General features: G+C 57.5%; 83 protein-coding genes, 1 tRNA gene and 1 pseudogene (1 of these 85 only partly in view). 27 read left to right on the top strand and 58 right to left on the bottom strand.

Annotated elements, in window-relative coordinates:
• Positions 1-357: 357 nt before the first annotated feature.
• From mobA to KOE80_RS01465, 3 genes are all read right to left on the bottom strand, one after another.
• Positions 358-957 (bottom strand): molybdenum cofactor guanylyltransferase MobA, encoded by a 600-nt coding sequence (mobA, locus tag KOE80_RS01475; RefSeq protein WP_226348178.1) that lies wholly within the window; start codon positions 955-957, stop codon positions 358-360.
• Positions 954-2,198: a GTP 3',8-cyclase MoaA gene (gene moaA, locus KOE80_RS01470; RefSeq protein ID WP_226348177.1), complete on the bottom strand. Its 1,245-nt coding sequence runs from the start codon at positions 2,196-2,198 to the stop codon at positions 954-956. The genes mobA and moaA overlap by 4 nt, the downstream gene beginning before the upstream one ends.
• A gap of 69 nt (positions 2,199-2,267) precedes the next feature.
• The gene (locus KOE80_RS01465) at positions 2,268-3,374 is read right to left on the bottom strand and encodes a substrate-binding domain-containing protein (protein WP_026485086.1); all 1,107 of its coding nucleotides are present in this window, start codon (positions 3,372-3,374) and stop codon (positions 2,268-2,270) included.
• Between the two features lie 200 nt (positions 3,375-3,574).
• Here KOE80_RS01465 and KOE80_RS01460 point away from each other — a divergent pair, with 200 nt between their 5' ends.
• The 5 genes from KOE80_RS01460 to KOE80_RS01440 are packed head-to-tail and all read left to right on the top strand — an operon-like array spanning position 3,575 to position 9,728.
• A complete protein-coding gene (locus KOE80_RS01460) occupies positions 3,575-4,081 on the top strand; it encodes a formate dehydrogenase subunit gamma (RefSeq protein WP_042483136.1) in 507 nt (168 codons plus the stop codon).
• On the top strand, positions 4,078-5,646 hold the full coding sequence (locus tag KOE80_RS01455) for a formate dehydrogenase beta subunit (RefSeq protein ID WP_226348176.1): 1,569 nt from the start codon (positions 4,078-4,080) through the stop codon (positions 5,644-5,646). Before KOE80_RS01460 ends, KOE80_RS01455 begins: the two co-directional genes overlap by 4 nt.
• Before the next feature lie 13 nt (positions 5,647-5,659).
• Entirely contained in the window at positions 5,660-8,581 is a 2,922-nt protein-coding gene (gene fdhF / locus KOE80_RS01450; RefSeq protein ID WP_226348175.1) for a formate dehydrogenase subunit alpha, read from the top strand.
• A 32-nt stretch (positions 8,582-8,613) separates the two neighbouring features.
• A complete protein-coding gene (gene fdhD / locus KOE80_RS01445) occupies positions 8,614-9,480 on the top strand; it encodes a formate dehydrogenase accessory sulfurtransferase FdhD (RefSeq protein WP_026485082.1) in 867 nt (288 codons plus the stop codon).
• The gene (locus KOE80_RS01440; protein WP_009463888.1) at positions 9,477-9,728 is read left to right on the top strand and encodes a formate dehydrogenase subunit delta; all 252 of its coding nucleotides are present in this window, start codon (positions 9,477-9,479) and stop codon (positions 9,726-9,728) included. The genes fdhD and KOE80_RS01440 overlap by 4 nt, the downstream gene beginning before the upstream one ends.
• Positions 9,729-9,789: 61 nt before the next feature.
• Here the strand turns inward: KOE80_RS01440 and KOE80_RS01435 are convergent, their stop codons facing one another.
• Both KOE80_RS01435 and KOE80_RS01430 read right to left on the bottom strand, forming a co-directional pair.
• Positions 9,790-10,251: a universal stress protein gene (locus KOE80_RS01435; protein ID WP_035271213.1), complete on the bottom strand. Its 462-nt coding sequence runs from the start codon at positions 10,249-10,251 to the stop codon at positions 9,790-9,792.
• An 87-nt stretch (positions 10,252-10,338) separates the two neighbouring features.
• Complete coding sequence (locus tag KOE80_RS01430) at positions 10,339-10,680, bottom strand: TIGR01244 family sulfur transferase (RefSeq protein WP_009463890.1); 342 nt, start codon at positions 10,678-10,680, stop codon at positions 10,339-10,341.
• A 50-nt stretch (positions 10,681-10,730) separates the two neighbouring features.
• On the opposite strand from KOE80_RS01430, the gene KOE80_RS01425 reads away from it, so the two are divergent.
• Positions 10,731-11,327, top strand: a complete 597-nt coding sequence (locus KOE80_RS01425; protein ID WP_088451128.1) for a GNAT family N-acetyltransferase — start codon at positions 10,731-10,733, stop codon at positions 11,325-11,327.
• A 9-nt stretch (positions 11,328-11,336) separates the two neighbouring features.
• Here the strand turns inward: KOE80_RS01425 and KOE80_RS01420 are convergent, their stop codons facing one another.
• Positions 11,337-12,095, bottom strand: coding sequence for a ChbG/HpnK family deacetylase (locus KOE80_RS01420; RefSeq protein ID WP_264180161.1), 759 nt, complete (start codon positions 12,093-12,095; stop codon positions 11,337-11,339).
• Positions 12,096-12,155: 60 nt separating this feature from the next.
• On the opposite strand from KOE80_RS01420, the gene KOE80_RS01415 reads away from it, so the two are divergent.
• Complete coding sequence (locus tag KOE80_RS01415; protein ID WP_022983235.1) at positions 12,156-12,533, top strand: GtrA family protein; 378 nt, start codon at positions 12,156-12,158, stop codon at positions 12,531-12,533.
• Here KOE80_RS01415 and KOE80_RS01410 read toward each other — a convergent pair.
• A complete protein-coding gene (locus KOE80_RS01410; RefSeq protein WP_226348173.1) occupies positions 12,472-14,142 on the bottom strand; it encodes an ArnT family glycosyltransferase in 1,671 nt (556 codons plus the stop codon). The two genes, KOE80_RS01415 and KOE80_RS01410, sit on opposite strands and share 62 nt — an antisense overlap.
• Positions 14,143-14,284: 142 nt before the next feature.
• The gene (locus tag KOE80_RS01405; RefSeq protein ID WP_060186300.1) at positions 14,285-15,304 is read right to left on the bottom strand and encodes a glycosyltransferase family 2 protein; all 1,020 of its coding nucleotides are present in this window, start codon (positions 15,302-15,304) and stop codon (positions 14,285-14,287) included.
• 343 nt (positions 15,305-15,647) lie between these two features.
• Here KOE80_RS01405 and KOE80_RS01400 point away from each other — a divergent pair, with 343 nt between their 5' ends.
• On the top strand, positions 15,648-16,052 hold the full coding sequence (locus KOE80_RS01400) for a group III truncated hemoglobin (RefSeq protein ID WP_009463895.1): 405 nt from the start codon (positions 15,648-15,650) through the stop codon (positions 16,050-16,052).
• Between the two features lie 2 nt (positions 16,053-16,054).
• Positions 16,055-16,507: an RrF2 family transcriptional regulator gene (locus KOE80_RS01395; RefSeq protein ID WP_035271217.1), complete on the top strand. Its 453-nt coding sequence runs from the start codon at positions 16,055-16,057 to the stop codon at positions 16,505-16,507.
• Between the two features lie 76 nt (positions 16,508-16,583).
• On the opposite strand, the gene serA is transcribed toward KOE80_RS01395, so the two are convergent.
• The 7 genes from serA to KOE80_RS01360 all read right to left on the bottom strand — a co-directional run bounded on the left by serA (position 16,584) and on the right by KOE80_RS01360 (position 23,880).
• Positions 16,584-17,792: a phosphoglycerate dehydrogenase gene (gene serA, locus KOE80_RS01390; protein WP_035271218.1), complete on the bottom strand. Its 1,209-nt coding sequence runs from the start codon at positions 17,790-17,792 to the stop codon at positions 16,584-16,586.
• A 219-nt stretch (positions 17,793-18,011) separates the two neighbouring features.
• A complete protein-coding gene (locus KOE80_RS01385) occupies positions 18,012-19,013 on the bottom strand; it encodes a cytochrome-c peroxidase (RefSeq protein WP_009462237.1) in 1,002 nt (333 codons plus the stop codon).
• Between the two features lie 275 nt (positions 19,014-19,288).
• Positions 19,289-19,993, bottom strand: a complete 705-nt coding sequence (locus KOE80_RS01380; RefSeq protein ID WP_009462239.1) for an ABC transporter ATP-binding protein — start codon at positions 19,991-19,993, stop codon at positions 19,289-19,291.
• Entirely contained in the window at positions 19,986-20,807 is an 822-nt protein-coding gene (locus KOE80_RS01375; RefSeq protein WP_009462241.1) for an ABC transporter ATP-binding protein, read from the bottom strand. The genes KOE80_RS01380 and KOE80_RS01375 overlap by 8 nt, the downstream gene beginning before the upstream one ends.
• The gene (locus KOE80_RS01370; protein WP_226348172.1) at positions 20,804-21,766 is read right to left on the bottom strand and encodes a branched-chain amino acid ABC transporter permease; all 963 of its coding nucleotides are present in this window, start codon (positions 21,764-21,766) and stop codon (positions 20,804-20,806) included. The genes KOE80_RS01375 and KOE80_RS01370 overlap by 4 nt, the downstream gene beginning before the upstream one ends.
• A 3-nt stretch (positions 21,767-21,769) precedes the next feature.
• Positions 21,770-22,690, bottom strand: a complete 921-nt coding sequence (locus tag KOE80_RS01365) for a branched-chain amino acid ABC transporter permease (protein WP_022983237.1) — start codon at positions 22,688-22,690, stop codon at positions 21,770-21,772.
• Positions 22,691-22,710: 20 nt separating this feature from the next.
• A complete protein-coding gene (locus KOE80_RS01360; protein ID WP_009462245.1) occupies positions 22,711-23,880 on the bottom strand; it encodes an ABC transporter substrate-binding protein in 1,170 nt (389 codons plus the stop codon).
• Between the two features lie 325 nt (positions 23,881-24,205).
• Between KOE80_RS01360 and KOE80_RS01355 the strand changes: the two genes are divergently transcribed.
• From KOE80_RS01355 to KOE80_RS01340, 4 genes are all read left to right on the top strand, one after another.
• A complete protein-coding gene (locus KOE80_RS01355; protein ID WP_137430704.1) occupies positions 24,206-24,643 on the top strand; it encodes an Ivy family c-type lysozyme inhibitor in 438 nt (145 codons plus the stop codon).
• A gap of 73 nt (positions 24,644-24,716) precedes the next feature.
• Entirely contained in the window at positions 24,717-24,911 is a 195-nt protein-coding gene (locus tag KOE80_RS01350; protein ID WP_022983238.1) for a heavy-metal-associated domain-containing protein, read from the top strand.
• 229 nt (positions 24,912-25,140) lie between these two features.
• Positions 25,141-26,205: a bifunctional DNA-binding transcriptional regulator/O6-methylguanine-DNA methyltransferase Ada gene (gene ada / locus KOE80_RS01345; RefSeq protein ID WP_226348171.1), complete on the top strand. Its 1,065-nt coding sequence runs from the start codon at positions 25,141-25,143 to the stop codon at positions 26,203-26,205.
• 117 nt (positions 26,206-26,322) lie between these two features.
• Positions 26,323-27,072, top strand: a complete 750-nt coding sequence (locus KOE80_RS01340; protein WP_226348170.1) for an SDR family oxidoreductase — start codon at positions 26,323-26,325, stop codon at positions 27,070-27,072.
• A 64-nt stretch (positions 27,073-27,136) separates the two neighbouring features.
• Here the strand turns inward: KOE80_RS01340 and KOE80_RS01335 are convergent, their stop codons facing one another.
• Genes KOE80_RS01335 through ccmA form a run of 10 tightly spaced genes read right to left on the bottom strand, consistent with a single transcriptional unit; the run spans position 27,137 to position 34,355 of the window.
• Positions 27,137-27,874 carry a cytochrome c biogenesis CcdA family protein gene (locus KOE80_RS01335; protein WP_022983239.1) on the bottom strand — a complete coding sequence of 246 codons (738 nt, stop codon included), beginning with the start codon at positions 27,872-27,874 and terminating at the stop codon, positions 27,137-27,139.
• A 1-nt stretch (position 27,875) separates the two neighbouring features.
• The gene (ccmI, locus tag KOE80_RS20415) at positions 27,876-28,751 is read right to left on the bottom strand and encodes a c-type cytochrome biogenesis protein CcmI (protein ID WP_022983240.1); all 876 of its coding nucleotides are present in this window, start codon (positions 28,749-28,751) and stop codon (positions 27,876-27,878) included.
• Positions 28,748-29,221 carry a cytochrome c-type biogenesis protein CcmH gene (locus KOE80_RS01325; protein ID WP_035271223.1) on the bottom strand — a complete coding sequence of 158 codons (474 nt, stop codon included), beginning with the start codon at positions 29,219-29,221 and terminating at the stop codon, positions 28,748-28,750. Before KOE80_RS01325 ends, ccmI begins: the two co-directional genes overlap by 4 nt.
• Positions 29,218-29,748, bottom strand: coding sequence for a DsbE family thiol:disulfide interchange protein (locus KOE80_RS01320; RefSeq protein ID WP_009462261.1), 531 nt, complete (start codon positions 29,746-29,748; stop codon positions 29,218-29,220). The genes KOE80_RS01325 and KOE80_RS01320 overlap by 4 nt, the downstream gene beginning before the upstream one ends.
• Entirely contained in the window at positions 29,745-31,712 is a 1,968-nt protein-coding gene (locus KOE80_RS01315; protein ID WP_088451144.1) for a heme lyase CcmF/NrfE family subunit, read from the bottom strand. Before KOE80_RS01315 ends, KOE80_RS01320 begins: the two co-directional genes overlap by 4 nt.
• Positions 31,709-32,158 carry a cytochrome c maturation protein CcmE gene (ccmE, locus tag KOE80_RS01310; protein WP_022983242.1) on the bottom strand — a complete coding sequence of 150 codons (450 nt, stop codon included), beginning with the start codon at positions 32,156-32,158 and terminating at the stop codon, positions 31,709-31,711. Before ccmE ends, KOE80_RS01315 begins: the two co-directional genes overlap by 4 nt.
• Positions 32,151-32,336 carry a heme exporter protein CcmD gene (gene ccmD / locus KOE80_RS01305; protein WP_080655600.1) on the bottom strand — a complete coding sequence of 62 codons (186 nt, stop codon included), beginning with the start codon at positions 32,334-32,336 and terminating at the stop codon, positions 32,151-32,153. The genes ccmE and ccmD overlap by 8 nt, the downstream gene beginning before the upstream one ends.
• A complete protein-coding gene (gene ccmC / locus KOE80_RS01300) occupies positions 32,336-33,067 on the bottom strand; it encodes a heme ABC transporter permease CcmC (RefSeq protein ID WP_009462363.1) in 732 nt (243 codons plus the stop codon). Before ccmC ends, ccmD begins: the two co-directional genes overlap by 1 nt.
• Before the next feature lie 5 nt (positions 33,068-33,072).
• Positions 33,073-33,741 (bottom strand): heme exporter protein CcmB, encoded by a 669-nt coding sequence (gene ccmB, locus KOE80_RS01295; protein ID WP_226348169.1) that lies wholly within the window; start codon positions 33,739-33,741, stop codon positions 33,073-33,075.
• Positions 33,735-34,355: a cytochrome c biogenesis heme-transporting ATPase CcmA gene (gene ccmA, locus KOE80_RS01290; RefSeq protein WP_226348168.1), complete on the bottom strand. Its 621-nt coding sequence runs from the start codon at positions 34,353-34,355 to the stop codon at positions 33,735-33,737. The genes ccmB and ccmA overlap by 7 nt, the downstream gene beginning before the upstream one ends.
• A gap of 222 nt (positions 34,356-34,577) precedes the next feature.
• Here ccmA and KOE80_RS01285 point away from each other — a divergent pair, with 222 nt between their 5' ends.
• A complete protein-coding gene (locus KOE80_RS01285; protein WP_035271227.1) occupies positions 34,578-35,114 on the top strand; it encodes an ureidoglycolate lyase in 537 nt (178 codons plus the stop codon).
• Positions 35,115-35,159: 45 nt separating this feature from the next.
• Here the strand turns inward: KOE80_RS01285 and cynR are convergent, their stop codons facing one another.
• Positions 35,160-36,047 (bottom strand): transcriptional regulator CynR, encoded by an 888-nt coding sequence (gene cynR / locus KOE80_RS01280; protein WP_035271228.1) that lies wholly within the window; start codon positions 36,045-36,047, stop codon positions 35,160-35,162.
• Between the two features lie 108 nt (positions 36,048-36,155).
• Between cynR and KOE80_RS01275 the strand changes: the two genes are divergently transcribed.
• Positions 36,156-36,806, top strand: coding sequence for a carbonic anhydrase (locus tag KOE80_RS01275; RefSeq protein ID WP_042483063.1), 651 nt, complete (start codon positions 36,156-36,158; stop codon positions 36,804-36,806).
• 262 nt (positions 36,807-37,068) lie between these two features.
• Entirely contained in the window at positions 37,069-38,868 is a 1,800-nt protein-coding gene (locus tag KOE80_RS01270) for an autotransporter outer membrane beta-barrel domain-containing protein (protein WP_226348167.1), read from the top strand.
• A gap of 85 nt (positions 38,869-38,953) precedes the next feature.
• Here KOE80_RS01270 and KOE80_RS01265 read toward each other — a convergent pair whose 3' ends face one another.
• The gene (locus KOE80_RS01265; protein ID WP_226348166.1) at positions 38,954-39,595 is read right to left on the bottom strand and encodes a DsbA family protein; all 642 of its coding nucleotides are present in this window, start codon (positions 39,593-39,595) and stop codon (positions 38,954-38,956) included.
• 491 nt (positions 39,596-40,086) lie between these two features.
• On the opposite strand from KOE80_RS01265, the gene KOE80_RS01260 reads away from it, so the two are divergent.
• The gene (locus KOE80_RS01260; RefSeq protein ID WP_226348165.1) at positions 40,087-41,700 is read left to right on the top strand and encodes an ABC-F family ATP-binding cassette domain-containing protein; all 1,614 of its coding nucleotides are present in this window, start codon (positions 40,087-40,089) and stop codon (positions 41,698-41,700) included.
• Positions 41,701-41,788: 88 nt separating this feature from the next.
• Here the strand turns inward: KOE80_RS01260 and KOE80_RS01255 are convergent, their stop codons facing one another.
• The 4 genes from KOE80_RS01255 to KOE80_RS01240 all read right to left on the bottom strand — a co-directional run bounded on the left by KOE80_RS01255 (position 41,789) and on the right by KOE80_RS01240 (position 46,388).
• On the bottom strand, positions 41,789-42,565 hold the full coding sequence (locus KOE80_RS01255; protein ID WP_226348164.1) for an aminoglycoside adenylyltransferase domain-containing protein: 777 nt from the start codon (positions 42,563-42,565) through the stop codon (positions 41,789-41,791).
• Between the two features lie 107 nt (positions 42,566-42,672).
• Positions 42,673-43,557 carry an EamA family transporter gene (locus KOE80_RS01250; protein ID WP_226348163.1) on the bottom strand — a complete coding sequence of 295 codons (885 nt, stop codon included), beginning with the start codon at positions 43,555-43,557 and terminating at the stop codon, positions 42,673-42,675.
• A 51-nt stretch (positions 43,558-43,608) separates the two neighbouring features.
• Positions 43,609-45,516: an asparagine synthase (glutamine-hydrolyzing) gene (gene asnB, locus KOE80_RS01245; RefSeq protein WP_226348162.1), complete on the bottom strand. Its 1,908-nt coding sequence runs from the start codon at positions 45,514-45,516 to the stop codon at positions 43,609-43,611.
• A gap of 101 nt (positions 45,517-45,617) precedes the next feature.
• On the bottom strand, positions 45,618-46,388 hold the full coding sequence (locus tag KOE80_RS01240) for a crotonase/enoyl-CoA hydratase family protein (protein WP_042483039.1): 771 nt from the start codon (positions 46,386-46,388) through the stop codon (positions 45,618-45,620).
• 96 nt (positions 46,389-46,484) lie between these two features.
• Between KOE80_RS01240 and KOE80_RS01235 the strand changes: the two genes are divergently transcribed.
• Entirely contained in the window at positions 46,485-47,282 is a 798-nt protein-coding gene (locus KOE80_RS01235) for an AraC family transcriptional regulator (protein ID WP_042483036.1), read from the top strand.
• Positions 47,283-47,318: 36 nt separating this feature from the next.
• Here KOE80_RS01235 and KOE80_RS01230 read toward each other — a convergent pair whose 3' ends face one another.
• Positions 47,319-47,636: a helix-turn-helix domain-containing protein gene (locus KOE80_RS01230; RefSeq protein WP_042483033.1), complete on the bottom strand. Its 318-nt coding sequence runs from the start codon at positions 47,634-47,636 to the stop codon at positions 47,319-47,321.
• Positions 47,614-48,003: a type II toxin-antitoxin system RelE/ParE family toxin gene (locus tag KOE80_RS01225; RefSeq protein WP_226348161.1), complete on the bottom strand. Its 390-nt coding sequence runs from the start codon at positions 48,001-48,003 to the stop codon at positions 47,614-47,616. The genes KOE80_RS01230 and KOE80_RS01225 overlap by 23 nt, the downstream gene beginning before the upstream one ends.
• Before the next feature lie 395 nt (positions 48,004-48,398).
• Between KOE80_RS01225 and KOE80_RS01220 the strand changes: the two genes are divergently transcribed.
• Both KOE80_RS01220 and KOE80_RS01215 read left to right on the top strand, forming a co-directional pair.
• Entirely contained in the window at positions 48,399-49,541 is a 1,143-nt protein-coding gene (locus KOE80_RS01220) for an STY4528 family pathogenicity island replication protein (protein ID WP_226348160.1), read from the top strand.
• 602 nt (positions 49,542-50,143) lie between these two features.
• Positions 50,144-51,004 carry a phage integrase N-terminal domain-containing protein gene (locus KOE80_RS01215; protein ID WP_226348159.1) on the top strand — a complete coding sequence of 287 codons (861 nt, stop codon included), beginning with the start codon at positions 50,144-50,146 and terminating at the stop codon, positions 51,002-51,004.
• Positions 51,005-51,010: 6 nt separating this feature from the next.
• On the opposite strand, the gene KOE80_RS01210 is transcribed toward KOE80_RS01215, so the two are convergent.
• The 16 genes from KOE80_RS01210 to KOE80_RS01135 all read right to left on the bottom strand — a co-directional run bounded on the left by KOE80_RS01210 (position 51,011) and on the right by KOE80_RS01135 (position 71,241).
• Positions 51,011-51,721, bottom strand: a complete 711-nt coding sequence (locus tag KOE80_RS01210) for a M48 family metallopeptidase (RefSeq protein ID WP_226348158.1) — start codon at positions 51,719-51,721, stop codon at positions 51,011-51,013.
• Positions 51,721-54,846 carry a type I restriction endonuclease subunit R gene (locus KOE80_RS01205; RefSeq protein ID WP_226348157.1) on the bottom strand — a complete coding sequence of 1,042 codons (3,126 nt, stop codon included), beginning with the start codon at positions 54,844-54,846 and terminating at the stop codon, positions 51,721-51,723. Before KOE80_RS01205 ends, KOE80_RS01210 begins: the two co-directional genes overlap by 1 nt.
• Before the next feature lie 4 nt (positions 54,847-54,850).
• Complete coding sequence (locus tag KOE80_RS01200; RefSeq protein ID WP_226348156.1) at positions 54,851-55,906, bottom strand: PDDEXK nuclease domain-containing protein; 1,056 nt, start codon at positions 55,904-55,906, stop codon at positions 54,851-54,853.
• Positions 55,903-57,726: a restriction endonuclease subunit S gene (locus KOE80_RS01195; protein WP_226348155.1), complete on the bottom strand. Its 1,824-nt coding sequence runs from the start codon at positions 57,724-57,726 to the stop codon at positions 55,903-55,905. The genes KOE80_RS01200 and KOE80_RS01195 overlap by 4 nt, the downstream gene beginning before the upstream one ends.
• A complete protein-coding gene (locus KOE80_RS01190) occupies positions 57,717-60,497 on the bottom strand; it encodes a type I restriction-modification system subunit M (protein WP_226348154.1) in 2,781 nt (926 codons plus the stop codon). The genes KOE80_RS01195 and KOE80_RS01190 overlap by 10 nt, the downstream gene beginning before the upstream one ends.
• A complete protein-coding gene (locus KOE80_RS01185) occupies positions 60,494-61,600 on the bottom strand; it encodes a Fic family protein (protein ID WP_226348153.1) in 1,107 nt (368 codons plus the stop codon). Before KOE80_RS01185 ends, KOE80_RS01190 begins: the two co-directional genes overlap by 4 nt.
• Positions 61,601-61,940: 340 nt before the next feature.
• A complete protein-coding gene (locus KOE80_RS01180) occupies positions 61,941-63,140 on the bottom strand; it encodes a tyrosine-type recombinase/integrase (protein WP_226348152.1) in 1,200 nt (399 codons plus the stop codon).
• A gap of 197 nt (positions 63,141-63,337) precedes the next feature.
• Positions 63,338-64,429 carry a redox-regulated ATPase YchF gene (gene ychF, locus KOE80_RS01175; protein ID WP_009461081.1) on the bottom strand — a complete coding sequence of 364 codons (1,092 nt, stop codon included), beginning with the start codon at positions 64,427-64,429 and terminating at the stop codon, positions 63,338-63,340.
• 131 nt (positions 64,430-64,560) lie between these two features.
• Positions 64,561-65,382: a type II CAAX prenyl endopeptidase Rce1 family protein gene (locus KOE80_RS01170; protein ID WP_226348151.1), complete on the bottom strand. Its 822-nt coding sequence runs from the start codon at positions 65,380-65,382 to the stop codon at positions 64,561-64,563.
• Positions 65,383-65,385: 3 nt separating this feature from the next.
• Positions 65,386-65,982 carry an aminoacyl-tRNA hydrolase gene (gene pth / locus KOE80_RS01165; protein ID WP_009461083.1) on the bottom strand — a complete coding sequence of 199 codons (597 nt, stop codon included), beginning with the start codon at positions 65,980-65,982 and terminating at the stop codon, positions 65,386-65,388.
• 128 nt (positions 65,983-66,110) lie between these two features.
• A complete protein-coding gene (locus KOE80_RS01160; RefSeq protein ID WP_042483025.1) occupies positions 66,111-66,710 on the bottom strand; it encodes a 50S ribosomal protein L25/general stress protein Ctc in 600 nt (199 codons plus the stop codon).
• Between the two features lie 95 nt (positions 66,711-66,805).
• Positions 66,806-67,756: a ribose-phosphate pyrophosphokinase gene (locus KOE80_RS01155; protein WP_042483022.1), complete on the bottom strand. Its 951-nt coding sequence runs from the start codon at positions 67,754-67,756 to the stop codon at positions 66,806-66,808.
• Positions 67,757-67,860: 104 nt separating this feature from the next.
• Positions 67,861-67,937 (bottom strand) — tRNA-Gln (locus KOE80_RS01150).
• A gap of 5 nt (positions 67,938-67,942) precedes the next feature.
• Positions 67,943-68,881, bottom strand: coding sequence for a 4-(cytidine 5'-diphospho)-2-C-methyl-D-erythritol kinase (gene ispE, locus KOE80_RS01145; RefSeq protein WP_226348150.1), 939 nt, complete (start codon positions 68,879-68,881; stop codon positions 67,943-67,945).
• Positions 68,882-68,902: 21 nt separating this feature from the next.
• A complete protein-coding gene (locus KOE80_RS01140) occupies positions 68,903-69,493 on the bottom strand; it encodes an outer membrane lipoprotein LolB (protein WP_413228914.1) in 591 nt (196 codons plus the stop codon).
• Between the two features lie 2 nt (positions 69,494-69,495).
• Positions 69,496-71,241, bottom strand: coding sequence for a tetratricopeptide repeat protein (locus KOE80_RS01135; RefSeq protein WP_226348149.1), 1,746 nt, complete (start codon positions 71,239-71,241; stop codon positions 69,496-69,498).
• 122 nt (positions 71,242-71,363) lie between these two features.
• Between KOE80_RS01135 and mutM the strand changes: the two genes are divergently transcribed.
• From mutM to fahA, 6 genes are all read left to right on the top strand, one after another.
• Positions 71,364-72,191 (top strand): bifunctional DNA-formamidopyrimidine glycosylase/DNA-(apurinic or apyrimidinic site) lyase, encoded by an 828-nt coding sequence (gene mutM, locus KOE80_RS01130; RefSeq protein ID WP_226348148.1) that lies wholly within the window; start codon positions 71,364-71,366, stop codon positions 72,189-72,191.
• Between the two features lie 164 nt (positions 72,192-72,355).
• Positions 72,356-73,312, top strand: coding sequence for an MBL fold metallo-hydrolase (locus KOE80_RS01125; RefSeq protein ID WP_009461090.1), 957 nt, complete (start codon positions 72,356-72,358; stop codon positions 73,310-73,312).
• A 24-nt stretch (positions 73,313-73,336) separates the two neighbouring features.
• Positions 73,337-75,010, top strand: coding sequence for an FAD-dependent oxidoreductase (locus KOE80_RS01120; protein ID WP_226348147.1), 1,674 nt, complete (start codon positions 73,337-73,339; stop codon positions 75,008-75,010).
• The gene (locus KOE80_RS01115) at positions 74,998-75,207 is read left to right on the top strand and encodes a DUF2783 domain-containing protein (protein WP_009461092.1); all 210 of its coding nucleotides are present in this window, start codon (positions 74,998-75,000) and stop codon (positions 75,205-75,207) included. The genes KOE80_RS01120 and KOE80_RS01115 overlap by 13 nt, the downstream gene beginning before the upstream one ends.
• Before the next feature lie 15 nt (positions 75,208-75,222).
• Positions 75,223-76,527 (top strand): homogentisate 1,2-dioxygenase, encoded by a 1,305-nt coding sequence (gene hmgA, locus KOE80_RS01110; RefSeq protein ID WP_035271245.1) that lies wholly within the window; start codon positions 75,223-75,225, stop codon positions 76,525-76,527.
• The gene (gene fahA / locus KOE80_RS01105; protein ID WP_226348146.1) at positions 76,524-77,849 is read left to right on the top strand and encodes a fumarylacetoacetase; all 1,326 of its coding nucleotides are present in this window, start codon (positions 76,524-76,526) and stop codon (positions 77,847-77,849) included. The genes hmgA and fahA overlap by 4 nt, the downstream gene beginning before the upstream one ends.
• Before the next feature lie 136 nt (positions 77,850-77,985).
• Here the strand turns inward: fahA and KOE80_RS01100 are convergent, their stop codons facing one another.
• Complete coding sequence (locus KOE80_RS01100) at positions 77,986-78,672, bottom strand: phosphatase PAP2 family protein (protein ID WP_226348145.1); 687 nt, start codon at positions 78,670-78,672, stop codon at positions 77,986-77,988.
• A 21-nt stretch (positions 78,673-78,693) separates the two neighbouring features.
• Entirely contained in the window at positions 78,694-80,109 is a 1,416-nt protein-coding gene (locus KOE80_RS01095; protein ID WP_226348144.1) for an FAD-binding oxidoreductase, read from the bottom strand.
• Between the two features lie 129 nt (positions 80,110-80,238).
• Between KOE80_RS01095 and KOE80_RS01090 the strand changes: the two genes are divergently transcribed.
• The gene (locus tag KOE80_RS01090; protein WP_226348143.1) at positions 80,239-81,627 is read left to right on the top strand and encodes a phosphomannomutase/phosphoglucomutase; all 1,389 of its coding nucleotides are present in this window, start codon (positions 80,239-80,241) and stop codon (positions 81,625-81,627) included.
• A 315-nt stretch (positions 81,628-81,942) separates the two neighbouring features.
• Here the strand turns inward: KOE80_RS01090 and KOE80_RS20410 are convergent, their stop codons facing one another.
• The 7 genes and pseudogenes from KOE80_RS20410 to tviB all read right to left on the bottom strand — a co-directional run.
• Complete coding sequence (locus tag KOE80_RS20410; protein WP_319002353.1) at positions 81,943-83,058, bottom strand: glycosyltransferase family 4 protein; 1,116 nt, start codon at positions 83,056-83,058, stop codon at positions 81,943-81,945.
• A gap of 207 nt (positions 83,059-83,265) precedes the next feature.
• Positions 83,266-84,327, bottom strand: a pseudogene (locus KOE80_RS20405) (glycosyltransferase family 4 protein); the annotation flags it as partial.
• Between the two features lie 5 nt (positions 84,328-84,332).
• Complete coding sequence (locus KOE80_RS01080) at positions 84,333-85,460, bottom strand: glycosyltransferase family 4 protein (protein WP_226348141.1); 1,128 nt, start codon at positions 85,458-85,460, stop codon at positions 84,333-84,335.
• Between the two features lie 63 nt (positions 85,461-85,523).
• Positions 85,524-86,633 (bottom strand): glycosyltransferase family 4 protein, encoded by a 1,110-nt coding sequence (locus KOE80_RS01075; RefSeq protein ID WP_009461099.1) that lies wholly within the window; start codon positions 86,631-86,633, stop codon positions 85,524-85,526.
• 39 nt (positions 86,634-86,672) lie between these two features.
• A complete protein-coding gene (murJ, locus tag KOE80_RS01070) occupies positions 86,673-88,034 on the bottom strand; it encodes a murein biosynthesis integral membrane protein MurJ (RefSeq protein WP_042482982.1) in 1,362 nt (453 codons plus the stop codon).
• On the bottom strand, positions 88,031-89,056 hold the full coding sequence (locus KOE80_RS01065; RefSeq protein ID WP_042482979.1) for an SDR family oxidoreductase: 1,026 nt from the start codon (positions 89,054-89,056) through the stop codon (positions 88,031-88,033). Before KOE80_RS01065 ends, murJ begins: the two co-directional genes overlap by 4 nt.
• A gap of 14 nt (positions 89,057-89,070) precedes the next feature.
• Positions 89,071-89,935 carry the 3' portion of a Vi polysaccharide biosynthesis UDP-N-acetylglucosamine C-6 dehydrogenase TviB gene (gene tviB, locus KOE80_RS01060; protein WP_086046069.1) on the bottom strand. The gene runs 416 nt beyond the window's last position, so the window shows 865 of its 1,281 coding nt (coding positions 417-1,281); its start codon lies off the right edge, out of view; its stop codon occupies positions 89,071-89,073.

Below are 89,935 nucleotides of genomic sequence, written 5' to 3'. Positions count from 1 at the left end.
TTCACGCGCCTGCGAGCTTGCCCCCGGCCCGCAAACGGCCTGATGGTGTGATCTGAGGCCTGATCGACCGAAAACCGTAGAATCGTGAGCGACACCTCATCGCCTGGGCGGGAGAACAAAAAAATAAACCCCAGGGCGCAAAACCAGGGGTTTATCAGCAGTCTGAAACCGCCCTGATCAGGGCGGTTTTTTTTTGTGTTGTTTGTTTTGGTTTGGAGCTATTTAAAGGTACTTCACGTAAAGACAGCCTACTGCTCAGGAGGGCCGCATAACGGAACGCTCACGCACGAACAGCCAACCCCGCCTCTGTTTTCCTCTGCTCATCAATACTTGCGCAGCAAAGCCACTGCAACAGGTTTACCAGCTTTGTGCCTGATCCAGATCCTGCGGCGTGTTGATATTGAAAAAAGCATGTTCAGGCGCATCGCGGAAATCCACTTCCACCGCGCCTATGCTCTCCAGCCAGCTCATGACACGGCGCTCGCCGCTAAGCAGATAGTCTTTCAGGCCCGCAGCCTGATCGGTGTGCAGTAACAGGCATAAAGGGTGGCTACGCTCTGCCTGCGCGTAGGCAGCCACAGCGCCCTGCTCCTCAACGGCCTTGATCAAACGCTTGCCCAGATCCACTGGCACAAAAGGCAAATCCACCGGGCAGGACAAGGCCCACGGCGTACTGATCTGATCCAGCACACTGGCCAAACCGGCCAGCGGACCCAGATAGCCCTCCAGCTCCAAGGCATCAGGGACCACACGCCCCCAATGGACATACTGCTCGGGATTGCGATTGGCACTGATCAGGATAGTCCCCACCTGCGGACGCAGGCGACGTACCAGATGCTGCACCAAAGGCTGACCCTGCAAGAGCAGCAAGCCTTTATCGATCTGGCCCGACAAATCAAAACGGCGGGCTCGTCCGCCCGCCAGCACAATACCACTGATGTCCTGTGTGCTTATCATCCGCCGATATAACTCATTTCGATACGGTCACGACTCGTGGTTTGCTCACCCCGAATCTCGGAATATCGGTCCTGCCGTCCCGTCCAGACGCCGTGCATATAGGCGGCTAACTGTTCGTCGGACGCACCCGAGCGCAATTGCGCCCGCACATCATAACCCTGGGAAGCAAACAGGCACAGAAACAGGCGTCCTTCGGGCGAAAGACGCATGCGCGAACAGTCTCCACAGAAGGGTTGAGTGACGCTGGTGATCACGCCAACTTCGCCCGTCCCATCCTTGAAGCGCCAGCGGCTGGCGACTTCGCCACGGTATTGGGCGGCCACTGGCTCCAGCTCGAAACGGGACTGGATACGTTCCACAATCTCCGCACCGCTGAGCACTTCTTGCAGATTCCAGCCATTGCTGGTGCCCACGTCCATATATTCAATAAAACGCAGAATCTGGCCCGAGCCTTTGAAGTGCTCCACCATGGGCAAGATCTGATCATCGTTCAGCCCTTTGCGCACCACCATATTGACCTTTACCGGGCTCAAACCCACGGCCTGTGCCTTGGCAATGCCATCCAGTACGGTGGAGACCGACACGCCGCTATCACTCAATTGAGTAAAACGGGCATCGTCCAAGGCGTCCAAGCTGACGGTGACACGATTCAGCCCCGCGTCTTTCAAGGCCTGAGCCTTGCGACCCAGCAAGGTGCCATTGGTGGTCAAAGTCAGCTCCACCGCATCACCTTCCGGTGTACGCAGCTTGGCCAACATGGCAATCAGCACTTCAATATTTCGACGCAATAGCGGTTCGCCACCCGTCAGGCGCAGCTTGCGCACGCCCAGAGCAACGGCCTGCCGTGCTACGCGCTCAATCTCTTCAAAACTGAGCAGGGAAGAATGAGGCAGGAACTCGTAGTCCGTGCCAAAGACTTCCCGCGGCATACAGTAGGTACAGCGGAAATTGCACTTGTCGGTCAGGGAAATGCGCAGGTCACGAAATGGGCGGTGACGCTTGTCCAAAGGTTGCCCTGACACAGCGGCAATCCGCACGGTCGGGCGGCGTGCAAGCTCTGCAGCACCCGCTTGCGCCCCCTGCTCGATGCCGGACGGCATAATCCCCGCTCCAGCAGGCTGCGGGTCACTCGGCTCCAAGGGCCGGGCCTCGGAACCTGGGGGAGCTGCTTCTTGATATGGCCTGTACTGAACCTGGTCTACGGACACCGGTTCACGTTTTGGCCCATGCTCATCGCTCATGGTGTTCTCTTTTTCAAGGACAGGGTTCGTCCCCGTCTCATGGTGTGTGTTTTCGTCATGCAATGGGGTCTAACGCCAGAGCATGTCGGCAGCCTGCCCGAATGCCTGTTCCAGCGTCATGATCTGTCCCAAACCCCGTGGGTCGTAACCCACCAGATCTTCCATGAATTGACTATACGCGGAACCGCCAATCACGTTCATCAGTTCCTGCATAGGAGCCTTATCCAGCGCTTCTTGCTCGACCGCAATGAAATAACGCTCCTGGGCCAGGGGAATGAACTCCAGCCCGCATCGGCTGGCCGCTGTTTCCACACCCAGGCCGGTATCGGCCATGCCACTGGCAACGTGAGCCGCCACCGCCATATGTGTCAATTCTGTTGTTTCAAAGCCCAGCACCGCATTCGTGTTTACCCCTAACTGCCCCAGCAGCAAGGTTGCCAGAAAGCGGGTACTGGACCCCATCTGACGGTTCACAAAGCGCACATCGGGCCGCAACAAGTCGGCCATGCCGGTGATGTTCTTGGGATTGCCCTTCTCCACAAACAAGCCGGTCCGGCGAGTGGAAAGGAAAATCAGCCTGTGACGCGCCGGAGACAGCCACTGCCCATAACGGCGCATGGCAGCCACCTCGAACTCACCCACCGGAACCTGAAAACCGGCCAGATCGCAATCCCCGCGCTCCAGCGAAGCCAGCGCTTCAATGGCTGTGCGGTAGCGCAGCTCCAGCGGCAGACCATCGTGCTCATTGGCAAAGCGCATCAGGCCTTCAATCGCAAATCCGTGACTGGCCTGAAAGCGCAAACGGTCCAGAGGCTGCGCATACAAGCGGCCCAACTCCTCTTCCAGCTCGGAAGCCATGCTCTCCAGGGTTGGCGTCAGACGCGCATCCAGTCGCCGATTCGCCCACAGCAAACGCTGGGCGAACTCGGTCAGTTTGGTGCCTTTGCGCCGGGAGGTTTCCAGCAGGGCCGCATCAAACTGTTTTTCGGCATTACGCAACAAGCCCCAGGCATGTCTGTAGGAAAACTGGCATTCCTTGCTGGCTCCCGCCAAGTGCCCCAGTCGCTCGATGGCACCCAACAAACGCAACACATCCCCCATGGGAAGGTCCACGCCGTCTGCATTTTCCAGAATCCATTCAGAGCGCAGCCGGGCTTTGAATTTCTGTTTGGTCATGTGTTTTTAAGACCAGTGTGTTTTCGTATTTATGTTTTGTGCTGCATGTACCAAACATTATATATGCGAAATATTGCTTATTGAAGTTATGGACTTAAGTGGTTAGATTACAAGGGAAAACACTGTCAAATAATATGCACCGCTGTGCATAAAAAATATGGAGGCGCAGGCACCCTATCCGGGCACCGCGCACACAGGACATGCAAACAACCCCTCATCACCAGGAGCAGGACCTGTCCGGTCTGACTCCTGAAGAGGTCGCCTTGCAGGCCGTGCAGGAGCACGCCGGCCAGAAAGGTAACCTGTTGCCTATTTTGCACACGATTCAGGACCGGATTGCCTGTATTCCCGAGTCCGTGGTGCCGGTGCTGGCCGAACAGCTGGCGCTGTCCCGTGCGGAAATCCATGGCGTTATCTCTTTTTACGCCCATTTCCGCACCCAGCCCCACGCGACTCATACCCTGGAAATCTGCCGGGCTGAAGCCTGTCAGGCGCGGGGCGGGCTGGAGCTGACGGCTCATGCCCGTCGCCGCCTGAACTGCGACTTCCATGAAAACAGCGACGACGGCCAGTACACGCTGGAGCCTGTCTACTGTCTGGGCCTCTGTGCTCAGTCCCCCGCCGTCATGCTCGATGGCGTACCCCATGCACGCGTCACCCCCGAAAAACTGGATGCCCTGCTAAGCAGCCAGGAGGCCCAGTCATGAGCACCATTACCGTTTACGTTCCGCGCGACACCGCAGCGGTCGCCATGGGCGCCCATGAGATTGCCCAGCAACTGGCGGCCCAGGCTCAGGAGCGCGGTCTGGATGTGCAGATTGTGCGCAATGGCTCGCGCGGTTTGCTATGGCTGGAGCCCATGGTGGAAGTGCAAACGGCTGAAGGCCGCGTCGCTTACGGCCCTGTCCAGACTGAAGATCTGCCCGGTCTGTTCGACGCTGGTTTTCTGCAAGGCGGTGCACATAAGTTGTGCCACGGTCTGACGGACGCCATCCCTTACCTGAAGAATCAGGAACGCCTGACTTTTGCCCGTGTGGGGATTATTGATCCGGTCAGCGTGGCCGATTACCAATCCTGTGGTGGCTTCGAAGGTTTGCGCAAGGCGCTGAGCATGGAACCGGCCGCCATTGTGAAAGAAGTGACCGACTCCGGCCTGCGAGGTCGTGGCGGTGCGGCTTTCCCGACCGGCATCAAATGGAACACGGTACTGAACACCCCGGCACAGCAGAAGTACATTGTCTGTAATGCCGACGAAGGCGACTCGGGCACGTTTTCTGATCGCATGTTGATGGAAGGCGATCCGCTGTGCTTGGTTGAAGGCATGGCGATTGCCGGGCTGGCTGTAGGTGCGACCTATGGCTACATCTACGTGCGTTCCGAATACCCGCTGGCTGTACAAGCGTTGAACGAAGCCATTGTGGCGGCGCGCGCCGCAGGCTGGCTAGGCAAGAGCATTCAAGGCAGCGGCTGCGAGTTCGATCTGGAAGTGCGCAAGGCAGCCGGCGCCTACATCTGTGGTGAAGAAACCGCCCTGCTCGACAGTCTGGAAGGCAAGCGCGGCGTGGTGCGTGTGAAACCGCCTCTGCCCGCCATCAAAGGTTTGTTTGGTCAACCTACGGTCATCAATAACGTGGTGTCGCTGGCCTCCGTGCCAGTGATTCTGGCCAAGGGCGGTGCTTACTACCAAAACTACGGCATGGGCCGCTCGCGTGGCACGCTGGCATTCCAATTGACCGGCAATCTGCAAAACGGTGGCCTGGTGGAAAAAGCCTTTGGCGTCACCCTGCGCGAATTGCTGTACGACTACGGTGGTGGCAGTGCCAGCGGTCGTCCCTTGCGTGCAGTGCAAGTCGGTGGCCCCTTGGGAGCCTATCTGCCCGAACACCAGTGGGATGTCCCGCTGGACTACGAAGCCTACATGAAGATCAATGCCATGGTCGGCCACGGTGGCCTGGTGGCTTTTGACGATACGGTGGACATGGCCCACATGGCGCAGTACGCCATGGAATTCTGTGCCATCGAATCCTGTGGCAAATGCACACCCTGTCGCATCGGCTCTACGCGTGGTGTGGAGACCATCCAGAAGATCCGTCGCCGCGAAGACATGGATAACCATGTCGAGCTGCTGCGCGACCTGTGCGACACCATGTTCTCCGGGTCCTTGTGCGCCTTGGGCGGCATGACCCCTTATCCCGTCCTGTCCGCGCTGGAACACTTCCCCCAGGATTTTGGACTGGCCCCGCAAACCGAGCAGGACCTGGCCAAGGTCTAAGACGGAGATCACCATGAAAGAAACAGTCGCCGTACGCGAACGTGACCTGGGCACCCCAGCCTCGACCCAGACCGAGATGGTCAACCTGACCATCGATGGCAAATTGATTGAAGTGCCCGTCGGCACTTCCGTGATGCACGCAGCCGCCTTGGCCGGTATCAATATTCCCAAGCTGTGCGCCACCGATTCGCTGGAGGCCTTTGGCTCCTGCCGTCTGTGCCTGGTGGACATTGAAGGCCGTCGCGGCCACCCTGCTTCCTGCACCACCCTGGTGGAAGAAGGCATGGTCGTCCAAACCGAAAACGACACCCTGCACAAGCTGCGCCGCAACGTGATGGAGCTGTACATCTCCGATCACCCGCTGGACTGCCTGACCTGTCCTGCCAACGGCAATTGCGAACTGCAAGACATGGCCGGTGTGGTGGGCCTGCGCAGCGTGCGCTATGGCTTTGATGGTGCCAACCACCTGGACGATACTACCGACAATTCCAACCCTTACTTTGCCTATGACTCCAGCAAATGCATTGTCTGCAATCGCTGCGTGCGCGCCTGTGAGGAAGTTCAGGGCACCTTTGCATTGACCATCGACAAGCGTGGTTTTGAATCGCGCGTCACTGCCGGCCAGAACGATGGTTTTCTGGGCAGCGATTGCGTCTCCTGCGGTGCTTGTGTCCAGGCCTGCCCGACTTCTTCCTTGATGGAAAAGTCGGTTATCGACCTGGGTCAGCCCGAGCACGCCGTCATCACCACCTGCGCCTATTGCGGTGTCGGTTGCGGCTTCAAGGCCGAGATGAAGGGCGACAAAGTCATTCGCATGACACCCTGGAAAGACGGCAAGGCCAACCGTGGCCACGCCTGCGTGAAAGGTCGTTTCGCCTGGGGTTACGCCACGCACCAGGACCGTATCCTGAGCCCCATGATACGCAAGAGCATTACGGACCCCTGGCAGGAAGTGTCGTGGGACGAGGCCATCAATTACGCCGCCTCCGAGTTCCGTCGCATTCAGGATCAGCACGGTCGTGACGCGGTGGGCGGTATCACCTCCTCGCGTTGCACCAACGAAGAAACCTATCTGGTGCAAAAACTGGTTCGCGCTGCCTTTGGTACCAATAACGTGGACACCTGCGCCCGCGTGTGTCACTCCCCTACCGGCTACGGCCTGAAGATGACCCTGGGTGAGTCCGCCGGTACGCAAACCTTTGACTCGGTGATGCACACCGACGTAGTGATCGTGATGGGTGCCAACCCCAGCGCCGCTCACCCCGTATTTGCGTCGCGCCTGAAACGTCGCCTGCGCCAGGGTGCCCGCCTGATCGTGATCGACCCGCGTCAGACTGAACTGGTCAGCTCGCCGCACATCCAGGCCGACTATCACCTGCCCCTGCGTCCAGGCACCAACACCGCCATGCTGACCGCCATGGCCCACGTAATCGTCACTGAAAATCTGGTGAATGAGGCCTATGTGGCCGAACGCTGCGATACCGCCGCCTTTAATGAATGGCGCAGCTTTGTCAGCCAGCCCCAGAACTCGCCGGAAGCCATGGCCGAGATCTGCGGTGTGTCCGCCGACGACATCCGTGGCGCAGCCCGTCTATACGCCACCGGCGGTAACGGTTCGATCTACTACGGCCTGGGTGTGACAGAACACAGCCAGGGCTCCACCACCGTGATGGCCATTGCCAACCTGGCCATGGCTACGGGTAACGTAGGCCGCGAAGGCGTGGGTGTGAACCCGCTGCGTGGTCAAAACAACGTGCAAGGCTCCTGCGATATGGGCTCCTTCCCGCACGAGTTCCCCGGCTACCGTCACGTCTCCGACACCAGCGTACGCCAGCAGTTTGAACAGGCCTGGGGCGTATCTCTGCAATCCGAACCCGGTCTACGCATTCCCAATATGTTTGACGCCGCCTTGAGTGGCAGCTTCAAGGGGCTGTACTGCCAGGGCGAAGACATTGTTCAGTCCGACCCGAACACCCAGCACGTGGCCGCCGCCATGGCTGCCATGGAGTGTGTGGTGGTACAGGATCTGTTCCTGAACGAAACCGCCAAGTACGCCCACGTGTTCCTGCCCGGTTCATCCTTCCTGGAAAAAGACGGCACCTTCACCAACGCCGAGCGCCGCATTTCGCGCGTACGCAAAGTGATGGAGCCCAAGGCGGGCATGGCCGACTGGGAAGTCACCTGCGCCCTGGCCCGTGCTTTGGGCTACCCCATGAATTACGAGCATCCCGGCCAGATCATGGACGAGATCGCCCGTCTGACCCCGACCTTTGCCGGCGTGTCTTACGATCGCATCCAGGAGCTGGGTGGCAGCGTGCAATGGCCTTGCAACGAACAGGCACCTGAAGGCACCCCCACCATGCACATCGACGAGTTCGTGCGTGGCAAGGGCCGCTTCATACTGACTCAGTACGTACCCACCGAAGAGCGCAGCAGCCGCAAGTTCCCCTTGCTACTGACCACCGGCCGTATCCTGTCGCAATACAACGTGGGCGCACAAACCCGCCGTACCGACAACGTGACCTGGCATGCAGAGGACTTGCTGGAAATTCACCCGGTGGATGCCGAAGATCGTGGCATTCGCAGTGGCGACAAAGTCTCGGTCAAGAGCCGTGCGGGCGAGACCGCCCTGCGCGCGACGGTGACCGAACGAGTGCAGCCAGGGGTGGTCTATACTACTTTCCACTTTCCCGAGTCGGGCGCCAACGTGGTCACCACCAACAACTCGGACTGGGCAACCAACTGCCCCGAGTACAAGGTGACGGCCGTGCAGATTCAGCGCGTGACCTCCGAGTCGGCCTGGCAAAATCGCTGGAACCGTTTCCACGATATTCAGCAGCGTCTCCTGCAAGGCGAGACCGTCCCGGCCGAGGATTTGGCCCAGGCGGATCACAGCCATTCGCATGAGCATGCCGAGGCCGTCGCGAAAGTATGATGCGTCCCAACAGGCCCTAAGGAGTTGCCCACGTGAGCCAGGCAGATTTTCGTGATGCCAGCGCCCCTGCCACCGTATGGCGGCAGGCGCGTACCCCAGCAGAAGCACAAGCTGACACCCTGCCCCAAGAGGATCAGGATGCGCTGGCGCGCGAACAGGCCGTGGCTCTGGAGTTCAATGGCATCAGCCATAGTGCCTTGTTATGCAGCCCCAGTGATCTGGAAGATCTGGCCTACGGATTCTCCATGACCGAGGGCATCATCCGTACCGCTGACGATATACGCGGCGTGGATGTGCTGGAAGGCGAGCGCGGCAGCCTGCTGCAAATCGAGATTGCCAGTGCTTGCCAGCATCAGCTCAAGGCGCGTCGCCGTCAGCTGGCTGGCCGTACAGGCTGTGGCCTGTGTGGACTGGAAAGTCTGGACGAGGTACGCCGACAGCTACCCCGTCTGGACGCTCCCGAGCACCGCCCCGATGCTGCCGCCATCTTCCAGGCCCTGGATGCCTTGCGCTCCAGCCAGCCCTTGCATCGTCTGACGGGCGCTACCCATGCGGCTGCCTGGTGCAATCTGCAAGGCGATATCCTGGCCGTGCGTGAGGATGTAGGTCGCCACAACGCGCTGGACAAGCTGCTGGGCCACATGCTGCGCAACGATATTGATCCCCGCTCTGGCATGGTGCTGATCTCCAGCCGTGCCAGCTTCGAGATGGTCCAGAAGGCCGCTGCCATGGGCATCAACTTTGTGGTGGCCGTCTCCGCCCCCACCGCCTATGCCGTGCAGATTGCCGATGAACTGGGTGTCATGCTGGCCGCCTTCGCCCGTGACCGCAGCTTCACGCTGTACAGCCATCCCCACTATCTGAATTCTGCCGAGTCACGCTCGGCCACATCACCATGAACATTGTTCCTTTGATTCCCATGGCCAACCAGATCGGTCAGTTCTTTGAAATCCTGAGCAATCGGGAGCAAGGACTGCGCGAGATTGCGGAACATATCCAGAAATTCTGGGACCCGCGCATGCGCCGCTCCCTGCTGGATTTTGTGGAACAAAATCCCAGCGGTAAAAGCGAAGATGGCGAGCTGCTGCCTATTGTTTTGCAGGCAGTCGTGACCCATAAACAGCAACTGGAGCCACGCAGCCAATAAGACTTGCCGCAGACACAGAAAAGCCCGCCTAGGCGGGCTTTTTCTTTGGGCTGAAAAACGATTAATCGCTTTCTTTGACGCGGTACACCAGCACGGTGTTCTTGGCCATATTCAGCACCTTGATGGTCACGCTACCCAACAACAGGCGGGACAGACCACTGCGGCCGTGACTGCCGATAAAGATCAGATCGCAGCCTTCCTGCTCGGCAACCTGAACCACACCGTCGGCCACGTTGAAGTTCGATACGGATTTGCCGGTAGCCTTGACGCCAGCGGTCTCGGCACGGTCCAGAATTTGTTGCAGGTATTTCTGCGACTGTTCTTTGGCGGTCTTGTCGTAGTCCTCGTCGGTGATGGCGTAGGCAGCAGCCATACCATCAAAACCAACGGTGGCAGCAAATGGCTGCGTCACGTGCAAAGCCAGAACCTCGGCACCAATTTGGCGGGCAAAGGTCACGCCTTTGTTGGCTGCTTGGGAGGAGAGCTCGGAACCGTCAGTTGGAATCAGAATTTTCTTGAACATGGCATAACCCCTTTGAATGGAGACAGATAGCTTACCGCTGCATACCGGCACAGGACAAGCTAGTACAGACCTGAACCTTGAGCCAGGTCAGGATTCGTTCAATGCGCGGAACAATACGGCACAGCGAGTACCCGTGCGGCAGTAGGCCAAAGTCGGGCCAGGCAAGGCTTCAAGCAATTGACCAAAACGGGCAACATCAGCAGAAGTAATAGCGCTACCCACTACTGGCTGATACTCCACCTGCAAACCTGCCGCCTGGGCGGCCTTCATCACGTCTGCCGACAAGGGCTGGTCGGGACCGCCTTCCATATCGGGACGATTGATGATGACACTTTTAAAACCGGCATCGGCCACGGCTTGCATGTCCTCTCCCGATAATTGAGGGGCGACGGCCAATTGCTCGGTCAAAAACTGGTGCGGGAAGGACATAGAAACTCCTGAAATCGGGATAAACTAAATCAGTTCAAAGGAAAAATAGTATGTTCCCCCCCGATAGTACGCAAGCCCCTTTCTCTGCCTCCCTGCCGCAAGGCAATCACGCCAGCGCCTTGTTGATACGTCACGCGACCTTGGACGATATGGCAGCAGTGCAAAACATCTATGCCTATCACGTGCTGCACAGCACGGCGACCTTTGAACAAAGCCCGCCCGACGAACAGGAAATGGGTGCCCGCTATATACAAGTGCGCGAGCAAAACTTGCCCTGGCTGGTCGCGGAACTGGACGGGCAGATCGTGGGCTATGCCTATGCAGGCACGTACCGCTCCCGCCCGGCCTACCGCTTCACGGTAGAAGATTCCATCTATCTGGCTCAAGGTCAGATTGGCAAAGGTCTGGGCAAAGCCTTGCTGGAACAATTGCTGCTGGAATGCGAGAAAGGCCCGTGGCGACAAATGGTGGCCATCATCTCCGGCCATGACAGCCGGGGCTCGATTGCTCTGCACCGTTCGCTGGGCTTTGCCCATGTAGGTACTCAGCCAGCGGTAGGCTATAAATTCCAGCAGTGGATTGACGTGGTCATCATGCAGCGCAGTCTGGGTGACGGCAGCCAAAGCCAGCCAGCCCAGACGCCCTGATCTTCCTTCTCAGGCAATGCGCAGGCTGTATTGATCCAGCCATTGCTGCATCCCATCGCCAGCCAGCACCTCGTACTCTGCCTGACGTTGCAAGCCTACAGGATCGTCCTGCACGCTGCTCAAGGAGGGATGGCACATCATGCTGTCCCCGTGCTGCATCACCGCCAGCCAGGCTTTGACCAGGGCACTGTAGCGCTCCTTGCCACCCTGAAAGTCGTATACACCGGTAAAGCTGCTATTCAAGGTGGCACCTTTGGCTCTGGCCAGACGCAACAAATCTCTGGAACCCAGCCCGGCAATAATCTGCGCCTTGAATCGGTCCTTAAACGCAAAACCCGTAGCCAGACGCTGGGCACCGGTATAACGCAGCCAAGGCATGGAAGCCGCGTAACGACGCTCCATTTCTGCCAGCAAGGCCTCGCGTATCATGGGTAGCTGATGCACGTGCTGATGCCCGTCGATATAGTCCGGGCCCTGCCCCATCACCTCTTCAAAACGATCCAGCTGGCGAGCCACGCTATCCTTGACCTTCTGATCATCCAGACGATGCAGCAGGCTGCGGATAATCACCTGCTTGAGCGGCATGGCATACACGCCCGCTTGGGAAGCAAACTCGGTAAAATTCAGGTGCAAACCTTTTTGCAGCGTGCTCTGGCGCAGTGCTGGTGCATTTTGCACAAAGCTGTCCCCATCGACCAGGCAGGATGTTCCTGTCAGGCGTCGGGCCTGGGCCAATTTCAGTATGGCCTCGTCCACGGCGGGGGCCATGCCAAAATCATCCGCGCATATACTGATCTGCCTGTCCTTGGCCACTGCTCGCTCCGCTTTATGTCTCGTCAAATCATTCTGTTCATACTGGTCGGCACTTTGGCCGCCTTCACACACTGGGGCATTGTAATCGCCCTGGTGCAAACGCTGAGCCTGTCTCCGCTGCTGGCCAATCTTTTTGGCTGGCTGATTGCGTTCCTGGTGTCCTTTGGTGGCCACTACTGGCTGACATTCCGCTCCCAGAATGCCCGCTTTCTGCCGGCTCTGACACGTTTTTTTCTGGTGTCTGCCGCTGGCTTCGCCGTCAACGAAGCCAGCTATGCGTTTTTACTGAATCATTCCGGTCTGCGTTACGACTTGCTGCTGGGCCTGATTCTTATCGGTTTGGCTGTGCTGACGTTTCTGGCTGGGCGGCTTTGGGCGTTTCGCCGCACATAAGCTCGTACTCGTCGTGATCAAAGCGCCACAGAGCAATACGCTGATCTTCATACAGGCGCTGAGCATGGTTAAGCACCTGGCTTTGGCGCACGGCATCTGGCGAGCCGATCAACCAGACTACCGCCTTGCTGTCCCGACATAACTGCTGACGAAGGGTTGCCCGATCTATCAAGGTCAGCGCCCCACGTTGCGGCTCAAAGCGAGCTGCCTCCAGCAGCTCCTTGCGCCAACTATCGGTGCGCATGATTTCCGGATCATCCCAGCGTCCCATCACGCTGATGTTCTGCAGGCCCGGAACATAGAAACCCAGGTCATAACGGTAATTATTCAGAAAGACGACACGGTCACCCTTTTGGTATTCACTGGCCAGTACACGGCCCAAGGCCTGACTGTTAACCTGTGGGCGCAACATCATCGTCACCACGGCAAACGCACAAATCGCAACACAAACACCCATGCTCCAGACCGCAAAGCGCTCTACCTTTGCTTCCCCATCCCGCTGACTACGGCGAATCACCACATCCGCCAGAAAAAAAGCCCAAGGGCCAATCGCAGGCAGGACATAGCCCACCAGCTTGGACGTAGGAATGGAAAAGAAAACCAGCACAGTCAGCAATGCCGACAGCATCAAGCCTCGTACTGCTCCCAAACCGTCGGAAGCATTAGCAGAACCACGAAAGCGCTTGAACAAGAATGGCGTCCAACCCAAGGTGGCAACAGGCATCAGGGCAAAGTAGAACCAGAAAGGCTGAGGGTTGTTAAAGCCGGTTTCCAGAAAGCGCTGGAAGTGTTGATAGACGATGTAATAGTCAAAAAATCCGGGGTAGCGCGCCTGCATGGCCCACATCCAGGGCGTGGCAACCAGCAGCAAGACTCCCAGGCCTGTCACAGAAAACAGACGCAACAACGTACGCCACTGGCCTCGACCCAGCAGCCAGAACACCAAGACACCGCCGGGGATCAAAATCCCGATCAAGCCTTTTGCCAGAAAAGCCAGGCCTGCGGTGGCATACAGCCCCATCAAGGCCCAACGATAGGAGCGCCCTTGCTCCATCTGCAAGGCAGCATGACCACCCAAGAGCACGCAGCTACTGATCAAGGCAGCAACCGTCATGTCCAGATTGGCGTAATGGGAAGCACCGAAAAGCAAGGGGCTGCTGACCAGAATCAAAGCCGTCCAGCCCGCATGTTGCTGGCTGGCGTGACGCTTCAAGAACGCGTGCATACCGGCAATCAACAAGGCCGCCATCAAGGCAGGTACCAGACGAGCAGCCACAAAATTCACACCCAACACTTTCAGGCTCAGGGCAGTCAGCCAATAATGCAAGGGAGGTTTATGGAAAAACGGCAGGCCGTCCAGACGCGGCACCAGATAATCACCGGATTCCAGCATGGACAGGGCCACGCCGACATAGCGCCCCTCATCCGGAATCAACAAGGGGTACGCCCCCAGGGTCAGCGCAAACCACAGCAGTGCCAGCAGCCCCACGGACACACTAGAGAGCGTACCCAGGCGCTGGACGCCGCAACGTAACCAATAGGCCGGTCCACGCGCTTGTCCAAGCGGTAGCGTTGCACCGGAAGAGGAAAAGGAATTATCGATACTCATCGCTCAAAGCCAAACCAATAGGGGTAGGCAGCTACTTGTGTAGCTGTCGAAGCGATTCAGAATATCGATGTAGCGTTCAATTACAAATGAGAGCAGTTCGCCAATTAAACGATCCGGCCTGCCTTCAAAACCAGGCTTGCCTTCAGCCTTGCTGCGGGTCCTGATCGGGGGTCGCTAACTGCTTCTGGTCAGGTGCCGGTTCAGAGGCCTGAGCCAGTCCCTGCCCCCGGCGACGATGCACCAGATACAAGGGCCGATGCTTGACCTCGGCAAAGATGCTGGCGACATACTCGCCCACCACACCCAGCGAGAGCATATTCACCCCCGCGAAAAACAGTACCACCGTAATCAAGGTTGCCCAGCCCCGAACGGCATCCCCATACAACAAGTGCTTGAAGATAATGAACAAGCCGTAGCTGAAAGACAGCATGGCCAACACTGCCCCTAACAGGCTCAACAACCGCAGTGGCCAGGTGGTGAATGCCGTCAAACCATCCACCGCAAAGCGCAATAGTTTAGTGGGGCGGAATCGGCTGACACCATGCAAGCGTTCGGCAGGCGAGTAGTAAATGGGCTCGGACGGAAAACCCACCCAGGCAAACAAGCCTTTCATGAAGCGGCTGCGCTCGGGCAAGGCCATCAAGGCATCAACGACACAGCGATCCATCAGGCGAAAATCGCCTGCATCACGCGGCACACGCAAACCGTTAGACGTGCGCATCAGCTTGTAAAACAAACTGGTGCCCGCCCGCTTCATCCAGGTCTCGTCGTCACGGGTTTCCCGCACGGCATAGACCATTTCCAGGCCTGTAGACCAGCGCTCCAGCATGGCTTCGATCAAGGCAGGGGGATGCTGCAAATCCGCATCCATGCACACGACTACCTGCCCGCGGCTGGCCTCCAGCCCTGCCGTCAACGCCGCCTCTTTGCCAAAGTTGCGCGATAACTGCAAATAAACCAATTGAGGGTAGGTTTGACGCAATTGCTCAATAACCAAAGGCGTTGCGTCGGTACTGCCATCGTCAACGAAAATGATTTCAAAGTCCGGAACCAGTTCGCGCAACTTCGCCACCAAAACCGGCAGCAATGCGGGCAGGTTTTCTGCTTCATTCAAACCAGGGATAACGCAAGAAAGCGTTTGGGCCTGTCGTTTTGTAATCATTATTCCTTGAGCACCGTGCTGTAACAAAACCAAGGTCTAGCCAACAAAAAGTAATCGTAGCCCGCCAGACCGCCTAGTGCAATTTACCTTCGGTGATACTTGTCTTTCTTAAAGAGCACCGTTCAAGACTTGTACAGCCCTTGCGAGCCGGCCAGACTGGCCAAACACCGCAAACGCAACATCCATACGCTGAAACGTGCAAGCAGTGTAGGAAAGCAAGCGTTGAATCAGCGTGAAATCCGGCGTGAAAATGTCCCGTTCCCAAGCGTTTTCTTTCCGGCTTGACCCCGATGAGTCCTACCAATAAGATAGATAAAATATATATCTTTAAATTCAAAATATTATGGCTCTAAACCCTTTGTGTACCCGCCAGGAAATTCATGACCTGGTCTGGGACTTTTACGATCGCATCCGCATGGACGACGTCCTTGGCCCCATTTTCTCCGAGCGCATCAAGGATTGGGATACGCATCTGGGCGTAATGGAAGAGTTCTGGTCATCTCTATTGCTCAAGACCGATGGCTTCAATGGCAATCCCATGGCCAAGCATTTGTCGCTCAAGCATATTCAGGCCAGCCACTTTGAACAATGGCTACGCCTGTTCAAGGAAACCTGCCAGGAGCGTGAAAACCAGGCCATGGCCGCGCTGGCATTGGAATATGCCCAGCGCATCGCCCGCAGCTTCTGGTTTGGCTACCAATTCCAGCACAACCCCACTCAAGTGGCCAGCGAGCTGCAACTGCCCTGATCATGCGTCTGACCAACCTTACCGACTACGCCCTGCGTCAATTGATGTATCTGGGTCAGAACGAAGACAGGCTCTGTACCATCGCGGAAATTGCCCAGTACCACCAGATTTCCCAAGCCCATCTGATGAAAGTCACCCACCTGCTCGCCAAGGGCGGGTGGATTCAGACACAGCGCGGGAAAAACGGCGGAATGCGGCTGGCCCGTGCGCCGGAAGACATCAATCTGGGCGAGCTGGTGCGCTATACCGAAACCGATCTGGCGGTGGTGGAGTGCCTGGGCAGCGGCACCCACTGCATCCTGAGCGGTCGCTGCAACCTGAGCAATATCCTTAAACAGGCGCTGGCCCAGTTCCTGAGTTATCTGGATAACTACACCTTGCGCGACATTATTGTTCCTGGCAGCAGCCCGGAACAGACAATTGCCTGGCCCACCAAGTCCATGCACTCGGCCTGATCGCAGACGGACGGATAGCAGACGGCCCCGGATTCAAAAGAATCCGGGGCCGTTTGTTTAGGGTCCGACTACCGCTTCAAGCCGGGAAAATCAGATCGCTCCGTACAGTACCAGGATGGGCACGCACAGCTTCCAGCAAACCCTGCTCGGGAACACGATCCAGGTCCGTCATGGCATAACCCAACTCGCCTTGCGTTTGCAGCTGCTGGCGGGTGATGTTGATACCGTGCTGGGCCAGAATATTGTTCAAGCCACCCATCGCGCCGGGAACGTTGCGATGAACATGCAGCAGGCGCACAGCACCCTGGATGTCGTAGTAAGACACTTCGGGGAAGTTCACCGCGCCCTTGGTAGCGCCGCTACGCAAATAGCTAACCAGTTTCTCGGCCACTTCACGGCCAATGTTTTCCTGGGATTCCTGAGTACTACCGCCAATATGCGGCGTCAGGATCACATTAGGCATACCGATCAAGGGGCTCTTCAAAGGTTCGTCCACGCTTTTCGGTTCGGTTGGGAACACGTCCAGCGCAGCACCCGCCAGATGACCGCTAAGCAAAGCCTGGTGCAAGGCATCAATATCCACCACCGTGCCGCGAGAAGCGTTGATCAGGATGGAACCGGGTTTCATGGCCGCAATCGTCTCGGCATTCATGATGTTGTGCGTGCCCTGCCCGCCTGGTACGTGCAAGGTGACCACATCGGACTCGGCCAGCATCTGCTTCAAGCTGCCATAGACACGGGCATTGCTCAGCGGCAGTTTGGATTCCACATCGTGGTAGAGCACGCGCATACCCAGCGCTTCGGCCAGAGTACCGACTTGGGAACCAATATTGCCGTAACCAATCACGCCCAAAGTCTTGCCACGGATCTCGAAAGCGCCATCGGCACTTTTGTCCCAGAAACCCTGGTGTACGCGCAGGTTCTTCTCGGGGATACGACGTAGCAACAAGATGGCCTCACCCAGCACCAGCTCGGCAACGGAGCGGGTATTGGAGAACGGCGCATTAAAGACCGGTACACCATGGTTCTGGGCTTGATCCAGATCCACCTGGTTGGTACCAATACAAAAGCATCCCAGCACTTTGAGCTGGTCTGCGTGCTCCAGCACCCGGCTGTCAAACTGGGTACGGGAACGAATTCCGACAACTTCGGCGCCTTTGACAGCGTCCAGCAGCTCCTGACCCGACAAGGCTCCCTTGTAGGTCTGAATATCGGTCAAACCCGCAGCCTCAAAAACTTCACGGGCGCTAGGATGAATGTTCTCAAACAGGACAATGCGACTCATGATGGTTCCAGTCATTGAAATAGTATCTAAATGGTACTATTTTTTTAGCCCGCCTGATCGAGCATCAACAATAACAGCAGGGGATTCTTGTCTTGAAACCAAGCAAGGCCATGAATCCACAGCCAAATACAAAAACCCAGGCCAGGAAAATAAAAAATCCAGGACCTGGGTCACTTCAAGGCGGCCTAGCTCATGAAAAGCCGCCTGAATAGCCTGCTATCAAGAACCAAATGGCACCGGACGTGGTGTGTTGTCACGCGAAGGTGGCAGGATTGGCAGCACGATTTCAGGCTGTTTGCCCGTCAGCGTTTTCAGGAACGCGACGATCTGGGCATTTTCCTCTGCAGAGAAACTGCGACCCAACTGCAGACGACCCATTGTATCCACGGCTTCAGTCAAGGTATTGACAGCACCATCGTGGAAGTAAGGGTAGGTCAGCTCGACGTTACGCAAGGTAGGAACCTTGAAGTTGAAACGGTCGGCATCTTTCCCTGTCACAGCCGCACGGCCTTCGGCCGGATTGGTCGTTTGGTAGGGTTCGATCAGACCCATTTTCTGGAAGGAGGTACCGCCCAGATTGGGACCGTTGTGGCAGGCCACGCAACCACTATTCTTGAACAGTTGATAGCCAGCCAGCTCCTGATCAGTAATGGCTTTCTTGTCACCCTTCAACCACAGGTCAAAGCGCGAATCGGGCGTCACCAAGGTTTCTTCAAAGGCGGCAATTGCGGAGGTGACTTCATCAATGCCGAAGTCGGCCTTGCCAAAGACTTGCTTGAACTCGGCCTTGTACTCGGGGATGGAGCTCAGGAACTCCATGGCCAGCTCGTGTGTGAACGCCATTTCCTTGGGGTTGGCAATCGGGCCACCGGCCTGCTCTTTCAGGTCGCTGGCACGGCCATCCCAGAACTGGGCCACGTTCAGGCTGGAGTTCAGGACGGTAGGCGAGTTGATGGGGCCTTCCTGCCAGCGATCCCCGATGGAGGTACGGATATTGTCCGTGCCACCCATGCTCAGGTTATGACAGGAGTTACAGGAGATGAAACCAGAACGGGACAGGCGAGGTTCAAACCACAGCTTCTTGCCCAGTTCAACGCGTGCCGGATCAGTGACAACTGCGGCGGGAATCGGCTGTACAGGCTCATTTTCCTGAGCTTGCGCGGCACTGCCGAGCAGTAGACCGGCGGCCAGAGCAGAGAGAGTGAACAGGCGTAATTTCATAACAACTTCCTTATGGGATGACAGAGCTTCCTGCCAGTGAGTGGTCCGGTTAGGACCCATAACCCTGCTGGCCTTATGGACATCGTAAGGAATGCCATTTCATTACACATTGATACATCGCAAGGAAATAATCTTTCCAGAGATGCTTAGGGAACTTTCAGAAGAAAGTGCAACTACTCCGCCACAATCCCCTATAGCGCCTTGACGAAACGCATAAAAAATGCCGCCTGCAATCAAGCAGGCGGCATCTTGGGATTGTTGCAGTTTGTGTTTTTTTACACGCCCAAATAGCGCGTCCACAAGGTGCGATCAGCCCCCAATGCTTCGGAGTTCCCCTGCCAGACCAATTTGCCACGTTCCAGAATAATGTGGTGATCCGACAAGGCCATCAGCCGCTCGACATATTTGTCGATCAGCAAGATGGTTTGCCCTTCTTCACGCAAGACGGCCAGACAGTTCCAGATTTCTTCACGCACCTTGGGCGCCAGTCCCTCGGAGGCTTCATCCAGAATCAGCAGCTTGGGGTTGGTGACCAGCGCACGGCCAATGGCCAGCATTTGCTGTTCACCGCCCGAGAGCTGGTTGCCCATATTGGACGCACGCTCACGCAAGCGCGGGAAAAAGTCATAGACACGCTCGGGCGTCCAGGTCTTGTTGGCTTTGGGGTTGCGGTTGCAAGCAAAGGCCGTCAAGTGCTCGGCCACGGTCAGGTTGGGAAAGCACTGACGCCCTTCGGGCACAATGGCAATCCCGGCACGGGCAATACGGTCCGGATTCCAGCCCGCAATGGACTGGCCGTCGAACTTCACATCGCCGCCGCGCACCGGCAACTGGCCCAGAATGGTTTTCAGCAAGGTGGTCTTGCCCATGCCATTACGGCCCAGCACAGTCACAACCTGCCCGCTACGAATGGACAGATCTACCCCGAACAGCACCTGGCTGGCGCCATAGCCGCTTTGTAATTGAGTCGTTTCAAGCATGGCTTTCCACCTTGGTTGGAACTGGCGTGTCGTCGTCGCCCAGATAAGCTTGACGCACAGCCTCGTTATCGCGGATTTCGGCAGCCGTGCCGGTAGCAATGATGTGACCTGCCACCAGCACAGAAATCCGGTCAGCCAGACGGAAAACGGCTTCCATATCATGCTCGACCAGCAACATGGTGGCTTTGCCACGCATGGTTTCGATCAATTCAGTCAGGCGCAGCGTTTCGTCCGGCCCCATCCCGGCCATAGGCTCATCCAGCAGCAGAACTTGCGGACGGCTGGCCAAAGCCAGGGCGAATTCCACCTTGCGCTGCTCGCCATGCGGCAACACACCGGCCTGGGTATGCAGCAAGGACGCATCAATGGCACATTCGGCGGCCAAAGCACGGGCTTGCTCGTACAGCTCGGTTTCCGCCTGACGAGCACGCCAGAAGCGGAAGCTGCTGCCACTGCATGCCTGCAAAGCCAGCACCAGGTTATCCAGCACCGTGTAGTTCTTGAAGATGTTGGTGATCTGGAACGAACGTGCCAGACCGGCAGCCACACGCTGGTGACCCGACAAGGAAGTCACATCCCGGCCACCCAGCAAGAGCTGGCCCGAATCCGGGGTCAAGGTGCCCGACAGCAAATGAATCAGGGTCGATTTACCTGCGCCGTTCGGGCCGATCAAACCATGAATTTCACCAGGCACCAGGTCCAGGGACACATCGTTGGTAGCCTGCAAAGCACCAAAGCGCTTCATCAGACCACGGGCTTGCAAAGCGGCCGAGCCGCTGCCCGCCTTGGAGGCGGTTGCTATCGTGTTCGTCATGCTTGCTCCTTGGCGGTAGTAGCGGGATCAGCGGCCGAGCGGACACGCACCAGCCCGGCCAGCCCCTTGGGTGCAAAAAACACCACCAGCAGCAACAAGATACCCAAAGGCATGTGCCAGTACTCGGTCCAGTTGCGCAGCAACTCTTCCAGCACCAACATCACGAACGCGCCCAGAGCACCGCCATACAGCAAGCCAATCCCCCCCACCAGCACCATGATGATCAGGTCAGCCGACTGGGTCCAGTTCATCAGGCTAGGCGAGACAAACAGGTTGTGGTTAGCCAGCAAGGCACCGGCCAGACCCATGATGGCTCCGCTCAAGGTGTAAGCCGTCAGGCGAATGCGGTAGACGGGGTAACCCAAGGTTGTCATGCGGCTTTCGTTTTCACGCGTGCCCATCAAGGCCTGCCCGAAACGGGCTTTAACCAGACGACTGAACAGGAACAGCACCCCCACCAGAATAGCCAGAACCAGGTAGTAAAAGCTCAGCTCATTGCTCAGATCAATCCCGGGCAAGGATGAATGGCTGTACATGTTCAGGCCGTCCTCGCCACCGTACTGGCGCAAGGAAATGAACAGATAAAAGATCATCTGGGCAAACGCCAGCGTGATCATGATGAAGTACACACCACGAGTACGCAGCGACACGGCACCGGTCAGGAAAGCCAGCAAGCCGGAGATCACCATGGCGGCAGGCCAGGCAATCAGGCCACTTTGCACGCCTTCGGTAGCCAGGATACCCACGGTGTAGGCCCCTGCCCCGAAAAACGCGGCATGGCCCAGGGCCACCATCCCGCCATAACCCAGCACCAGATTCAAGGCACTGGCAGCCAGGGCATAGATGAAGATACGGCGTACAAACGAAATGTAGAACTCAAGTCCGTACATCGGTGCAATCAAGGGGAAAGCCAATAAGGCCACCAGCACCAGGGCGGACAAAATACGCGAAGTAGACATACATTAACCTCGCGCCGGGAACAGGCCCGAAGGACGGAAAACAAGAACAACCGCCATCAGGACATAGATCGAAATGGCAGCAATCGTAGGACCGACGCTGGAAGCCACATCTGCCGGGAAAACGTTACGCAGCAACATGGGCAGGAATGCACGGCCAGCGGTATCAACCATACCCACCAGCAAGGCCCCTACAAACGCGCCACGAATCGAACCAATCCCGCCAATCACGATGCAGACCAGAACCAGGATCAGAATGTCCTCGCCCATACCGATCTGAACCGCGGTAATCGGACCCAACAAGGCACCGGCCAGCGCTGCCAAAGCGGCTCCCAGAGTGAACACACCCAGGAACAGAATAGGCACACGCACCCCCATCAGGGTGGCCATTTGTCGGTTGGAAGCACCGGCACGCACCAGCACCCCAGCTCGTGTTTTGGTTACGAAGGCATACAGGGCCAGCGCCATCACCAGACCGACCGCAATAATCATCAGACGGAAGGCGGGATAGAGAAAGTCAGGCAAGAGTTCTACCGGCCCGGACAACAAGGCAGGCATATTCAACATAACGGGGGTTGGGCCCCAAATCATTTTGACCACATCATTGGCGATCAAAATAACGGCATAGGTTCCCAGTACCTGAGCCAGGTGATCACGAGTGACCAGCTTGCGCAGAATGAGAATTTCCAAGGCAATACCGACCAGGGCTGTCACCGCCACCGCCACCACAATGGCGGCGGTAAAAGACCCTGTACGCTGCATGGTTTCCGCGGCCACATAGGCTCCCGCCATATAGAGGGAGCCGTGGGCCAGGTTCATGATATCCATAATGCCGAAGACCAAAGTCAGGCCCGCGGCAATCAGAAACAACATCAAACCAAACTGCAAACCATTCAGCAATTGCTCGCTAATCAGAATGAGCGACATGCTTTTACCACCTGTGAATCTTAATTAAGTTTGCATTCTTTGGCGTAGACGTCCTGGTAGGAGTCAAACACCTTGCTGACCATACGGTTCACAAGACGTCCGTCCTGATCCTTGACCACTTCACGCAAGTAATAAGCCTGCACGGGGAAGTTGTTGTTGCCGTAGGTAAATGGGCCGCGAACCGAGTTGTAGTCGGCGGCTTTCAGTGCCTTGAGCACCGCTTCGCGGTCGGACACCTTGCCATCAACCTGTTTGACGGCGGCGTCGATAGCCAGAATCACGTCATAGGCCTGAGCAGCGTAAACCGATGGATAGCGGCCGTCGTAGGCTTTGCGGAACTCTTCCACAAAGGTCTTGTTGGCAGGAACATCCAGGTCAGGCGACCACTGAGCCGTGTTCAACATGCCCAGGATAGGCTCGCCCACGGCGGGGATGATGTCCTCGTCACCCGAGAAGGCTGGGCCCAGCAACACCACATCTTTATTCAGGCCAGCGGCCACAAACTGTTTGATGAAGTTGATGCCCATGGCACCGGGCAGGAAGAAGAACACGGCCTGGGGCTTGGCCGCACGGATCTGTGCCAGTTCAGCCGAGTAGTCAATCTGGCCCAGCTTGGTGTAGAGCTCGTCGTTGACGGGTTTGCCGTAACCACGCTTGAAGCCGTTCAGGTGATCCTTGCCGGCCGGATAGTCAGGGGCAATGATGAACATTTTTTCGTAGTTGCGATCCGCAGCCACTTTACCGGCGGCCTCGTCAAAGGCGTCGTTCTGGTAGGAAACACCAAAGAAGTACGGATTACAACCGGCACCGGCCAGTTGGCTGGGACCCGGGTTGCTGGTCAGGTAAGGCACTTTGGCCGAGAACAGAGCGGGAGCCACTGCCAGTGCCACGTTGGAACCCACGGGGCCGGTAAAGAAGTCGATCTTGTCGCGCTGCACGAAGCGATTGACCAATTGGCGGGCCTGGTCGGGGTTACCGGCCATATCTTGTTGAATGAACTCGGCCGGGAAACCGCCCAGCTTGCCGTCCAGTTGTTTGATGGCCAAATTAAAGCCATCACGAACTTCACCACCAACGGCAGCGAACGGACCGGATGTGTCCATTGCCATCCCCACTTTGATGGTATCGGCATGAGCCAAAGAACCGCCAAAAGCCGCCGCCAGAGCTACGGTCAATGCAATACGTTTCATGTTATCTCCTTGCGCCACCGCGCTTATAGGCTGTCTTTAAATAAGATGCACAGCAGATCGAACTACAAATTCAACTATGCCAACCATTCATTTATAAATAGTTTAGTTATGAAACAATTTTGCTGGCAAGCTGTGGTTTTTACCTACACCCCTCAAATGCCCTGGTAATTCGACAGGAAACAAAGCCCCCTGCCAATCCCATGGACGGATAAGCACTATAACGACTGTAGGGATAGCCGTTTATGCAGGTTTTCCTTGATTTTGTTAACAATCCCGCACTAAGCGCGCTGCTAAACTGAAGGCTCGCCTCATTATTGGAGATCCCATGCGTATTTCCCATTCTCTGTGCCGCCTTGTCCTTGGCAGCGCCCTGCTCGTTCCTTTCCTGAGCAATGCACAGTCCTCGGAATCCGTTTATCTGGCTGACCTGGCCAAGTCCAACAAGCAAGTGGCCCAGCAGTATCAGAGCCTGATGCAGGACGTCGCCAAAAACGCCAGCTGGGTTAAAGATTTCGGTACGGCTTCGCCGGGCGAAACCGTGTCTCTGGATGGCCGCGACTACCAGGTTTTCCAGGGCTGCAAACCCCATGACTGCACCAGCTCCAGCTACGTAGTGCTACTGGACACCCAAAAGCAGACCATCTCCTACGGTGCTTTTGTGGAAAACAAGGAATCAGGCCCAGGTTTGGCCAGCAGCCAGATTCAATGGCTGGGCAATCCCGAGTTTGATCAGATCCGCCTGATGTCACCGGCCCTGTTTTAAAAAAACAGCACTTGACCTTGCCCCCGTGGCAAGCCTTAAGCTGACTCCATTGTTTTTATCAAAGGAGTCAGCTATGTCCACCTTCTCCGTACCCGACATGACCTGCGGCCACTGTGTACGCAGCATCACTGAAGCCATTCAGGCTGTCGCCCCTCAAGCCACCGTCAGCACGGATCTGGAAAAACACCAGGTTACCGTTCAAGGTCTGGATGGCGCACAAGCCCTGAAAGTGATTGAAGAAGCGGGTTACACCCCCAGCGCCCTGTAAGCACGACGCGCCTTTCACGGTGCCAGCGCTTCAGAGCCAATAAAAAGGCCGGTTGATACCGGCCTTTTTTCATACTGCTTCGTTTAGCACGCACATACCGTCAACAACTGACAGGCTCTTGTGTGGTGTCAGCCGGGTCTGTCAATATTGACCGCAAGAATCGGAGTGCTTGCGATGAAAGACCCGCGTATTCTGGCTTCGTAATTGATGATGTCAGGATCCCTGCCCTATGACTACGACCCCTGCTTACAAAACCGACGATCAGCGCTGGGCGGCTGTGCAGGCGCGAGACCCCGCTGCCGATGGCCAGTTCGTCTATGCGGTGCGTACCACAGGCGTGTACTGCCAACCCAGCTCAACAACACGGTTGCCCAAGCGCGAGAATGTCGAATTTTTCGATTCGCCCCAGAGCGCTGAAGCGGCAGGCTATCGTTATAGCCGTAGGGCCCATGGCTCTCAAACCAGCACCGCAGCCGAACGGGCCGCCATCGTGGCTCGTGCCTGCCGCCTGATCGAAACTTCGGAGACGCCGCCATCGCTGGACACGCTGGCAGCCGCGGTGGGCAAAAGCCCCTTCCATTTTCATCGGCTGTTCAAAGCCGAAACAGGTTTGACGCCCAAGGCATACAGCTCGGCCTATCGTGCTCGCAGACTGCGCGAGGAACTGAGCAGTCCGGATACGACCATCACCGATGCGATCTACGACAGCGGATTCAACTCCAACAGCCGATTCTACGAAGCCTCCGAACAGCTGTTAGGCATGCGTGCGCGGGACTACCGGGCTGGAGGGGCCGGTGCTGTCATCCGTTTCGCTGTAGGTCAGTGCTCTTTAGGAGCGATTCTGGTAGCCCAAAGCCAACACGGCATCTGCGCCATCTTGCTGGGCGACGATCCCGATCAACTGGTTCGTGACCTGCAAGATCAGTTTCCCAAAGCCGAAATCATCGGCTGCGACGGCGAGTTCGAGCAATTGATCGCTCAAGTCGTGGGCTTCATCGAAACGCCCTCTATTGGCTTGCACCTGCCACTGGATGTACAAGGAACGGCCTTCCAGGAACGAGTCTGGCGCGCGCTCTGTGAGATCCCGCCAGGCGTCACCGTCAGCTACACCGACATCGCCGAACGCATAGGCTCGCCCAAAGCTGTGCGTGCCGTGGCCCAGGCTTGCGCCAACAACCACATTGCCGTGGCCATCCCATGCCACCGCGTCGTACGCCGAGATGGCGATCTGGCCGGTTACCGCTGGGGGATAGACCGAAAACGTGAACTGCTACGCCGCGAAGTACAAGACTGATAGTCGGCTGCCTGCCCAATCATCAAGAACGAGTTTTGAAGGCAAGAAACGGAGTTCCCCGTCAGGCCAGGACACATACGATGTGAGCTCCCAATAGAAATACAGGAGATTTCACTCATGGCTTTGCTTGATGGAAAGGTTGCCCTTGTTACCGGCGCATCCTCTGGTATTGGACGCGCCATCGCATTGAAGTTTGCTGAGCAGGGAGCGGCACTTGTTCTTACGGCAAGGCGTGGCGCATTGCTTGATGCCGTCGCCAAGGAGATCCGGCAGTCTGGCGGCCGTGCCGAGTTTGTGACGGGGGACATTACGCAGGCTGAAACCCATGAGCAACTGATCGAAGCCGCGAACAGCAGATTCGGTGGGCTGGATATTGCGATCAATAACGCCGGGATTGTCGGTGCCCTCAAGCCGCTGGCCGAGATGTCACTGGAAGAATGGCAAACAACACTGGATACCAATCTTGAGGCAGCCTTTCTGGGTGCCCGTAGCCAGATTCCAGCCATGCTCCATCGCGGTGGCGGTTCGATTGTTTTCACCTCGAGCTTTGTGGGCACCAGTGTCGGCCTACCCGGGATGAGCGCTTATGGTGCCGCCAAAGCGGCGCTCATGGGGCTGGTCAAAGGCATCACGGCGGACTATGCGGCGCAAGGAATACGTGCCAACGCTCTATTGCCTGGCGGAACTGACACAGACATTGCCGGGGATCAGAGCACCAAGGATTGGGCGGCGGGGCTGCACGCCATGAAGCGAATCGCCCAACCTGAAGAAATTGCGTCCGCAGCACTCTTTCTGGCCAGCCCCATGTCCAGTTTTGTGACCGGCTCCGCCTTGTTCGCGGATGGAGGCAATGCGGCCGTGAAGTGACAATGCGGTGCTTCCTGATAGCTGATGAAGCACCACACTGATAACAGGCAAATACTGAGGCTTGTTAGCCCAGTTGCCCTAACACCGGGAAGGTCTTGAGCACCCAGATAGCAAACCGCGCCAGCTCGCCGGTTGCCATGGCCCAGCCCATCACAATCAGCACCAGACCCGCCCCCCAGCGCACATAGCGCCCGATCTTCCTGATCTGGGTCATGCGCTGCAAGAAGGGGGTCAGGAAGCAGGCGGCCAGGATGAAAGGCACACCCAGACCCAAAGCGTAGACGGACAACAGGATACTGGCCTTGCCCGCACTGGCCGTGCTGGCTCCCATCATCAAAATGCCCGCCAGAATCGGGCCGATGCAGGGAGTCCAGCCAAAGCCGAATGCCAGCCCCATTACCGTTGCCCCGCCAGGGCCTGCCGCTTTGCCGGATTCAAAGCGATAGTAACGTTGCAGACTCATGGGCATGCGCAGCACCCCCATCACACTCAAACCCGCTAAAGCCACCATGACACCTGCCGCCACATTCAACTCGTAGCGATAGGCCATCAACAGCTGGCCAAGGTAAGAGAGACTGGCTCCCAAGGCGATAAAAACCAGTGAAAAGCCAGCCACAAAGCAAACGCTGCGACCCAGTAGCTGGCTGCGCTTGACCTGCGTATACACCTGCCCGTCCCCGGCCAGATAAGACAAATAACCGGGAACCAAGGGCAAGACGCAGGGGGACAGAAACGAAGCCATCCCCGCCAGAAATGCCGTTATCAGGGCGATCAGGCCCAAATCCAAAGACACTATTTCCATATCAAGGGGCCGTGGCAGGTTCCGCTGCAGGGGCGGCCGGCATACGCATACGTTCGCGCGCCAGTTGCAAGCCCTGGTTCACGACCTTGGCAGTTTCCGAATCAGGTGGAAACTGCGCCAGCAAACGCTGCCAGTAGTCGATCGCCGCCGGATATTCCTCTTTATGCAAAGCGGCAGCGCCGGCCAGCATCAAGCCCAATGGCTCTTCGGGATACAGCTCCAGTGATCGCTTGACCAAACGACCCGGCAAACCGTCCAAGGTATCGACACCGGCCAGCAGCATGGATTCCGCATACTCAGCCAATGCCGTCGGGTCTCCATCCACCACGGCCATGGCCTTGGCATACGCCTGTGTCGCCTCCTGATGGCGGCCGTAATAGCGATGCGAACGGGCCATCATCAACCAGGCGCCCGGATCGTCCGGGTTTTCTTTCAGACGCTGCTCCAGACGGGCCACCATGGCCTCAATATCCACGGGCTGTGCGTTGGCCTGCTGCTGCACGGCGGCAGGATCGAGCATGGCCGGATTTCCCAGATAAAAGTACAAGGCGATAGCCGCGACCGGAATGCTGACCATCAAGGTCCAGGCCAGCTTCGGTGCGCCTGCTTGCTGCACAGATTCCGTTTTCAGCCCTTCGTTTTCTTCCAGCACACGCTGGCGCAAATCCATCTGCGCCTGTTCAAAGTCCTGAGCAGACAAGACACCGGCCTGCTTGTCCCGTTCGATTTCCTTGAGCTGCTCACGCAGAATCGCCAGATTGGCCTGCTTGTGTTCAACCACACGCTGCACGGCGGGCTTGCGCTTGACGCTCAACATCAAATACACCGCGCACAGCAGCACCAGTAGCGCGGCCACAATATAAAAAACAATAGTCACGATTGTTCATCCCGAGAAGAGCCCTGCAAGAGAGCATCGGCTTGACGACGTTGTTCCTCGGTCAAGGCCGTGTCATCACCCGCGCGGCGTCGACGGCGCAGGGTAAAGGCATAAACCAGAAAGCCAGTCAGCAATAACAGAGCTGGCCCGAACCAGAGCAGCAAGGTGGTGGATTTAAAGGGCGGGCGATACAAAATGAAGTCGCCATAGCGATCCACCATATACGTGCGGATCTGATCGGGGCTGCGCCCCTGCCCCAACTGCTCCATGATCTGCTGACGCAAGTCCACCGCCAGCTCGGCACGCGATGCCGCAATGGATTCGTTCTGGCACACCAGACAACGCAGCTCGGCCGCAATTTCCAGCATCACCGATTCCTGGGCACCCTGCTCCCCCGACTGGGCCTGCGCCGCCGGCACCAGAAACCACACACTGGCCATCAAGGCCGCCATCCATTGACGCATCATCATGGCTGCTGCTCCAAACGACGGATCAAAGGCAACAAGGTTTCCTCCATGGATTCACGCGACACGGGGCCTATGTGCTTGAAGCGCACAATGCCCTGCTTGTCGATCACAAAGGTTTCCGGCACACCGTATACGCCGAAATCAATGCCCACACGACCGTCCCTGTCCATGACAGAGACTTCATAAGAATTGCCATTGCGTAGCAGCCACTCGCGGCTTTCTTCAGGTACGTCCTTGTAGTTCAAGCCCACAATCGGCACCTTGTGCTTGGTGGACAACTCTTTGATGAAAGCATGTTCGGTCAGGCACGGGTAGCACCACGAGGCCCACACGTTCAGCAACCAGACGCGTCCCTTCATTTGCTCCCCCGAAAAACTGGCTTCGGGATTGTGCAATTGAGGCAGGCTGAACGCCGGAGCCGGTTTATCGACCAAGGGCGAAGGCACTTCGCTGGGCTTCAAGGTCAAACCTATGCCCAGAAATACCAGCAACAGTACAAAACCGATCAAGGGAACAGTAAAACGGTTCATGCCTGCACCTGCGTATTCATGGCTTTGTTTTGCACAGCGGCACGGGTTTGCTTGGCGCGATAACGTCGATCACTGATTGCCAGCGCACCGCCCAAGGCCATCAGCAAACAACCCAGCCAGATAAAGTCCACCAGAGGCTTGTAGTACAGACGAACACTCCAACCGCCCTGATCAAAGTTGTCGCCAAGCGCCACGTAAATATGACGCAAACCATTGGCGTTGATGGCCGATTCCGTCATGGGCAAGGCCGAGGACAGATAGGTGCGCTTTTCCGGATACAAGGTGGACACCACCTTGCCATCCTGCAGCAGTTCTACCGTGCCGCGTTCGGCCGAATAGTTCGGGCCGGGCACAATACGCACGCCCTGGAAGCGCGCGTCATACGCACCCACCTGCGCCGTCTGACCGGGCTGCAACAAGACATCGGTTTCTGTCTCGTAGTGGCTGACCATGGTCACCCCCAGGACAAAGACAGCGACCCCGATATGGGCCAGGTGCTGCCCCAGCCAACTGCGCGGTTGCGAGAACACGCCGGAACGCGTGGCGCGCACACGCTTGACCACATCAAACAAGCTGCCCAAAACAATCCACATGGCCAGACCCGCGCCCAAGGCGGCAGTGCCCTGCCACTGGCCGTACAGCAAAGGAATGGCTGCACCCAGCACGATACTGAACACGATCACCAGGGCCAGTTGGCGCACCATATCCATCATGCTGGCACGCTTCCAATTTGCCATGACGCCAAACACGATCAGAACCAGAGCCGGGATCATCAAAGGCACAAACACCTTGTTGAAATAAGGTGGCCCCACGGAGATTTTGCCCAGGCCCAGCGTATCCATAATCAGGGGATACAAGGTGCCCAACAGCACCGTGCCCGTCACCACTACCAGCAAAACGTTGTTGACCAGCAGCAAGGACTCACGCGACACCACGGCAAACTGCCCACCTGCTCCGACACGCGGTGCGCGCCAGGCAAACAGGATCAGGGAGCTGCCCACAATGACGGCGAACAGACTCAGAATGAACACACCTCGGGCCGGATCTGTAGCAAACGCGTGTACTGAGGTCAGCACGCCGGAGCGCACCAGGAAAGCGCCCAAAATGGACAGCGAGAAGGTGCTGATTGCCAGCAACACGGTCCAGTTCTTGAAGCTGCCACGTTTCTCCGTGACCGCCAACGAGTGAATCAGGGCGGTACCCGCCAACCACGGCACAAACGAGGAGTTCTCTACCGGGTCCCAGAACCACCAGCCGCCCCAACCCAGCTCGTAATAGGCCCACCAGCTACCTACGGCAATACCCAAGGTCAGAAAAAGCCAGGCCGAGGTTGTCCAGGGACGCGACCAACGTGCCCAACTGGCGTCCAGACGGCCTGCCAGCAAAGCGGCAATCGCAAAAGCAAAGGCCACCGAAAAGCCCACATAGCCCATATACAGCAAGGGAGGGTGAACAATCAGGCCAATATCCTGCAAGAGCGTATTCAGATCCAGGCCTTCAGCCGGAACCGGGAACATGCGCTCAAAGGGGTTGGAGCTAATCAACACAAACAGCAGAAAACCGGCGGTAATCAGACCCAAGACGCCCAGCACACGGGCCAGCATGGCTTCCGGCAAGGAACGCGAATAAATGCTGACAGCAAAGGCCCAACCCGTTTGCATGAACATCCAGAGCAGCAGCGAGCCCTCATGCCCGCCCCACACTGCAGCAATGCGGTAGAACAAAGGCAGTTTGGTGCTGGAGTTCTGCGCCACGTAGGCAACAGAGAAATCAAAGCTCACAAAGGACCAGGCCAGACACAGCAAACTGAAGGCCACCAAACCGAATTGCCAGCGGGCTGCGGGACGTGCAAACGCCATCCAGGCCAAATTGCCACGCCAGGCACCATACAAGGACACAATGCCTTGGGCCAGCGCCAGTACAAAAGTCAGAATCAGGGCAAAGTGTCCAAGCTCCGGGATCATGGCTGGGCTCCTTGTTTCGCGCGCTCGGCCTGCTCCATGGCATGCATGGCCTCGGGCGGCATGTAGTTTTCATCGTGCTTGGCCAGCACTTCTTCCGCCACAAAATGGCCCTGCTCGTTCAAGCGACCTTGGGCCACCACGCCTTTCCCCTCTTGAAACAGGTCCGGCAAAATTCCCGTGTAGCTGACAGGCACCTGGGCCGCGCCGTCTGTCACCACAAAGTTCACGGCCATGCCTTGGGCGCCACCACGGCGAATGCTGTCCATCTGCACAATGCCACCCACCCGGAAGGTCCGGTTTTCAGGGCTTTGCCCCTGGCTGACTTCAGTAGGGGTAAAAAAGAACACCAGGCTGCTTTGGAAGGCATTGAGGATCAGGGCGGTTGCCGCCCCCAGCACGATCAATGCGCCCAGAATCAGGACCAGACGATTTTGTCGCTTAGTCATGGCGCTGGTCCCCCAGGGCGCGCTCGTCACGTACCCGCTGCCAGGCCCGTGCCCGCCCTGCCCGGACGCTGAGCACTTCACCCAGCATCAACACGGTACAGGCCAGCACCGAGCCCCACACATACACGGCATAGCCGCCCATAGCGAAAAAATCACCCACACTCGACCAATGCATCATCAGCCCTCCGTCAAGTTGCGAACCCAGGCGGTATGCGCCTCACGTTCAAGAATCAAATTGCGCACCCGGTACAGTGCGATAGCAATGCTGTAGCACCACATGGCCAGACTCATCAGCAACATGCCTGTCAGCATGACGGTGGCCATGGATGGCGAGCTGGTCAGCGATACCGAAGCCCCCTGATGCAAGGTGTTCCACCACTGCACCGAGAAATAGATAACGGGCACATTCACCACCCCGACCAAGGCCAGGATGGAAGCGGCTTTGTCTGCGCGGCGCGGGTCGTCGATGGCACCACGCAAGCCCATGAAACCCATGTACAGGAACAGCAGCAACAATTCGGAAGTCAGACGGGCATCCCAGACCCACCAGGCGCCCCACATAGGCTTACCCCACAGGGCTCCGGTGACCAGGGACAAGACCGTACAGATCGCCCCGGTCGGGGCCAGCGCGGCTGCCATCATGGCGGCGGTACGACTATTGAAAACCAGGCAGATCAAGGACCAGAAGCCCATGGCCAGATAGATCAGCATGGACATCCAGGACACGGGCACATGCAGGAAAATGATGCGATAGCCTTCGCCTTGCTGGAAGTCGGTAGGGGCCAAAAAGAAGCCTACATAAGCGCCGACCAGAAACAGCAGAAAGGCCAGGATGGCAGCCCACGGGATAATGCGTCCGGCCAGAACATAGAAGTTTTGAGGAGCGGCGTAGCGATACAGAAAGTTCATGGAATTTACTCAAGAGCAAGGCGCAACGCCGCTGCCGTAGCAGGTGGCGCAAAGAACAAAGCCAACAGTAAAAAAGCGGCCAGAACGGACAGATGCGCTTGCGCACCCAATCCGGCCTGAACCGCTTGCACCGCCCCCGCCCCGAAAACCAGCACGGGCACGTAAAAGGGCAAAATCAATAAAGCCAGCAAAACCCCTGCCGAGCGCAGGCCCAACACCAAAGCCGCGCCAATCGCCCCCAACAAAGTCAGAACGGGCAGGCCCAGCGCCAGGGACAGCATCAGCACGCCCAGGCTGGACGTAGGCAGACTGAATTGCAGCCCCAGAATCGGAGCCAGCAAAAGCAAGGGCAGGCCTGTCAAAAAGGTATGCGCCAGCACCTTGCCCAAAACCCAAAGGCTAAGCGGCAGGTCAGAAAACAGAACCTGCTCCAGTGCACCATCCTGCTCGTCCTGTTCAAACAGGCGGCTTAGCGACAGCATGGTGGCCAGCAAGGCCGACACCCACAGCACGCCAGGCGCCATCTTGGACAGCAAGGCCGCATCCGCCCCCACACCCAAGGGAAACAGGCTGCACACCACCAAAAAGAAAACCAGTGGAATCAGGACATCGCCGGGGCGACGCATCACCAGGCGCCACTCGCGCTTCATCAAGGCTAAAAAGAGACTCAACATGCCTGCCCCAAATCCAGGTGCTGCACCTTCAAATCCCAGGGCAAGGTCTGGTGGCTAGTTAGAATGACAGCGCCCTGCTTATGCAGATGCTGCGCAATCAACTCGCCCAGAAACTTCTGACCGGCGCTGTCCAGCGCAGTCAGCTGCTCGTCCAGAATCCACAAGGGGCGATTGCTCAGGGACAGGCGCACCAGAAACACGCGGCGACGTTGTCCGGCTGACAGTTGCCGTACAGGCACACGACGGTAAGCCAGCAAACCGCCAGCCAACAACGCTTGGTCGCAAGCGTCCTGCTCTAGGGGAACGCGATCCTGCATGAGCAGGCTGTCCAGATTTTCTTGCACCGACAAACTGCTATTGAGTCCAGGCGCATGTCCGCCATACACCAGCTGCCGTCGGTAATCGCTATCGTTGCTTTGCACGGGACGGTCGTGCCAGATCAGTTGGCCTTCGTCGGCCTGGGCGATATTGGCCAGGATACGCAACAAGCTGGTTTTGCCGCTGCCATTGGGCCCACTGACCAAACAACATTGGCCAGCTTCAAGCCTTAGGCTCAGCTCGGAGAACACACGACGCTGGCCCCGTCTACAGGTCAGCGAAACAGCTTGAAGCACAGCAACCCCTTGTCAAGAAAGCAAACAGAGCGAAGCCGCCCCTGAAAAAAGGCGGCTTGCTTAGCTCGCTAAGTAAAGACGAGCCCTCTTCAAGACAGGGGATGTTTTACTTAGTTCCACAATACCCACGAGAAACTCAAGCTTATTGATCTAGGCCAATCCGGGTTCAAGGCTGCATTCTTGATAAGATGCTGCCTTAGTACTTTCTTTGAGCAATAAACCATGAGCACCCCAATCACCCTGACTCCCCAGCCCCTCAGCCCCGAGGCTTTTGCTCCTTATGGCTGGATGTTGGGTAAAGGTCTGGCCACGGCGCCAGCGACGGCCGCCTTCAGCAATGCCGCCACTGACTTCTGGCACGAACATGCGTTTGACACAGGTCCAAGCGGTCAGACCGAAGTGCTATGGGTGAATTACCGCATTCAAGACCCCAACATCACGACCCTGGAAAACCACCTGCTGACGCAACAGGCACTGATCCCGCTGACTGGCGAAGTAGTCCATATCGTGGCCGAAAGCAAAGCCGAAGGCGGCCCGGATCTGTCCACCTTGAAAGCCTTCCGTATCCCTCAAGGTCAAGGTGTGTGCATGCGACCCGGTTGCTGGCACAGCAGTCGGGTTGCTGGGGGTGAAGTGGCCTGTCTGATGTTGACGCGCATCTCTACCACGGTAGATCTGGTCGCCCATTTGAACGAGGGCAAACCCGCCACGGAAAGCGAGCTGCGCCCTCTGGAACAAAGTGTGGTGGTGACGCTATAAGGTGCCCGCAGCAGAGGGGGACCATCGCTCTGCCCGACACTCGCATCAAAACGTCGATGCCGCGCCGTATTTCAGCGCCAGCTCAATAAAGGCGCGCATTGCAGCAGATTGATAGGCGCCCTTGCGCTGCATCAAAATGGCCCGCCGTTGCGGCGGGGCCGGGTCCAGACTCACAGCCACCAAATACTCGCTATTGCCGGCAATCGCGGCAGGCAACAAAGTCGCCAGACCCGTGCGCCGAACCACCTCGATCACGGCATTGAGCGAATTCGACTCCATTGATACGTTCAAATCCAAATCATGCTGACGACAATGGCGTTCGATCTGCCCACGCGTGGCAAACTCGGGCGTCAGCAAAACCAAAGACTCACGCATCAGCGTGTCCCTATCGATGCTGCGGCGCTCGGCCAAGGGGTGCGTGCGGCTCATCACCAACGCCAGCGTCTCCACCAGTAAAGGCTGAAACTCCACGGCAGCCGAAGTCGGCTTTTCAAAAGCGATACCAATATCCAGCTCGTCTTCGACCAATTGCGTTTCCACGCGCTCCTGCAGCATTTCCTGCACCACCAGGCGCACATTGGGATAGCGGCGGTAAAAGGCCTCCACCAAAGGGCCAATCAAGTAAGACGTAAAGGTAGGCGCCACAGCCACTCGCAAGGAGCCTCGACTCAAATCACTGACGTCATGCAAGGCCCGCCGCCCTTCTTCCAGATCCTGCAAGGCTTGCCGGGCATAGCGCAAGTAGACCTCGCCCGCATCCGTCAAACGCACAAGACGTCCGGTGCGATCAAACAGTTGTGCGCCCAGATGTTCTTCCAGCTGGCGTACCTGCTGAGACAAGGCCGGTTGAGACACGTGCAAGGCGCGTGCGGCGCGGGTAAAGCTTTGATACTGGGCAACCGCCAGAAAATAATTAAGATGGCGCAAAAGCATAAGGGACCCTTCTATAAGCAAACCCAATGCAAAGCATCAGAAATCGGTATTTTACCTTATGACCCTGAAGGGTTAATCTTCTATCCAAGCCGAACTACAAGGACAAGGATGAAAGACATTATCGACGGTTTCCTGAAATTCCAACGGGAAGCCTATCCCAAGCGCGCCAAGCTCTTCAAAAATCTGGCCACACAACAAAACCCCCGCGCTTTGTTTATCTCTTGTTCCGATAGCCGTCTGGTCCCAGAGCTGGTGACACAACGTGAACCCGGCGATCTGTTCGTGATTCGTAACGCTGGCAACATCGTCCCCTCCTACGGTCCAGAACCCGGTGGGGTGACCGCCTCCGTGGAATACGCCGTGTCCGCCCTGCGTGTATCCGATGTCGTGATCTGCGGCCACTCCGACTGTGGCGCCATGACCGCCATTGCCTCCTGTCAGTGCCTGGATCACATGCCTGCTGTGGAGCACTGGCTGCGTTATGCCGACTCGGCACGTCTGGTCAATGAAGCCCGCACGCACGCCAGCGAGCAAGATCGCATTGCTTCCATGGTGCGGGAAAACGTGGTTGCCCAACTGGCCAATATCCAGACCCACCCTTCCGTGCGCCTGGCCATGTCCGAAGGCCGCTTGACGCTGCATGGTTGGGTCTACGACATTGAGTCTGGCACCATCGACGCCTATGACGGTGGCAGCATGAAGTTTGTGCCCCTGGCCGACAACCCCAATGTCTGCGTCGCCCCCTTGGTCCGCGGCTAAGCCCAATCAAGATTGAACCAGAACGCCATGCAACAGCATGGCGTTTTTTTATTGTCCATTGCCCGCGTTTATCCTGACCGCACAATCCTGTGCCTGTCTGTGTCAGGAATAAACGCCTCCTGACTATGATGGTCGTGATCCGATGATCTTTTCATCCACCTGTTCCATCCGAGATGCCGGTTTACTTTGAACCCCAAGACACAAAAAGCAAAGGGCTGTTCAAAAGGTGCTGCTTGGGGAACGCCTTTTTAATGACTGCGCAATGAAAAAAACATGTCTTGCCTTGGCCTTGATGACCCTGCATGCCGGGACACAGGCCCAAGCGTTCTCCAATACCTACTTCATCGGCGACAGCCTGACTGACAGTGGACAGTTCGGCTCGCGCTTTACCACCAATCCTGGCCAGGTCTGGTCCCAGATACTGGCTCAAAAGCTGGGAACCGACGCCTCACCTAGCAGCCAGGGCGGCAGCAACTATGCTGTCGGTGGTGCTCGCGTGGCCGTCGATGAGCTGCTGGACCCCAGCAGCCCTCCCGGCCCCACCAATCCACCTTTGCCCGCCATGACAACCCAGACCAACCAACTGCTGGCCATGAGCAACGGGCGTTTGGACGAACAGGCCCTGTACACCGTTTGGGGTGGCGCGAATGACTTGTTTGCCGCCGTAAAAGATCCGTTCAATATGTCTCAGATCGTGGCTGATTCCGTCGGCAATCAAGCTGCCCTTGTCAACGCGCTATCGCAGGCAGGCGCGCGCTATATTCTGGTCCCCAACATCCCTGACCTGGGCATGACTCCGGAGTTCTCCGGCTCACCGATCAGCGCAGGCATCGCCACCTTGCTCAGTGACAGCTACAACCAGGCCTTCACCCAGCAACTGGCAACAAGCTCAGCCAACATCATTCCTTTGAATGTCTCGGCGCTCTTGCATGAAGTGGCCGCAGATCCCCAAGCCTATGGCTTTAGCAACGTCAATACTGCCGCCTGCGGCAGTGTTTCCTCCCGCCTGTGCACCCCCGCCGATCTGGTCGCAGCCGGAGCAGATCAACACTATCTGTTTGCCGACGGCGTACACCCCAGCTCAGGTGGCCATAGCGCGATTGCTGACTATGCCCATGCTGTCCTGAGCGCTCCCAGTCAGGTAGCCGTACTGGCCTCCTCCGCCAATACCGCCGGGCAGATGCAAATGCAGCATATTGATCGTCGCCTGCACACTATCAGCTCGTCCGGGAACCCAGGTTTGTCCGTCTGGTTCCAGGGGGAAGCCATCAGCCGCAATGGCAGCAGCTCGAACGCGCGTCTGGACGGCACCCAGGCGGGATGGAAGCTCGGTGTGGACAAGCGCATGAACGACTGGACGGCAGGTGCTTACCTGTCCTACGAGGACCTGGATGGCAGAACCGCCAACAACGGCAGTTACAGCCAAAAACGTCAGTCAGCCGGCCTGTACGGACGTTGGCAAGCCAGTAATCTATGGTTCAACGCCCAGCTTTTCTACAGCGATCTGGACAATAAAACCCGCCGCCACCTGCGTCTTGGTGCCGCCACACGCGAGCACCAGGCCAAAGCGGGTGGCAGCCAATACGGTGGCAAGATAAGTACAGGCTACGACTGGCAGGTCGGTACTGTCACCCATGGTCCGCTGTTGAGCTTGAGTCTGCAGAAAGCCAAGATCAAATCCCTGTCCGAGGACGGGCAGGGTCTGTCCACCTCCATGGGCTTCGACGCCCAGGACCAAACCTCTGTACAAAGTGGCCTGGGCTATCAAATCAATATGGCGCTCAGCAATCAGTGGGCTGTGTATGCCTCTGCAGAGTGGCTGCACGAGTTCAAGAAACCAGCAAAGCAACTGGGCGCGCACCTGCAGGATGGCGTCTACAACAATCGCCAGTTTTATCTGCCTACCGACCAAAAGCGAGTGCGTGACACAGGTCTGCTGGAATTGGGAACCGTGGGCCAGTTAAGCAATAACTGGACGCTGGGGGCCGGTATCAGCGCCCAAGTAGGCAAAGGCACCAACGCACAAACGGCCGTGCATCTGAATACGGCTTACCGCTTCTAAGCCTGCTTGCAGTAAAAACCAATGCGGCATCCTGGCCTGGCCCGGATGCCGCAATTTCAATCTGCTTTACGTACCGATCTGCTGATCAGCCCAACAAGGAATCCAGGGTCTGATTCAGCGTTTCCAAAGGAGTACCAACCGCGGGTAGCTTGGTCACTTTTCGACCATCCACATACAGCAAGGTCGGATAGGATTGCGCGCCTAAAGCCCGAGCCAGGGCAAAATCAGCCAAGGCTTGTTCCCGGCCTGAACCGTCAGTCAAATGGCGTCGAACCGTCTCTACATCCAGGCCATTGGCAGCGGCAATCCCCAGGCAGACGTCCTGATCCGACAAGCTGCGTCCGTTCAAGTAGAAAGCCTGTTGCAACTCGTGCACCCAATGAATGGCCTGCTCCGGATCTTGCGCTCGCAGCACCGCCAAGGCCGTGGCCGCATCCAGTGAATCCATGACAGTCGAGCCCTCCTCTGCCAAGGCCTTATAAGCAGCCCCAAACGTCGCCCCCGTCATTTGCGCGATGCGCTCGTTGGATTCGGAAATATAAGGGTAGCGGGACATGGGCGCAGCCCGGTCACCCACGAACAAGCCACCCGAGACAGCGGTAAAAGGAATGCGATGCTTGTTGGCCGCCTCGAACTCGACCATGCGTTCGGCAAAACCCCAGCACCAACCGCAATACACATCCTGCACATACACAATCGAACGAGCGGGTAAATTGAATGTGTTCATGACATTCCTTCAAAATGGTGCGGCTTCCCGGAATGGGAGAGAACAGGCAGTCCTGGCTCTATCCTCCAGACATGAAGCGATACAGAGGATGAAAAGCCGAGGACTCCACTTTATTGAATAAACGTCAGGAAATAAACTTCATTTCCTGCCAGGTGACCGTCTCTCGCGGCTCGGTATTTCAAGCGGCCTGCAGCAGTGCAGACCTCACTGCGCTGAAACCCGTAAGACGAGACCTCCAAACCGTGAGACAAACCTAAGCTTCTGAACCCAAACCGGCTCCTGTGTTGGAATGACACGACTTTCACCGCCCCCTTGAGAGCCCGACCGGCTTTACCTTCCCGGCACAATGCTTTTATAGTGTGGCTTCGATTCATTTCCCGTGAGGTATTCGCCCAATGCGCCACTAATGCCGCCGTCTCTTTGACGGCCAGTCTCCACCCGCCCCCACTAAGACTCAGGGGGAGTTCTTGGCATTAATGGAAGCATCACGTATGACGAATCCTTATCTGACGCTGGAAGGCGTGTCCTATACCTTGCCGCAGGGCAAGACCCTGTTTTCCCAATTGAACGAAACCTTCGACTCGCGGCGCACTGGCCTTGTCGGACGCAACGGTGTGGGCAAAACCATTCTGGCTCAAATCCTGGCCGGAGAAATTCAGCCTAGCAGCGGCCGTTGCCTGCGCTCGGGAAAAGTGCATTATCTGGCGCAGCAAGTGGCTTCTGTCAGCGGCTTGCGCGTCGCCGATCTGGCGGGCGTAGGACCGGCACTGGACGCCCTTGCCCGGATTGAATCCGGCAGTAGCGCCTTAGAAGACTTCACTCTGATCGAAGACCGTTGGGATATTCGACAGCAATTGCAGGAAGCGCTGGAGCGCAATGGTCTGGGTCATCTGACTGCCGAGACGCCTGCCGAAACATTAAGCGGCGGCCAGGCCATGCGGGTGTCGCTAATCAATGCCTTGCTGTCTCAGGCCGATTTCCTGATTCTGGATGAACCCAGCAACCACCTGGATCGCGACAACCGACTTGCCCTGATCGAACAATTACGACACTGGCCCCACGGCCTGCTGGTCATCAGCCATGACCGCCAACTGCTGGACACAATGGAGCGTATTGTGGAGCTGTCATCCCTGGGGCTGCGTAGCTATGGCGGCAATTACAGCCACTACGCCGAGCAGAAAGCCCTGGAACAACAAAGTGCCATGGACCAGCTGGAGCACCGCAAGCTGGAACGTCAGCGCGCGGAAAGCACCATGCAAGAGCAACGCCAACGGCAAGAGCGTAGACAGGCACGCGGCAATCAACAGGGCAAGCAGGCCAATCAGGCCAAAATCCTGCTGGACAGGCAAAAGGGCCGCAGTGAAGCCACCACCGGCAAACTGCGTCAGCAACACGTGACGGCCCAAAAGCAGTTGGCACAACGCGTACAGGAAGCGGCCGAGTTGATCGAACAGGACAGCGCCATCAATCTGCATGCCCTGCCCTTGATGCCGCTGACCCGCCAGCGCGTTATGGAACTGGATGAGGTGAAGCTCCCCTATATTCCGGCCAACCAAGCCCCGGTCACACTGCTGTTAAGCGGCCAGCAACGAGTAGGAGTCATAGGTCCGAACGGCTGCGGCAAATCCACGCTGCTCAAGGTCATTGCAGGTCAACTGGAACCCCTTGCTGGTCACTGCAAAGTAGTGCCACAACATGTTTACCTGGATCAGGGCTTGGCCGATCTGGATCCACAGCAAACCGTGCTGGAACAGATACAGGCCGTCAACCGCAAAAGCAGCGAGGGCGACTTGCGCATGCGTCTGGCTCAACTGGGCCTGGACGCCCAAAAAGTTACCGGCCCCAGCGCTGCCTTGAGCGGTGGCGAACGCCTGAAAGCCGCCCTGGCCTGCGTGCTGTACGCTGATCCTCCGCCACAACTGCTGCTTTTGGATGAACCCAGCAACCATTTGGATCTGCCTTCCACCTTGGCCCTGGAAACCATGTTGAGCAGCTACCAGGGCACGCTGATGGTGGTGTCGCATGACGATGCTTTCATGAACAATCTTGGGCTGACGGAACGGCTGGAATTTAGTGAAGAAGGCTGGAGATTGCTACCTTGGTAGCGGCGCAAAACATAAGTGACGCTCCCCCGCTATCTGAACGGCAACCACTGATAGCGGTGGGTCCGAGGGCCAAATTCAGGGCGCACTTTTACAAAGCCTGCTTAATGTTCCCAAGTAGTGCCTGCGCCAAACACTCTGCTTCCTCGCCCCTTGTGTCCCAGCGATCAAACACCTCACCGACATACGCCAGACGCGCATATTCCAAGGTCTTGGCCAGCTCCGCAGGCAGCCTGGGAATCGCCCACTCTGCTGCCTGCTCTTTAGTCACAAAGTCCCCGTGAACACCTGTGCGCCACATGCGGGCCAAAGTCAGCAGGACATTACGCTCGTCTCCGCGCAGCCCTTCATACAAGGGCTCTACACCATCCCGCATCGCCTGGCGTATATGCTCAATCGGCGTGGCAGGCACATCGGCCAGCACGTCTCTCCCCCATAACAACTGCGCCTGCTGACGAGCCTGGGCCAAGAGCAAGGTGTATTCCGGGTCAGCAGCGGCGTCGGACAAGTAGCCCTCCCTGAAGGCATCACGCAGCCATTCGCCGTAGATAAACTCCACCTTGGCCGGATGCTCATTGCATTGAAGATCAGCCAGACAACACACCACCAGCTCGATGCAACGCGGACCACCGGGCGTAGCGGGATGAGGAGCTGAAATAGACAATAAAGCCGCAATCAGATCCTGACGCTGTTCATCTGACAAAGGAGCATCAACGACCGCCAATATATCCAGATCACTTTGTGGTCGCAGTCCTCCTGCCACAGCCGAGCCGTGCAGATAGAGAGCTTGCAAATCAAGATTCAGGATTTCTTGTACAAGCGCCAAGGCAGCTTGCAATTGGCCGTTTGGATTTTCAGGATCCAGCATTCAACAAGGTCTCTTCAAAAGCAGTATTAGCGACACAAAACAAGCATAAGGACTGGCAGGGCCGCTTTCCTCAATGCAGCCCTGCCAGTCCCGAAGCGCCAAAACGCCTAACGCGTCGCTGGATAGGAAACCGGACGCACCGGCCCTTTATAAAGCCCAAAAGCCAGACCCGCAATAATGGCACTGATAGACAGGGCCTCCACAAAGCTGACCTGCTCGCCCAATATCAGCATGGAGCTACCTAGGCCGAACACCGGAATCAACAACGACAAAGGTGCCACCGTGGAAACCGGATACAGCTTAAGCAAGGAATTCCAGCCCCAGTAAGAAAAGTGTGTCGCCAGATAGACCTGAAAAAGAATCGACATGATCGACATCAGGTTGATCGCCTCTGGCAAAGTGGTGAAAGGCTCACTCCCATGCAACCAGTACGAGACGATAAACAGAGGGATAGGCGGAAACAAGCTGGCCCACACCATGAACGAGAAAATCTCCTTCACGCCAGACAGCTTGATGATCACATTCCCGATACTCCAGGGCACGGCGCTCAGCACGACCAGCACCAGCCCGAAGGTGGCATCCCCACCGCCTTGCGACAAGATGATCCCCACCAGCCCTACAAATGCGATCAAGGCTCCCAACAACTGCGTGGCTCGCAAGCGCTCCTTGAACATTAAGGCGCCCCAGCCCATGGTAAAGAAGGCGCTCAGCTGAATCAGCAGCGAGGCCACGCCCGGATGGACACCCACCTGAATGCCATAGTTGATAATCCCCCACATGCCCAGGCCAAAGATAAAGCCATAAATCACGACATAGCGGAATGGAATGTTCGGCTTGGGGATAAAGAACACAAGCGGCAAGGCCGCCAAGGTAAAACGTATCCCCGTCAGCAGAAAAGGCTCCATGGATAGCAGCCCCAGCTTGGTGATCGGGAAATTCACTCCCCAAACCAGAGTGACCAAAATCGCAAGAATCAGGTGTTTTTTTTGCATGTCCGACAGCTCCAGACAAGGCCGGGGGTTCAATTTCCCCGGCCTGCTCCACTAGTTGATTGAAAACCGCTTCTGCATCAGGCAAAGCCCCGCGATTTCCATCAACAAGTGATCAGCAGACAAGCACTGCTCACTAGAAAGCGTGGGGATTTTCTTCAGGAAATTTCTGACTCGACCCGCATCAAAGAAAGGCACGCGATTCAGGAGATCGCTATGCAAGGTGTCGCTGACAAATTGATGTAGTCGGGACTGAGGCGCCAGGCTGGCCGGCGGTGCACGGAAGTACTGCTTTTTGCGCTCGTAGATTTCAGCAGGCAAATAAGGCCGCATTGCTTCACGCAAGGCGTACTTCTCGGTCTTGCCGCGCACCTTCATGGGCACAGACAGGCTGCACGCATATTCCACGACTCGGTGATCCAGCAGGGGCGGGCGTCCTTCCAGGCTACCTGCCATCTCCATACGGTCACCTAGCGAAGTCAGCACCACATTGGGCAGACTGGATTTGGCGACCATATACAAGGCACGATTCACGGGCGACCAAGCCGCAAAGGAGTGCGGTTGAAGGCGGTTGTAGAACTGACCGTAGGGATCGCGATAAGCATTCCTATCCATAAAGCCGGTGCTGTACAGACTGGCCAAAGGATCAAAAATCCCAGCCTGTCCGTCCAGCCAGGACACCTTGTGTCCCAACTCGCGGTTTACCCAGGCAGTACCCACCTCCTGGCTTTCCAGATAACGGCTGGAACCAGCCCCAATCTGCTGCAAGAGCTCGGAGACCACGGCCTGATCCTGCCCCTGGTTGTCGTACAAGACCATGTCCCGGCGACTGTAGGGATAACCGGCGAAGACCTCGTCAGCGCCCTCGCCCGTAATCACGGCCCGCATGCCATTGTTTTGCACGAACTTGCACAGCAAGTACTTGCCTACGCTGTGTGCATTGGTGAACGGCACTTCGGCATGCCAGAGCGCATGTTCATAATTGTCTGCAAGGTCGTTGGAGCTGACGCTAAGCACATTCATATGCGCCTGATTGTGCTGGGCGGCAATCTCGGCAAAGTGACGCTCGTCATAGCCCTCTTCACCTTCGAAGGAAAGGTGAAACGCCTGCAACCGCTGACCTTGCAATTGAGTGCACATGCCCAGCATGGCCGATGAATCCAGGCCGCCACTCAGACACACCCCGATGGGTACATCCGCATGCAGCCGCAGCTTGACGGACTCCTCGATCACCGCGCGCAAACCTTCAATCTGCTCTTGCTCGGAGCGGGCTTCCATGGCCTTGGCAGCGTCCGGGAAACTCCAATCCCAATAGCTCTCGGTCTGGACTCCGCTTTGATCCACAATCAGCCAGGAGCCTGGTCGCACACTGCGGATTTTCTGAAACACCGTGCGATCGCGCAAAATGAAGTAGCGATTCGCATACGAGTCCTCATCCCACTGGGCAGGAACGCCGGCTGCCAACAAGGCCTTGATCTCGGACCCAAAGTACCAGCGGCCATTGTGCTCGGCGTAGTACAAGGGTTTGACACCAATCCGGTCCCGAATCGCGATCAGTTGACGACGTGCGCGGTCATACAAAAGAATCGAAAACTCGCCGCGCAGCTCTTTAAGAGCGCGCACACCATGACGCCGATACAAATGCAGCGCAATTTCGCTGTCTGAAGACGTCTTGAAGCGGCAGCCGCTATCTTCCAGCTCTTTGCGAATGCGCTTGTAGTCATAAAACTCGCCGTTCACCATTAAGACCAAGTCGCCCTCGTCCGCGACGATAGGCTGGGTGCCATTGCCCAGGCCCACCAAACCCAGTCGTACATAACCAAAACCCACTTGCCCCATGGGATCAAACCAGGTGCTGGAACTATCTGGCCCGCGATGATGGATTTCACGCAAAGCCTGATCAAACATATTTCTGGGCAAGTCCGTAGGGACCGCAGAGAACACCCCGACATAACCACACATACAGCTCTCCCTTACTGCTCATTTGTTTTTGACGCCAAGTCACAGCGATGGCTTAATTGGCGATTTAGTTGAGAAACTTCTACTTCTTGTCGATGCCGGGCTCAGCTCACTTTGTTCTTTTTCTTGTCCAGAAAGTCAGCCAGCCTGGCGCTGGTTGCCGGATCGGACTGAACAACGGCGGCAATCAAGGCCTCGGTCAGCAAACCGTCCTGCTGGCTTTGATCGGTGATACGCGGCAGTACATGAGTAATGGCGTAGTTCGTCATGGGCAGATTGGAGGCAATCGTCCTGGCCAGCTCCTTGGCCTTGCTCAAGGCCTCGCCAGCGGGGGTCAGGTATTGAGCAATACCTTTGGCAATGCTTTCTTCGGCATAGACGCTACGCCCCGTCAACATCATGTCCGTCATCAAGCTCAAACCTGCCAGACGCGGCAGGCGCACGGAGCCACCCACGCCGACGTAAAGACCACGCATGCCTTCAGGCAAAGAGAAAAATGCGGTTTCATCGACCACGCGGATATGGCAGGCCGTGGCAATTTCCAGACCGCCACCAATGGCGGCACCCGACATCGCGGCTACCACGGGCGCCTTGCCGTACTGAATCAGCTCGAAGGTCTCGTGCCATTCGCGAAAGAAGTGCACGCAATCAATCACCGACTGATTACGCACTTCGCCCAGATCCAGCCCCGCACAAAAATGCTGGCTGGTGCTGTAGAGCACGGCGGCCCCGATATCGCTGCCTATGGTGGAAAAAACTCGGCGCAATTCATGCATCACAGCCAAGGACATGGCGTTGCGCTTTTCTGGCCGGTTCAAGCCCACTAGCAGCACCGCGCCTTCCCGCTGCACCGTTAAATACTCAAAATCTTCCATTCCCTCTTATCCCCAAGTAATGAATGTTTGCTGATCTTATGGGGACTACCAAATTCCCACCTTTAAAAGCGGGTCAGTTTTTGGCAAAATTGGGCCATGAGTATTTCTTTAAATGACTACCCTCTGGAAAACTCGAACTGGGATGTGGAAGTCAGCCTGCGCGCCTTCACATCAGGATCGATTTTTCCCAACCACGTGCACCAATGCGGGCAACTGGCTTATGCTGCGTCGGGGGTCCTGTCTATGTTCACGGAAAAAGGCAATTGGGTGGTGCCCAGCAAACGGGCGCTGTGGGTGCCACCGGGCGTGGCGCATGAAATGCACATGCGCGGCGATGTGACCATGGTGAATACCTATCTGACACCGCAAGCCATCGAGCAGGCACAATTGCCAGATGATTGCCAAGTGTTCGGTGTCTCGCCCTTACTACGGCACCTGTTCAGCGCGGCCATGGAACTGCCTGCCGAACGACCGGATTGCGGGCGTACTCATCACGTCATTGGTTTGCTGGTGGAAGAAATCCGGCTGATGCCCAGACTGGGCTTGAGTGCTCCTCTGCCCTCTGACGGCAGATTAGGAGCCGCATGCCAGCGCTTTCTGGATAATCCGACCCAGAATATCTCCACCGACGAAATGGCCGCCTGGGCCATGCTAAGCCGTCGCACCTTTACCCGCCGCTTCAAGGAGCATATGGGCATGACCTACCTAGCCTGGCGACAGCAAATGTGCCTGCTGGTGTCAATTACTCGTTTGGGGAATGGGGAGCCGATAACCCGAGTGGCCTCGGATCTAGGCTTTAGCAGCCCGAGCGCGTTTTCTACTATTTTTCGTCGTGCTTTGGGGCAGCCGCCCAGTCAGTATCTGGCGACGAGCAGGGAAACACCGGTTTATTGAGCTGATGTATTGCGTGAGCCAGCAGCGGGAAGATGATCAGGCGATTGCTTGAATGCCTTTCTTCTCGACCACCGTCAACAGGCGCAAAGCAGGGCCACCCGGTTTTTTGACTCCCCGCTCCCAGTCGGAAACCAGGTTTTTACTGACATTCAAATAGAGTGCAAACACAGGCTGCGAAAGATGCTCACGTTCACGCAAAGCACGGATACGCTCAGGCGGCATAGGCAGGACTGGCGTTAAACAAGACTCATCAAACTCACGCATGGTCTGTTTGTCGATAGCGCCAACTTCTTGCAAGGCCTGCATCGTTTCATGGATTGCGGCGTAAGCTTCACTTCGATATTTTTTTGTCATTATCATGTACCTCCGTAAATTGCCCCATGCTGATCAGCTGGGCCAAATGGGCTTCCGACAAACCCAATACATAAGCGGCAGCCTTCTTAAACGCCGCTTCTTCATCCGCATCAATATTGGCGCGATCACTTTTAGCAAAGCCATATACAAAGAAAGCACGCTCGTTTGTACGGTAGAAAATAATGGTCCGAAACCCACCCGCCTTGCCCTGACCACTACGGGCCACACGCTGCTTGACCAAGCCCCCGCCTAGATCTGCATCGACAAGTCCACGCTCGGCTCGTGTTATCGCATCCAAAAGCGCCAGATCCGCAATGCCCTGTTTGCGGGCGAACCGCTCGAACCATGCATTTTTGAAAACCCTCACCACAGCCTCAAGCGTAATTTATAACACTAAGTGTTATAGATAATAGCAGAAAAATGGCAGAAGCCTGATATCAGGCACCTGCCACATCTACAACACTTGCAAGAAGCTTAGACGTTGATCACACGTTTAAACGTTGATCGGTCAGCAAAGGCTTGTGAACACTAGGTTTCGCGGGGAAATCGAGCCACGGCCTTTGCGGGAATCGCTGGAAGTACCCCCAGTTGTACCCCCATAGGGGTACCGGGATGATAAATCAGTCTGGATGCCGGTGCCAACGCTGCACCTGCCGGATAAAACGGGTATGGCGCAGACCGCATTTTTGGCTGACGCATGGAGCGGTACGCGATGAGATGCAGGGGAACGGGCCGCTGTGGCCCAGACCCTGGAGAACTCTCATGGCAGACCATCACACCCGCCACAACCCACTGGGGCAAGACGCCCTGTTCGCCACGCCGGCATCGCTCATGCTCGATGCTCGCCTCACGCCGCTGGAGCGCAATGGCTGGCAGGTGCTGCGGATGCTGCGCTCTGCGGAGGGTATCAGCCCGCTGGCGAATCTGGGGCAGTTGCGCCGCTATCTCACCTCTACCCCGCTGGGCCAGCGGGCCGGGTACGAGACGGCCTGGCGTGTTCTCGTCGTGCTTCGACTGACAGGGTGGATCAGTCTGGTGGGCCAGCAACGCGATCCTCTCACCGGCCATGTGCTCAGCGAGCTGTATCAGGTTCACGAAAGCGCCCTGCACTTCCAACAGGCCTGCGACCTCGATGCCAGCCTGTCCGAGCTTCTGCAAGCCTCCATCGGCCATGAAAACAACCAGGTGGATTGGGTAGCCGTCCACATTCAGGCAACGCTGGTGCAGGCACCTGAAGCCGCCTCCATTGCGCCCCACGATCAGCGCCACGATGACGATGATTTGCCCCCTACGCCGCCGTCGCAGGCGAGCAAGGCAGCCGACCCACTGCCATTGTCTGGCAATTCCGCTGGCAGCACGCTTGTTCCGCAACAGACCGGACACGCTCGCCACATGACGGCTGAGCAGGGCAGTACGTATAAGACGTATATGTATAAAAAAGAACGTACGTACCGCGCGCGCGAAAGCGACGGCAATACGGCATCGCAGTCGGTGAGCTTGCCGCCTTGCCTGAGCAATGCCCAGGCAGATCAGCAAAAGGACGTGCAGGCCGCCTTGCGGCGGCTGCCGCCACAGCATCGCCAGGAAGTACTCGACGAGTTGCAGGCACGCAGCCAGAGCGGCACCGTGCGCAATGTCGTGGCCTACTTCTTCGCCTTGGTGAAGCGCGTTTTTGCTGGCGAATTCCGCCTGTGGGCAGGTCGCAAGGAGACGTCTGCCGCGAACCGGCCTACAACTCCACCGCGCACCGAAGCCCGCCCGGAACCCACTGCGCCACCGGCATCGCGTGAAACGGCCTTGGCGCACATCGCCAACATCCGCAAGATGCTGAACGTTCCGACGAACGCTGGGGACATCGCAGCACAGGCAATGCAGGCCAGGGGATGGCAGCCGCATCCTGCGTAGCAAATGCTGCCGCAAAACGCGGTCGTCACTGCACGCCGCAGTGACGACCCGCGCAACACTGCCAACAATGCGGGCGAAAACCAGTTCCTATTGCGTGCGGCATACATGATGATGCCCGCACTACATTGACCGGGCAGTTGCCAAGACCGATGGGCTTCGTACATCGGCACCCCAAACAGCGCAGGTTCCTGCAAGCGCTGGCCCGACAGGGTGGGGCCACCCCAGGTATGCCCAGGCTCCGACCGCATACCGGCCCTACCCAGGGCGGAGCCTTCTTCGTCTGTTTGAACTCATCCCTATCGCGCCGCCTGGCGCACTGTCCTTTGCGGCAATTGCCTGTGCGCAACGTACATGGCTGCCGCTGCATTTCTCATCCTACTCACTTCATAGGAGGACTCGTCCACGTTCACATCACTTTCGTCTTGTAGTACCTCCGTCCGGGCTTCCAGCAGGGAGCAAGACGGACGCCTCATTCGAGGCTCTTGTGTCTCCTGAACACCATGCCCTTGCCCTCACGGGATCTCGCCTTGGCGAGTTGGCACCAACACTAACCACTGAATTTCAGGGCAACGCAGTACGGCGCTTTGCGTGGAGGCCGGAAGATGGACGACTTGACCTATACCCTGAGGCTGCTATGCCAGCGCAACCGTGACGGCAGCTACACGACGCAGGCCGACCGGATGCGTTCGCTGTCGCTGGCCGCACGGCAACTGCGGGAGGCCGGTTTCCGGCAGATGAAAGCCTCGTCGCTCAAGGGCAAGCACGTCCAGACGCTGCTGGATCGCTGGCAGGGCGAAGGTTTGTCGTCGGGCACCATCAAGAATCGGCTCTCTCATCTGCGCTGGTGGGCCGAAAAGATCGGCAAGGCTGGCATCTTGCCGGCGGACAACACACAACTTGGCGTAGCCGAGCGCCGCTATGTGACCAACGTCAGCAAGGCTAGGGAACTCGGCACAGGTCTTGAACAGATCACCGATGTCCACGTGCGCATGGGCCTTCAGCTACAGGCCGTCTTCGGATTGCGTCGGGAGGAAGCGATCAAGTTCCAGCCCAGTTACGCAGATCGGGGCGACCACATCGCCCTCAAGGGATCGTGGACCAAGGGCGGGGAGCGAACGGTGCCGATCACGACGCCGGAGCAGCGTGCGGTGCTGGACGAAGCTCATCGGCTGGTAGGGTCGGGCTCGCTGATCCCGGCACACAAGACCTACATCCAGCAGCGGCATGTTTACGACGGCCAGTGCAAGGCAGCGGGGTTGAGCAACATGCACGGACTGCGGCATCGGTATGCGCAGATACGGTACGAGATGCTGATGGGGTTGAAGGCGCCTGTAGCCGGGGGAATTCATTACTCGACCATGTCTGCTGAACAACGCCTACAAGACCACCAGGTCCGACTACACATCAGTCTTGAACTAGGACATGGGCGAGTCGGTGTAGTCTCGATTTATCTTGGCCGGTAGCAACATTCAAACAGTCTGTCCCAGCGGTAGCGCATTCAGTTCCGCACGAGCATCCCGCCAGGCAGGATAGTGTCGGGTCAGCAACGATATGAACCTCTCGCTGTGCGTCGGCTCGATCAAATGGATCATTTCATGCACGATCACATATTCAAGCAAGTCGCGAGGCTTCTTGGCCAGTTCCGTGTTGAGCCGAATGTGGGCCTGGCGATGATTGCAACTACCCCATTTGGTTTTCATCCGTTGCAGGAAGTAGCCATTGACCTTCACGCCGATACGTGGTTCCCAGTACTCGATCAGGGGGGAAATGGCCTGGTGTAGCAAACCGCGTTGCCAGCGTTGATAGATGGCTTCGCGCTTGGCTGCATTGGTGCCGGGGCGCACATGCAGGGTGATGCGACGGTGGTCCATCTTCACCGTGGGTGGGGCATCACGCTCCAGCACCGTGAGCAAATAACGGCGCCCCCAGACGTAATGGCTTTCTCTGGTGACGAACTGGCGAGGAGTTTCGCGGGACTGTGCCTGCAATTGCGCCTGTTGCTGGCGAATCCAACGCAGCTTGGAAATAGCATAGGCACGAGCAACTTCCAGCCGCGTGCCCACCGGGGCCACCAGCGTCACCACACCCTCGGGCGGGTGCACGGAAAGATGGACATTCTTCACGGCCTTGAACGTGACGGCGATGTCCAGTTCCCCCAGACGTATGTGCGTCTGCACCATCAGTAGCCCGGCTGATTTCTCAGCAAATCGAATAGTTTGAGCGTGGCCTCGCGGTTGCGTCCGGTCAACGGGTGTAGGAAATTCTGCACGATGCGCTCCTTGGCTTCGTCGCCACGCCATCCTGCCGGGGCTTCGTCACGCATCACACGATCGATCTTCAGCGCTAGCAACGCCAACGGGTCTCCGTATTCGGCCTGTGGCTCTTTGACTACACCATCCGTATCGGGCAGCACATCGCTGGAAATGATGTCAGGCAGATTGCGATAAATCACCAGCGCACCTGCATTGCCGCGCAACATGGTAGGTTCGTCGATGTCGTGTTGTTTCGCGCGGTGCTTCTTCAGGATGTCTTCCGCCTTGCTAAGGAATGATTCGTAGGCCTCGGTACCTTCACGGCTTTGCTGGATCAGGTCATCGAGCAGCTTGGACATCTGTTCATAAAAGCGCGGATCGGTCAGGCGATCTCGGATGAGGGTCTTGCGGACGTTGTTGATGATGGTTTCCGCAATGGCGTTCTTCGACAGCTTGCCCTTCTCATTGAGCTTCTTGGCGATGGCATCGTGGATGCCGGTCTCGATGATCAGCTCGGTCAGCGACAGTTCGGCCAAGTCCCCCAATGCCTGCGCTGGCTCGGCCTGGATATAGGTGTTGATGAGGTGGCGCATGTCGGCCTCATAGGGCTTGATGTCCAGCTCTTCGCCGCTGTAATGCTTGATGGCCGAACGCATCTCGGCATAGAACTCGGTTTCCCGCCGCAAGGTGTCGGCTTCGCTGTCTGAGTAACCCGCCTCGGTCAGGTTCTGGGCGATGTCCGCGAAGGCACGCAGATAGGTCGCCACCGCCTTGTAGAAGGCAATACGCAGCGCCTCGCTTTCCAGCAGTGCCTCCGGATCACCTGCATGGCCGCAGAAGTAGTGGATGAATTGCTCCAGTTCACGCGGCTGCGGTACCGGCTCGCACAGGTAGTGCAGTGCTTCACGTGTTTCGTCCAGTTGCTTGCGGCCTTCCTCCAGCCAGTTCTTCAGATGAACGTTGTTGTCGCCGCCATTGCCCGCGTCGATGTCCAGCTCGTCGGAGCTGTATACCGCTATGGCCTGCTGCACGTCACCGAACAGCTCCTTGTAATCGACGATATGCCCATAGTCCTTGTCGTCACCATCCAGTCGATTGGTACGGCAGATGGCCTGGAACAGGTTATGGTCATGCAGTTCATTGTCTAGGTAGATGTAGGAGCAACTAGGGGCATCGAAACCGGTAAGCAGCTTGCTGACCACGATCAGCAGCTTCATGCGGGCAGGCTCTTCGATGAAGCGTCGCTTGGTTTCGTCTTCGTACTGCTTGGTGGTCTGGCCGGCACGCAGCACATGCTGCTTGTAGGTGTCGTATTTGTAGCGTTCGTCGCTGCCGGCCGATTCCTTCGAGATGGCAACCGGGTTGGGTTCGTACGAGGTGATGATGCCCACATAGGGGCCGAAATGCGTGTTCTGGAACAACCGGAAGTAATGGCAGGCATCGTAGATCGAAGCCGCCACCAGGATCGCCGTGCCGCGATCATTGTCCAGGCGAGGCTTGAGGCTGAAGTCCTCGATGATGTTGGCGACGATGCGATCCTTGCGTTCCTTGGCGCTCATCAGCTCTTCTATCGTCGCCCAGCGCTTGCGCAGGATGGATTTCTGGAAGTTGTTTAGGCCGCGCGTTTTCTTCTCGAACCAGGCATCGATGGCCGTGCGTGAAGTCAGTCGCTGCGGCACATCCCGCGCCTCGTACTTCAGGTCCAGTACCACCTTGTCAGCCACCGCTTCGTGGAACTTGTAGGTGTGGATATACGTGCCGAATACTTCGCGGGTGGTTTGCCGATCCTTGCGCAGCAGCGGCGTTCCGGTGAAGCCGATGAAGATAGCGTCGGCCAGCCAGCGCTTCATCTGCTTGTTCATGTTGCCGCCTTGGGTGCGGTGGCACTCGTCCACGAACACGTAGAAACGCCCATGGATGGGCGGTGGCTCGCCCCTGAGATCGGCCACATCGAACTTGTGGATCAGCGCGCACAACAAGCGCGGCGTAGTGGCGCCTAGTTTTCGCACGAAGTCTGCGCGTGAAGTGATGCGCGGGGGAGCCGATCCTTCGCCGATCACCCCGGCATTGCGCATCACGCCTTCAATCTGCTTGTCCAGCTCATCGCGGTCGGTCACCACCAGCACCCGCGCCTGCGGGTCATGTTCCAACAACCACTTGGCCAACAACACCATCAGGATGCTCTTGCCGCTGCCCTGGGTGTGCCAGATCACGCCACCCTCGCGTTTGGCGATGCGTTCCTGAGCGGCCTTGATGCCCTGGTACTGGTGCTGCCGGGGCACCTTCTTGAAACCCGCATCGAAAATCACGAAGTTGCGGATCAAATCCAGCAGCCGCGCCTTGCCGCACATCTGTCCCAGCGGGCGATCCAGCAGAGCGCCAGCGGTTGCCGTGGCTTGCGGTTGTTCATCCTTCCACTGCACGAAGAACTGTTCCGGTGTGCCGGTGGTGCCGTAGCGCAGGCCTTGCGCATCACTGCCCGCCAGCAATAACTGCACCGTGCTGAAGAAGCCCCGGTTGAAGGTTTCCTCCTGATTGCTGATGAGCTGGCGAATGCCGTCGCCCACATCCACCGAACTGCGCTTGAGTTCGATCACTGCCACCGCCAGGCCATTGATGTACAGAACAATGTCTGGCCGACGGGTGCTCCCGCCTCGCAGCGTCACTTCCTCAGCCAGCGCGAAATGATTGCGCTCGGGCTGCACCCAGTCGATCAACTGCACCGTCTCATGCGACTGGCCCGCCGCAATCTGCACCGGCACGCCATAGCGAAGTAACTGGTAGGTACGCAGGTTGGCCTGGTAGGGCGTGATGCCGGTGATATCCACGGCGACTTCCAGCTTCTGCAAGGCAGCGCTGATATGGGCCGGCGAATAACCGCGAACGGCCAGATTGGCGCGCATCAGATCGACTTCGATGGCGCGGTTGTGGTCGCGCTTGCTCCAGTTTCCCAGGTGCTTGTAGCCCAGGCCGCCCTCGGTCACCGGGGTGGTGAACAGGCACGCCACGCGGTTCTGGCTGTTGCGCTCGGAGCGCGGCATGGATTGGGTCATCGCATCATTCCTCGGCACCATCATCCATGGGGTTGCCCAGCTCCTGCTCGATCTGTTCGATCGTCGGCAGGCTGGTTTGCAGCTCCTGCGGCAGGGATTCCACCAGCTTGTATTCGGCAATGCCCATGGGCTGCGACTTGTCGCCCAGGGCGTACTCGGCCACCACCTTGTTCTTGCTCTTGCACAACAGCAGGCCAATGCTCGGGTTGTCCTGCGCGTGCTTCACCTGCCGATCCACCGCCGTCAGGTAAAAGCCCAGTTGTCCCAGATGCTCGGGTTTGAACTTGCCCGCCTTCAGTTCGATCACCACGTAGCAGCGCAGCTTGAGGTGGTAGAACAGCAGGTCGATGAAAAACTCCTCGCCGCCCACGTCCAGCAACACCTGCCGGCCAACGAAGGCGAAGCCCGCACCCAGTTCCAGCAGGAAATCGGTGACGTGCTGTACCAACGCCTTCTCGATTTCGCGTTCCTGTGCTTCCTCGCCCAGGCCGAGGAAATCGAAGCGGTACGGATCTTTCAGCGACTCGATGGCTAGATCGGACTGCAGTGCAGGTAGGCGCTGATCGAAGTTGGTGACGGCCTTGCCCGTGCGCTCCAGCAGGCGGGTTTCGATGTGGATGTTCAGCACATTGCGCGACCAGCCATGTTCGATGGCGGCATGGGCATAGGCCAGGCGCTCCGCTGGTGCTTTCAGGCGATCCAGCAATACCAGGTTGTGACCCCAGGGCAATTGTGCAGCAGCCTGCTGCACAATTTCGGCGTCCGGCCAGGCCTCGGCAAACGCCCGCATGTACTTGAGGTTGCGTGGCGAAAAGCCCTTCATGTCCGGGAAGGCTGCGCGCAAGTCATGCGCCAGCCGATCGATCACCTTCGCGCCCCAACCCTGCTCGGCCTGCCGCGCCAGAATGTCGCGACCGATTTGCCAGTACAGGCTCACCAGTTCCCGGTTGACCGCCAACGCCGCACGTTGCTGCGCGGTGTGGATGCGCCCTTTCAGGTCGGTCAGCCAGTCGGCGTAGCCTTGTGGGGCTGTCGTTAGGGAAGCTGGCTTGTCGGTCATGGCAATGTCACTCCTTTGGGCACAAACCCTTTCTCGCGCATCCAGCCAAGCGCCATCAGCCAGCGATCCTCAGGTATCCGCTGCTTTGCTTCGTGCCAGTTGTGCAGTACCTCGTGCACGATCGTTTCATCGGAGACGGTCCCTTTCTCACTCAGCAAATCGCTCCACGCCGCCAGCAAGGTGGCGACGATTTCGCACTGCTCCGTTTTCGCAGTTTTGAAGGCGCTCAGAATCTTCTCAAGAGTTTCGCCAATTCCGGAGAAATGCCGCTCGAAGTACGGTTTGTGACCGCCACGCTTCGCCAGTGGCACGTATTGGTAACGGCCTTCTTGCTTTCGCGCCTCGAACCATTGCTGCTTCTGCAACTGACTGTCTATGGAGCGAAGTGCACGATTGTCATAAGGGCCTGCAGCCTTGCGATGGTAGGTGGAGCCGGTATCTACCTCGCACAGATGCTCGGCAAGGAACATCATCTTCTCGAACTTGACGTGGCCAAAGGTCGGCTGGTCGTGCAACTGGTCGATGATTTCGGCTGCCAGCACGCTTCTCAGGAAATGGACGTTTGCCTTGCGTCCTTCCGTTTGCGCAGCCACCTCGCCAACCGGTTTGGCATCAGGCATTACCAACCGCGTCCTGCCGGTCAGCAGTTCCTGCATCATGGCCTGCTTGAGGGCGAGGGTCTTGGCGCGGCGGGTTTCCAGCGCAGTGATTTCGGTGTCCATGTCGGTGAGGACGTTGGCGATGGCGGTTTGTTCTTCTTTCGCCGGGGGGGCATTGAATTCAAGCCTGAGTAGCTTCGTCGCTGAAAGGCCTGGTTGCGCCGATGATTCAGAGTATTGATTCAAATTCGCTTCTGAGAGAATGTAGTAGAGCCATTTAGTGGCAACTTCTGGTGTTGAGGTCACGATAAGCGCATGCTCAGATGCAAAGAACTTTCCACTTGCAGCTACTACATTTCCGCACAGTGCGCCTTGCCTGCCGATGAGTACATAATCTCCATCGTGCGTGTAATCGTTGGTGTAACCGCGCAAGCCATTGCCGCCATAGCATGGGAACTCCGAGGTTTCATCAATATCTTCAGAGGTTATGCTTTCGCCACTTCTTAATGAGCAGAGCTCGCCCAGTGGCTTAATCTTCCACTCCCCACTGAAACCCGGCAAGCGGGTTTGGCCGGTGAGGAGTTGCTGCATGGTGGCCTGTTTGATGGCGCGCTTTTTGGCGATCAGGCAATCCAGTCCGTCCAGCAGCGCGTCCATGTCGCTGAGGGCGGTGGCGATGGCGTGTTGTTCATCCAGGTCACAGGGAAGTGGAACCTTAATGTTTCCTAGTGCACTACGTGAGATCCGCTTATGAGTCGTTCCTCCAACTTGCTCTAAAACCGATTCAAACCACTGGGGTGTGGAAAAGTACTGAACAAGGTAACGACGATCAGCATTCACCTCAGACGGCCGAAAGATAGTCACATCTACTGCCGTAACAACTTTCGTCTCTCCAAGATCTGGAAGGATACAAGCACGACCAGCCGGCTCTGCTAGACGACATATCAGGAGATCGCCCGGAATCAACTCCTTGCAATTCAGCTTTTCGAACGAAGACTCATGGATATATTTTTTGGCTTCCTTTTCTATGAATTTTCCAATTCCAATGTTACCCGTTTGAGCAATTCTGTATCCATCATTAGAAATGTGCTCCGCTTCAATCCAATCCCCATCATCAAAGCGTACCTTCTGATATCCGGCGATTTCAAAAACCGTCCGAATGCACCAATCCTCTGGAATCACTCCAGCTTCCGTCTGCTTGTACCCCAGCGTCACTTCCATACCGCACCCATCTTTTTCAAGTGTGCTTCTACCTTGGCACTGAGGGTAGCCACCTCATCCTCCAAGTTCGGCAACGGGGTTTCGTAGCGTTCGGCCAGCTCGCGGATACGCTGGGTGAGCGTTTGTGAGATGCGATCCAGCTCCTGCTGTACGTCGGCTTGCAGGCGGGCCAGCCATTTGTCTTCCACCACCAGCGTTTTGACCTCGGCTTCGCTGAGGGTGGCGTAATGGTCGTGGGCTTTCCGGTCGAGCTCCACCTCCAGCGTTTTGACGGTCTTCTTCAGTGCGGCTTCGTGGGCGCTGAGTTGCTGCCACTGCTTGAGCACGGCGCGTTCGTCGGAGCTGTCGGCGTCATCGACAATTTCGGCTAGGCGATCTTTCACCTGTGCAGCATTGATCTTGTCGAAACCTGCGAAGGCACCGTCTTCTCCACCGTGTTCTTCCTCCAGTTCGGCAATCTGGCTGGTAACACCATCCAGTTCGGCCTGCTTTGCCTCCAGTTCGGCCTGTTCGGCGGCGAAGTAACGGGCGACGATGTAGGGCTTGGGCAGCAGGTCGCAAGTCCAGCCCTTGTCCTTGGTCTTGCCCTTCTTGTCGGTTTCCACGACGCGCCGTGGCAGCGCCACCCAGCCATCGGCGGCGATCAGGTAGGCATCGTCCTGCATGGCTTCGACCCAGTAATCCATCAGATGCTGATAGATGTCGTAGGGGTCGAGCAGCGGTGCTGCGTGGAAGGTGGTGAGCAGGGTTTCGGAGACCTGCACTATCAGCGCCTTGGGTTTGTCGCCGGACTGGATGCCGGTGAGCAGAGGCATGACGGCCTGCTGCCATTTGCCGAACAGGGTTTCCACCTTGCTACGGAATTGCTGGAACTGCGGGTGGGCGAGGATGCCGGAACGTACTTCAGCCATCGGCTGGCGCAGCCGCGCATAACCGGGGCGCTCGGCCTCGAACAGCGCCTGGCGCAGGGCAGGCATTTCCTGCCAGTCGGCGGCGAAAGCGTCGATGTCGCGCTCGGGGATGCCGCCGTTGAGGTGGGCATCAATATCGTGCAGGTCTTCCGGCTCGCTGCTGTCGATGTAGCGCGGCAGGTTGAGGTTGCAGTCGTTCTTTTCGCTGGCGATTTCGTCCAGCGGCACCATGCGGGCATAGCGCGGCTCGTCCGCGCTGCGGCGGAAAGTATCGACGATGCGATGGATATCCTGCTCGCGCAGGCGGTTCTTGGGGCCATCCTTGATGAAGCCTTTGCTGGCGTCGATCATAAAGATGCCCTTGCGGGCACTGGCATTTTCCTTGTCCAACACCAGGATGCAGGCGGGGATGCCCGTGCCGTAGAACAAGTTAGCAGGTAGGCCGATGATGCCCTTGAGGATGCCGGAGCGCACCAGTTGCCTACGGATATGGGCTTCCGCATTGCCACGGAACAGCACGCCGTGAGGCAGGATGATGGCCCCCTTGCCGGTGGTGGCCTTCATGCTGCGGATGATGTGCAGCAGGTAGGCGTAGTCGCCCTGCTTGGCGGGCGGCTCACCCCAGGCGAAGCGGTGGTAGGGGTCGCTAGCCGGATCGAGGCCGGTGGACCACTTCTTGTCGGAAAACGGCGGGTTGGCGACCACGTAGTCGTAGGCGCGCAGGTGTTCACCATCCTTGAACTTGGGGTTCACCAGCGTGTCGCCGCTGAGGATGGTGGCACTGGGGAAATCGTGCAGGATCATGTTCATCCGCGCCAGGCCTGCGGTGGTCACGTCCTTTTCCTGCCCTTCCAGGGTGATTTGCCGGCCTGCCTCTGCGGCCACTTTCAGCAGCAGCGAGCCCGAGCCGCAGGTTGGGTCATAGGCGGTGGTGGAAGCCTTGGTGTTGGCGTGCGAGATGCCAATCACCTGGGCAATGATGCGGCTGACTTCGGCCGGGGTATAGAACTGGCCCTTGCTCTTGCCCGAATCCTGCGCGAAGTGGCGCATTAGGTATTCGTAGGCATCGCCAAGCAGGTCATCGTTGTCGGCGCGGTTGTTGGCGAAGTTCAGCTCGGGCTTTTCGAAGATGGCGATCAGGTTGCCCAGGCGTTCGACCATAGCTGAGCCTTCGCCGAGCTTGTTGGGGTCGTTGAAGTCAGGGAAGTCGCTGCGTGCCAGTTTGGTGTTGACCTCGATCAGCTTCTGGATGACCTGGGTGTTGATCCTGTCGCCAATGTCGGCTTTGCCCTTGAGCGCCACCATGTCCTTGAACGAAGCGCCGGGTGGAATGACCACCGGCGGGGCGAAGTCGTCGCTGTTGCCATACTTGTCGCTGATGTACTTGATGAACAGCATGAACAGGACATAGTCCTTGTACTGGCTGGCATCCATGCCGCCGCGCAGTTCGTCGCACGAGGCCCAGATGGAACTGTAGAGGTCGGATTTCTTGACGACGCCATTGCGCGGAGCAAGCGTCTTGGCAGCAGGGGTAGCAGTCGCTCGTTCCCGCGATGACGAATCTGCTTTCGTCTTTGTCTTGAGGTACGGCACGGGGGCTTCGCGTACTTCCAACGATGTCGCTGATTCTTTGTTGGCCGTATAGGCTGTCGTAGCCAGGGCAACCGAACCGCCGCGCCCTCGACCGGGAATGATCCGCCCCTCCTCGATCAGTTGCTGCTTGATGCTGTCATAGGTGGATTCTTGCCACCCCAACGCCTCTCGGAGCCGCTGATTCCCAGCGGAACCTCCCACGGCTTCGAGCTTGCTGATAAAGCGGTCAGTCTTCTGTTCGGTGCTTGTCACTTCAATATCCATCATTGTTGCCGGCCTGTTTGTTTGGATACCGGCTCTCTGTTTTCTGGGGCGCCCTGTATGTCGACGAGACGGATCCATTTCGCCCCGCGTCCCTTGCCCGTTGATTCGATCAAACCCTCTGATTTCATCGCCCGCAGTACCAGCCGCACCATATCCCGACTCACGCCCGGGCAAGCTTCTTCAACCTCGGAAATCGAAAACGGCCGAGCGCGCCCTACGACTTCCGCCCGCACCCGGTCGCCTTTGCTGCCACGTCCCCGCTCGATGGTGCCGACACGCTCCTCGAAATCGCGGTATGCCCGTAGCAAAGCACCCCAGAAGTAATCGAGCCAGGGTTTGACGTCGTGCTGCCCCTGGTGCCAGCCCTGCGAGCTGGCTTCCAGCGTCTCGTAATAACCTTCCTTGGTATCTTCGAAGATGCGTTCCAAGCTGATGTAGCGGCCCACGGCATAGTCGAAGTGGTAGAGCAGCAGCAGGGTCAACAAGCAGGACATGCGACCGTTGCCGTCCGGGAAAGGGTGGATGCACAGGAAGTCGAGCATCGCCAGCGGCACCAGTACCAACGGGTCGGCCAGATGCTGGTCCAGCGCGGTAGCGTAGCGCCCGGTCAGATCGACCATGGCCATGGACGTGAGGTGCGCAGCAACTGGCTGGAAGTGCAAACGCGATGTGCCATCCGAGTGACGCTCGATGATGTCGTTGTTGGTAGCCTTCCAGCGCCCGCCCGCCTGCGGCATATAGCGGTACAGCAGGGTGTGCAGTTGCAGCACTACGCCCTCGCTGAAGGGCATGTGCGCGGCCGATTCGTGGATCAGCGCCAGGGCGTCACGGTAGCCGGCGATCTCCTGTTCGGAGCGGCTCTTTGGTGTTGCGTTGCGGATGACCAGAGACTTCAGCCGCGAAGGCGCTACGACAACACCTTCCAGCCGGTTGGACGACTCGGTGGACTCCACCACCGCGATCTGGCGTAGCCCCTTGAGGGCTTCGGGCGACTGCGCAGCGTAGAGTTGCTGCTTGCCCTGGTACTCGCCCAGTGTGCGCAACGTGGCGGCCTGGGTGCCATCGAAGCGAAGCGCGGCGAGGTACTCGGGTGTGAGCGAGAGCATGGAAATGTAAGCCCAGGCTGTGTAAATGGGGTAATCATAGCCTTCAAATGGGGTAGTGTCTCTAAAAATGCCTCATTATCGGTTTTTGACTACCACATTTCCTGAACATTGGACTGGTCGTGAGGGGCTGGCATAGCCGACCAAGAAGGAAATGGGCGACATGAATCCAAAAAAGGGCAGTAAATTAAAAATTACCCCATTTAATTCGTTGTTTACCCCATTTCCAGCGCCCAGCCTTAGGCAAATGGCAAGGGAACGGCCCTCAAGGGACAACGGCCCCATCCAGGAAAGGAAAAAGGCCACCTGTCCATTGGTTCTGCAACACCCAGCTAACTCTTTCCTATGCCGTGCCGCTGCCCTCCGCCGCACCCAGATAGTCCGCCCAGTCCTGCAACAGTGTCCTTCTCTGATCCAGCAGCAACGCCTTGTTGTACGTCGCCCGCACCTTGTTGCTTTCCACGTGGGCAAGCTGTCGTTCAATTGCATCAGGCCGGTACCCGTTCTCATTGGCCCAAGTCGAAAAGGTCGTCCGCCAGCAATGCGGCGTCGTACCCCGGCCCAAATTCATATCGCGCATCGCATAGGTCAGTCGGTTGGGCGTAGTGAAGCCCTTGCCGCTCCGGTGTGGGAACAGATAGCGGCCACCGCCCGTGATGCACTGCAAATGCTTCAGTACGGCAATGGCCTGTGCAGACAACGGGCTGACATGATCACGTCGCGCTTTCATCTTCGCCGCAGGCCGACGCCACAGCGCATCCGCAAAGTCGAACTCGTCCCACTCGGCATCCGCCGCTTCCCCAGGACGGCAGGCGGTCAGCGCAATCAGCCGCAGACACAACGAGGTTTCCGGATAGCCCCGGTAGCCGCGCAACTCCTGATAGAACTTCTGGATTTGCTCTCGCGTCATCGCCGCTTTGCTCTCGCTGAACGGCACGCGCAGGCTGGGGATCGGGTTTGCCTCGACCAGACCCCGCACCACGGCGAACTCAAAGATCGCCGACAGATCGCCTTTGACATGAATGGCCGCCCAGGCTCCGTGGGACTTGCATTCCTCCAGCAGCGGGCGAATCTGCTTCACGCCAATGTCGCTCATCGGCATCCCATCGAACTTGGGCGACAGGTACTTCCTGATGCGGGATTCTTTCGTGCGGTAGGAACTGAGCGCAAAGACAGGCTTGATCTCAGCCAGATACGCATGCGCCACCTTGGCAAACGAGCTTTCACGAGCGCGCTTACGTTCTTCCAGCGCTTCGAGGTTACGCTGCTTGACCTGCTGCCGTTCATGGGCAGGATGAATGCCTTGCTTGACCAAGGCACGCGCTTTCTCGCGGGCAGCGCGAGCCTCCGCAAGGCTTACCTGGGGAAAGCCGCCAATGGCAAAGAGGTTCTCCTTACCTTGCAGGCGGTACTTCCACCGCCAGAGCTTGCCGCCGGTGGGTTTGACCAGCAGGAACAGGCCCCCGCCGTCTGCAAGTTTCCAGTCTCGATCAGTCGATTTGGCCGACCTGACCTTGAGGTCGGTGAGTAGGTTTTCGGGCATCGTTGGACTCCACTGCGGGAAGATGTACCCCCACGGTTGAACACGAGTACCCCCAACGCTACCCCCCGAGTTTTTCAGACCTCGATGAACAATAGGAACGCTCAGTAGACCGTATTGTTTACGCAACCCATTGATTTACAACGGACCAATCTGTCTACCAAGCGCTACTGAGCGCCACCGAGATCCAGCAAAAATCGTCAGACGTTGAACAAGAAGTTCAGCACGTCACCATCTTTCACGACATATTCCTTACCTTCAGCGCGCATCTTGCCGGCTTCCTTGGCGCCTTGCTCACCTTTGCAGGCCACAAAGTCATCAAAAGCGATGGTCTGTGCACGAATGAAGCCGCGCTCGAAGTCGGTGTGGATCACGCCTGCAGCTTGAGGGGCGGTATCGCCCACGCGGATGGTCCAGGCGCGAACTTCTTTAACACCTGCGGTGAAGTAGGTTTGCAGGCCCAGCAAGCTGTAGGCGGCGCGAATCACACGGTTCAGACCAGGTTCTTCCATGCCCAGATCGGACAGGAATTCGATCTTGTCGGCGTCGTCCAGCTCAGCGATTTCGGCTTCCACGGCAGCGCATACGGCAACCACAGGAGCGCCATCAGCGGCAGCATAGTTCTGCACGGCTTCCAGGTGTGGGTTGTTGGTAAAGCCATCTTCTTTCACGTTGGCCACGTACATAGTGGGCTTGGCGGTGATGAAGCCGTAAGACTTGATCTGGTGCAGCTCGTCCTCGTCCAGCTTCAGCGAACGCACGGACTTGCCTTCGCCCAGGGCTTTTTCGATACGCTCCAGCAAGGCCACCAGTTTGGCAGCATCTTTATCGCCCGAACGAGCCAGCTTCTGATTGCGGTGCACGGCTTTTTCAACCACGCCCAAATCAGCCAGCGCCAATTCGGTGTTGATGATTTCGATGTCAGCCAGGGGGTCCACTTTACCGGCAACGTGAATCACGTTGTCATCGGCAAAACAGCGCACCACGTGCACGGTGGCGTCGGTTTCACGGATATTGGCCAGGAACTGATTACCCAGGCCTTCGCCCTTGGAAGCACCCGCGACCAGACCGGCGATGTCTACAAATTCCACCACGGCAGGCAAAATGCGCTCGGGGTTCACGATCTTGGCCAGATCTTGCAAACGCTGGTCAGGAACTTCGACCACACCGACGTTCGGTTCGATGGTGCAGAAGGGGTAGTTTTCAGCCGCAATGCCGGCTTTGGTCAGAGCGTTGAACAGAGTGGATTTACCAACGTTGGGCAAGCCAACGATGCCGCATTGCAGTGCCATGAGTATCCTGAAAATCAAAGAGTTATATAAACGATGCGCTATTGTAGCGCCCTTGGGCGCTACAGAGCCTGCAGACGGGTCAGAACAGTCGTGCCGGGGACACAGGCTAGCGCCTTGAAACGCGGGCTTGCCTAGACAGGAATGCCGTCAAACAGCTTGAGCAGGCCAATAATCAGCAAGACCGGGCCACCATTGAAGATGGCATGCAGCACAATCGACGCACCCATGCCTCGACGCACTCGCAGCCAGGCCAGCACCAGCCCTGTCAGACATTGGGGCAGCACCAGCATGGGCAGCAAATACCAGCTCATGCTGTTTAGCTGAAAGTTATACAAATGCAGCGCACCAAAGGCCAGCGTTGCCCCATAAAACACCCAGGGAAAGAAACGCCAATAGCGTCGCATGGATGAAAAGCGCCACGCCCTTCCCTGCAAGGCGCCCACCAGCTTGCGCCACCAGCTGCTGCCGGCGGGCAAAGCCTCGCGTGGCATGCCGGTATAACGGCTGATCCAGATTGCCAGACACAAGACCAGCAAGCCTTGTATCAACCACCAGCTTGGTCCCTGAAACATCAGGAACACCGCCAGCGGAACAACCGTCAGCCATTGTGACGGTCGTCTCAGCACGAAACGAAAGACCAGCTCTTCCACAATGGGTGCCCAGATAATAGCTTGCACCCAGGGAATACGTGTCGGGTCCAGACGATGCTGCGCACCACCCACACCCGCTACCGAGACCGCGATCGGGCCCAGTACCAGCGCATTAATCAGCCAAAGCATGCCCGCCCATTGCAGCAGACGCTTCCAGGGCAAGGGAGCAAACCAGTCCAGATACCAGCCATCACCCTGGACTCTGCCAGGCAAACGCCGGGCGCTGCGAGGGTGACGCAGAAAATAGAAGAAATCTTTAAGCTCGTCCCGGAAACGCATCTGGCTGCTTGGCGCTGGCTTCATGTATCAAGCCTTCTGGGGCGCGTAAAGCTGGCGGGTCGCCTGCTCAAAGTCGCCACGCAGCAAAGCAGGCATCATGACGCGGCAACGGTTCATGCCGTCCTCGATCTCGCGCAGCTCTTCATTGCGAGGGGTATGCAGCACAAAGTTCACCACTTGCTGGGCCAGGCCCAAGGTACGAGGGTGACCAATGCCCAGGCGCAAGCGCCAGAAATCCGGTGTCCCAAAGGCGGACTGGATGTCGCGCAGACCGTTATGCCCAGCGTGTCCCCCCCCTTTTTTCATCTTCACCTGACCGGGCAGCAAATCCAGTTCGTCATGCAGGACCAGCACCTGTTCGGGCTTAAGCTTGTAGAAACGCATCAAGGCACCGGCGGCTTGCCCGGACTTGTTCATGAAGGTAATGGGTTTGGCGATGATGACGTTTTCACCTTCGAAACGCGCTTTGGCCACCCAGGAGAAAAAGGACTTTTCCAGGTTGAACGTTGCATGCAGATCATCGGCCAACTGGTCTGCCAACCAAAAGCCCGCGTTGTGGCGGGTGGTTTCGTACTCAGGGCCAGGATTCCCCAGGCCAACAATCAAACGGATAGGCTCAGACATGAATGTTTTCGCAGAAAGCGCCTGCTCCGGCAAAGGCGCAGGCACAAATAACAAACCCCCGCCAGCATACGCTGACAGGGGTTGATTCGCCAAGCTGCAAGCCGACCGAAGCCGGCTGGCAATCTTGATTACTCGGCGCTTTCTTCTGTTGCTTCCGAAGCAGCAGCACCACCGCCAACTGGCAAAGCAGCAGCCAGCAGAGGGTTGGTGTCGTTACCAGCGTAAGTCACGCCACGTGGCAGCTTGATGCTGTCCAGGTGCACGTTGGCGTTGGCAGTCATGCCGCTCAGGTCCACAGTGATGGACGCAGGCAGGTTGGCTGGCAAGCAGGTGATTTCCAGCTCGGTCAGGATGTGGCTGATAACTTGGCTGCTCAGCTTGACGGCTGGGGACACATCGCCACCTTCAAAGTTCAGAGGAACTTTGGTGGTGATGGCTTGCGAAGCCAGAACGCGTTGGAAGTCAACGTGCAGAACTTGCTGCTTGTAGGGGTGCCACTGAACCGAACGCAACAGCACTTTTTCAGCTTTACCGTCCAGTTCCATCGTCAGGATGGAAGCGTGGAAGGCTTCTTTGCGCAGGTTGTGGTAAGTCTCGTTATGATCCAGAGAGATCACGACGGGCTGTTCTTCGCCACCGTAAACAATAGCAGGAACTCGGCCAGCGTGACGCAGGCGGCGGCTCGCACTCGTACCTTGTACATCACGCGACGTAGCGGTGAATTTCATGGAAAACTCCAATTTGCAGGGTCATGGACCACTGCGAAAAAACGGTAGTTGCCTACCTAGTTGACGTGCGCCGCGACCAGCGCACGCTAAAAAACTTAGTCAGTGAACAAGGAGCTGACGGACTCGGCGTTCGAGATACGCAAGATGGTCTCGCCCAACAGCGCTGCACAGGACAGCTGGCGAATCTTGCTGCACTCGCGGGCCTTGGCGGACAAAGGAATGGTGTCCGTGACAACCAGCTCGTTCAACTGGGAATGCGTAATACGTTCAATGGCCTCGCCCGAGAGCACAGGGTGGGTACAGTAGGCGTAAACCGCCTTGGCACCGCGCTCTTTCAGAGCTTCAGCCGCCTTGCACAGCGTGCCGGCCGTATCCACCATGTCGTCCATCAGGATGCAGGTGCGTCCGTTGACGTCACCAATGATGTTCATGACTTCGGATACGTTGGCACGTGGGCGACGCTTGTCGATAATGGCCAGATCCACTTCCAGTTGCTTGGCCAATGCACGTGCGCGCACCACACCGCCGATGTCAGGCGAGACAACCACCATGTCCTGGTAGTTACAGCGCCAGATATCGCCCAGCAAAATGGGGGAAGCGTAGATATTGTCGACAGGGATATCAAAGAAACCCTGGATTTGGTCAGCGTGCAGATCCATCATCATGACGCGATCAACACCGACCACTTGCAGCATATTGGCTACGACCTTGGCAGAGATCGACACACGCGCCGAACGGGGGCGTCGATCCTGACGTGCATAACCGAAATAAGGGATGGCAGCGGTGATGCGACCGGCCGAAGCGCGGCGCAAGGCATCGACCATCACCATGATTTCCATCAGATTGTCGTTGGTGGGAGCGCAGGTGGGCTGCAGAACGAAAACATCGCGACCGCGTACGTTTTCATTGATTTCAACCATGGCCTCCCCGTCGGAGAAGCGACCCACCGTCATCTTCCCCAGCGACATATCAAGGTGGTTGACGACATCGACAGCAAGGCGAGGATTAGCCGTGCCGGTGAAGATCATGAATCGGTCTTGTGCCATGATGGGAGATAGATTTTGATGCAGGAAAAGCAAAGCTGTTGATCGGGACCTCGTTAAGGTAACGACTCAACAGCTTTACATTATCGCAGGCTAGGCCTGAAAGGTGGCTGGGGAAGAAGGATTCGAACCTTCGCATGCTGGAATCAAAATCCAGTGCCTTAACCAGCTTGGCGATTCCCCAAATACTTACTTAATCCAGTAGCGTAGCGGATGATCTTGCAATCCAGAACAAACCCAAGTTTGTTCGACCAGCAATTTACCACTATTTGATTCTTCGCTACCAGAAAAATCTATTTTACTGCTATTTCGGTCAATTTCAAACTGACCTGTCTTGGCACTTTGCTTGTCTCTGCACTCAACAAACAAACAAGAACCTGAGCCTGTTATTCTAGCATTTAATTTTAAACTTTGCAAACCCTGTTTCAAAACTTTTAAATCAGGATAAAGATTAAATGCTACTGATTCCAGGTTGTTTCTGCCAAAGTAAGGATTGTTGTCCTTGGCTTGCCAGAATTTTTCTTGCCAATCAGTAAAGAACGTTATTGTGATGGGTTTCTCGTCACGTGTCAAGCATTCGGAGCTAAATATTTTCCCCGTGGATATAAATTGCGGCGGACGGATGATGATGTAGTCCCGGGGCGGCATCTGAATGGCTTGCAGTTGTTCCCCTACCCCTTGCGCAAATGCAGCCTGTCCGAATACAAAAACCGGCACATCGGCGCCCAGGGGCAAGCCAATATCCATCAAGGCCTGACGGCTCAGGCCCAGGTTCCATAAACGATTCAGGGCAATCAAGGTGGTGGCCGCATCGCTGGAGCCGCCGCCCATCCCCGCTCCCGAAGGAATATTCTTGATACAAGAGATGTCTACGCCTTGCCGAGCGCCGGTCGCTTGTTGCAGGGCACGAGCGGCTTTGATCACCAGATCCTGCTCCGGCTCCACATCGCTCAAGGTACTGTGTGCCCGATGGATCTGCCCATCGCTACGTGGTACGAAGCTCAGGTAATCATTCAGGTCCACAAAACGAAAAGCAGTTTGCAAGAAATGGTAGCCGTCCTCACGACGACCCGTAACGTGCAAAAACAGATTGATCTTGGCCGGAGCCGGGACGTTGTAGAGCGCCATTACACAAACCTGCTCGGGACTTTACTGATCCACGACCAAGCGCACGCTGATGGAGCGGTTGGCTTCATGACGATTCAATTGCAGCAGGCGCGGGCCTTGTTCGTCGTAACGCGAGAGCGTCACACGCCAGCCGGACTGCTCGAAACTGCTTAGCTTTTGCTGGTCATCCCGGCGTTCGCTTTGAACCGGGGCACTACCGGTGCGGCCATGCAGCCAGTCACGCAAGCCTGCAACAGGAACAGGACTGCCCAAGACCTGTTCAACCAGGGCATCGGGATGGGAGGCGATTTCCTGACTACCGTCTGTGCGTTCCAGAATGGCGCGCCCCGGTAACACCCAGACTCGCGCCAAGGTATTACCCAAAGGATTGCTCAAATCCAGCATCAGCTTTTGGCCGTCGTCGCGCCAGGAAAAGCCACCCTGCACGGCTTCGACCTGCGAACTGGAATGAGTCACGCTCAGCGCAAAACGGCCTGAACGAGACAAGGCGCTTGCCTCTTGCGACGCATCCGTAACGCTGCCAAGGTCAGATTTGGGCGGTGTCGCACAAGCACTGAGCAAAGCAACCAGGGCCAAAGCCCCTGCTCGGGTCCAAGCCCGCTGTTTCAAGATACTCACGGCAGCGGTACTCCCAGACGCTTGATGGTTTCTGTCAGTGTTCGGTTTTCGGGGTCTTTGCTCAAGCCAGCCCGAAAGACCAGCATGGCATCATCACGACGGCCTTTGACCCACAGCACTTCACCCAAGTGGGCGGCAACGTCCGCTTCAGGCAGGCGCTCGTAGGAACGCTGCAAGTATTCCAGCGCGGCTTGCAGATCGCCAACACGGAACAGATACCAGCCCACGCTGTCCAGAATATAAGGATTGTCCGGCTCCAGCTCCATGGCGCGTTCCAGCAAATCCTGGGCCTCGTCCAGACGGCGATTCTGATCCGCATAGGTGTAGCCCAAGGCGTTATACGCATTGGCATGGTCCGGGCGCAGCTCAATAACACGACGCATCAAGGTTTCAAACTTGTCGTGCTTGGCGCGCTGCTCGTACAACATGGCCAGGTTGTATTTGATCTCGGCACTATCGGGCAACTCACGGTCCGCCCGCTCCAGCACTTCCAGAGCCTGGTCGGTACGACCGCTGTCTTGGTAGATAGAAGAATACGTCAAAGCCACAACGACCTGTTCGCTCATGTCGCGTGGCCGGGAGTTTTCAAGGGTACGACGTGCTTGCGGCAGATTGCCTTGGCGAGCCTGCAGGACGGCTTTATGAATCTGGGCCTGGAAACGCAGCGCGGGCTCTTCAATCAAGTCCAGCTGGCGAATGGCTTCGTTCATATCGCCCTGAGCTTCAGCAATTTGCACCAAGGACAAGCGGGCTTCAGAAATACTGGCCAAAGCCGTATTGACGGCGTCGTTCAAGGACTGGCGGCGCTGCTGCTGGACCGCAATGTATTGCTCCAGCAATTTACGGGCCTGGTCAAACTCCTGGGCACGAATATGAATTTCGGCCTGGGTGTAGAGCAGATCAAAATCTTCAGGATTGGCGCGTTGCAAGGCGCTGACGATGGATTGGGCTTCGTCGAACTGCTGGCGCTCTACCAGCCGGTTGGCCAGCAGCAGTTGCAACTTGCGGCTATCCGGATTGGCTCGCACAAAGGTACGTGCACTTTGCAAGGCAGCCGAAGGATCAATCTTGATACCGTATTCCAGCACGCGCTGCGCGGCGGCTTCGGAATGCGGGTCCAGCTTCAGGGCTTCCCGTGCTTCGCGCTCGGCCCGGCTCATATCCCCGGCGCTCCAGGCGGTATCCGCCAAGGCCAGACGGGCAATGGGCAAGGAGCGCACGGGTTGCTGCAAGGCCTTGTCCAGCACTTCCAGCGCCAAACGGCGATCCACCATCTTGCTGACCATGCTCATGGCTTGGACCACGGCCTGCTCTTTATCCTGGGCGCGAGAGATACGCAGCCACAAGGCATCGGCCAAGCCTTCGGTCTGACCGCTGGAGGCTTCCAGGGCCAGAGCCGTTGCTTTAGCTTCGGGATCATTCGGGGCCAGCAAGGCCCATTCTTTAGCGGCACGCAGCGCACGACCCAAATCACGGTCGGCCATGGCGTATTGAAAGGCGTTTTGAGCCAGGCGAGGATCGCTGGTGTCACGCGCCAAAGACAGGAAAGTCTGGCTGGCAACGTCGTATTCACCACGCGAAGCAGCCACTTCGGCAACCAGAATGCGATACAGAATGTCCGAAGTCAGGCTGACCAAAGGCAATTGCCCGCTGCGCAAACGAATCTTGTCAGCAGGCGGCTCCGCCTTGAGTATGGGAAGTGAGGGTTGGGCTTGCACCGAAACCGCTGCAAGCAACGACATCAGGCCCAGCTTTAGTGCTAAGGTCAGAGCATTCATCCAGAAAAACCCGTGCCCTGATACGCGCGACAAAACGCCCGATGGCACAATAAAGGAATCAGATTTGTTGATGGTATCACCCCCCCATGCCTGAACTGCCAGAAGTTGAAACAACTCGTCGCGGAATTGCGACGGTTATCCAGGGAAAAAATGTCCAACAATTCCTGGTTCACGAGCCCCGTCTGCGCTGGCCCGTGCCTGCCTCTTTGCCGCAATGGATTGAAGGCCAGGCCGTCCAGAATTGCACGCGTCGAGGCAAATACTTGTTGTTGCATTTTGAACAAGGCGTCCAGATCATCCATTTAGGAATGTCCGGCTCCCTGCGTCGTGTGGATCTGGATGAAGAACGCCGCAAGCATGACCATGCGGAATGGATCTTTGATGAGGCCCGCTTCCTGCTGCACGACCCACGACGATTTGGTGCGATATTATGGCACGCCCATAGGGACGGCCCTCTGGAAAACCACCTTTTACTACGTACTTTAGGCGTAGAACCTTTCGATCCCCTGTTCACCCCCGAGTATCTGCACCGACATCTGCAAGGGCGGCGCGTCGCCATCAAACAGGCCCTGCTGGGCGGCAAGATTGTGGTGGGAGTAGGCAATATCTACGCTTCCGAATCCTTGTTCCTGGCCGGTATTCACCCCGAACTGCCCGCCGGTGAAGTTTCCTTGCATCGCTGCGAAAAACTGCACTCGGCCATCTTGAGCACCTTGCAATCCGCCCTGGACTCCGGGGGCAGCACCTTGCGCGATTACGTCAATGCCAGTGGTGAACCGGGCGCTTACTTCGACATTCACGCCAATGTATATGAGCGTGCCGGCAAACCCTGCCCACGCTGCCAACAGCCTATCAAACGGATAGTCCAAGGCCAACGCGCGACCTATTACTGCTCGCGCTGCCAGCGCCGCTAAACCCTCCCCCTTTTTTCTGACAGCGTCTGATGCCGGTTCCGGCAGGCAGGCGCTCGTCTGCTTTTTTTCCAACTAAGCCTACCCTATTCAGGTATTCACCTATATCTAACTGATTCGCCATAAACTAATCTGACACCATCCCTATCGACTGTGGAGTCATTTTCATGAGCAAGTCCTTCGCCTCGCATAACGACCTGGAAGACAAAGTCGTTGCCTTTGAAAAACTGTCCGACAACGCCTACGCCTACACGGCTGAAGGTGATCCCAACACGGGCATCATCATTGGTGACGAGGCCATTATGGTGATCGACACCCAGGCCACGCCGGTCATGGCTGAAGACGTGATTCGCCGCATCCGCGAAGTCAGCGACAAACCGATCAAGTATGTCTTGCTGTCGCACTACCACGCCGTGCGCGTGCTGGGTGCCTCGGCCTACAACGCCCAGGAAATCCTGGCCAGCCGCGACACCTACGACCTGATCGTGGAACGTGGCGAGCAGGACAAAGCCAGCGAAATCGGCCGTTTCCCCCGCCTGTTCCGCAACGCCGAATCCATTCCTCCCGGCCTGACCTGGCCCACCATGACCTTTGAAGGTCATATGACGGTGGACCTGGGCAATCTGGAAGTACACCTGATGCAAGTGGGTCGTGGCCACACCAAGGGCGACACCATCGCCTGGCTACCCAAGCAGAAAATCCTGTTCGCCGGTGACCTGGTGGAATACCAATCCACCCCGTACGCAGGCGACTGCTACTTTCGCGAATGGCCCCGCACACTGGACCGTCTGGGAGACTTCAAAGCTGAACAAATGGTTCCTGGCCGTGGCCCGGCACTGAAAAACGCCACCGAAGTGCGTCAGGCCCTGGCTGGCACACGCGCGTTTCTGACAGACCTGTACTCCAGCGTGCAGCAAGGCGCAGCCGCCGGTAAAGATCTGAAGACCATTTACCGCGAAACCTACGATTTCATGAAGCCTCGCTACGCAGACTGGGTCATTTTTGATCACTGCATGCCCTTTGACGTGTCCCGTGCCTACGACGAAGTCAACGGCCACGAAGACCCACGCATCTGGACCGCCGAACGCGATCTGGAGATGTGGAAACAACTCGAAGGTCAGTAAGACGCAAGGCCAGGGAGAAAGAAAATGGGAGACATTAATTACCAGACCCTGGAGCTGACGCAAGCGCCCCCACCGGCTACCCATGCCCGCCACCCCGTTGTGGTGGTGGGTGCCGGCCCGGTGGGGCTGACCATGGCCCTGGATCTGGCGGCCAAAGGCCACCGGGTCGTGATTCTGGACGACGACACCACACTGTCCAAAGGATCGCGGGCCATTTGCTTTGCCAAACGCACTCTGGATATCTGGGACCGATTGGGCGTGGGCTCGCGCATGATGGACAAGGGCGTGTCCTGGAATGTGGGCAAGGTTTTTTTCCGCAACCAGGAAGTCTGGAGCTTCAATTTGCGGCCCGAAGAAGGCCACCAGCGCCCCGCCTTTATCAATTTGCAGCAGTATTACTGCGAAGGTTATCTCTACGAAGCAGTCTGCGCTCAGCCCCTGATCGAACTGCGTTCCGGCCATAAAGTGCTAAACGTGGTGAATCAGGCAGAAGGCGTGCATCTGGACGTAGAAACGCAGCAAGGCAATTACACCCTGGAAGCAGAATGGCTGCTGGCCTGCGACGGCTCGCGCTCGGCCATTCGCCGTGCCTTGGGTGAAAGCAGCAGCGGACGCGTATTCAAGGACCGTTTCCTGATTGCAGACGTGCGCATGCAAGCCGACTTCCCCGCCGAGCGCTGGTTCTGGTTTGACCCACCCTTCCACCCCAATCAATCTGTCTTGCTGCACAGCCAGCCGGACAACGTCTGGCGTATCGACTTTCAATTAGGCTGGGATGCCGACCCGGTTGAAGCCGTCAAACCAGAAAACGTGCTGCCCCGCATTCGAGCCCTCCTGGGTGCCGACGCCCCCTTTGAATTGGAATGGGTCAGCATTTACACCTTTGCCTGCGAGCGCATGGAGCGCTTTCGCCATGGCCGTATTCTGTTTGCCGGAGACTCGGCCCACCGTGTCTCGCCTTTTGGCGCACGCGGCGCCAACAGCGGTATCCAGGACGCCGACAACCTGGCCTGGAAGCTGAATCTGGTTCTGAATGCCCAGGCTCCCGACAGCCTGCTGGACAGCTACAGCCATGAACGTGAATTGGCTGCAGACGAGAACATTCGCCATTCCAGCCGTTCAACAGATTTCATCACGCCTAAAAGCGAAGTCAGCCGCCTGTTCCGTGATGCGGCCCTGATTCTGGCGCGTCGCCACGCCTTTGCCCGTGTACTGGTCAATAGCGGCCGCCTGTCCTTGCCCAGCGCCTACCCAGACAGCCCCTTGAATACGGCTGACACACACGAGTTCTCCGCCACGGCCACACCGCTAGGAGCCTGCGTCCCCGATGCACCTATAGAACAAAACGGTCAGCAAGGCTGGTGGCTGGGTCAATTGGGCAGCGGCTTCACCCTGCTGGAATTTGGCGAAGGCCAGGCCAGCCAGTCTGAAGTGGTAGACGAACTGGTCGCCCAAGGTCTCTTGACCCGCCTGCGTGTCTGGCCCGCTGGCACCAGCGCTACCCAGGCCCAGGGAGGCATCATTGACAGCCAGGATATGCTGCGCCAGCGTTACGACGCCCAACCCGGTTCCTGCTATCTGATTCGCCCCGATCAACACCTGTGCGCCCGCTGGCGTCATCTGGATGGGCAAGCTGTCCAGGCTGCCTTGCACAAAGCCTGTGGCCATTTCCTGGAGAATGCTTCATGTCTACACTGAATACCGATACCCCCCTGGAACGGGCTGACGATTTCTACCAAATGTTGATCGATGCCCACCAAGGCCTGAGCACAGCACAAAGTCATGCCATGAATGCCGCTTTGGTGCTGTTGCTGTGCAATCATGTCGGCTCGCTGGATGTGATCAAGCAAGCCTTGGACGCCGCCCGCCAGACCTGCCTGGAGCAGGCTGCCTGAATCTGGAGACCCCTAATGAGCTCTTTGAATTATCAGATTGGTTTTGGTAACGCTTTTGCCACCGAGGCTCTGCCCGGCGCGCTGCCACTGGGACGCAACTCGCCGCAGCGTTGCCCTTATGGGCTGTATGCCGAGCAGTTGTCCGGCACGGCCTTTACCGCGCCACGCGCCGATAACCGCCGCTCCTGGCTGTACCGCATTCGCCCCAGCGCCAAGCAAGGAGCATTTACGGCATTTGAAGGCGCTCCCCACTGGAACGAAGACTTTGGACAAGGCCCGGCCAACCCCAATCGCCTGCGCTGGAGCCCGCTGAATCTGCCCGGCAAGCCGACCGATTTTCTGGCTGGTGTCCATACCTGGGCAGGCAATGGCAGCAGCGACTCGCAAAGCGGCGTTGCCATCCATCTGTACGCCATCAACCAGTCCATGGGGCGGCGCGTGTTCTACAACGCCGACGCCGAAATGATGTTCGTGCCTGAACAGGGCCGCCTGCGTCTGGTCAGCGAATTGGGCATCATGGAAATCGAGCCTTGCGAGATTGCCGTCATGCCGCGTGGCGTGCGCTTCAAGGTAGAGTTGCTGGACGATGTGGCCCGTGGTTACTTGCTGGAAAACTTCGGCGCCCCTCTGCGTTTGCCCGAACTGGGTCCGATCGGCTCTAACGGCCTGGCCAATGCCCGTGACTTCAAAACGCCGGTAGCCTGGTACGAAGATGTCAGCGAGCCTCATGAGTTGGTCACCAAATTCACAGGCGGCTTCTGGGTTGCGCAACTGACGCACTCGCCGCTGGACGTCGTGGCCTGGCATGGCACGCACGCCCCCTACAAATACGATTTACGCGACTTCAATGTGATCGGCTCGATCAGCTACGATCACCCCGATCCCTGCATTTTCAGTGTATTGACCTCGCCCTCCGACACCCCCGGCACGGCCAACCTGGACTTTGCGATTTTCCCGCCACGCATTCTGGCCATGGAAAACACCTTCCGCCCACCGTGGTTCCACCGTAACTTCGCCAGCGAATTCATGGGCCTGATCCAGGGTGTGTACGATGCCAAGGCCGATGGCTTTGCACCCGGCGGCTCCAGCCTGCACAATTGCATGAGCCCGCATGGCCCCGATGCCAACACCTTTGACAAGGCCAGCAGTGCGGACTTGAGCAAGGCAGACTATCTGCGCGGTACCATGGCCTTTATGTTCGAGACCCGCAAAGTCATCCGCCCCTCGCCACAGGCCTTGCAAAGCGAAAGCCTGCAAGCCAATTACGATGCCGTCTGGGACGGACTGGAAAAACACTTCTCTACGGAACAAAAGGCATGACCCGACCTTATCTGAATGACACTCACGACCCCAAGCTGCAAAGCTGGGTGCCCGGCGCCAACGAGGCCGATAACGGTTTCCCCATCCAGAACCTGCCCTTTGCCGTGGCCCGTCGCCGTGACAGTCAGGAAGACTTCCGCGTCATGGTGGCTATCGGCCCTTACGCGCTGGACCTGGGCCTGCTGGCCTGCGATACCCCCTGGCACGGCAAAGCCGCCGACGCCCTGGCCGCTTGCGTCAAACCTGCACTGAACGGCCTGATGGCCTTGGGCCAGGAATACTGGAGCGCGCTGCGTGCCGCCTTGTCACATGACTTGCGCCAAGGCTCCTCAGCTGAGTCGCGCCTGCGCCCCATGCTGATCGAGCGCAGCAAGCTGGAATACGCCCTGCCCGCCCAAATTGGGGACTACACCGACTTCTATATTTCCGTGCACCACGCAACGGCGGTAGGCAAACAGTTCCGCCCTGATGCGCCCTTGCTGCCCAACTACAAGTGGGTACCCATTGGCTACCACGGCCGTGCCTCCAGCATCGGTGTGTCCGGCCAGCAATTCCCACGACCCGTCGGCCAGACCCGCCCACCCGAAGGGCAAGAGCAGCCCAACTTTGGTCCTTGCCAACGCCTGGACTTCGAACTGGAAATGGGCATTCTGATTGGCAAAGGCAACGAAGCCGGTCGCCGTATCCCTATCGCTCAGGCAGACGAGCACGTTTTTGGCCTGTGCCTGTTCAATGACTGGTCGGCGCGCGATCTGCAAGCCTGGGAATACCAGCCTCTGGGCCCCTTCCTGGCCAAGAACTTTGCCTCGACGATCTCCCCCTGGGTAGTGACGCTGGAAGCCCTGGCTCCCTTCCGTCGCCCCTTCAGCCGCCCCGAGTCCGATCCCCAGCCTCTGCCTTATTTGCAGGATCAGGCCAACCAGGACAGTGGCGTTCTGGACGTGGAACTGGAGGTGTACCTGAGCACCGAGCAGTCTCGCCAGCAAAAGAAAGACCCCGCTTTGCTCTCGCGCAGCAACTTCAAGGAAGCGTATTGGACTGTGGCCCAATTGGTCGCCCATCACAGCGTCAACGGCTGCAATCTGCAAACTGGAGACCTGCTGGGCACCGGCACCTTATCCGGCCCGGCCAAGGGTCAGGAAGGCTCCTTGCTGGAAATGAACCAGGGCGGCAAAAACCCCATCGACCTGCCTTGGGGCGAACAGCGTAAATTCCTGGAAGATCAGGACGAGATCATTTTGAAAGGCCTGTGCCGTCAAGATGGCTACCCGACCCTGTCTTTTGGTGAATGTGCCGGTCGAGTATTGCCTGCCGTGCCTTAAATTCAAGACACCTTTGTAAACGACACCCCGCAGCCGGTATCTGGCTTCGGGGTGTTTTTACGTAAAGCTTTATCGAAACAGGCTCGCAAAAACAAAAAAGGGACTTGAAGTCCCCTTTCTGCAAACTCGGAGAGCCCTAGGCAGGCAATTGCTTATGTCTGGCCCAAGACCAGAGGATATAAAACAGAACGCAGCCATACAGCCCCAGAACAGCGCCTGAAGCCAGCACCTGGCTAAGAAAATGGTAGCCCTGCATGATGCGTAGAAAGCCGAACAGCAAACCGGCGCTGATACCCAGCACAAAGCCCCCGGCGGCCAGTTTGCGGCAGCCTGTCATGACGCCCACAAAGAACAGGGACAGGAGCACAAAGCCGGATGCGGCATGAGCACTGGGCAAGGCATTGCCTGCTTCAGCCCAGGAGTGCGCCCAGAAGTAGGTGGGCATGGATTCTGTACCGCCAAACATGGCCAGATTAAAGGGCCTTGGCATGGCAGTCAGATGTTTCAGTACGCCTACCATTAAAGGACCACTACCCATGAAGAAAGCCGCCCCCGCCCAAGCCAGTTGGCGGCGGGAGCCCTTGGGCTGCCGCCAGGCCACGATCGTCCATACCACTGCGCCGCCAAAGGGAACGAACCACACCAGCCTGCGCCCGAACAAATCGACAAAAGGCTGCAATCGCCAGGAAAAGTCCTGGATTTGTGGGTCATAGAAATAGGCACTGAGTGACAGGTCCGTTGCTGAACCCATCGTCACTGCCGCAACGATTCCCAAAACAGTAAAAAAAACGGCACTGGCAACGATATAAGGACGAAAAAACATCTACACACCAAGTAGCTTCAATCAGTCGGGCAATACTTTACCGGGGTTCATGATCCCCAAAGGATCCAGCGCCGTCTTGATCTGCTTCATCAAGGCCAGGGAAACCGGGTCTTTATAACGGGGCAGCAGTTGGCGCTTGAGCTGGCCTACGCCATGTTCGGCACTGATGGAGCCATGGAAACGGTGCACGCTGTCATGGACCACCGCATAGATCTCGTCCTGACGCTTCAGCAGCTCTTCCTCCGTGAAGGCCGTGCCGCGCGCGACGTTGTAGTGCAGGTTGCCATCACCCAAATGCCCGAATGTCACGTTCTCCAGACCCGGGAAGGCTTCTTGCAAAGCCTTGTCCGTCTCGTGCACGAATTGGGACATCACGGACACAGGGATGGACACATCATGCTTGATGCTTTTCCCATAGGCTTTCTCTGCCAGTGGAATGCTTTCACGCAAATGCCAGAGCGCCTTGCTTTGTGCGATGGTCTCGGCGATAACGGCATCTTGCACCAGATCTTGCTCCAGAGCCTGGCCGATCACGCTTTCAAAACGCTCGCGGGCATGCTCCAGGCTTTCGCTATCAGACAGCTCCAGCAAGGCATACCAGGCTGCTTTTTCAGCCGGGCCCTGGAAAGGCATACGTTGATCGGGATAGCAATGCAGCACGGCTTGCAGACAATTGCCTGCAATCAGCTCAAAGCCGGTCAAGGACGCCGCCAGCCCCTGGCGCGCCAATGCCAGCACCTGAACGGCATCTTCAATCGTATTCAATGCCAGCAAGGCGGTGCACGCTGCTACAGGCTGGGGATAGAGCTTGATGGTCGCGGCGGTGATGATACCCAGGGTGCCTTCGCTACCAATAAACAGGTTGCGCAGGTCGTAACCGGTATTGTCTTTGCGCAGCCCAAGCAGCCCATGCAGAATTTCACCTTGGGCAGTCACCACTTCCAATCCCAGGGTCAGGTCACGAGCATTGCCGTAACGCAAAACCTGTGTACCGCCTGCATTGGTGGCCAGATTGCCGCCAATCGTGCAGCTGCCTTCTGCGGCCAGACTCAAGGGGAACAGACGCTGATGATCGCGGGCGGCCTGCTGCACATTTTGCAAAATGCAGCCTGCTTCCACCACCATGGTGTCGTTATCGGTATCCACGCTGCGAATCTTGTTCAGGCGCTCCAAAGACAGCACCAGCGCAGTGGCGCTGTTGTCCGGCGTTGCGCCCCCGCACAAACCGGTATTGCCGCCTTGAGGGACGATGGGCACGCGGTGCTGCGCGCATAGACGCACAACCTGGGCCACTTCTTCTGTCGTTGCAGGCCGGGCCACCGCCAAGGCAGTACCGGTATAGCGTCCACGCCAATCCTCCAGGTACTGCTGCATGGATTGTCCTGTCAGCACATGTTGCTGACCAATACGCTGTTCAAGTTCGTTCAGAAAAGTCATGACCCAAGCCACTCAAGAAAAACAATCAGGCGCTCTTGCTGTCGCGCTACAGCTCTTAATGGTAACTCACGAAAGCCGGTGGCATTCGCGCTAAACTTCATTCTTTGTGTATTCGTTCAGGACGCGACAGTGACCCACATTCCCGCTCTACCGACCGCTGTATTCAAAGCCTACGATATTCGGGGCACCGTTCCCGAGCAACTAAATCCCGACTTCGCCTACCAATTAGGTCTGGCCCTGGCGGCCTTGGCCCGTGAACAAAGCGTGCAAACCCTGGTAGTGGGTTACGACGGCCGCCACAGCAGCCCTGCTCTGTCTCGTGCCCTTCAACAAGGGATCCAGGCAGGCGGAATCAACACAGTCGATCTGGGTATGGTTCCTACTCCCGTCGTCTATTTTGCGGCCAATGTACTGGAAACCGGCTCGGGCGTAGCCATCACAGGTAGCCATAATCCGTCCAACTACAACGGCTTCAAGATGATGATGGCCGGCAAGACCTTGCACGGCCAGGATATCCAGGGTCTGATGAAACGCATGCAAGCCGGTATTGAGCCTGCGGCTCAAGCAGGCACCGGCGAGAAAAAGGACTTGCTGGACCAGTACGTCAGCACCATCGCCGAACGTGTCAAACTGGCCCGTCCCATGAAAATTGCCCTGGACTGCGGCAACGGCGTGGGTGGCGTCGTGGCTGCTCGCCTGTTCAAGGCCCTAGGTTGCGAAGTGGACATGCTGTTTGAAGATGTAGACGGCAGCTTCCCCAATCACCACCCGGACCCGGCCGAGCCGCACAACCTGCAAGACCTGATCACCCATGTTCAAAACACGGACTGCGAAGTGGGTCTGGCCTTTGACGGTGATGCCGACCGCCTGGGTGTGGTGACTCGAACGGGTCAGATCATCTGGCCTGATCGTCAGTTGATTCTGTACGCGCGCGATATTTTGCAGCGCGAACCTGGCTCCAAGATTATTTTTGACGTGAAATGCAGCCGCCACGTCGCTCTGGAAATTGCCAAGGCCGGGGGTGAGCCCTTGATGTGGCAAACCGGCCATTCGCTGATCAAGGCCAAACTGGCCGAAACGGGTGCCCCTTTAGCTGGCGAAATGAGCGGCCACGTGTTCTTCAAGGAAGGCTGGTACGGCTTTGATGATGGCTTGTACACAGGCGCACGTCTGCTGGCGATTCTCTCGCGCGGTGACAACCCGACGGCAGAGTTGGAAACCTTGCCGCAAGACCTGTCCACACCGGAACTGAAACTGCCGCTGGCCGAAGGCGAGCCTCATGCCTTGATTGCCCGCCTGCAAAAAGAAGGCCGTTTCCCCAGTTCCAATCAGCTCAACACGATTGATGGTGTACGTGCCGAGTACCCGGACGGCTTCGGTCTGGCTCGCGCCTCCAATACCACTCCAGTGATTGTGCTGCGTTTTGAGGCCCAGTCCCAAGAGGCGCTGGATCGGATCCAGGGAGAATTCCGGGCGGCACTGCTGGCTTTGAAGCCGGATGCAGCATTGCCTTTCTAAGGCCGTGGAAGTTCACTCATACCCAGATCCCTGCTCGCTGGTCTCTAGTCTCTAGTCTCTAGTCTCTAGTCTCTAGTCTCTAGTCTCTAGTCTCTAGTCTCTAGTCTCCAGCGCAGTATAAAAATGCCTCCACGCGGCAACTTTGGCTTGCTGTCCCCCAAGGGGGCACTTTTTACCGGGACGACTAGCCTTGGGGCAGCACAGCGATAAAAAAAGAGCTGCACTGCCTCTGAAACCTTGGATTCAACCCCAAGTCACAGCAAGCAGTTCAGCCCGTTTTTTATGCCTTGGCCCAAGCCCCAGGCAGTCAAAGCCTTAACGGCTCAAATACTGATACAGATCCAGATGAGCCTCACTGATGCGGCCTATATCAAAAGCCTCTTCAGCCAGACGGCGGCTTTCCGCCCCCATGGCTTGCCGCTTGGCCGTATCTTCACCCAAGTCCATCACAGCCGCCGCCAATGCCTGCGCATTACGCACTGGCACCAGCACACCGGTCACGTCAGGTTCGATGGCATCACGGCAACCGGGTACGTCAGTCGTGACCACCGCCCGCCCACAAGCAGCGGCTTCTACCAAGGACTTAGGCAGGCCCTCACGGTAGGATGGCAGCACGGCAATGTGTGATTGAGCGTAAAGCTGCGCAATATCGCTACGTTCGCCCAGACACTCCACCACGCCCTGCTTTTGCCAGCTCTGCCACTCCTGATCGCTGATACTGGCCGGATTACCGGGGTCGGGACTGCCAGCCAGTACCCATTTAACCGGGCTACCTTGAGCAGCGCTGATGCGTGCAGCTTCAACAAACTCACGCACACCTTTATCTACCAGCAGGCGCGATACCATCAGGGCAACGGGCGGGCCTTCGGGCTCTGGCAAAGCCTGAAACTGATTCAAGTCCACGCCTGAGCCACGAATCAGGACGCACTGATCGCGTTTGACAACACGGTCTTCCAGCAAGACATCACGGTCATTGCTGTTCTGGAAAATCACACGGCTATTCGGATGTCCCAAGGCAATGCGGTAAAGCTGCAGGGCAATCCAGCGCACCGGATCAAAGGACTTGTCGCGCTTGGTAAATACATAGCCCAGCCCGGATACAGCGGCCAGAAAACCAGGCACACCGGCCAGTCGCGCTGCAATCCCGCCATACAGAACCGGCTTGATGGTGACCGCATGCACCAGCTCGGGACGCTCACGGCGAAACAAGCGCCATAGAGCCCAAATGGTGTGCAGCTCTTGCAATGGGTTGGTCCCGCTGCGTGTCATGGGCAAAGCATGGTGATGCAGGCCGTGACGCTCGATCTCGGCAACCGCCGGGCCGTCCATGGTGGCGACATGCACGTCATAACCCTCACGTTGAGCGGCTTGCGCCAAAGGCAAACGATGCGACAGGAAAAAAGCGGGGTTATTGACCACGAACATCAGCATGCGCGTTTTCTTGCTGGTTTCGTCCGTCAAGGCACTCAAGGCCTGACGGCTGCGCTTGCGCTTGGGGGGATACTGCGCCGTCAAGGTCTTCCAGGCCTGCGTGTAATTCTTGACCATGCCTTCCAGGGAGAACAGGCGGGCAACCCGTTCACGCGCATGCTCATGACGAGCCTGCCAGGAAGGTGCACCCAGTTCATCAACCGCGCTATTGATCGCGCCTGCCAAGGCTTCAGCATTGCTGAGGGGTACAATCCAGCCCTCATTACCGACGATCAAGGCAGCATCACCCACATCGGTGACCACATTGGACACCCCCGCAGCCATTGCTTCGCAGACCACGTTGGGAAAGCCTTCTGCCGAGCTGGACAAGACATGCACGTCCAGCGCATTCATCAGGCGAGGGACATCGCTGCGTCGTCCCATCAGGATGACGCTCTCGCGCAACTGATGCTGATCCAGCAAGCGCATCAAGGTTTCGTTATTACTGTCCATGCCATCGCCAATCAAAAGGCAACGCAAGCCCGGATGACGGTGCAGGCTGCGAGCTAAGGCGGCCAGCAGATTGGGATGATCTTTAAGCGGATTCCAGCGGGCCACACTGCCAATGACAGGCGTATCCAGTGACAGGCCCAATTCTTCGCGCACTTCTTCACGTGCCTGCGGGTCAGGATGCCAACGGCTTAGATCGTAGCCATTGGGAATCACTTTCATGATGTCTGCACGATAACCCCACTGCTTGTGACGTCGGGCGGCATTTTCTGCGCAGGACACAATCAAATTGGGAATAAAGCGTGACAGGCGGGCGCACAGCCAGGCCACCATACGAGCTTTCGGGCTGCCTTGATACAGATTCGCGCCGGAATTACGAATACCCCAGGACACAGCCGGAATCCCGACCAGTCGCGCAGCGGCACCACCGATCAGATCGGAGTGATACATCCAGGTCTGCACCACATCGGGCTGCAAATCGCGCAGCAAGCGCGTCAGCGATCGCAGACCTTTCAAAAAGCCCAGCGGCGAGTGCATGTGCAGGCAGTACAAAGGAATGTCTGCAGCCCGCAATTGCGGCCCGAAAACGTCTTCCTCGCCCAGAGAAATCACAATATGTTCGGTATCTTGACCGGGTGCTGTCACCAAGCGGAACAAGACTGTTTCTGCCCCACCCTGCCCCAGTCCCGCAATAATATGCACGACTCGCAAGGGCGGCGTTACTTTCTCCAGCTTGTCATCCACGGCGTCTGTGTCCTGATTGAACGACCTTGGCTGCATTGCACTCATGCTTTGGCTCCCTCTTCGATACCGCCACGGGCGGCCTGAAAGACCTGGTCCCAGTTAAGCAAAACCTGCTCTAGTTCATAACGCTGACGCACCGCTGCAGCGGCACGACGGCCCAAGACGCCCCGAAAGACGCCATCCCCCATCAGCTCGGCCAGGGCGGCAGTCAAGGCACCTTCATCCCCTACCGGCACCAGCAGGGCATCCTTGCCATCGGAACTGATTTCGCGTGGGCCGCTGGGGCAATCAACCGTCACGGCGGGCAGGCCCATGGCCATGGCTTCCAGCAACACGTTCGGAAAACCCTCTACTTCCGAAGTCATGACAAAGGCATGGGAGCGCGCCATTTCCTGCCAGGGCTCAGCGGTTTTGCCGGCCAGTTCGATACGATCGCCCGCACCGGACATGGCAATCTGCTGCACCAATTGGGCTCGCTGCGGGCCATCGCCCCAGATTTTCAATTTCCATTCCGGATGCTCGGCGGCCAGGCCTGCAAATACGCGGATCAAGACATCAAAACGTTTGGAGGGCACCAGACGCCCCATGGCCATCAAGGTGCAGTGACGGTTCTCCTCCACCCGCACCTCGCGCTGCACGGCATTCAAGGCCTGCGGCAAGGGGTTGGGAACCACCATGACCTGCCTCATGCCCGGCACCATGGCCTGGAACGCCGCCACACTGGCTCGGGTTTGCACAGTCACTACCTGCGCCTTGGGGTACAGACGGCGGCGCAGGCTTTGCAGCAGCTTGCCTGCGCTGCTGCTAAAGGCCGGGTTGGTGCGTTCACCCACCACAATAGGGACGCCCATGCCGCCCAGCCCCAGCAACACATTGATATTCACATTGGTCAGAAAAGACACGATGACATCAGGCTGTTTTTCATGCACCAGCTTGCGCATGGCGCGCAGCTTGGCCAAGGGTTTGGGCAACCAGCTACCGCGCATGCGATGGGCCAGCCACACTAGCTCCACCTTGGAGTCAATAGGGTAAAAGGCGCTGCCTCCTCCACTATAAGTAGGCACCAGGGTGACCTGATCGCCCCGCAAACCCCAGGCATTGGCCAGGGTAGACGCGACGCGCTCGGCGCCGCCTGCGTTCAGGGAGCTGACGAAAAACAGAATATTCACTGGGCCTCCGTGGGCTCATCGACCGGGTAGCTTGGGCCTGCTGGCACGAAGCAAAGCGCCATTTTAAGGCCGACGCAAGCACTGTTCCAACACTTGCTGCCATAGCGCCAGAACTCGGGCCGAGGAAAAACGATCGCGCACATCCGTGGCGCGGCGCGCCAATCGCTGGCGCTTGTCGTCGTTGGACATCAGGTCGGATAAATGGGCTGCCAGGGCTTCCACGTCTTCAATCGGGCGTACCAAGACGCCGTCGATATTGGCGCGGATAATCTCGCGCGGGCCGGTATCGCAATCAAAGGCAACCGCAGTCAAACCGCTGGCCATGGCTTCCAGCAGGCTGTTGGACAAGCCTTCCATGCGGGAGCTGAGTACATACAGATCTGACTGCTCGTACCAGTCCGCCATATTGCCGACGCGGCCGGGAAGCTGAATCCGCTCTTGCAGCTCCAACTCTTCAATTCGTGCTTCCAGAGGAGCACGCTGCTCGCCTTCGCCCAGAATCACCAAGTCCCAGTCCGGGAAATAGTTGGACAACATGGCAAAGGATTCGATCAGGGTGTCAAACCCTTTAACCGGGTGCAGTCGCCCCACAGCCAGCAAACGTTTGCGGCCTTCTGGCAGTTCGGGCACCGGCACGACAGGCTCGGCACTATCCATAGGCCAGCGTACGGCATTAGGAATTACCTGAACCTGGCTGCCGGGCACATGCTCGCGCAACCAGTCTGCAGTACCAGCAGTCAGCGCGATCACGGCATGAGCTTGCGGATAGGTACGCAAACGGGCTTTTTGCCAGAAAGAGGACAAGGACTGGGAGGGCGGATGCGTATGCTCGGTAGCAATCACCTTGCAGGGCAAGCCTTTGGCGGCAGAAATGGCCAGTACCGAGGAAGTGGTCATCATGCCCAGAACCACATCGGGTTTGGTCTTGCGTATCAGGGATCGCACCCGGCTCACGCGCCGCCAGTTCTTCCACAAGGCATCCAGGCGGCCACGACTGCTGCCTGCCGTTCCCAGCACGTGGCGCTCTACGCCCTCTGCTACGGTATACGCGTCTTTGTCACGGCCGGCCTGCGTCACCAGAGACACTCGATAGCCGCGTGCCACCCAGGCTGCGCTTAAATCGACGGCGACACGTTCTGCCCCGCCCCCACCCAAAGAGTGGATAAGCAGCATGATATGAGGGCGAACTCCCGAATGACTGTGCACGTTTTCCTATTCCTGCGAACCAGACGCGAAGGCACTGGCTGGCCTCAAGGCCAAGATGAAATAACAAGTGAAAGAAGCCGCATACATCAGGCTGGTCGCCAGCATGATGCCCGACGGGCCCATGCGAGCCGCCAGAATCGGGTTCAGGGCCGCTTTCACCAGAAAATTGATCACGGCAATAATTGCCATGGATTTATAACGGTTCTGACTGGCCAGCAACTGCACCAGAATCAGCACCCCAAAATAAAAGGGCAGTTGCACCAGCCCCCAGCTAAACACCTGGGCGACCGTGGCCGTATCCTGCGCCGTGAACGCACCACGCTCAAACAGCAGGGCCACTCCCCAAGGCGCCAGCAGAACACCAATCGCGGCGGCAACTCCACCGGCCAGCAACATCATGACCGACCACTTCAAGGCCATGGAGCGAGCACGGGCGTTATCGCCTCGGCTTTGAATATCCGCCAGCACAGGCAAAGCGGCCCGACCGACAGAAGCAGCGCCAACACCCAGAACCAACGCCAGCAAGCGAGTGGCATAACCCAAGGTCGCATTGGCATTAGCCCCCAGATTGGCCGCCGTATATTGGTCAATAGGACCGACAAAACTCATGGCAACCTGCCCCACCAGCATGATGGTGGCAGCCTTGAGCAGATCCGGCCATTGCTCCGCGCGCAGGCTGATCGTGGGGCGAGCCCAGATCTGATCGGCCCGCGAGGCCAGAATCATCAACCACACGGCCTGGATCGTCATGCCCAGCAAGGTGCCCCACAACAAGGGACCAATACCGGCATTCCCGCCCGCTGCCAGTACCCAGATCAGGATGACAAAGGCCGGGACACTTTCCAGCAAGGTATTGATATGGCGCTCATGCGCCCGCAAGCGCGCGGCGCTCAGGCCAATCATCAGCGTCAGCACTGCCGCAGGCGCAAAGGCAAACAGCAGTTCCCGGCTCATTTCATGGACGGCGGGGCTTAGCCCTTGCCCAGTCCATTGCAGCACCCAGGGCCAGCTAATCCAGATCAAGGCCCCCAGCACGCAACCCAGCACAATGCACCAGGCCTTGAGTTCACCCAGAAAACGGCTGCGCGCAGCCGGTTCCAGGCGATGCAAGCGCACCAGAACCGGAATCAGCACAACAGACATGGAGCCGACGATCGTCACTGGCAGCCAGTTGGCCATGACCATCGTGAACTGATAGGCATCGACTACATCGCTCACACCATAGCGATACGCCACCGCCATTTCTTTGAAAGCGCCCGCTGCCTTGCCCAGCAATAGAAAAAACGCCACCCGCATCGCCCCCAGGGCGATGCGACGGTGGTCGTCATGCAGACTAGACAGACGTGCTTTCAGGCCGGCCCAGATCAACTCAGAAACGCCACGTACCAGGGCATGGCCGTATTCAGGCCCTGCAAAATCGTGTGAGTCGGCTCGTAACCCAGTTGTGTACGGGCTTTGGAGATATCCGCTTGGGAATGCAACACATCGCCAGCACGGAAATCGGCGTAGATGGGCTGCTTGGTGTAGTTCACACCATTGGTGCTCAGGGTCTGCTTCAGGTGCTCGAACAGCTCGTTCAGGCTGGTGCGGGCATTGACGGCCACGTTATAAACCTCGGCAACAGCAGGCTTTTGCTGCACGGCGGCCAGGATATTCATTTGAATAACGTTGTCGATAAAGCAGAAATCGCGGCTGGTCTGCCCGTCCCCATTGATTTGCACGTCCTGGTTCTGGATCATGGCCGACACCCATTTGGGAATCACCGCGGCGTATGCACCGTTAGGGTCCTGACGCTTGCCAAACACGTTGAAGTAACGCAGGCCTACGCTGGAGAAGCCGTAGGCACGGGCAAACACGTCCGCATACAGCTCGTTCACGAACTTGGTGACGGCGTAGGGGGACAGTGGGCGACCAATCGTGTCTTCCACCTTGGGCAAACCGGGGTGGTCGCCGTAGGTGGAACTGGAAGCCGCATAAACAAAGGCTTTAACCTGTTCGTCACGCGCGGCCACCATCATGTTCAAGGCACCATTCACGTTGACTTCGTTGGAGGTCAGCGGATCGTTCAAGGAACGCGGCACCGAACCCAACGCCGCCTGGTGCAGCACATAGTCCACACCCTTGACGGCTTCGCGACAGGTATCCAGGCTGCGAATGTCGCCTTCAATAAAACGAAAACGGGCCCAGCGCTCGGCCCCAACCTGATCGCGCACTTCGTCCAGATTGTATTGATGGCCAGTTGCAAAGTTATCCAGACCGACCACCTGCTGATCCATTTTCAGCAGGGCTTCCAGCAGGTTGGACCCGATAAAGCCGGCGCAACCCGTAACCAGCCAGGTTTTTGGCTGATTACGCAGTTGCTGGCTCGCCTGTTCGAATGCAGAGCTCATAATGCTTTCCAAAATTAAAGGCGCAGATCGGACTGTTCGCGATCAAACACATACTTCAAGTCGTAGAGCACATGCTCGGGCTTGCCCCATTGGCGCACGCCGTCCACGCCCAGCTCCTTGAACTGCTTGTGAGCCACGGCCACGATGACCCCGTCGTACTCGCCCGCCTTGGGAGTCTCGACAGGCGTAATGCCGTATTCGTGCTGCGCTTCTTTGGGATCAACCCAGGGGTCGTACACGTCTACATGAACATCGTATTGCTTGAGTTCATGCACGATATCGACAATACGGGTGTTACGCAGATCCGGGCAGTTTTCCTTGAAGGCCAGACCCAGCAGCAGAACGCGCGAACCTTGCACCTGAATGCGGCGCTTGGTCATGGCTTTAACCAGCTGGGACGCCACGTAACCACCCATGGAGTCGTTCAGGCGACGGCCAGCCAGAATGATTTCGGGGTGGTAACCGATAGCTTGTGCCTTGTGGGTCAGGTAGTAGGGGTCCACGCCAATGCAGTGACCACCCACCAGACCGGGACGGAAAGGCAGGAAGTTCCACTTGGTGCCCGCCGCTTCCAGCACGTCCAGGGTATCAATCCCCAGACGGTTGAAAATCAGGGCCAGTTCGTTGATCAGGGCGATATTCACGTCGCGCTGGGTGTTCTCGATCACCTTGGCCGCTTCAGCCACACGAATGGAGCTGGCCTTGAATGTGCCCACCACAATGATCTCGCGGTACAGGGCATCTACCAGCTCAGCTACTTCAGGCGTCGAGCCGGAAGTGACTTTCTTGATGGTGGAGACGCGGTGTTCCTTGTCGCCCGGATTGATACGCTCCGGGCTGTAGCCGGCGTAGAAATCTTCGTTGAAGCGCAGACCCGAC

This window comes from Alcaligenes sp. 13f (assembly GCF_020496585.1).
GTDB classification, from domain to species: domain Bacteria; phylum Pseudomonadota; class Gammaproteobacteria; order Burkholderiales; family Burkholderiaceae_B; genus Alcaligenes; species Alcaligenes phenolicus.
This window is presented reverse-complemented; position numbering and strand designations above follow the sequence as displayed.

Excerpts from the sequence above, each read along its gene's own strand:
- hmgA (WP_035271245.1), top strand. The coding sequence starts at position 75,223 with ATGAGCTCTTTGAATTATCAGATTGGTTTTGGTAACGCTTTTGCCACC.
- KOE80_RS01125 (WP_009461090.1), top strand. The coding sequence starts at position 72,356 with ATGAGCAAGTCCTTCGCCTCGCATAACGACCTGGAAGACAAAGTCGTT.
- KOE80_RS01100 (WP_226348145.1), bottom strand. The coding sequence starts at position 78,672 with ATGTTTTTTCGTCCTTATATCGTTGCCAGTGCCGTTTTTTTTACTGTT.
- KOE80_RS01415 (WP_022983235.1), top strand. The coding sequence starts at position 12,156 with ATGTCTCGTCAAATCATTCTGTTCATACTGGTCGGCACTTTGGCCGCC.
- ccmE (WP_022983242.1), bottom strand. The coding sequence starts at position 32,158 with ATGACTAAGCGACAAAATCGTCTGGTCCTGATTCTGGGCGCATTGATC.
- KOE80_RS01075 (WP_009461099.1), bottom strand. The coding sequence starts at position 86,633 with ATGCTGCTTATCCACTCTTTGGGTGGGGGCGGGGCAGAACGTGTCGCC.
- KOE80_RS01315 (WP_088451144.1), bottom strand. The coding sequence starts at position 31,712 with ATGATCCCGGAGCTTGGACACTTTGCCCTGATTCTGACTTTTGTACTG.
- fdhF (WP_226348175.1), top strand. The coding sequence starts at position 5,660 with ATGAAAGAAACAGTCGCCGTACGCGAACGTGACCTGGGCACCCCAGCC.
- KOE80_RS01190 (WP_226348154.1), bottom strand. The coding sequence starts at position 60,497 with ATGATGGATATTGAAGTGACAAGCACCGAACAGAAGACTGACCGCTTT.
- KOE80_RS01380 (WP_009462239.1), bottom strand. The coding sequence starts at position 19,993 with ATGCTTGAAACGACTCAATTACAAAGCGGCTATGGCGCCAGCCAGGTG.
- KOE80_RS01285 (WP_035271227.1), top strand. The coding sequence starts at position 34,578 with ATGAGCACCCCAATCACCCTGACTCCCCAGCCCCTCAGCCCCGAGGCT.
- KOE80_RS01440 (WP_009463888.1), top strand. The coding sequence starts at position 9,477 with ATGAACATTGTTCCTTTGATTCCCATGGCCAACCAGATCGGTCAGTTC.
- KOE80_RS01265 (WP_226348166.1), bottom strand. The coding sequence starts at position 39,595 with ATGAACACATTCAATTTACCCGCTCGTTCGATTGTGTATGTGCAGGAT.
- KOE80_RS01370 (WP_226348172.1), bottom strand. The coding sequence starts at position 21,766 with ATGTCTACTTCGCGTATTTTGTCCGCCCTGGTGCTGGTGGCCTTATTG.
- KOE80_RS01435 (WP_035271213.1), bottom strand. The coding sequence starts at position 10,251 with ATGTTCAAGAAAATTCTGATTCCAACTGACGGTTCCGAGCTCTCCTCC.
- KOE80_RS01200 (WP_226348156.1), bottom strand. The coding sequence starts at position 55,906 with ATGACCGACAAGCCAGCTTCCCTAACGACAGCCCCACAAGGCTACGCC.
- KOE80_RS01120 (WP_226348147.1), top strand. The coding sequence starts at position 73,337 with ATGGGAGACATTAATTACCAGACCCTGGAGCTGACGCAAGCGCCCCCA.
- fahA (WP_226348146.1), top strand. The coding sequence starts at position 76,524 with ATGACCCGACCTTATCTGAATGACACTCACGACCCCAAGCTGCAAAGC.
- mutM (WP_226348148.1), top strand. The coding sequence starts at position 71,364 with ATGCCTGAACTGCCAGAAGTTGAAACAACTCGTCGCGGAATTGCGACG.
- KOE80_RS01335 (WP_022983239.1), bottom strand. The coding sequence starts at position 27,874 with ATGGAAATAGTGTCTTTGGATTTGGGCCTGATCGCCCTGATAACGGCA.
- KOE80_RS01095 (WP_226348144.1), bottom strand. The coding sequence starts at position 80,109 with ATGACTTTTCTGAACGAACTTGAACAGCGTATTGGTCAGCAACATGTG.
- KOE80_RS01360 (WP_009462245.1), bottom strand. The coding sequence starts at position 23,880 with ATGAAACGTATTGCATTGACCGTAGCTCTGGCGGCGGCTTTTGGCGGT.
- KOE80_RS01375 (WP_009462241.1), bottom strand. The coding sequence starts at position 20,807 with ATGACGAACACGATAGCAACCGCCTCCAAGGCGGGCAGCGGCTCGGCC.
- KOE80_RS01255 (WP_226348164.1), bottom strand. The coding sequence starts at position 42,565 with ATGCTGGATCCTGAAAATCCAAACGGCCAATTGCAAGCTGCCTTGGCG.
- KOE80_RS01455 (WP_226348176.1), top strand. The coding sequence starts at position 4,078 with ATGAGCACCATTACCGTTTACGTTCCGCGCGACACCGCAGCGGTCGCC.
- KOE80_RS01465 (WP_026485086.1), bottom strand. The coding sequence starts at position 3,374 with ATGACCAAACAGAAATTCAAAGCCCGGCTGCGCTCTGAATGGATTCTG.
- KOE80_RS01170 (WP_226348151.1), bottom strand. The coding sequence starts at position 65,382 with ATGAAGCCAGCGCCAAGCAGCCAGATGCGTTTCCGGGACGAGCTTAAA.
- KOE80_RS01340 (WP_226348170.1), top strand. The coding sequence starts at position 26,323 with ATGGCTTTGCTTGATGGAAAGGTTGCCCTTGTTACCGGCGCATCCTCT.
- KOE80_RS01215 (WP_226348159.1), top strand. The coding sequence starts at position 50,144 with ATGGACGACTTGACCTATACCCTGAGGCTGCTATGCCAGCGCAACCGT.
- KOE80_RS01195 (WP_226348155.1), bottom strand. The coding sequence starts at position 57,726 with ATGGAAGTGACGCTGGGGTACAAGCAGACGGAAGCTGGAGTGATTCCA.
- KOE80_RS01395 (WP_035271217.1), top strand. The coding sequence starts at position 16,055 with ATGCGTCTGACCAACCTTACCGACTACGCCCTGCGTCAATTGATGTAT.
- KOE80_RS01180 (WP_226348152.1), bottom strand. The coding sequence starts at position 63,140 with ATGCCCGAAAACCTACTCACCGACCTCAAGGTCAGGTCGGCCAAATCG.
- KOE80_RS01385 (WP_009462237.1), bottom strand. The coding sequence starts at position 19,013 with ATGAAATTACGCCTGTTCACTCTCTCTGCTCTGGCCGCCGGTCTACTG.
- KOE80_RS01160 (WP_042483025.1), bottom strand. The coding sequence starts at position 66,710 with ATGAAATTCACCGCTACGTCGCGTGATGTACAAGGTACGAGTGCGAGC.
- KOE80_RS01430 (WP_009463890.1), bottom strand. The coding sequence starts at position 10,680 with ATGTCCTTCCCGCACCAGTTTTTGACCGAGCAATTGGCCGTCGCCCCT.
- pth (WP_009461083.1), bottom strand. The coding sequence starts at position 65,982 with ATGTCTGAGCCTATCCGTTTGATTGTTGGCCTGGGGAATCCTGGCCCT.
- KOE80_RS01400 (WP_009463895.1), top strand. The coding sequence starts at position 15,648 with ATGGCTCTAAACCCTTTGTGTACCCGCCAGGAAATTCATGACCTGGTC.
- KOE80_RS01250 (WP_226348163.1), bottom strand. The coding sequence starts at position 43,557 with ATGCAAAAAAAACACCTGATTCTTGCGATTTTGGTCACTCTGGTTTGG.
- KOE80_RS01155 (WP_042483022.1), bottom strand. The coding sequence starts at position 67,756 with ATGGCACAAGACCGATTCATGATCTTCACCGGCACGGCTAATCCTCGC.
- KOE80_RS01425 (WP_088451128.1), top strand. The coding sequence starts at position 10,731 with ATGTTCCCCCCCGATAGTACGCAAGCCCCTTTCTCTGCCTCCCTGCCG.
- KOE80_RS01320 (WP_009462261.1), bottom strand. The coding sequence starts at position 29,748 with ATGAACCGTTTTACTGTTCCCTTGATCGGTTTTGTACTGTTGCTGGTA.
- KOE80_RS01275 (WP_042483063.1), top strand. The coding sequence starts at position 36,156 with ATGAAAGACATTATCGACGGTTTCCTGAAATTCCAACGGGAAGCCTAT.
- KOE80_RS01270 (WP_226348167.1), top strand. The coding sequence starts at position 37,069 with ATGAAAAAAACATGTCTTGCCTTGGCCTTGATGACCCTGCATGCCGGG.
- KOE80_RS01235 (WP_042483036.1), top strand. The coding sequence starts at position 46,485 with ATGAGTATTTCTTTAAATGACTACCCTCTGGAAAACTCGAACTGGGAT.
- KOE80_RS01410 (WP_226348173.1), bottom strand. The coding sequence starts at position 14,142 with ATGAGTATCGATAATTCCTTTTCCTCTTCCGGTGCAACGCTACCGCTT.
- moaA (WP_226348177.1), bottom strand. The coding sequence starts at position 2,198 with ATGAGCGATGAGCATGGGCCAAAACGTGAACCGGTGTCCGTAGACCAG.
- ccmB (WP_226348169.1), bottom strand. The coding sequence starts at position 33,741 with ATGTTGAGTCTCTTTTTAGCCTTGATGAAGCGCGAGTGGCGCCTGGTG.
- ccmD (WP_080655600.1), bottom strand. The coding sequence starts at position 32,336 with ATGATGCATTGGTCGAGTGTGGGTGATTTTTTCGCTATGGGCGGCTAT.
- ispE (WP_226348150.1), bottom strand. The coding sequence starts at position 68,881 with ATGGCGCTCTACAACGTCCCGGCTCCGGCCAAGATCAATCTGTTTTTG.
- KOE80_RS01220 (WP_226348160.1), top strand. The coding sequence starts at position 48,399 with ATGGCAGACCATCACACCCGCCACAACCCACTGGGGCAAGACGCCCTG.
- KOE80_RS01460 (WP_042483136.1), top strand. The coding sequence starts at position 3,575 with ATGCAAACAACCCCTCATCACCAGGAGCAGGACCTGTCCGGTCTGACT.
- KOE80_RS01325 (WP_035271223.1), bottom strand. The coding sequence starts at position 29,221 with ATGATGATGCGTCAATGGATGGCGGCCTTGATGGCCAGTGTGTGGTTT.
- KOE80_RS01350 (WP_022983238.1), top strand. The coding sequence starts at position 24,717 with ATGTCCACCTTCTCCGTACCCGACATGACCTGCGGCCACTGTGTACGC.
- KOE80_RS01205 (WP_226348157.1), bottom strand. The coding sequence starts at position 54,846 with ATGACCCAATCCATGCCGCGCTCCGAGCGCAACAGCCAGAACCGCGTG.
- ccmC (WP_009462363.1), bottom strand. The coding sequence starts at position 33,067 with ATGAACTTTCTGTATCGCTACGCCGCTCCTCAAAACTTCTATGTTCTG.
- KOE80_RS01185 (WP_226348153.1), bottom strand. The coding sequence starts at position 61,600 with ATGCTCTCGCTCACACCCGAGTACCTCGCCGCGCTTCGCTTCGATGGC.
- asnB (WP_226348162.1), bottom strand. The coding sequence starts at position 45,516 with ATGTGTGGTTATGTCGGGGTGTTCTCTGCGGTCCCTACGGACTTGCCC.
- KOE80_RS01365 (WP_022983237.1), bottom strand. The coding sequence starts at position 22,690 with ATGTCGCTCATTCTGATTAGCGAGCAATTGCTGAATGGTTTGCAGTTT.
- KOE80_RS01420 (WP_264180161.1), bottom strand. The coding sequence starts at position 12,095 with ATGGCCCCCGCCGTGGACGAGGCCATACTGAAATTGGCCCAGGCCCGA.
- KOE80_RS01115 (WP_009461092.1), top strand. The coding sequence starts at position 74,998 with ATGTCTACACTGAATACCGATACCCCCCTGGAACGGGCTGACGATTTC.
- mobA (WP_226348178.1), bottom strand. The coding sequence starts at position 957 with ATGATAAGCACACAGGACATCAGTGGTATTGTGCTGGCGGGCGGACGA.
- KOE80_RS01260 (WP_226348165.1), top strand. The coding sequence starts at position 40,087 with ATGACGAATCCTTATCTGACGCTGGAAGGCGTGTCCTATACCTTGCCG.
- KOE80_RS01405 (WP_060186300.1), bottom strand. The coding sequence starts at position 15,304 with ATGATTACAAAACGACAGGCCCAAACGCTTTCTTGCGTTATCCCTGGT.
- KOE80_RS01065 (WP_042482979.1), bottom strand. The coding sequence starts at position 89,056 with ATGAGCTCTGCATTCGAACAGGCGAGCCAGCAACTGCGTAATCAGCCA.
- KOE80_RS20410 (WP_319002353.1), bottom strand. The coding sequence starts at position 83,058 with ATGCTGATGTTCGTGGTCAATAACCCCGCTTTTTTCCTGTCGCATCGT.
- ada (WP_226348171.1), top strand. The coding sequence starts at position 25,141 with ATGACTACGACCCCTGCTTACAAAACCGACGATCAGCGCTGGGCGGCT.
- KOE80_RS01355 (WP_137430704.1), top strand. The coding sequence starts at position 24,206 with ATGCGTATTTCCCATTCTCTGTGCCGCCTTGTCCTTGGCAGCGCCCTG.
- KOE80_RS01230 (WP_042483033.1), bottom strand. The coding sequence starts at position 47,636 with ATGACAAAAAAATATCGAAGTGAAGCTTACGCCGCAATCCATGAAACG.
- KOE80_RS01210 (WP_226348158.1), bottom strand. The coding sequence starts at position 51,721 with ATGGTGCAGACGCACATACGTCTGGGGGAACTGGACATCGCCGTCACG.
- cynR (WP_035271228.1), bottom strand. The coding sequence starts at position 36,047 with ATGCTTTTGCGCCATCTTAATTATTTTCTGGCGGTTGCCCAGTATCAA.
- ychF (WP_009461081.1), bottom strand. The coding sequence starts at position 64,429 with ATGGCACTGCAATGCGGCATCGTTGGCTTGCCCAACGTTGGTAAATCC.
- serA (WP_035271218.1), bottom strand. The coding sequence starts at position 17,792 with ATGAGTCGCATTGTCCTGTTTGAGAACATTCATCCTAGCGCCCGTGAA.
- KOE80_RS01135 (WP_226348149.1), bottom strand. The coding sequence starts at position 71,241 with ATGTCGTTGCTTGCAGCGGTTTCGGTGCAAGCCCAACCCTCACTTCCC.
- KOE80_RS01240 (WP_042483039.1), bottom strand. The coding sequence starts at position 46,388 with ATGGAAGATTTTGAGTATTTAACGGTGCAGCGGGAAGGCGCGGTGCTG.